The organism is Rhodobacter capsulatus SB 1003 (assembly GCF_000021865.1).
In the GTDB taxonomy this organism is placed as follows: domain Bacteria; phylum Pseudomonadota; class Alphaproteobacteria; order Rhodobacterales; family Rhodobacteraceae; genus Rhodobacter; species Rhodobacter capsulatus_B.
In genome coordinates, this window is sequence record NC_014034.1 from 3473476 (window position 1) to 3580000 (window position 106525).

The window sequence follows — 106525 nt, forward strand, 5'->3', positions numbered from 1 at the left end:
GCCGGGCCGAGCCGAAATGCGCGTCAAGATTTTCCAGATCGTTCGAGGCGATGGCGACGCGCAGCGGCTTTTCACCGGGGGCGGGGCCTGCCGGCTCAACAAGGCGCAGGGTGCGGGACATGGTCAAACTCCTGAGGGATGGGGGCTGCCCCGAAATCCTCGGGGCGGGGGCGGTGATGGATCGCCTGCATCGCATTGGCGATTTCGAAAAAGAACGCGCGGGTGCCGCGATAGCCGATGCGGCAGGTATCCTGCGCGCCGATGCGGTCGAAGATCGGGAAACCGGCGCGGACCAGCGGCAGATGCAGCGCCGCGGCGGCATGGCGGCCGTGGCTGTGGGTGATCAGGATCTGCGCCTCGGCCTGCCCTGCGCCGCGTTCGACATCGCCCAGATCGCCCAGAATGACCTCGGCGCAGGGCATTTTCTCGATCAGCGCGGAATTCTGCGTGGTGGTGACGGCGGTGACGATCTCCGCCCCCATCGACACAAGCGCGGTGGAGAGCGCGAACATCAGATCGGGATCGGCGCCGATGGCGACGCGCAAGCCCCCGGTGAAGAAATGCGCATCAAGCGCCGCATCCATCATCCGCGCCCGGTCGCGCTTGATCGAGGGGGGCGGGTCCTGCATCCCCGAAAGCTCCATCAGCACCCGGACAAAGGCATCGACGGCCTTCAGCCCGGTCAGGCTTTGAAAGACGCGATAGGGCACCAGCGCGCGGTCCTCGATCATCTGCGCGGCGGCGCGCATCTGCTCGCCGATCGCCAGCGTCACGGCCGAACGGGGAATGCGGGCGATGTCGTCCAGACGGGTGCCGCCGAGCGAATGGCCCGACCAGTCATCCGACAGATGCCCGTCGAGCGAAGTGGAGAGATCGGGCAGCACGATGGGCGACAGACCAAAGGCGCGGATCATCCGCACCGCCTCGTCAATCTCGGCGGTGGTGAAGTAGCTCGGCACCAGCAGCGTCACCTGCCGCAGATCGGGGTCGCGTTCGGCCGTCACCGGGACCAGCGCGGCGACGATCGCCTCGACAGCCTTCGCCCAGCCGTCCTGCTGACCGCCCTCGAAATCCGGGGTGGCGGCATGGACGACCGCGGTCCCGGCCCAATCCTTGCGCCGGGCCTGCATCGCGCGCAATTCGCCCGCGATATCCTCGCCCCGGGTTTCGGTCAGCGCGGTGGAGGCGATGCCGATGAATTTCGGGTTCGCCCGCTTGCGGATGTTGTCGATGGCTTCCTCGATCTGCTCGCCCCCGCCAAGGATCGTCGAGACCTCGTTCATCGCGGTGGTCTGCAGCGGCACGGCTTCCTTGAAATGGCGGACAAGGTGAACCACGCCGAAGGCGGTGCAGCCCTGCGCACCGTGAAACAGCGGCACCGCGCCCTCGATGCCCAGATAGGCCATGGCCGCGCCAAGGGGGGCCGAGGTCTTCAGCGGATTGGTCGAAAGGGCGCGGCGGGGATGGGTCAGCACGGCCATGTCAGCAATCCTCGAAATCGGTGGCGGAATTGGTCATCGCGGCCAGACCGGGCGCGGCGGCCGGGGCCAGCGGCGCCGCGGCGGCCTGTTGCGGCACCAGCACCGGGGCCCGCCCCATCGGCGCGGAAATCCCGGTCACCGGGCAGGCGCCCGAGGGGGCGGGCACGACCGATCCGGTCAAGGGCGCATCCCAGGGCGCCGGGGCGCGCAGATCGGCCCACATCGGGTTGTTCACCGACCGGTCGATGGCGCGGACCAGATCGACCATGCCCATATACCCGGCATAGGGTTCGTGCTTTTCCTGATTGACATCGACCCAGGGCACCAGCGCCTTCAGGGCGACGAATTGCGACCGCCCGCCCGACAAAAGCACATCCGCCCCGGCGTCGCGCAGCATCTGATACATCTCGCGCGGGGCCATGTTTTCATACATGTGCTTGTCGTCGCCCATGATCTCGATCACCCGGTCGCGGTCATTCGCCGTCGCCTTGCGCATCGAGGTGCCGACGACCTCCATCCCCAGTTCCTGCAGCGCCGAGACGACGGACCAGGATTTGTGCCCGCCGGTGTAAAGCAGCACCCTGCGCCCCGCGACGCGCGGGCGAAATGGTTTCAGCGCCGCCCAGGCCTTTGCCTCTTCCCTGGCGATCAGCACCTCGCAGCGGTTCAGAAGGTCCTTCGGCGCGCCCTGATCCACCAGCAATTCGCACATCCTGCGCAGCGATTGCGAAGTGTCGGAAATGCCGTAGAAAGACCCCTCGAAATAGGGGATGCCGTAGCGCTCCTGCATCTTGCGCGCGACATTGATCAGCGCCTGCGAACAGACCAGCATCGTCACCTTGGCCCGATGCGCCATCGCCACCTGCTTGTAGCGCGCATCCCCGGCGATCGAGCCCAGAATGCGGATGCCGAGCTTGTCGAGCAGCGGCTTCACCTGCCACAGCTCGCCCGACAGGTTGTAATCGCCGATGATGTTGACGTCATAGGGCGTCACCGTCTCGGGTTCCAGCGTGCCGATGACGTGATCCAGAAGCGCCTCTCCGCCCAGCTTGTTGCCCAGGTTCTTCGACCCCGCGAACCCCGGCACATTGACCGGAATGCAGGGCGTGCCCCATTTCGCCGTCGCCGCCTTGCAGACCGCATCCAGATCGTCGCCGATCAGCGCCGTCACGCAGGTCGCATAGACGAAGACGGCGGCGGGGCTTTCCGCCTCGATCACCTCGCGGAGCGCGCGGTAAAGTTTCTTCTCGCCGTGGCCCATGACGATGTCGAGTTCCGACAGATCGGTGGTGAAGCCCTTGCGGTAAAGCTCCGAGCCCGACGAGGCCGAAGAGCGGTTGTCCCAGCCGTTCGACCAGCAGGCGGCGGGGGCATGGACCAGATGGGCGACATCCACGATCGGCTGCAGCGCGATCATCGCGCCGTCAAAGGCGCAGCCACCGGCCGCGGCCCCCGGGGTCAGCTGCTTGGTGCAGCCCTTCTTGCGCAAAACATCGGTCTTGGTCGAGTTGGTGGCACAGCCCGGCTCGTTCAGGACATCGGCGATTTTCGACTTCAAGGCTTCGGACATGATGCATCCCCCTGTCAGGAGGGATGAAGCAAGCAACGTGCCAGGTGAAACGGCCCGGTTTTTGCAGCCACGGCGCCGGGTTTGGAGCATATCCGACAAATTGTCGGACGGCCTGCAACAGAAAAGCCCCGCCGGACGGGCGGGGCTTTCGGAACCTCTGTCGGATCGCTCAGGCGGCTTTCGCGGTTTTCAGCCAGGCCAGAACGTTTTCCGGGCTGGAGACGCCATAGGGATCCTCGGGGCAGTTGTCCATCAGGCCGGGCTCTTCGAACCAGGCCTCGATCACGCCATTCGTCACGATGGCGGCATAGCGCCAGGACCGCAGGCCGAAGCCCAGGTTGTCCTTGCGCACCAGCATCCCCATGCGGCGGGTGAATTCGCCCGAACCGTCCGGGATCACCTGGACGTTTTCCAGACCCTGCGCCTTGGCCCATTGGTTCATCACGAAGCTGTCGTTGACCGAGAGGCAATAGATCTCGTCGATGCCCTGCGCGGCAAATTCCGGGAAGCCCTTTTCGAAGCCCGGCAGCTGATAGGTCGAGCAGGTCGGCGTGAAAGCGCCCGGCAGCGAGAACAGGATCACCCGCTTGCCCGCGAAGTAATCGGCGGTGGTCATGTCCTGCCAGCGGTAGGGGTTCGGGCCGCCGACGCTTTCGTCGCGCACGCGGGTGTGAAAGGTCACGTCGGGCAATTTGCTGTTGGTTTTCATCTTTGGCTCCAGCTGCGGTCAGGCGGGGGTCGGTCCCCGCGGAAATCCCGGTCCGAGGGGGTAGCGTGATCGTCGCCGCGCTGCAACATGGAATCGTTCCAAATCCAGAATGTGACAGAAGCGGCCGGGCAAAGCCCGTGCCAAAGCGCGTTCAGCCCTCGGGACAAAGGGGGATTGCCACATCCTTGGGCAGATCGACGACGGTGATCGGCGCGGGGAAGCCGCCCTCGACCGCTTCGAGTCGCGCCCTCATCTCGGGGGTGGCGAAGATCGATCCGTCATCGGTGATCCTGAGCACGGCGCGGACCCCCATCTGCGCGGCGATCCGCGGCCAGTCCTCTTCGCCCGCGACGCAAAGCGCGGTGGCGGCGGCATCCGAGAGCGCGCCATTGTCGGACAGGACCGAGACCGAGACCACCCCCCGCATCGGCCTTGCGGTGCGGGGATCGATGATATGGGAAAAGCGGATGCCGCCCCTGTCGAAGTAGCGTTCGTAATTGCCCGAAGTGTGCAAAGCCTCGCCCGGGCGCAGCGACACCGCGCCGACGACGCCCCATTCGAACGGATCGCGGATCGCCACCCGCCAGGGCCGCGACCCGTGATCGCCCAGAACCTGCACGCCGCCGCCCGCGTTCAGCACCGCATCACGGATGCCCGCGGCGGTCAGGTCCGCCTCGGCCAAGTCCAGCGCCGCGCCCTTGGCATAGGCGCCCAGATCCAGCTGCACCGCGGGGTTCGACGAGCGGACCGTCGTTCCGGTGATCGTCAGATCGGTCATTTTCGGAGCGCCCGCCAGAAGCTTCGCCACCACCGCGTCAGAGGGCGGATCGCCCTCGGGCGGGGTGTCGGCGTGAAAGCCCCAGGCCTCGACCATGCCGCCCACGGCGGGATCAAACAGCCCCTCCGAGCGGCAGGCAAGGTCCCTGCCCTGCTGCAAGAGTTTTGCCAGCCCCGGATCGACCTCGAAGCTTTGCCCGGCGGCCATCGCGGCATTCAGGCTTTCGAGTTCACCGGGGGCCCAGGCGTGCCAATCGCGGTGCATCTGCCGGAAATGCGCGCCAAGCACCGCCATCGCGTCGCGGGCCTGCGCCTCGGGGACACCATGGGTTTCGACCTCGAGCAGCGTGCCGAAGACGTAAAAGGTCTCGGATACATCGGGGGCCGGTGCGGTCAGCACCCGCACGCCCCCCGCAAGGACAAGCCCGGCCGCAAGCGCCAGACCGGTGCGAAACGCGGCCCTGCGGCCGATCATCGGCCGTGCCCCGGATGCACGTCGAGCACCTGCAACGCCCGCGACAGCCGCGCGCGGCGTTCCAGCAGCACCAGCGGCAGGAAGGAAAACATCAGCACGACGCCCCCAACAAGGGCCGCGCCCCCGTCCGACAGGCCCGCCCCGGAGGCCAGCGCCAAAGCGACGACAAAGGCCAGCGCCGGAAGCAGATAGGCAAGCCCCGCCCCGGCCAGAAGATTGTTGCCCGACATCGCCACCTCGACCTCGTCCCCCGGCGCGACGATCAGCCCGGCCGGACGCGCGATCGTCATCAGATCGGTGCGGTGCATCGACATCAGCGCCCTGGTGCCGCAGCCCTTCGCCTCGGCGCAGGCGGCACAGGCCGAGGCGCGGTCTGCCGCGACGACAAGGCTTTCGCCCCTGACCGCGACCACGCGCAGTCTTTCGCGCAGATCGCGCGGTCCGGTCGCCGGACCGTCGTCGCAGCAGCCGGTCATCTTACGCCGCCGGGTTGATGCAGTTGTCGGTCATGCAGGCGTTGACGCATTGCGGCAGGTCATGCTCGCCTTCGCATTCGGTGCAGGTGTCGGCGTTGATCACATAAACGCCTTTCTTCGGCGCGATCGCATTGGTCGGGCAGACCGGTTCGCAGTCGCCGCAAGAGGTGCAGAGTTCGGGATCGATCTTCATGGCCATGGCTGGTTTCCTTTCCTGGCAAATGGCTTGGCTTCGTTTCGTTTCAGGCGGGGCGAACCTTGACGGCGCCGCCCAGCACCCGGCACTGGCAGGCCAGACGGTCATCCTTGCCGCCCAGGTTTTCCTCCAGCACCCGCATTTCCAGCGCGGTCGGTTCCGACAGGTTTTCCGACCCTTCGAGGATATGGGTCATGCAGGTGCCGCATTCGCCCTCGCGGCAGCCGTAGGTGATGCCCGAGCCGACCTTTTCCGACATCTCGATGATGCGGGTTCCGGTGGGCACGTTGACCGTGATCGAGACATCGGTGAACGTCAGTGTGGCCTTGTCCATGGTCCGTCCTTTGTTTCAGCGCGCCGCGATTTCGGCGAAGTCGACCTCGCGGGGCGCGGCCCGGCCGGTCAGGTGATCGGCAAGGCGGCGCCCGAAGGCCCGCCCCTCTTCCAGTTCCGCCGCGGAGGGGTGCAGCTTCACCCGCAACCCCGGTTCCGGCAGACGCATCTTCAGCCCCTGCAGCCGGGTTTCGACCAGCCGCACCGCCTCGCCCGACCAGCCATAGGAGCCGAAAGCCGCCCCCAGCTTGCCGCGGGTTTCGATATCGACCAGCGCCGCCAGCATTTCCCAGATCGTGCGCACCGCATCGCCGTTGATCGTCGGCGTGCCCAGCGCAATGCCGTCGGCCTCCTCGATCAGATCCAGGAAGGGGGTGATCTCGCCGCCCTCCAGATCAAAGAGCGACACCCGCACATCGGGGCTTTCGGCGGCACCGTCATGGATCGCCTGCGCCAGCTGCGCGGTGGCGCCATAGGCCGAGACGTAAAAGATCAGCAGCGTCTTTTCGCTGCCGGTTTCGGCGGCGAGCCGCGAGGAAATCAGCCGCCGCGTATGGGTCAGATAATCGCGCGGATGGCTGCGCAGGATCGGCCCATGCGCGGGGGCGATGATGCCGAAATCGAGCGGCTCGATCAGGTCGAGCGCCTGCGCCACGAAACTGCGGAAGGGGCGCATGATCCGGTCGAAGTAATACTCAAAAGAAAACCGGAAATCGCCGACAAGGTCATTGAACAGCCGCCCGTCGCAATAATGGCTGCCGAACAGGTCACAGGTGAACAGCACCCGTTCCGCCGCCAGCCAGGTGCATTGCGTGTCGGGCCAATGCACGAAAGGCGTGGTGAAGAACTGCAGATCGCGGTCGCCCAGGCTGACCGATTGCCCGGTGGTGACGCCCTTGATGTCGTAACGCTCGAAGTCGTCCTTCAAAAGCGCGCGCAGCATCGGCAGGCCGCGGGGCGACAGCCGGACCTGCGCCTGCGGTGCGCGGCGCAAGAGTTCGGGCACGGCGCCGGTGTGATCGGGCTCCAGATGGTTCAGCACGATCAGGCGGATTTCGTCATAGCGGGCAACGGCTTCCAGCCGGGCAAAGAAGTCGCCCGCGAATTCGGCCTTGACCGTGTCGATCACCGCGACCCCCTCTGACCCGCGCACGGCATAGGCATTGTAGGTGGTGCCATTCGCGGTTTTCAGGATCACGTCGAAATTGCGCAGCCCCGGATCGAGCGCCCCCACCCAATGCACGCCGGGCGCCACCGCGACAGGGCCGGTGGGGCCGTCAAGGCGGGGCGCGGCCGGGCGGATGGTGAAAGGCGGAACGGACAAGGGAACACTCCTGTGGTTGCGGGCAGGCCGCATCAGATGTGCAGCAAGAACCGTGCCAAGCGCGGAAGCCCAAGGAAACAGGGGTGCGGGGCCGCAAGACGACAGAAGCCGCGGCGCGGCCCCGACAAATTGTCGGAAACCCGACAATGCGGCGAAAGCGCCGAAAACACGCGGAAAACCGGCTCCCGAAGCCGTGATCGGGGCGATTTCCCCCCGAAACCGACGGGCTTTGCCGCTGCGGCGGGAGCGCTCACATCTTTATCGCGGGCGCGGGGGCGGATGCGCGCGCGGACACGCGTGCGGGCGGGCACGCGGGGGCGCGACAGGCCGCGATCCGCCCGCTTGGCACAGCCCTTGCTTGATCCCCGATGAAGCCCTTCGCCACGCCTTGGCGCGACGGCACAGCCAACCGGGGAGACCGATGCAAGACTTCCTTCTCGTCCTCTTGAGCACCGCGCTCGTGAACAACGTCGTGCTGGTGAAATTCCTCGGGCTCTGCCCGTTCATGGGCGTCTCGCGCAAGACCGATGCCGCGATCGGCATGGGGCTGGCCACGACCTTCGTGATCACCGTCGCCTCGGCCGCCTGCTGGCTGGTCGAGGCGCTGATCCTGGAACCGCTCGACCTGAAATTCCTGCGCATCCTGAGCATGATCCTGGTCATCGCCGCGATCGTGCAGTTCATCGAGACGGTGATGCGCAAGGTCACCCCCGACCTGCACAAGGCGCTCGGCATCTATCTGCCGCTGATCACCACGAACTGCGCCGTCCTCGGCCTGCCGCTGATGTACATTCAGGGCCATCTGAGCCTTGCGATGAGCACGCTGAGCGGCTTTGGCGCCTCGGTCGGTTTCACGCTCGTTCTGGTGATCTTTGCGGGCATGCGCGAACGGCTGGCGCAGCTTTCGGTGCCCGCGGCCTTTGCCGGAACCCCCATCGCCTTCGTGTCCGCAGGGCTTCTGGGCCTCGCCTTCATGGGCTTTGCCGGGCTCGTGCACGTCTGATCGTCGAAAGGAGACCTGCCATGATCGCAGCCGCCGCTTCCATGTCGGCCCTCGGGCTCGGGCTGGGCTACCTGCTCGGCGCCGCCGCCCGCAAGTTCCACGTCGAGACCCCGCCGATCGTCGAGGAAATCGCCAAGATCCTGCCCGGCACCAATTGCGGCGCCTGCGGCTTTCCCGGCTGCAACGGTCTGGCCGAGGCGATGGCCGAGGGCAACGCGCCGGTGACCGCCTGCACCCCGGGCGGGCGCGATGTGGCGCTGGCCCTGGCCGAGATCGTCACCGTCGAGGCGGGCGCCGACGCAGGCCCGATCGCCGAGATCGAGCCGATGGTCGCCTTTGTTTTCGAGGATCACTGCACCGGCTGCCAGAAATGTTTCAAGCGCTGCCCGACCGATGCGATCGTCGGCGGCGCCAAGCAGATCCATACCGTGGTGATGGACGCCTGCATCGGCTGCGACGCCTGCATCGAGGTCTGCCCGACCGAGGCGATCGTCAGCCGCGTCAAGCCGAAGACCCTCAAGACCTGGTATTGGGACAAGCCGCAACCGGGTCTGGTCGCGGCAAGCGCGGAGACCGCAGCATGAGACTTCCCTCGATCGCCACCCTGTTTCATCCGCTGCAATCCTTTTCGATCCGCGGCGGGATCCACCCGGAAACCCACAAGCATCTGACCTCGGAATGCGAGATCGAGACGATGCCGATGCCCGCGCTGATCCGCCTGCCCTTGCAGCAGCATATCGGCGCCGAGGCGGAGCCGATCGTGAAACGCGACGATCTGGTGCTGAAGGGCCAGCTGATCGCCAAGGCCCGGGGGCCGCTGTCGGCCAACATCCATGCGCCGACCTCGGGGCGGGTGATCGCGGTGGGGCATTTCGTGGCCCCGCATGCCTCGGGCCTGCCGGTGCCGACGATCACCATCCGCCCCGACGGCGAGGACAAATGGGGCCCGCACCTGCCGCGCCTCCGCCCCGAGAACGCCGCGCCCGAAGAGATCGCGGCGCAGGTGGCGGCGGCGGGGATCGTCGGCATGGGGGGCGCCACCTTCCCTTCGGCGGTGAAGCTGAACCTGCGGGCGAAATACGATCTGACGACGCTGATCATCAACGGCGCCGAATGCGAACCCTATCTGACCTGCGATGACCGGCTGATGCGCGAACGCGCCGAGGAAATCGCCGACGGCATCGGCATCATGGCCCGGGCGCTGGGCGTGAAACAGGTCTTCGTGGCGATCGAATCGAACAAGCCGCAGGCGATCGAGGCGATGACGCGTTACAACCGCGCGCTTGGCTACACGTTCAAGATCCATGTGGTGCCGACGCAATATCCGATGGGCTCGGAAAAGCATCTGGTGAAGATGATCACCGGACAGGAAACCCCGGCCCGGGCGCTGACCGCCGATCTGGGCGTCGTCGTGCACAACATCGCCACCGCCCATGCCGTCCACCTGGCCGTGCGCTATGGCGAGCCGCTGATCGCGCGGACGGTGACGGTTTCGGGACACGGCATCCGCCGCCCCGCCAACCTGCGGGTGCTGATCGGCACGCCGGTGTCGGAGATCATCGCCCATTGCGGCGGCTTCACCGAGGAACCGGACCGGCTGCTTCTGGGCGGGCCGATGATGGGGATGCCGATCCAGAACCCGCGGGTGCCGGTGGTCAAGGGCACGAACGGCATTCTGGCGCTGACCGCGGCGGAAACGCCCGAGGCGAAGACCATGCCCTGCATCCGCTGCGGCCGCTGCGTGCAGGGCTGCCCGGTGGGGCTGACGCCCTTCGAGCTGAACGCCCGCATCCACGCGGGCGATCTGGAGGGCGCGGCCAAGGTCGGGCTGATGGACTGCCTTGCCTGCGGCTGCTGTTCCTACAACTGCCCCGCCAACCTGCCGCTGGTGCAGTCGTTCCAGTTCGCCAAGGGCAAGCTCTCGGAACGGCAAAGCCGCAAGCACCAGCAGGAGGAAACCAAGCGTCTCGCCGCCGCCCGCAAGGCCCGCGAAGAGGCGATCGCCGAGGCGAAGAAACAGATGATGCTGAAGCGCAAGGCCGAGATGGCCGCGAAGAAGAAAGCCGAAGAAGCGGCCGCTGCGGCAGCGATGCCCCCGCCCGCGACCGCAACCGCCATCCAGGGGGAGGCCACGCCGTGACCATGCACATGCCCGTTGCGGGCCCGCACACCCACACGCTGTTCACCGTTTCCCGCACGATGCTGACGGTGGTGGCGGCGCTGACGCCCGCCACCCTGTTCGGGCTGTGGGAATTCGGCTGGCCCGCGATTTTCCTGTTCCTGACCACGGTCGTCTCGGCCTGGGTCTTCGAGGTCGCCTGCCTGAAGATCGCGGACAAGCCGATCCGGCCCTTTGCCACCGACGGCTCGGCGATCCTGTCGGGCTGGCTTGTCGCGATGACGCTGCCGCCCTATGCGCCCTGGTGGGTCGGCGTGATCGGGTCCTTCATCGCCATCGTCATCGCGAAACACCTGTTCGGCGGGCTGGGGCAGAACCTGTTCAACCCGGCGATGGTCGCCCGCGCCATGCTCGTCGTCGCGCTGCCGGTGCAGATGACCACCTGGATCGCGCCGGTCGGCCTGCTGGAGGGCCCCTCCTTCCTGCACGGGCTGTCGATCACTTTCCTTGGTTCGCAGGAGTTCGACGCCGTCTCCTCCGCCTCGACGCTGAGCCACATCAAGAGCCAGATCAGCGCGGGCGCGACGATGGGCGAGATCCTCCCGACGCTGGCGGATCTGGAAAGCCGTCTTCTGGGCTTCGTGCCCGGCAGCCTGGGCGAGACCTCGACCGTGCTTCTGGCACTGGGCGGGCTTTTGCTGCTGGTCACAAGGATCATCACACCGACGATCCCGCTGGCCGTGCTGGGCACGCTGGTCACGCTGTCGGCGATCTGCTCCTTCCTTGCGCCGGACCGCTTCGCCCCGCCGATCCTGCATCTGACCTCGGGCTCGACGATGCTCTGCGCCTTCTTCATCGCCACCGATTACGTCACCTCGCCGGTCACCACCGCAGGCAAATGGGTCTATGGCATCGGCATCGGCACGCTGGTCTTCGTGATCCGCACCTTCGGCGCCTTCCCCGAGGGCGTGGCCTTTGCGGTGCTCTTGATGAACTCGGTCACGCCCCTGATCGAAACCTACATCCGGCCGCGGATCTTCGGACGGTCCCGCACCGGCAAGCCGCTTGGCGCCGCCAAACCCGCGAAGGGAGCGCAGAAATGACCGACACGCCCCCCCCCGAAAAACCGAAACTGCCCTGGTTCAAGGCCTCGCCTCTGGCGCACGGGATCATGCTGGCGATGTTTGCGCTGGTCACCGCGGTGCTGCTGGCCGTGGCGAACGACAGCACCTCGGCGCCGATCGCCGCCCGCGGCGCCGAAGATCTGGCCGCCTCGCTGGAACAGGTGATCCCGCACGACCTGCACGACAATGATCTGGCGGCCGCGATGCGCCCGGTCAGCGACGCCGAGGAAGGCACGATCAAGGTCTATGTCGCCACCAAAGCGGGCGCGGTGACGGGCCTCGCCTATGAACTTTCCGGCCCCGGCTACAGCGGTCAGATCCGGGTGCTGCTGGGCATCGCCCCCGATGGCACGCTTTTGGGCGTGCGGGTGCTGTCGCATACCGAAACCCCGGGTCTGGGCGACAAGATCGAAGTGGCGAAGGATGACTGGATCCTGGGCTTCGCCGGCAAGTCGCTGGCCGATCCCGAGCCCGGCCACTGGAAGGTGAAACGCGACGGCGGCGTGTTCGACCAGTTCTCGGGGGCCACGATCACCCCCCGCGCGGTGGTCAAGACGATCTATCGCGGGCTGATGTTCTTTGACCGCAACAAGGCGGCGCTGACCGCCCCCCTGCCCCCGAAATCCTGAGGAGCGCGCCCATGTCGGAGAGTTACGCCAAGATCGCCCGCGACGGCTTGTGGGACAAGAACATCGTGACGGGCCAGATGCTGGCGCTGTGCCCGACGCTGGCCATCACCGGCACCGCCACGAACGGGCTGGGCATGGGGCTGGCGACGACGGTGGTGCTGATCCTGTCGAACGTGGTGATTTCCGCGCTGCGCAAGACCATCGCCCCGGAGATCCGCATTCCGGCCTTCATCCTGATCATCGCCGCCATCGTGACCGTGGTCGATCTGGCGCTGAACGCCTGGCTGCACGATCTGCACAAGGTGCTGGGCCTCTTCATCGCGCTGATCGTGACCAACTGCGCCATCCTGGGCCGGGCCGAGGCCTTTGCCTCGCGCTTTGGCGTGCTCGCCTCGGCGCTTGACGGGCTGATGATGGGGATCGGCTTCACGCTTGCGCTGGTGGTGGTGGGGGCGATCCGGGAAATCCTGGGTTCGGGGACGCTTTTCGCCCAGGCCTCGCTGCTTCTGGGGCCGCATTTCGCCTTCATGGAGCTGCAGATCTTTCCCGACTACCCCGGCTTTCTGATCATGATCCTGCCGCCGGGCGGCTTTCTGGTGGTGGGGGGGCTTTTCGCGCTCAAGCGCATCATCGATGCCCGCAAGCCGACGATCGAACAGGAAATCAAGCAGATGCGCACCGAACGCGTGTTCACCGCGGCGGGCGTGCTGAAACCGAAACTGGAAACCGGAGAAGAGGCATGATCGTGGGTGTCGCCTATGCCAAGCCGACCGTGCAGGTCTGGAAACATGTCGATGTGCCGGACACCGCCACGGCGCGCGACGCGATCGAGAAATCCGGTCTGCTCGACCAGTTCCCCGAGATCGATCTGAGCACGCAGAAGATCGGCATTTTCGGCCAGATCTGCCCGCTGGAAAAGCCGCTGAAGGAAGGCGACCGGGTGGAGATCTATCGCCCGATCCATCCCGAAGCCGAATTGCTGGAAAAGAGAAGCTGACCCCTCCGCCCCCCCCTTTCGTCAGGAGACTTCCGATGACCCGTCTGACCCGTCGCCACCTCGCCCTCGGTCTTTTCGCCACCTCTGCCGTTGCCGCGGCGGGCGGGATCGGCCTTGCCCTTGCGCCTTCGGACCGCGCCGTGATCGTCGGCGCCGGTCCCGCCGGGGCACAGGCGGCGCTGGCGCTGCGTGCCGCCCATCCCGCGCTGCGTGTAACGCTGCTGGAACGCGATCCGACCCGTCTGGCCCGGGAAACCGGCGACGCGGCCGCCGCCGCCTTTGTCCCGCCGCGCACCGAGGCGACGCTTTCCCGGCTGAAGGCGCAGGGCATCGAGGTGATGCTCGACGATGTCACCGATGTCGACTGGACGGCGGGGCGGCTTTCGCTCTTTTCCGGCCGCGATGCCGCCTTTGACCGGCTCTATCTGGCCCCGGGCACGACGGCCAAGGCCGAAGCGATCGAGGGGCTCGATGCCGAGGCGCGCTTTGCGATGCCCGCCGCCTGGGGCAATGCGCGCGAGGCGCGGCGGCTGGCGGCGCAGCTGGCCGCCCTGCCCGAGGCCGGTCATGTCGTGCTGCGCCTGCCCGCGGAGCTGAGCCATCCGCAGGTGGCGCTGCACCGTGCGCTGGTGTTGGCACGCCGGATCGCCGCCACCCGCCCCGCGGCGCGGCTGACGGTGCTCGATGCGACGCCGACGCCCGCGCTGGCGCAATCCTTCGCGATGGCGAAGCGGCTGCAGGGGATCGATGCGCAGGTGGCCTGGATCACCGCGGCGGAGGGCGCCGGGGTGACGGCCGTCGACGCGCGGGCGGGCCGGATCGAGACCGGGGCCGGGTCTCTGAGGGCCGATGTGATCAACTTCGTGCCGCCGCATGTGGCCGGGGCGATTGCCCGCACCGCGGGGCTTGTCGATGCCTCGGGCTGGTGCCCCTGCGACGCGCGGGGCCGCTCGATGCTGCGCAGCGACGCCGTCGTGCTGGGCGATGCGCGCAAGGGCACGGCCCGCACGCTGGATGGCGCCCGGCTCTCGGTCGCGGCAACGGTTGCGCAAGCCTGACCCGGGAAAATTCTTGGCGAAAGGGGCGGCGGCGCCTAATGTCGCGCAGTCAGGCTCAGAGGGAGGAGAGCATTGGGACTTGTCGACATTTTCATCACCCAGATCGGGGATCCGCTGCGCGTCATCCTGCTGGCCGGGGTGATTGCGCTGCAACCGCGGCTTGAAGACCGGCTGGGCAGGATCCCGACCCTTGCGGCGGGGCTTGTGCTGGTCGCGCTCGTGATCCCGCTGCTGTTTCCGAACGGCAACGTCTGGTTCCTGGTCGCCGCCGCCATCGGGCTGGTGACGAATGCGATCCAGATGGGGGTTCTGCTCGGCATCTGGACGCTGGTACGCCGATTCAAACATTGAAGGGCTGCCCTTCGCGGGCAGCCCCCCATTTCACTCGCCGCGCGGATAGCGCTGGTTTTCCTCCAGCACGTTCAGGTCCATGTGGTTGCGCATGTAGCGTTCCGACGCCTTTTGCAGCGGCTGGTAATCCCAAGGGAAATAGGCGCCGTTGCGCAGCGCGTCATAAACCGCCCAGCGCCGCGCCTGGCTTTCGCGCACCGCCGCATCGAAGGCGCCCAGATCCCAACGCGTCAGCGCCTGATCGGTCAGCCGCTTCAGTGTATCCGCATGTTCGGGCGCGGTGGCCAGATTGACCAGTTCTTGCGGATCGGCTTCGAGGTCGTAAAGCATCGGCGGATCGACGGCACAGAGCATCAGCTTGTAACGCCCCTCGCGCAGGCAGACCATCGGCGCGATCGTCGATTCCGCGGCATATTCCATCGGCACCGCGGCGCGGGCCCCGCCTTGCGCCACCGGGTCCAGATCGACCCCGTCGGTCCAGCGCGCCAACGTGGAAATGTCGATCCCCGCCAAGGCCGCCAGCGTCGGCGTGATGTCAAGCGTCGAGACCGGCGTGTCGATCCGCCCGGGTTTCCAGCCGGGCGCGGCAATCATCATCGGCACCCGCGCCGAGCCCTCGAAGAAGTTCATCTTGAACCACAAGCCGCGCTCGCCCAGCATGTCGCCATGATCCGAGACGAAGACGATGATCGTGTTGTCCGCCATCCGCCCGCGTTCCAGAACGTCAAGGATTTCCCCTATCTTTTCATCGATGTAGCTGATCGAGGCAAAATACCCCTGGCGGGCACGGCGGATCATTTCGGGGGTTATTTCGAAATTTCTGAAATCACAGGATTCCAGAATACGCCGCGACTGCGGGTCCTGATCCTCGAAAGGCAGCGCAGGCACGGTGGGGTCCAGCGCCGGACTTTCCTCGTAAAGATCCCAGAACCGCTTGCGCGCCACATAGGGGTCGTGTGGATGGGTGAAGGACACCGTCAGACACCAGGGCCGGTCGTCCTGCCGCCGCGACAGGTCGTAAAGCTTGCGCGTGGCGTGATAGGCGACCTCGTCGTCATATTCCATCTGGTTGGTGATCTCGGCCACGCCCGCGCCGGTGACCGAGCCGAGGTTGTGATACCACCAGTCGATCCGCTCGCCCGGCTTGGTGTAATCGGGCGTCCAGCCGAAATCGGCCGGGTAAATGTCGGTCGTCAGCCGTTCCTCGAAGCCATGCAGCTGATCGGGGCCGACGAAATGCATCTTGCCCGAAAGCGTCGTGGCATAGCCCGCCCGGCGCAGGTGATGCGCGAAGGTCGGAATGTCCGAGGCGAATTCGGCCGCATTGTCGTAAACCCGCGTGCGGGACGGCAACTGCCCCGACATGAAGGACGCCCGCGCGGGGGCACACAAGGGGCTGGCCGTGTAGGTATTGGCAAAGCGGGTGGACCGCTTCGCCAGACGCTTCAGATGCGGCGTGTGCAGGAACGGGGCCGGACCGTCGGGAAACAGCGTCCCGTTGGCCTGATCCACCATGATGACAAGAATATTCGGGCGGGGGTCCATGGTCCGGCTTCGTCCTTACAGTCCCAACGCGGCCTTGACCGCCGCCTCGCCCGGTTGGCCGTCGAGCGTCGTCACCCCGTCCAGCCAGGGGCCCAGAACCTCGGGATGCGCCTTGATCCAGTCGCTGGCCGCCACCCTGGCATCGGTGCCGCCAAGGATCGATCCCATCAGCGCGTTCTCCATCCCCAGCTCGAACACGAGGTTCGAAAACAGCTTGCCCGCATTCGGGCAGGCCCCGGCCCAGCCCTTGCGGGCGAGCGTATGCACCGTGGCCCCGCCGAAATCGGGGCCGAAATAGGCATCCCCGCCCGACAGATAGGTCAGGTCGAAATTGGCATTCATCGGATGCGGCGCCCAGGCGAGGAAGACGATCCCCTTGCCCTCCTTCACCGCGCGATCGACCTGCGCCAGCATCGCCTGTTCGCCCGATTCGACCAGTTCCCAGTCCCGCAGCCCGAAATCATTGCCGTCGATCATCTTCTGGATATTGGCATTGGCGGGCGCCCCCGGCTCGATGCCATAGATCTTGTGATCGAAATCATCCCCATGCGCGGCCAGATCGGCGAAATCCGTCACGCCCTTGGCCGCCGCGGCCGTCGGCACGGCCAGCGTGAACTTCGCCCCGGTCAGGTTCTGCGCCAGATGATCGACCGCATCGGCGGCGGTCAGATCGTCGATGAATTTCTGCTGCGCCGGCATCCAGTTGCCCAGAAACACGTCGATCTCGCCATTCTTCATCGATTCATAGCCGATCGGCACCGACAGCGTCTTGACCTCGGGCGCATAGCCAAGGCCCGTCAGCACCACCGAGGCGACCGCATTCGTCGCGGTGATGTCGGTCCACCCCGGGTCCGACATCCGGATCGTCGCGCAGGAGCCGTCATCGGCCAGCGCCATCGCGGCGCCGGACAGAAGGAATGCCACGGAAAGCCCCGTGCGGCAGGCGATGGAGAAGGTCATTCTGGCTCCCTGTCAGCTATTTCATTCGCTTATGAAAGGTGAGACAGTTTGTCCTGTACAGAGGCAATTTCTGAATGCTTGCGATAAGGAGGGTTTATACCTGATGCGACGGGTCGATCTGGGCTGGATGCGGGTCTTCGTCGAGGTCGGGCGGGCGGGCAGCCTGTCCGAGGCGGCCCATCGCCTGAACATCACCCAGCCCGCGGTCAGCTATCAGATCCGCCGCGCCGAGGGGGAATTCGGGGTCGCCCTGCTGCTGCGCAAGGCCCGCGGGGTGGAGCTGACGCCCGAGGGGCGGGCGCTGCACGACATCCTGACCCGCGCCGTCACCCAGGTCGATGCGCTGGCCGAGGCGCTGCGCCCGCAGCCCCGGCGCAAGACGCTGCGGCTTTGCACCGATTACGCCTTTTCCAGCCTTTGGCTGATGCCGCGGCTGCATCTGTTCCGCGCCGCCCATCCCGAACTGGAACTGCAGATCGTCGCGCTGCAACATGCCGGAACACGGGCCGAGGGCGAGATGGCGGTGGTTTTCGCCTCCCGCGCCGAGCTGGGTCCCGAGGCGGTGCAGATCATGCCCGAAGCGGTGGTGCCGGTCTGCGCCCCCGCGCTGCGCGCCGGTCTGCCCGACGGCGTGCTGCCCGATGCGCCGCTGATCCATCTGGATGCCGAACCGGGGGCGATCTGGTTCGACTGGACCTCTTACCAGCGTACCCTGCCCCGGGCCCGCGATCCGCGCCGCGCGCGCGGGGATCTGCGCTGCAACACCTATGCGCTGGTGATCGAGGCGGCGCTGGCCGGGCAAGGCGTGGCTCTGGGCTGGCGCGGTCTGGTGGATCGGCTGCTTGCCCGCGATCAACTGGTCGAGGCCGGGCCGGAACTGACCAACCCGGACCGGGGCTATTTTCTGGTCGCAAACGCCCCGCACGACGCCGGGGCAGAGGCGCTCTGCTCCTGGCTGCGGGCCGAAGCGGGTCTGCCCTCAGGTTGAGGTGGCGGTGACGCTTGCGGTGGAATAGGGGAGCGGCGCAATGCCCTGCGCCTTGCGGCTGGCCGCCCAGGCGCTGGCGGCGGCCTGCGATCCCGGCGCAGCCTCGGGAACCTCGACCCGGTTCGCCAGCAATTGCTTGATCCGGTCGAAGCTTTCCTCGATCTCCTTCGCCGCCTTGCGCGCGGCTTTCTTGCGTTCGGCGTCGCTCATTTCCTGCTTCTCCGAGGCGGCATCGCCCGCGGAGCCCGATCCTGCCGGGGCAATGTGCTCGGACCCGGTCCTTGCGGCCTCCGCAGGCGCCGCCTCGGCACCGGCCTCGGACGCGGCCGCCCCTTCCTCGGCGGCGGGGGCCGGCGCTTCGGTCTGGTTCGCCTCGGCGGCGCGCGCCTGCACAAGGGCTTCCTGCATCCGGCTCGCCTGGCTTGAACCGGCCCAATCCCGAGACGGTTCCGGCGCGGTCGCCTCCTCCGCAAGGGTGAAGGCCGGGCCGCTGGCCGTGGTGGCCCGGGCGGCTTGCACCGGCGTGACGGGGGAGGCGTTGGAAACGGCAGTAATCATCACAAGCGTCCTTCTGGATCTGTCCCCGGCAGGATGGCAAACGGGGATGAAGAAAATCCTGACGCCGCCGCGGAAAATCCGCAGCATTCGAACGGTTCAGACCTCGGCCATGATCGCGGCGGCCGGGCGGCCCGCGGCGATCAGAGCGCCGATCCGGCGCAGCCGCGGCGCGGCATGGTCCAGAAACATCCGGTAGCCGTCGCAGAAATGGTTGATCCGGCCCGGCCCGCCCGGCTCGGGCGCGGTGCGGTGCTTCGGGCAGCCGCCATGGCAGGCAAGGCGCCAAGCACAGGCGCGGCAGGTGGCGCAAAGCCCGGCCTGCTTGTCCCGGCCGAAAGCCCGCGCCTTTGGCAGCGCCGCCAGTTCCCCCACCGGACGGGCCTTGATATTGCCCAGCCGGAACGCCGGATAGACGTAGTGATCGCAGGGGAACAGCCCGCCGTCCTGTTCCAAAGCCAGCGCCGTGCCGCAGGTTTCGGCAAAGACGCACAGCCCCGCCGGTTCGCCCAGCAGCAGGCCCAGCATCTCGTCGAAATGCTGCACGAAGATGCGGCCGACATCGCGGGCGATCCAGTCGTCGAAGATCGCGCAGAGAAACCGGCCATACTCCGCCCCGGTGATGCAGAACGGCGCCAGCACCGCCCCCCTGTCGTCCCGCCCGGGCGGCCCTGCGCGGCGGCCATCGGGCAAAAGCCGCTCATGCGCCGGGATGAACTGCAGGAACTCCGGCCCGAGCCCCGCCAGATAGCGATAGACCGCAACCGGATCGGCGACATTCGCCCGGGAGACCACGGTCAGCAGATTGACCCGCGCCCCGGCCCGCTGCAACCGCTCGAGCCCGCGCAGCACCGCCGCGGAGGAGGGCCGCCCGCGCCGATCCGGCCGCGCCGCATCATGCCTCTCGGGCGGGCCGTCAAGGCTGAGGCCGACCAGAAAATCCTGTTCGGCGAAGAACCCGGCCCAGGCCTCGGTGATCAGCGTGCCATTCGTCTGGATCAGGTTCGAGATCCGGTGCCCGGGCGGGCAAAGCCGGGCCTGCAGCGCGACGAGGCGGCGAAACCAGTCGAGCCCCATCAGCATCGGCTCGCCGCCCTGCCAGGCAAAGGCAATCTCGCGCAGACCGGCGGCGGACTGGCTGGCGATGTAATCGGCAAGGAACCGGGTCAACACCGCATCGTCGATGCGAAAGCGATGGCCGGGCGGAAACAGCGCTTCCTTTTCAAGGTAATAGCAATAGTCGCAGGCCAGATTGCAGCGCGGCCCGATGGGCTTTGCCATGACATGGAACGGATGGGCGGACGGGGGGCGGCGCAGACCTCGCATCGCCCGACTATGCGGCCCCGGCGCGGGCGCGGCAAGCCCCTCAGGCGCGGCGCACCACCTCCTGCGTGCAGATCCGCATGAAATCCTCGGCCGATTGCGGCATCGAGAACAGATAGCCCTGCAGCACGTCGCAGCCAAGATCGCGCAGGATTTCGGCCTGCGCCCAGGTCTCGACCCCTTCGGCGACGGTGGCGATGCCCAGGGTTTCGGCGATCTCGACGATGGCGCGCACCAGATTTTTCGACCGCGGATCCCGCGCCACCGGGGCCACGATGCGCTGGTCGATCTTCAGCGCCGAGGGGGCAATCTGCATCAGCCCGATGATCGAGGCATGACCGGAACCGAAATCGTCGATCTCGATCTCGATCCCGGCGTCGCGCAGCGCATCGAGATGGAAGCGGAACACCTCGCTCTCCTCCTCGACGAGGATCGATTCCAGCAGCTCGAAGGTCACCTTGGTCTCGCCCTCGGCGATGGCCCGGGCCGCCCGCACCACATCGGGATCATGCATCCGCCCCGAAGAGACGTTGAAGCTGATCTTCGGCACGATCAGCCCCCGCGCCCGCCAGGAGGTCAGGGCCGCGGCCGATTTCTCCATCATCACCCGGTCGATTTCCGACACCAGCCGCAATTGCACCGCCACATGCATGAAGGCATCGGGGACCAGCAGGCCGCGTTCGGGGTGGCGCCAGCGCAGCAGCGTTTCGACCCCGGTCAGCCGTCCGGTCCGGGCGCAGATCTGCGACTGGAAGAACGGCACGAATTCGCCACGGTCGAGCCCCTCCTGAATCTCGCCCGCCAGCTTGCGGTCGAAAAGGATGTTCTGATGCAGTTCCGGGGTAAAGAACTCCATCCGGTTCCGTCCGCCCTCCTTCGCGCGATAAAGGGCGGCATCGGCGAAAAGCTGGATCTCGGTGCCCATGGCCGCGATATCCTCGGTCTCGGCGATGCCGAAGGAGGCGCCGAACCGGCATTGCCGCCCGTCGAACCACAGGGGTTCCGCCAGCCGCGCCTGCATCCGTTCGACCACCTCGCGGGCATGGCCGCCCGACTGACCGGGCGCAAGGATGATCGAAAATTCGTCGCCGCCGATCCGCGCCGCGAAATCGCCGCCGCGCAATTCGGCGCGCAGCACATCGGCGACGCGCTGCAGCACCATGTCCCCGGCCTCGTGGCCCAGCGTGTCGTTGACATGCTTGAAATGATCCAGATCGACCCGGATCAGCAGGCAATCGCGCGGACCGGCCGCCGCCGCATCGGCAATGCGGCGGGCCAGCACATTGTCATAGCTGCGCCGGTTCGGCAGCCCGGTCAGCCCGTCATGCAGCGCCTGACGTTCGTTCTCGGCGCGCATTTCCTCGGCCAGCCGATGCGCCCGGCGCAATTCCGCTTCGCGCGCGACATCGGCGGTGACATCATGCAGCGCCCCGGTCCAGACCACCGACCCGTCGGGCTGCGGCTTGGACGTGGCCGAATTGGCCAGCCAGATATCGCCGCGCCGCGGATGCCGGACCCGGAACCGCTGGTTCCAGAGGTCGAGCATGCCCGGCCCCGCCCCCTGCCCGGTCAGGAAATCCGGCAACTCGTCGAACTGCACATTGGCAAACAGATCCTCGACCGCGATCGCCTGCGAGAACAGGCCGAATTCGATGCCCAGAAGATCCTCGAGATAGGGGCTCGCATAGGGGAAGGAGGCGCTGCCATCGGGGAAACGGCGGAATTCGTAAAGCCCGACCGGCGCGATCGAGGCGATCGAGGCCAGGCGTTCATGCGCCTGATGCATCTCCCGGGCCGCCTGTTCCTCGCGGCGCTTGGCCTCGATCTGCTCGGTCACGTCCATCGCATTGCCATACCAGACGATGGTGCCGTTATCCTGCAGGAACGGGCTGGCCGAGACATGCAGCCAGCGCAGGCCGCGTTGCGGATGCCCGATCCGGTGCAGGATCTCGAACCGGGTCAGGGTCTCGACCGAGTGCGTCACCGCCGCCTGCACCGAGGGAATGTCCTCGGGCAGGATCCGGGTGAAGACCGCCGCCCCGTCGGCCTTGAGCGCCTCGCCGCTCAGCCCCAGCAGCTCGGGCAGGGCGGCGCTGAAAAAGGCGAAGCTGAAATGGCCGCTGCTGTCGCGCTGCCATTCGAAAATCGCCCCGGGCGCGTTTTCCGCCATGGTGACCATGCGGTCATGGGCGCGCCGGACCGCCTCGGCCGAGCGTTCGGCCTCGCGCGTCATGCGCATCTGTTCGGTGATGTCGAAGACGTTGCCGAACCAGAGCGTCGCCCCGTCCGGCTGGTTGCAGGGCAGCGCCGAAACGGTCAGCCAGATCCGGCCGCGATCGGGGTGATCGACCGGCAGCCGATGTTCGAACGGGGTGCCCTGTGCGCGCGACTCCTCGATCCAGCCGAAGATCCCCGGCATCATGTCCTGCGGCATGTGGGTGAAGACATTCACGCCATCGGCCACGATCGCCTCGGGGGCGACACCGACCATCATCGGCAGCTTGGCGCTGAAATAGGGCATGTCGATCGAGCCGTCGGCATTGCGGCGATATTCGAACAGCGCCCCCGGCGCATTGTCGGCCAGCGTGTCCAGCCGGTCCCGGGCCTGTTGCGCCCGGTCCGCCGCCTCGGCCAGACGGCGTTCGTTTTCCCGGCTCTGATCGATGCAGATGATCACCCCGGCCAGCAGATAGGGCAAGCCCTTGTCCGAACGGTCGACGCGGCGGGCGATGGCGCGATACCAGTGATAGCTGCCATCGGCATGACGGCAGCGGTGTTCGTGGACGTAGAGATCGCTGGCCCCGGATTTCAGCTTTTCCATCTCGGTCACCGCCGAGGCCAGATCCTCGGGGTGGATCTGGCTGCGCCAGCCCGCATCGGTCGAGGCGAAGGCCCCCGGGGCATGGCCGAACAGGCGATAGGTCTCGTCGGGGGTCCAGCCCTGCCCCAGATCGGGGCAGACGCTGAACGAGCCGATCCCGGCGCAAAGCGCCGAGGTGCGCAAAAGCTCGCCGCGCTCCTCGGCCTTGGCGCGGCTTTTCTGCGCATCGGCGAGCGCCTCGGACAGGCGGCGTTCGATCGCCTTCGCCTCGTCGATGCGGGTGAAGCCGCCGCTGACGATGAAGGGCAGGCCCCGGTCCGACCGGTCGATCTTGCGCGCGACAGTGCGATACCAGTGATGGCTGCCGTCCTTGTGGCGCAGCCGGTGATCGGCGGTGAAAACCGTGGTCCGGTCGCAGATCAGATCCTGCATCCGGGCCATCGCCGCCTCCAGATCGTCGGGATGGAACAGGCTGCGCCAGCCGATCTCGTCGGGGATGAAATCGCCGGGCGCATAGCCCAGCTGGCGATAGCATTCGTCGGGCATCCAGGCCTCGCCCAGCTCGGCGCAGATCGACCAGACCCCGGTTTCGCCGCAGATCAGCGCCGTCGTCAGCGCATCGGTGGTGGCCTGCGCGGCGATGCGGGCGGCCTGGGCCTCGGCCAGGGCTTCGGCAAGCCGCGTTTCCTGGGCCGTCTCCTGCATCTGGCACTCGCCGCCCCCGGGCAGGGCCACCGGCGCCGCGATCTGCACCAGCCAGACGCGGGCGGCATCGCCCGGATCCAGCGGCCAGATCGTCACCTCGGCCTGCCGCGCCGCCGCCGCGTCCGGATCGATCACGAAGCGCTGCGAGAGCCCCGCCCCGTCACCGTCTGAAGCGGTGACGATCCGGGCGATGCGGTGTCCCAGCTCCCCGGGCAGCACCCTGTCCACCGCGGCCCCGACAGCCTGCGCGGTGCCAAGGCTGCGATCCGCCGCGGCATTGGCCCAAAGCAGCCGGGCCGTGCCGGACACGGCCAGCGCCGCGCCGGGAAACCCTTCGAGCACGCGGCGCAACTGCGCCAGATCACCAGACATGGAAGCCTCGTCGAAACCGGACCAGACCCCAGTTTTGCGGGCAAATCCTTAAAGATACACTTCAAAGACATCGAAAACGGGCAGATTGCCCGCTTTTGCGCCAAAATCCCGGATCAGGGCGCCAGCGCGCGGGCCATCCATCGATGCGGGATGCCCGCATCGTCATAGACCGGACCGAAAGCGGCAAAGCCGAGCCCCGCGTAAAAGGGCATCGCCTGCAGCTGCGCGCCCAGCTCGACCCGGGTGCAGCCCAGCGCCTGCAGCCGGTCGCAACCCGCCGCGATCAGCGCCTTGCCCAGCCCGGTGCCCCGCGCGCTCCGCACCACGCAGACCCGGCCGATCTTGCCGGTCTCGCCCGCCACGAAGAGCCGCGCCGTGCCCAGCGCGGCCGCGCCCTCCAGCGCCAGCAGATGCACCGCCTGCCCGTCCAGATCGTCCCATTCCTCGGCCTCGGGCACGCCCTGTTCCTCGATGAAGACGGCGCGGCGCAGCGCATGCACCGCAGTCAGATCGGTGGTCTCGACGATCCTCATGCGAAGAAATCGCGCAGGCAGCGGGCATAGATCGCCTTCAGCCGGGTGATCTGCGCCACTTCGATGCGTTCATCGACCTGATGCATGGTCTTGCCGACCAGACCGAATTCCAGCACCGGGCAGTGATCCTTGACGAAACGCGCATCCGAGGTGCCGCCCGAGGTGGAGAGCACCGGCACCACCCCGGTTTCCGACACGACAGCCCGGCTGACCAGTTCGACGAAATCGCCGGGGGGGGTCAGGAAGCTTTCGCCCGAAACCTCGGTGCACAGGCTGACGCGGGTGCCGGTCTCCGCCTCGATTTCCGCAATCAGCCCGCGGGCCCAGTCTTCGATCTTTGCCGAGGAATGGGCGTCGTTGAAGCGGATGTTCACCGTCGCCCGCGCCTTCGCCGGGATCACGTTGTTGGCCGGGTTGCCGCAATCGATCGTGGTGATCTGCAGCGTCGAGGGTTCGAAATGCTCGGTGCCGCGATCAAGCGGTTCCGCCGTCATCCGGCCCAGCAGTTCGACCAACGCATGCAGCGGGTTTTTCGCCCGGTGCGGATAGGCGGAATGGCCCTGCACCCCCTCGACCTCGAGGTAAAAGGTCATCGAGCCGCGGCGGCCGATCTTCATCATGTCTCCCAAGGTCTCGGGACAGGTCGGTTCGCCCACCAGACAGACCGACATCGCCTCGCCCTCGGCCTTCATCCAGTCGAGCAGCGCCAGGGCGCCATCCTTGCCCGGGCCTTCCTCGTCGCCGGTGATCGTCAGGATGATCGCGCCCTCGGGCGGGGTGGTGGTGACGAAATCGACGGCGGCGGCGACAAAGGCCGCCACGCCCGATTTCATGTCGGTGGCGCCGCGGCCCCACAGCACGCCCTCGATCACCGCGCCGGAAAACGGCTCCTGCGTCCAGGCGGCCGCATCGCCCACCGGCACGACATCGGTGTGACCGTTGAAACCGAAGGTCTTCGCCCCCTTCGCCCCCCAGCGCGCGAAAAGATTGGGCGTGCCGTTGCGGTCGACCCGGGTGCAGGCGAAACCGGCCGCCGAGAGCACCCGTTCCAAAAGCACCAGCGCGCCGCCTTCGACGGGCGTGACCGAGGGGCAGCGGATCAGATCGGCAGTCAGTTGAACGGGGTCGAGGGTCATCGGTTGCTCCTGTGCGATGCCTTGGCTTAGCCCCGCTTTCCCCCCCGCGCAACAACCGCTGTTGCCCCCGGGTCACCCCGGCGCCGATCCCCCGGCATCACGGAAATTTTCGTTTCCAAGGGGGCTAAAGCTGACTTACGGTTGAACAAAATCAAGACGACCCGAGGCAGGGCATACGAGCAGGGCAGAATCGCCCACCCCCACTGCGGCCGGATGGCCGGAACGGACGGGATTTCCCGGCTCGGTGATGTTTTGCCCGCAGGCAAGTGGGGCAAGAGATGGCATTTGGCAGAGTTCTGGGACTGGATCCCTCGGCAGCGGCGGCGCAGATCGCGAAATCGATCTTTGGCGCGCGGGAAGTGGCGGTCGCGGCCCCGAACCTGCTGGAAGGCTTCGCCGCCGGAACCCGGGTCCGAACCCCGGCCGGGCTGCGCCGGATCGAGACGCTGAAACCCGGGGATCTGGTCGAGACGCAGGAGGCCGGGCCGCAACCCGTGGTCGCCGTCGAACGGACCCGCCTGCCCGCGCTGCGGTTGCAGGCGCCGATACGCTTTGCCGCGGGCGCGCATGGCGCCGAGCGTCCGGTGCTGGTGGCGCCGCAACAGCGCGTGCTGGTGCGCGATCCGGTGCTGGAGCTGCTTTTCGGCGAGGCCGAGGTTCTGGTCGCCGCTCGCACGCTGGTCGATGGCGAGATGGTCTCGCGCCATCCCGGCGGGATGGTCGATTATGTCCGGCTCGTCTTCGATTGCGCCCACATGGTCTTTGCCGAGGGTCTGGCGGTGGAATGTTTCCGCCCCGGTCCGCGCCCGATCCCGGGCGAGGCCGCGCCCGAAGCCGGGGCCCCGCGGATGCTGCGGCTGCAGGAATCGCAGATGATGCGCAAGCTGGTGATCTGAGGGGGCGATGATGCTGGAACATGGCTGGTTTGCGGCGCATCTGACCGGGCATGGCCCGGTGCGGCTGTCGGATCGCGCCCTGCCCGCGGTGCTGGGCCGGGGCAGTCTGATGCTGGATTTCGCGCTGATGCCGGGCGAGACCGGGCCCCTGCCGCTTTTGCATCTGGGCGATCAGAGCGGCTGGACCTGGTTCCTGTCGATCTCGCTTGACGCACAGGGCGTGCTGACGCTGGTGCAGCGGCAGGGCGCGGCGGTGCAGGCGCTGACGCTGGACATCGCGCAGGATTGCGCCGCGGGCGGGCGGATGCGGCTGACCTTCAGCTGGGATTGCAGGACTGACGAGACCCGGCTGACGCTGGAGACGATCGACGGCGGGCAGATCCGCCAGCGCGTCGGCACCGGGGCGATGCCACTCTCGCGCGCCGAACTGGCCGCGCTGGCCAAGGGCCGCAGCCCGGCACAGATCGGCCCGCGCGTCGAATGGCTGGCCTTCGGCAGCCAGATGCAGCCGGTCGGCCCGGGCGCCTGTTTCGCGCCCTCGACGCCCATCGCCACGCCCGGGGGGGACTGCCCCGCCGCCAGTCTGAAGGCGGGCGATCTGGTGCTGACCGCCGATGCCGGGCCGCAGCCGATCTTGTGGTCGGGGCGGATCGCCCTGCCTGCGCTTGGCAGCCTGCGGCCGGTGCGGCTTTGCGCCCCCGCCTTTGGCGCCACCCGCGATCTGTGGGTCCTGCCGCAGCACCGCGTGGCGCTGCGCGGCGCCGCCGTCACGGATCTGTTCGCCGAGGAAGAGGTTCTGGTTCCCGCGCATCATCTGGTGGACGGGATCAGCGCACAGCAACCCGACCGGCCCTGCGTGCTGAGCTGGCACGGGCTGCTGTTGCAGGGGCACCATCTGCTGATCGCCGACGGCTGCCGTGTGGAAAGCCTGAACATCGGCCGTCTGGCCCGCACCCCCGCGCTGGCGAAGACCACCGCGCTTTCGGGGCTGGTGGCGCGGATGGATCTGCCGGTGCATGGCGTTCCGGCCCGTCGCGGGCTGACGCCCGAGGAGGCGCTGGCGCTGGCGGCCGAGCGGCGGCGGCGGCGCGGCCCGGTGGCAGCCTGACTGGGGCAGCCTGATCGGGGCGGCCGAAGGAGAAATTTTCCGTCACGACACATTCGGTCTTGTCGCGCATCAATCGCGAATTATTATTGCGCTGCGGTTGCGAAATGCCTAAGCAGGCTGCAACTGCAGAAAACCGCCGAATCCCGGCGTCGATGGGGCTGACATGACCGATACGATCCTCCTTGCCGACCTGCTTGCGCTGACCGAAGCCACCCTTCCCGAGATTGCGCAACTGACCGCCGATGCGACCGCGGCGCTGAAAACCAAGGTCAGCCGCGGTGGCAAGGTGTCGAATGCCGCGCTGGAGGAAGACCAGTTCACCGCCCATGCGCTTGCCTGGCTGGCGACTTACAACCAGTCGCTGATCCAGCTGCGCGGCTGGGCCGGGCGGGTGGCCGAGGCGGGGGCGTTCGGGCAAATGGAAAGCCTGATCCTGCAGATCGGCTTTGGCGAATATCTGAACCAGATCGCCGGCGGCATTCCGATGAGCCAGATCGAAGTGGCGCGTCTGTCCGATCTGGGAGTCTGCTGGACGCCGTCCGAGGCCGCCCGCAAACTGATGGCGCGGGGCAACACCGATGCGGCGCGGATGGCGCTGGTGGCGCTGATGCAGGACAATCAGGGCCGGGCGCTGTTCGGCGCCTCGGGGCTGGATGACGAGCTGGAGATGATCCGCGACCAGTTCCACCGCTATGCCGAGGAACGGGTGATCCCGAACGCCCATGACTGGCACCTGAAAGACGAGTTGATCCCGATGGAGATCATCGAGGAACTGGCAGAACTGGGCGTCTTCGGCCTGACCATCCCCGAGGAATACGGCGGGCTCGGCCTGTCCAAGGCCTCGATGGTCGTTGTGACCGAGGAACTCTCGCGCGGTTATATCGGCGTCGGCAGCCTTGGCACGCGCTCGGAAATCGCCGCGGAACTGATCCTCTGCGGCGGCACCGAAGAACAGAAACAGAAGTGGCTGCCGGGCCTTGCCTCGGGGGAAATCCTGTCCACCGCGGTCTTCACCGAACCGAACACCGGCTCGGACCTGGGCAGCCTGCGCACCCGCGCGGTCAAGGATGGCGATGATTGGGTGATCACCGGCAACAAGACCTGGATCACCCATGCGCAGCGCACCCATGTGATGACGCTTCTGGCCCGGACCGAGCCCGACACCACCGACTGGCGCGGGCTTTCCATGTTCCTTGCCGAAAAGACCCCGGGCACCGACGAAAACCCCTTCCCCACCCCCGGCATGACCGGCGGCGAGATCGAGGTTCTGGGCTATCGCGGCATGAAGGAATACGAGCTGGGCTTTGACGGCTTCCGGGTCAAGGGCGAGAACCTTCTGGGCGGCGAGACCGGCCGGGGCTTCAAGCAGCTGATGGAAACCTTTGAATCGGCGCGGATTCAGACCGCGGCGCGGGCCGTCGGCGTGGCGCAGGCCGCCTGCGAGATCGGCATGCGCTATGCGATCGACCGCAAGCAATTCGGCAAGTCGCTGATCGAATTCCCCCGCGTCGGCGGCAAGCTTGCGATGATGGCGGTCGAAATCATGATCGCGCGGCAGCTGACCTATTTCTCGGCCTGGGAAAAGGATCACGGCCACCGCTGCGACGTCGAAGCCGGGATGGCGAAGCTGCTGGGCGCCCGTGTCGCCTGGGCGGCGGCGGACAATGCGCTGCAGATCCACGGCGGCAACGGCTTTGCGCTCGAATATGCGATCTCGCGCATTCTGTGTGACGCCCGGATCCTCAACATCTTCGAGGGCGCGGCGGAAATTCAGGCGCAGGTGATTGCCCGGCGTCTGCTGGGTTGACCTGAACCGGGGCCTTCGGGCCCCGTTTTCTGACGGAGGGTCCGATGATCCGCGATGCCACCCCCGAGGATGCCCAGGCGATCGCCACGATCTACAACGACGCCGTGCGCACGACGACGGCGATCTGGAACGAGGTCGAGGTGACGGCGCTGAACCGTGTCGACTGGATCGCGGCGCGGCAGCAGGCGGGCTTTCCGGTGCTGGTGCTGGAGGAAGGGGCGAAGGTCGTCGGCTATGCCAGCTACGGGCCCTTTCGCGCCTTTGACGGCTATCGCGGCACGGTCGAGCATTCGGTCTATGTCCGCACAGATCTGCGCGGCGGCGGGCGCGGCCGGGCGCTGCTTTCGGCGCTGATCTTGCGCGCCCGCGCGCAGGGGCTGCATGTGATGGTGGCGGCGATCGAGGCGGAAAACAACGCCTCGATCATCCTGCACCAGCGGCTCGGCTTTGCGGCGGTGGGGCTGATGCCGCAGGTGGGGCAGAAATTCGGCCGCTGGCTGGATCTGCTGTTGATGCAATTGCGGCTGGACGACCGGCCTCAGCCCTGACGGGCGATGGCCGCAATCAGCCGGTTGCGCGCCTCGGGCAGGGCCTTGCGGCTGTGCTCACTGGCAAAACGGGTGAGGAAATGGCCGGTCAGGGTCAGCCCCTGTCCGATTTCTGTCCAGGTCGCGGGCCCCTGCCCCAAAAGGCAAAGCGGCAAGGGAAGCAGTTTCGGCGCCCAGTCGCCCGCCCCCGCCCGGCTGACGGCGCGGCCCGTGCGCGGCGAGACGAAGGCCAGATCGTCGCGCGTGCCGGTGACGGCGCAGCGGCTCAGATCCAGCCCGAAGCCAAGGTCCTCCAGCAGCGCCATTTCCCAGATCAGATAATCGACCACCCAGCCCTCGGCCGCCTGTCCGATCACGGTGAAAAGCGGCTCGGTGGCGGCGTAAAGGCGCGGATGCGGCGCGCGTTCGGCCAGCACGAAGGACAAAAGCGCGCAGACGGCATTCAGCCCCATCAGCGCCAGCCGGTCGGAAAGCGCCCCCGCGCGCGAGGCCAGCGGTTCGACGGTGAAGCTGCCCAGCTGATCTTCCAGCCGGGCCCGCCAGGCCACAGCCACATGCGAGCCGGGCATCAGCACCGCCGCCATCTTGCGCGAGGCGCCACCGCGGACGACGCCCAGATGCCGCCCATGCGTGGCCGTGAACACCTCGACAATCGCCGAGCTTTCGCCGTGCAGGCGGGTCGAAAGGATGGTGCCGCTGTCTTGCCAGTCCATGGTGCCCGTGACGAAGGCCGGGGGTTTTGCACCCCCGGGCCCCCGCAGGATATTTGAGGCAAGATAAAAGCGAAAGCCGGGGTCAGTCTTTCAGTCCGTCTTCATCCAGAAGCGTGCGGCCGTGCCGGGCTTCGAGTTCGACGACCCAGAGATCGGGATCGAAGCTGCGCTGCTTGCGGATGCTTTGATCCACCTCGGCCTCGGGGCCTTCGGTGAGCACGGTCCAGATGTCGCAATCGGCCTCGTAATCAAAGGTGCGGGTGTAAAGCTTCGCCAGCCCGTCGAGCGTCGCGCATTTGACCATCACGGCGCCCGAGTCAGGCTGACCCCGCGCCGCGATGAAGGCCGGAATGTTGTTCAATTCCAGACGCTTGAGATAGGCACGCACCCAAAGTTCGGCACGCAGGCGCGGTTGCATCCTCAGTCGCCGTCCTTGAAGTCGAGACCCATTTCCGTGTAGCGCTCGGCCTCTTCCTGCCAGTTCTCGCGCAGTTTGACCTGCAGGAAAAGGTGGATCGGACGGCCCATGAACTCGGCCATTTCGGCGCGCGCGGCGGTGGAGATCGCCTTGATCGTCTCGCCGCCCTTGCCCAGCACGATGCCCTTGTGACCGTCGCGGCTGACGTAGATGATCTGGTCGATCCGGGCCGAGCCGTCGGGCTTTTCCTCCCAGCGCTCGGTTTCCACCGTCAGCTGATAGGGCAGTTCCTCGTGCAGGCGCAGGGTCAGTTTTTCGCGGGTGATTTCCGCCGCGATCATCCGCATCGGCAGATCGGCAATCTGATCTTCGGGATAGAACCAGGGACCCGCGGGCACCTGCGACGCGAGCCAGTCGCGCAGGTCATCGACGCCATAGCCCTTTTCGGCCGAGATCATGAAGGTCTTGGCAAAGGGGAAGGCGGCGTTCATTTCCTCGGCCAGGGCCAGCAGGCGTTCGGCCTTGACCCGGTCGATCTTGTTGATGGCCAGCGCGACGGGCTGCGTGCCCTCGCGCGCTTTCAGCGCCTCGATGATCGCCTTTGCGCCCTCGGTCAGGCCACGATGCGCCTCGATCAGCAGAACGACGATATCGGCATCCGCCGCGCCCCCCCAGGCGGCCGAGACCATGGCGCGGTCGAGCCGGCGCCGCGGCCGGAAGATGCCGGGGGTATCGACAAAGACCAGCTGCGCCGTGCCCGCCATGCAGACGCCGCGGATGCGGGCGCGGGTGGTCTGCACCTTGTGGGTGACGATCGAGACCTTGGCCCCCACCATGCGGTTGAGCAGCGTCGATTTCCCGGCATTCGGTTCGCCGATCAGGGCGACGAATCCGGCTTGCGTTTCTTCGGTCATGCGCCTCTCTCCAACCGTTCCAGAAGGGCCTTTGCGGCGGCCTGTTCCGCATTGCGTTTCGATCCGGCCTGCGCCTCTTCGGTCTCGCCCGAGGCCAGCACCACCGCGATGCGGAATTGCGGCGCGTGATCGGGGCCCTCGCGGCCCAATGTTTCATAGCGCGGCGGCGGCAGGCCGCGGGCCTGGGCCCATTCCTGAAGCGCCGTCTTCGGATCGCGGGCGTCGTTGTCGACGGACTGGATCCGCCCGGCCCAGAGCCGCAGCACCAGCGCGCGGGCGACCTCGAAGCCCGCATCCAGATAGACGGCGGCAATCACCGCCTCCATCGCGTCGCCCAAAAGCGCATCCTTGCGCCGCCCGCCCGACATCATCTCGGACCGGCCCAGTTTCAGCACCGCGCCAAGATCGATGTCGCGCGCGACGGCGGCACAGGTTTCCTTGCGCACCAGGGCGTTGAACCGGGGCGCCAGCTGCCCCTCGGAGGCCCGGCCATCGGCGTGAAACAGCGCCTCGGCCATCGAGAGGCCCAGCACCCGGTCGCCCAGAAACTCCAGCCGCTGGTTGTCGGGCCGCGTGGCCGAGCCCAGCGAGGAATGCGTCAACGCCCGAACAAGATGCTCGGGCGTCGTGAAACGATGCCCGAGCCGGTCCATGAAGGCAGAGAGGTCTGCCGCAATTTTCATTCGATCGCCTTGAAGAAGCGGTCCGCCCGCCAGGTCCAGAAGAAGAAGAGCGATTTCCCCGCCGAGGAGAACATCACCCGGTCGGCGCGGCCGACCAGATTTTCCGCCGGCACGAAGCCGACGCCGCCGATGCTTTGCGCAAAGCGGCTGTCCTCGGAATTGTCGCGGTTGTCGCCCATGAAGAAATACTGCCCCTCGGGCACGACAAAGACCGGGGTGTTGTCGGCGCGGGTGCCGTCGAAGGTGTTCAGGATCGAGTGGCTGACGCCGTTCGGCAGCGTTTCGAGGAAGCGCTGCGACTGGCAATCACCGCCCTCGCCCACGGGTTCGTTGCGGCACAGCGGATAGCGCTTTTCTGGGCCCTGCGGTTCGAACACTTCCGAGAAGGTGCCGCCGTCTTCCAGCTTCACCGGGGCGCCGTTGATCTGCAGCACGCCGTTGACCATCTGGATGCGGTCGCCCGGCAGGCCGATCAGCCGCTTGATGAAATCGACATTGCGGATCGGATGGCGGAACACCACCACATCGCCGCGTTCGGGTTCACCGCCCAGAATGCGGCCCTCGATCGGGCAGGGCGAGAAATCGGCGCTGGAGAAGGGGCAGGAATAGCGCGAATAGCCATAGGCCATCTTGTTGACGAACAGGAAGTCGCCGATCAGGAGCGTGTCCTTCATCGAGCCCGAGGGGATCCAGAACGGCTGAAAGAACAACGTGCGGAAGACGCCCGCGATGATGAGCGCCCAGAACAGCGTCCGCGCCATTTCGCCGATGCCGCCTTCGGATTTGCTGGCCATGCTCTGCCTCTTGTTGAAACCTTGTCTTCCTTGGCCCGATGCGGGGGGCAAGTCAAGCAAGCGGACGCGCTTCGATGACGACGAAGGCCTGCGCCCAGGGGTGATCGTCGGTCAGCGTCACATGCACGACGGCCTGATGACCGGGCGGTGTCATCGCCGCCAGCCGCTCCGCGGCCCAGCCGGTCAGATGCATCACCGGCTGGCCGGTGGGCAGGTTGGTGACCGACATGTCCTTCCAGGAAATCCCCATCGCAAGGCCGGTGCCCAAGGCTTTCGAACAGGCCTCCTTCGCGGCCCAGCGTTTCGCATAGGTGCCCGCGACATCGGCGCGCTGCTCGGCCTTGGCGATCTCGGTCTCGGTGAAGACGCGGGTGCGGAAACGGTCGCCAAAGCGGGCCAGCGTGGCCGCGATGCGCTCGATATTGGCCAGATCCGAGCCGATGCCGAGGATCATTTCGCCCCCCGGCCCCGGGCCTTTTGCCGGTCCGCCGCGCGCAGCTGGCTGCGGGCGCCCTGACCATAAAACAGATACGAAGCCGGAAAGGTGATGACGACGACAAGGCCGAGGATCACCGACCACAGCACCGCATCAAAGCCGCGCAACATGGTGAGCAAGGCAGGATCGCCGAGCGACATCAGCACCAGAGCCGGGCCGAGCAGCATCAGGGTGAGCGCCGTCGCCATCGCGGCAAAGCGCAGCGCCTCGGCCCGCGCGGGCAGGCGGCCGCTGCGCCTGGCAAAGACCTGCCCCTCGATCATCGCGGTCATGAAGACCGGCACGGCGGCGATGCCGACCGAGGCCAGATCGATCCCGGCAAGGCGCTCGAACACCAGCACGAGCCCCGAGACGACCAGCCCCGTCAGGATCAGAATCAGCCCATAGCGCAGAATCGGCATTCTTGCCCCTTTCGGTCAGCGGCGCGCTTCATCCATCAGACGGCGCATTTCCGCGATCGAGGCCTCAAGCCCGATGAACAGCGCCTCGGCCATCAGGAAGTGACCGATGTTCAGCTCTTTCACCTCGGGGATGGCGGCGACGGGGGCGACGGTCTCATAGGTAAGCCCGTGCCCGGCATGGACCTCAAGGCCCAGACTGGCGGCCAGCGCCGCGGCCTTTTCCAGCGCCTTCAGTTCGGCATCGCGTTCGGCGAAACGGCCCTCGTAATGCAGGTCGCAGTAATGGCCGGTGTGCAGTTCGACGACAGCCGCGCCGATCGCCGCCGAGGCCTCGATCTGCCGCGGATCGGGGCCGACGAACATCGACACCCGGGCCCCCGCCTGCCGCAAGGGCGCGATATAGGCGGTCAGCCGCGCCTGATCGCCCGCGACATCCAGCCCGCCTTCGGTGGTGCGTTCCTGCCGCTTTTCCGGCACAAGGCAGACCGCATGCGGCCGGGTGGCCAGCGCGATGCGCTGCATCTCCATCGTCGTCGCCATTTCGAAATTCAGCGGGATCTTCAGGTTCGCCTTGAGCTCGGCCATGTCGCTGTCGCGGATGTGGCGGCGGTCTTCGCGCAGATGCGCGGTGATGCCGTCGGCCCCCGCGGCCTCGGCCATCAGGGCCGCCCGCAGCGGGCTTGGATAGGCCGATCCGCGGGCATTGCGGACGGTGGCGACGTGGTCGATGTTGACGCCCAGGCGCAGGGAACGGGTCATGGGAACCTCCGGTCAGATGCGGCCACTATGACGAAGCGCGGCGGCCGAGGGAAGATGCCGCTCAGCCCTTGTCGTCCTCGTGATCGGAGACGCCGACGGCGGGCGCATGCGGCAGCTTCACGGCGAGTTTCGCCAGCCGCTCCTTGAGCCGCAGGCGGCGACGGTTCTGATAGGCGGTGACCAGCGGCAGGGCGATGAAATAGCCCGCAAGCCCCCCCAGAACCCCGGGCACCATCCCGCCCAGCGTATAGGGCAGGAAGACGCCATAAAAGAAATCCGCCATGCCGACCCAATGCGTGTCTTCGGCGGTGAAGATCGCCAGCAGATTGTGGCGCAGATCGGCGAAAGCATCGGCAAAGACATCCAGCAGCCCGGCGGCATGGGCGGGATCGTAGCTTTGCCCCAGCATCGCATGGCCAAGCTTGATCGAGACCAGCGCGATCAGCGGAAAGGTCAGCGGATTGCCGACCAGCGTCGCGAAAAGCGAGGCCAGCACATTGCCGCGCATCAGTTTCGCCAACAGCGCGGCCGCCAGAAGATGCACGCCGAACAAGGGCGTGAAAGACACGAAAATGCCCGCGAAAACGCCCCGGGCGATGCGATGCGGCTTGTCGGGCAGACGGGTCAGACGGTGGCGGATGTAGCTGAGCGCCCGCAGCCAGCCGGTGCGCGGCCAGACCATATCACGCGTCGACTGCCCCCAGCTCCGCTTCTCCCGCCGCTTGAAAACCACGTTCTGCCTTCCGTTCCCTCAGGGTTTGCGCGACAGGTCGCGCCAGCGCTGCACCTGCGCCACATCGGTCTCGGCTTCCAGCGCCGTCAGCAGCCGGTGCAGATGTTCGGCATCGCGCAGATCGACCTCTACCAGAAGCGAATAAAAGTCCGGTTTCTTGTCAAGGAAATGAAGGTCGGAGATATTGGCTTTCTGCGCCCCGATCAGCGTGCAGATATGCCCCAGCACCCCGGCGTCATTCGAGATGGTGATCTTCAGCGCCACCGAATAGACCGGCGGGTGGCTGCCCTCGTGCCAGTGCAGATCGACCCAGCGGCCCGGCTGTTCCTCGAATTCCTCAAGCGCGGGGCAGTCGATGGCATGAATGACCACGCCCTGCCCGCGATAGGTGATGCCGACGATGCGTTCCCCCGGCAGCGGCTGGCAGCATTTCGCCCGGTGGAAGGTCTGATCCGCGGCAAGCCCGATCACCGCGCGGCCGGGATCGACGGTTTCCGGGCCGCGGGCGGCCAGTTCGGGATAAAGCGCCTCGACCACCTCGCGCGCGGTCAGTTCGGCCGAGCCGAGCCGGGCCAGAACCTCGGTCTCGTCGGGCAGGCCCAGCGTCTTCGCCGCCGTCCGCAAAGCCTTGTCCGAGACCTTGCGGCCGACATGTTCAAAGGCCACCCGGGCCAGTTCCGAGCCCAGCTTGACGAAGCGGGTCCGGTCTTCCTCGCGCAGAGATTTGCGGATCGAGGCCTTGGCGCGGCCGGTGGCGACGATGTCCAGCCAGGTCGCCTGCGGCCGCTGCCCGGCCGCCGTGATCACCTCGACCGACTGGCCGTTCTTCAGCCGCGTCCAGAGCGGCACGCGGATGCCGTCGACCTTGGCACCGACGCAGGAATTGCCGATCCGCGTGTGGATCGCATAGGCGAAATCGATCGGCGTAGCGCCTTTCGGCAGCTTGATCACATCGCCCTTGGGCGAGAAGCAGAACACCTGATCGGAATACATCTCGAGCTTGACGTTCTCGAGGAATTCGTCGTGATCGCCCTCGGCAAAGCGTTCGGTGAGCGACGCAAGCCATTTCGCCGGATCGACGGCAAAGGGGTTCAGCGCCCGTTCGCCATCGCGGTAAGACCAATGCGCGGCCACGCCCGCTTCGGCCACTTCGTGCATCTGCCGCGTGCGGATCTGCACCTCGACCCGCTTGCCGTCGCGGCCGGACACCGTGGTGTGGATCGAGCGGTAGCCGTTCGATTTCGGCTGGCTGATGTAATCCTTGAACCGCCCCGGCACCGAGCGCCAGCGCTGGTGAATGAGCCCCAGAACGGCGTAGCAATCGGGCACGGACCGGGTGATGACGCGAAAGCCATAGATGTCGGAAAGCCTTGAAAAGGTAAGGCTTTTTTCCTCCATCTTGCGCCAGATCGAATAGGGGCGCTTGGCGCGGCCAAAGACATCGGCCTCGATCCCGGCCTTTTCGAGTTCATTGCGGATATCGGCGGTGATCTGCGAGATCACGTCGCCCGATTCCTTTTGCAAGGACACGAAGCGGCGGATGATCGAGGTCCGCGCCTCGGGGTTGAGCACCTTGAAGGCGAGGTCTTCCAGCTCCTCGCGCATCCACTGCATGCCCATCCGGCCCGCCAGCGGCGCAAAGATCTCCATCGTCTCGCGGGCCTTCTGCGCCTGCTTTTCCGGCCGCATGCTCTTAATCGTGCGCATGTTGTGCAGCCGGTCGGCAAGCTTGACCAGGATCACCCGCAGATCCTTGGACATCGCCATGAAGAGCTTGCGGAAATTCTCGGCCTGCTTGCTGGCCGAAGAGCCCAGTTGCAGATTGGTCAGCTTGGTGACGCCATCGACCAGTTCCGCCACCTCGGTGCCGAACAGCCCCTCGACCTCGGTGAAGGTCGAGCGGGTATCCTCGATCGTGTCATGCAACAGCGCGGTGACGATGGTGGCATCATCGAGCCGCTGTTCGGTCAGGATCGCGGCAACGGCAACGGGATGGGTGAAATAGGGCTCGCCCGAATGCCGGAACTGCCCGTCGTGCATCTTCAGCCCATAGGCATAGGCGCGACGGATCAGATCGGCGTTGCAGCGGGGATTGTAGTTGCGAACGAGCGCGATCAGGTCTTCGACATCGATCATCCGCGCTCGTTACCCTCGTTCAGTCGCGGCCTTGCGCGTCCATCAATGCGCGCAGCATGCGCTCTTCGTCCATGTCATCGACGCGCGGCCGGTCGATCTCGCCCGACATCAGAAGCGCCATTGCGTCTTCCTCGGGCTCGTCGACCTCGATCTGGGTCTGGTTGCTTTCGATCAGACGCTCGCGCAGATCATCGGCCAGCTGGGTTTCATCGGCGATCTCGCGCAGCGCGACCACCGGGTTCTTGTCATTGTCACGCTCGACGGTGATCGGCGCCCCGGCCGCAACCTCACGGGCGCGGTGGGCGGCAAGCATCACCAGCTCGAAGCGGTTCGGAACCTTGTCAACGCAATCTTCAACCGTCACGCGGGCCATCGGCAACTCCAGACCAAAGGGGGAGGTGTGAACCTCTCCCTTAGCCCCTTCCCGGGGCCTTTACAAGCGGCCCTACCCGTCGAAAGGGGCAGAAAACGGCACCATTGCCGCTTTTTCGGTCGCGTCCAGCGCCGCCAGCATCGCACCGACCGTCTTGCCGGTGACCGGATGACGCCACAGGGGCGCGATCTCGGCAAGGGGAATCAGCACGAAGGCCCGGTCGGCCAGACGCGGATGCGGCAGGATCAGCGTCTCGGGCGCAAGCTGCATCTGTGCGTCCAGCGGCAGGCCGCGCCAATGCGCCTCGGTCGCCGCATCGGGCCGGATCGCGGCACCGCAGGCCAGAAGATCAAGGTCGATGCCGCGCGATTCCCAGCGCGCATTGCGACGGCGCCCCAGCCGCGCCTCGATTCGATGCAGCGCCGAAAGCACCGCTTCGGGCGTCATCGCCGCGGAAACCACGGCACAGGCATTGACATAATCCGGCCCCGCCCCGGCCGGAAAAGCCGGAGATCGCCAGAATCGGCTGAGCGCCCGCAGCCGAATCCCCTCCTCGGGCAGCATTTTCAGCGCAGCAACCAGAGATTGAGGCGGATTACCCGCCTCAGTTGCAAGATTCGCCCCTAGCGCAACAAAAAATGTGCTATTATCTTTAAAGACAGATATCTCGACCTCCCGACGCTTGGTAGAAAGCACTGCTGAACTGGTTCTCGCGGCGTATTGGGTAGAACAATTTTTCCCCGTCAACCACTCCGGACGCCACACCGCGGGGCCACGACGAAAGGACTTATAATGTTTTACAAGGACGAAAGGCTGGCCCTTTTCATCGACGGGTCCAACCTCTATGCGGCCGCAAAGGCGCTCGGCTTCGACATCGACTACAAACTGCTCCGTCAGGAATTCGAACGTCGCGGCAAGCTGGTGCGGGCCTTCTACTATACCGCGCTGCTGGAGAACGAGGAATACTCGCCGATCCGGCCGCTGGTCGACTGGCTGCACTACAACGGTTACGCGATGGTGACGAAGCCCGCCAAGGAATACACCGACTCGATGGGGCGGCGTAAGGTCAAGGGCAACATGGACATTGAACTGGCGGTGAATGCGATGGAACTCGCGCCGCGGCTCGACCATGCGGTGCTGTTCTCGGGCGACGGCGATTTCCGCCCGCTGGTCGAGGCGCTGCAGCGGATGGGCGTGCGGGTGTCGGTCGTCTCGACGATCCGCAGCCAGCCGCCGATGATCGCCGACGAGCTGCGCCGTCAGGCCGACAATTTCATCGAACTCGACGCGCTGCGCGAAGTGATCGGCCGCCCGCCGCGCGAACCGCGCGAGATCGCGCCGCCCGCCCCCGCGGCGGACAGCCCGGACACCTGACCGCTCACGGCAGGAACGGAGAAGACGGCGGTCCACTCCCGCCGTCTTTTTCGTTTCGGCGGGCGGAGCGGGGCTCTGCCCCGCACCCCGGGATATTTGCGCCAAGGTGAAAGCAGGGCCGGGGTCCATGTCATCTTGCCATGAAGACCTCGCGGGGGTCCGGGGGCGCGAAGCCCCCGGCCTGCCCGGTTCAGAACGGACAAGGTTCAGAACGGGCAGGGCGCGGTGAAGGTCATGTACTGCCCGCCGTCGGGATGGCGCAGGCGCAGGCTTTCGGCATGCAGCATCAGCCGCGGAAAATCGCGCGCCGGGCCCTCGGCATAGAACGGATCGCCAAGGATCGGATGCCCCAGTTCCAGCATGTGCACCCGCAGCTGATGGCTGCGCCCGGTCAGCGGCGTGAGCCGCACCCGGGTCGTGCCGTCGGGATCGTGGCGCAGCACCTTCCAGTCGGTCTGCGCGGGCTTGCCGTTTTCAGGGTCCACATGCTGCTTCGGCCGGTTCGGCCAATCGACGCAAAGCGGCAGATCGACCCGGCCCGCCTTCGGTTCCAGATGCCCCCAGAGCCGGGCCAGATAGTGCTTTTTCGTCTGCCGGGTCTCGAATTGCAGCCCGAGATGGCGCTGCGCATGCGCCGTCAGCGCAAACACCATCACCCCCGAGGTGTCGCCGTCGAGCCGGTGCACCAGAAGCACCTGCGGAAAGGCGCCCTTGAGCCGCTCGATCAGGCAATCGGCCTTGTGATCGCCCTTGCCCGGCACCGAGAGCAGCCCCGATTGCTTGTCGACCACGAGGATCTCGTGATCGGCATGCAGGATGCGCGGCGGCTCGGACGGGGGCGTGTAGACATGCTCGGTCATCGGCCCGGCATGGCGCGGGCCGCGCGCGGCGTCAAGCCTCAGAGGGCGCCGAAGACATCGGCCAGGATCGCTTCCAGCGCCCTTGCGTCGGCCTCGGTGAAGGCGTCGGGCTGATCGCTGTCGATATCGAGCACGCCGATGAGCCGCCCGCCCGCGCCGAAAACCGGGATCACCAGTTCCGAGCGGGTCGAGGAGGAGCAGGCGATATGGCCCGGAAAGGCCTCGACATCGGGGACAAGCTGGGTCCGGCCCTCGCGTGCCGCCGCGCCGCAGACGCCGCGCGTGAACGGAATCACAAGACATCCGTGTCCCCCCTGATAGGGGCCGATCTTCAGCACGCCGGGTTCGGTGACGCGGTAAAAGCCGGTCCAGTCGAAGCGGTCGTCGGCATGGTGGATCTCGCAGGCGAGCGTGGCCATCAGCGCCACCTCGTCGGTTTCGCCCTCGGTCAGGGCGGCGAGGGTGCGGGCCAGCACCGCGGGGTCAAAGCGCATCGGTCTTCCTTCATCATTCTTTCCGTCGGATACGGATTGGTAAGTTTTCGGCCTTAGTCTGAACCAAATCTTTCGGGGCCGGAGAGGCAAGATGAATCTTTATGCGGAATCACGCGGGGGCGCGCTGGTCGTTTCAGTGAACGAGGAACGTCTCGATGCCGCCATCGCGATCCGGTTCAAGGAGCGGATGCGCGAAGTGACCAGCCAACCCGGCGGCCGGGTGGTGCTGGACATGTCGCAGGTGGAATTTCTGGACAGTTCCGGCTTGGGCGCGGTGGTGGCGGTGATGAAATCGCTGACCCCGGACCGGCGGCTGGAGCTGGCGGGGCTGACGGCGAATGTCGAACGGGTGTTCCGGCTGACGCGGATGGATTCCGTTTTCGTCATGCACGAGAATGTCGAGGCGGCACTGCGGGCGGGGCTGCGCCATGTTGGCTGATCGTCCGCAACCGGGCCGCAGCCCGAGCGACTCTCCAAGGCCGGAGCCGAAGATCTTTCACCATTCCTTTGCGGCCGATCCGCTTTCGGTCCGCTTCGCGCTGCGCACCGCGCTGGCCCGGTTCCTGCGGCAATTGTCGCAAGACGAGGCGGGCACGCTGGAGCTGGTTCTGGCCGAAGTGCTGAACAACATCGTCGAACATGGCTATGGCGACACCGGGCATGGCACGATCACGCTGTCGCTGGTGCGCGATCACCGCGGGCTGAGCTGTTCGATCAGCGATGACGGGGTGGAGCTGCCGCGTTCCTGCCTCGACCTCGGCATCGACGATTCGCAGCGGCCCGCGCCCGATACCCTGCCCGAGGGCGGCTTCGGCTGGTTCCTGATCCGCGATCTGGTCGAGGACCTGGGCTATCACCGCGAAAACGGCCGCAACCTGCTGGCGTTCCGGCTGCCGCTGAAACCCGGCGCCGTCAGTTGAGCTGGAACTGCAACGGGTAACGCCCGTCTTCGAAATCGCCGAACAGATCGCTCAGATCCGGGTGGTCGATCGGCTCGCCGGAATTGTCGGGCAGAAGGTTCTGCTCCGACACATAGGCGACGTAATAGGTCTGATCGTTTTCGGCGAGCAGGTGATAGAAGGGCTGATCCTTGGCGGGGCGGCTCTCTTCCGGGATCGCCTCGTACCAGGCGTCGGTGTTGGAAAACATCGCATCCACGTCGAAGACAACCCCGCGGAACGGGTGCTTGCGGTGTCGGACGATCTGACCGATGTGATATTTGGCAAGCGTCGTCTGCATGGTAACCCCCGGTCATCATTTTTAAACCTTCCGGCGTTTCCTGTCCATCACCCCCCCGCCCGGGGGCCGGAAACAATCTGTGGACTCGGGCCCAACAGTGCTCACGTCTTCGCGACACGGTTTCGCTTTCGTTGCGGGGCGAAATTCCTTAAACTGTCGCAAAACAAGCCGAGCGGGCAGAGCAGACATGAAAAAATTCCTGATGTTGGCCGTTCTCGTGGCCGTCGCCTCTTGTGGCGGCGGTGGAAAAGCGCCGCGCAATCTTGACAACGCCTGCCTGCTGGCGCGCGAAAAGCCCGCTTATTTCAAGGCGATGCGTCGTGCCGAAAAGCGCTGGGGCGTGCCGGTGCATGTGCAGATGGCGACGATCCATCAGGAATCCAAGTTCATCCCCAATGCCAGGACCCCGCATCGCTACGCGCTGGGGGTGATCCCGATCGGGCGGCAAAGCTCGGCCTATGGCTTCAGCCAGGCGCTTGATTCGACCTGGGAAGACTACAAGCGCGACACCAATTCCTGGGGCGCGAAACGGACGCGGATCACCGATGCGACCGATTTCATGGGCTGGTACATGGACGGATCCGCCGACCGGCTCGGGATTTCGAAATGGAACGCCCGCGAACAATATCTCGCCTATCACGAGGGCCGCAGCGGCTATGCCAAGGGCAGCTACAATGACAAGGGCTGGCTTCTGGCCGTCGCCGACAAGGTGGCCGCCCGCGCCGAGATGTATCGCAGCCAGCTGAATTCCTGCGGCGGCTGAGCCCGGATCAGTTCTTGCGCGCTTCGGTCTCGGCGACGATCGAGAACATCAGCGGGCCCGGATCGACCCCGGGCTTCAGCTGATCCAGGATCACCACCGTCTTCGCCCCGGTATCATCGGTGATCACCCAGCGCCGCAGCGTGACCGGATTGGCCGAAAACACCAGCCGGATCGTGCCGTAGTCCGGGTTTTGCGGGTCCTGCGCCACCACCGCGGTATTCGCCCCCTCCGCCTCGTGGCCGACCACCATCCGCGCCTGGGCCAGATCGATCCTGTCCGCCAGGATCAGGTTCAGCGGCGTGCGCTTGAGCGGATATTGCTCGGCGATCTGGTTCGATTTCGGATCGAAGATCGCCACCTGCCCGCCCGACGCCAGCACCAGCGTGTCGTCATCGCTATATTCGAACCGCATCCGCCCGGGCCGCTTGAGGTAAAGCTTGCCCGTCGATTTCGAGCCGTCGGCATTCACCTGGGTGAAGGCCGCCTCGGCCGTCGTCAGCCCGTTCAGATAGGCCGAAAGCTGGGCCAAAGGGATTTTCTCGGCCCAGGCCGGGGCGGCAAGGGCCAGCATCAGGACGGGCAGAAGGGCGGCAACGGGGGCAAAGCGCATCTGGATCATGGGACAAACTTACCGCAGATCGGACAAAGAAAAAGCCCCGCGCGGGTCACATCGCGCGGGGCTGCCATCACTTTCCTGCGCCCTTACTGTTCGGGCACCAGGATTTCGCGCTTGCCCACATGGTTGGCGGGCGTCACCACGCCCTGCTCTTCCATCTGTTCCACCAGCCGCGCCGCCTTGTTGTAGCCGATGCCCAGCTTGCGCTGGATATAGGAGGTGGAGCATTTGCGATCCTTGATCACGATCGCCACCGCGGTATCGTAAAGCGCATCTTCCGCATCGTTGCCGCTGCTGCCCAGACCCAGAACCGCATCGATATCCGAGGCCGCTTCCTCGTCCGGCCCCTCGACCACGCCCGACATGTATTCGGGCGGCCCGAAGCTCTTCAGATGGCTGACGATTTCCTCGACTTCCTCGTCGGAGACAAAGGGCCCGTGGATCCGGGTGATGCGCGCACCATTGCCCATGTAAAGCATGTCGCCCATGCCCAGAAGCTGCTCGGCCCCCTGCTCGCCCAGAATCGTGCGGCTGTCGATCTTGGACGTGACCTGGAAGGAAATCCGGGTCGGGAAGTTCGCCTTGATCGTGCCGGTGATGACATCGACCGAGGGCCGCTGCGTCGCCATGATCAGGTGAATGCCCGAGGCCCGCGCCATCTGCGCAAGCCGTTGAATGCAGGCCTCGATCTCCTTGCCCGCCACCATCATCAGGTCGGCCATCTCGTCGACGATGACGACGATATAGGGGAAGGGCCGGGGCTGGAATTCCTCGGTTTCAAAGACGGGCTCGCCGGTGTCCTCGTCAAAGCCGGTCTGCACGGTGCGCTTGAACATCTCGCCGCGCTCCATCGCCTCGCGGACGCGGCCGTTGTAGCCCTCGATGTTGCGCACGCCCATCTTCGACATGCGGCGATAGCGCTCCTCCATCTCGCCGACGACCCATTTCAGCGCCACGACGGCCTTTTTCGGATCGGTGACGACCGGGGAAAGCAGATGCGGAATGCCGTCATAGACCGAGAGTTCCAGCATCTTCGGATCGATCATGATCAACCGGCATTCCTCGGGCGAAAGCTTGTAAAGCAGCGACAGGATCATCGTGTTGATCGCCACCGATTTCCCCGAACCCGTCGTCCCCGCGATCAGCAGGTGGGGCATCTTCGCCAGGTTCGCCACCACGGCCTCACCGGCGATGTCCTTGCCCAAGGCCAGCGGCAGCCGCATGTTGCTGTCGCCGAAATCGCGCGCCGACAGGATTTCCCGCAGCACCACCTTTTCGCGATGCGCATTGGGCAGTTCGATCCCGATCACCGAACGCCCGGGCACGGTCGAAACCCGCGCCGACAGCGCCGACATCGACCGCGCGATGTCATCGGCCAGACCGATCACCCGGCTGGCTTTCAGCCCTGGCGCCGGTTCCAGCTCATACATGGTGACGACCGGACCGGGCCGGACCGAGACGATCTCGCCCTTCACGCCGTAATCGTCGAGCACGCTTTCCAGCATGCGGGCGTTTTCTTCCAGCGCCTCGTCGGACAGCTGGTGCCGCTTGATCGTGCCCGGATTGGTCAAAAGGCTGAGCGGCGGCACTTCATAGGCGGGCTTTTCGGCCGCATCAAAGCGCAGCGTCGGCTGTTCCTCGGCGATCGCCTGTTTCGAGGGCGCCACCGGCTTGCGCACCGGCGCCATCACGCGGCGCTCGGGCGCGGGCGGGGCCACGGTCGCGCGCAGCGCCGAGATCTTCGGCATCGGCGCGGGCTGCGGCAGATCCTCGCCCAGATCGGAAAAGACGTTGCGCTCAAAGGCTTCCTCTTCCCAGCCGTCCCCGGCCGGGACATCCTCGATCTGACGCGCAGAGGCGATCGGCTGCGACCAGTCCTGTTCCTGCGGCTCGGGCATCGGCGCGGCAGTCATGGCGGGCATCACGGCGGGCGCCGCCATCATCGGCGCCGCAACAGGCGTCACGGCGGGGGCGGCGGGGGCGGTGCCGGGCATGTAGCGCGGGCGGGCCTGCAGCGGCGGCTCGACGCGCTTGATCGGCGCGGGCGGGGTCTTCGGGCCGCGGGCCAGCCGGGCCGAGACCGCCGCCAGAACCGAGGCCGGGGCCTCGGGCTGCGGCGCGGGTTGGGCGGGCAGACGCGGGGCATAAAGCTCGGGTTCGGCACGCATTTGCGGCGCGGCCATGGGCGCAGCGACCGGAACCGGCGCCGCCACGGGCGCGGGCATCGGCGCGGGGGCCCGGGTCTTCACCGCATGCTGAATGCGCGCCTTGATCCGGTCTTCCGAGGGGGCGTCGGCCTCGGGCATCGCCCAGGCCTGCACCGGCTCGACCAATTCGGCCTCGGGCGCGTCATAGATGTCATAGGGGGCATAGGCCGGTTCCGGCTCCACCGGGCGGCGCACCCGCGAGGCGACGGCCGCCCGCACGATATCGGCCCGCTGCGGCTGCTGACCGGCCTGCCAGTCCTGCTGCACCTGCCAGGCGGCCTGCTGCTGCGCCAGCGCCGCGGCCTGGGCCCGACGTTCGCGCGCCAGCTCGGCCGCCTCGCGCGCCATCCGCACCGAGGCAGAGGCGCCCTTGCCCAGCGCGGTCATCGCCGCGGCATAGCTTGCCACCGTGCCCAGCATCAGAAACCGGGTCAGCGCGCCCAGTTCCAGACGGTCGAAGCCGGTGACGAACAGCGTGATCAGCAGCGTCAGCACCGCCATCACCACGGTCATCAGTTTCAGCCCGATCGAGCCCTCGACCGGCGACAGCCCCAAAAGCGATCCGGCGATCATGTCGCCGAAATTCCCGCCCAGACCATAGGCGCGGCCCCATTCGGCCCCGGGCACCAGAAGCGCGGCATAGACCGCCGCCACCGCAATGGCGATCGGCAGAAAGACCATCCGGCCGGTCACCCGCTCTTCGCCGCGGTGCAGGATGTGCCGCCCGCCCCAGATCGCCAGCGACACCGGCAAAAGCCAGGCGCCGCGGCCGACGATCACGATCAAGGGCGAGGCGATGCCCGCGCCGATCCGGCCCAGCCAGTTCTGCACCGGCGCATCCGAAACCGCCATCCAGCTCGGATCTTCCGGCGAATAGGAGGCCAGCATCAGCGTCGCCATCACCGCAAGCGCAAGGAAGACCACGCCCAGCAATTCCCGCCCGCGGCGTTCCAGAACGGCCTGCGTGTCCTGATCGAGCAGCGGTTCGCGTTGCCGCGCCTGAAAGGATGCCATGCTGAACCCTCCTTACGTGAACAAGCAGTCGCGCAGCCTGATCAGCCCGCGCCGCGTTTCGTCTTTTGGGGCGACCAAGGCCACCCGGATATAGCCCTTGCCGGGGTTTTCGCCGTTCACGTCGCGGGCCAGATAGGCCCCCGGCAGGACACGGACCCCGGTTTCGGTCCACAGCTTCACCGCCGCTTCCTCGCCGTTCTCGACCGGCAGCCACAGGAAGAAGCCGCCCTCAGGCAGACGGAAGCTGTTGACACCGCTGAAGATTTCCGCGGCATCGGCATATTTCTCCGCATAAAGCGCGCGGTTTTGGATCACATGCGCCTCATCCGCCCAGGCACGTTCCGAAACGCGCTGAATCGGCTGCGGCAGGGGCGCGCCCGCATAGGCGCGCAGCTGCCTTATGCGCTGCATCGCCTGCGGACCGGCGGCACAAAAGCCCGACCGCAGCCCCGGCAGGTTCGAGCGTTTCGAGAGCGAATGAAAGATCACCACCCGCTCGGGATCGGTGCCGGTCTCGGCCGCCACTTCGATTGCCCCGGGCGGCGGGGCATTGCGCCAAAGCTCGGAATAGCATTCGTCGGAAAACAGCCGGAAATCATGCTTTTCCGCCAAGGCGAGCAGCCGGGCCAGATAGTCGCGACCGGCCACCGAGCCCTGCGGATTGGCGGGCGAGCAGAGATAAGCGATCGTGGTGCGGTCGAGGATCTCGGCGGGCAGGCTTTCGTAATCGGGCAGGAAGCCGGTCTCCTCGCTCGCCGGAACGAAGACCACCTCGGCGCCCACGGTCGCGGCGGCGACGGCATAGACCTGATAGAACGGGTTCGGCACCAGAACGACCGGGCGCTTGCCGCGCTTGGTTTCCGGGCAAAGCGCAATCGCGGCGTTGAACAGCCCCTCGCGCGTGCCGTTCAGCACCATCAGCCGGTTTTGCGCCACATCGACGCCGTAACGCCGCCCCAGCCAGCCGGAAATCGCCGCCAAAAGCGCAGGCGTGCCGTCATTGGCGGGATACTGGCCGAATTCCGACAGGCTGGCCGCCAGCACCGGCCCGACGAAATCGGGCATCGGGTGGCGCGGCTCGCCGATCGTCATGGCAACAGGCTCGCCCCCCGGTTTCAGGTGGTCGAGCAGCGTCCGCAGCCGCGGAAACGCATATTCGGGCAGGTTCGCAAACCGCTCGGGAAACTCCATCTATGCCTCATCTCCGGGGTCGTTTCGCCCCGTTTGCGGCAAAACTACCCAAGCTTGTGGGTCACGTCCAGAAAAAGCGCATCTGCTGCGCCAATGGGCGAGCGGGATTGTGACTTTTCAGCCAAGCGCCGCCTCGGCCGCAAGGGCCAGACGGCACAGGGCGGCTTCCTGCATCGGCTTGCCCATCAGGGAAATCCCGCACATCGGCTCGCCCGTGGGCAGTGTCAGGGCGCACAGGCCGAAGATGTTGGCAATGCGGGTGTTGCGCAGGGCCAGCAGGTTTTCGGCGGCGAAATAGGCCGGATCGGTCAGCAGACGCGCCGCATCGGGCGGCAGGATCGGCGCGGTGGGGACAAGCACGGCATCATAGCCCGCCACCGCCGCCTGCCAATCGCCGCGCAGCCGCGCCAGCAGATCCCAGGCCTTGACGTAATCCGCCGCATTGATCGCCGCCCCGCCGCGAAAGCGCTGCAAGATCACCGGATACATCTTTTCGGGCGCGGCCTCGATCACCTCGGCCCAAAGCCCGTAAGCCTCGGGGGCGAAAAGAATGCCGGAAAGATCCATCGCCGGTTCCAGCATCGGCAGCACGCGGCGTTCGATCCTTGCACCGGCCTTTTCCAGCCGGGTCACGGCGGCTTCGAACCCGCGCACCGGGGCTTCGCGCGCCGAGGCAAAGGGCAGCCCGTCCAGCACCAGAAGCCGCGTGCCCGACAGCGTCGACCCGCGCAGATCGGGGGCGGTACGGCCTTCCAGCGCCGCCAGAACCAGCGCGCAATCCTCGACCGTGCGGGCAAGCGGCCCGACCGTGTCAAAGCGCTTGCACAGGGGCACGACGCCCGCGGTCGAAACGCGCCCCTGCGTCGTCTTCAGCCCCACCAGATCATTCCAGGCCGCCGGGATCCGCACCGAGCCGCCGGTGTCCGAGCCCACCGCCGCCGCCGCCAGACCCAGCTTGACCGAGACCGCCGCGCCGGAACTCGATCCCCCCGGCGCCAGACCGGCGGTCACCGCATTCGGCGGCGTCGCGGTCATCGGATTGATCCCAAGCCCGGAAAAGGCCAGTTCCGTCATGTGGGTCTTGCCCAGACAGACGCTGCCCATCAGCGTTGCCGCCTGCAGCACTTCGGCATCGGTGTCGGGCACCCGGCCCGCCAGCAGCTGCGATCCCGCCTCGGTCGCAATCCCCGCCGTGTCGAACAGATCCTTCCAACTCAGCGCGACGCCCTCCAAGGGCCCGCGCGCCAGACCGCCCCGCAGCCGGGTCCGCGCCGCCATCGCCTCGGACCGGGCGCGTTCGGGGGTCAGCCGGGCATAGACGTCGCCGCGCCCCGCCGCCGCGTCCAGATAGGCCTCGACCATCTCGACAGGATCAAGCCTGCCTTCCGCCATCGCCTGCCCCTGCGTGGCGGCCGACCAGAACCGTTCCAGCATCGCAACCCCCTTCGTTTTGCACAGGCTAACGGGCGCACAGGCAATGGACAATCCCGCCGCCCGCGCCATATTGGGCGCATGACACAGGTTCACGACGTTCTCATCGCCGGCGGTGGTCTGAATGGCCCCGCGCTTGCCCTTGCCCTTGCGGGCGCGGGCCTTTCCGTCACCGTGATCGACGCCGCCCCCGCGCAGCGCCGGGCGGACGATGCCTTTGACGGCCGCGCCTATGCGCTGGCGCTGGCGTCGCAGAAATTGCTGGCCGCGCTCGGGCTCTGGCCCGCGGTGGCGGCGCAGGCGCAGCCGATCAACGACGTCAAGGCCTTCGACGGCCGCCCGGGCGAAGGCGCGGCGCCGTTCTTTCTGCATTTCGACAGCCGCGAGCTGGATCAGAAGCCGGTCGGCTACATGCTGGAGGACCGTTTCCTCTATCGCGCCTTTCTGGCGGCGATGCAGGCGAACCCCTTGATCACGCTGATTTCCGAAACCTCGGTCGTGGCGCAGGAGGTCCTGCCCGGATCGATCCGGGTGACGCTTTCAAACGGCGAGAGCCTGTCGGGCCGGGTGCTGATCGGCGCGGACGGGCGCCGCTCGGGCGTGGCCGAACGCGCCGGGATCGGGCGCGAGGGCTGGGGCTACGGTCAAACCGCCCTTGTCGCCGCGCTGGCGCATGAAAAACCGCATGAGGGCATCGCCTATCAGCTGTTCATGCCGAACGGGCCGCTCGCCATCCTGCCCTTGACCGGCAACCGCTCCTCGATCGTCTGGAGCGAGACGGACGCCAATGCCGCCGTGATCGCGACCCTGTCGGACGATGATTTCATGGAACTGGTGCGGCCGCGCTTTGGCGATTTTCTGGGCAGGATCAGCCTGGTCGGGCCGCGCTTCAGCTATCCGCTGAACCTGACGCTGGCCAGGGCCTATGCGGCGGACCGGGTGGCGCTGGTGGGCGATGCGGCGCATGGCGTGCATCCGATTGCCGGTCAGGGGCTGAACCTGGGCCTGCGCGATGTGGCGGCCCTGGCCGAGGTGCTGATCGGCGCGATGCGGCGCGGCGAGGATATCGGCTCGATCCACACGCTGGAACGCTATCAGCTGTGGCGCCGCTTCGATGCGACCACGCTCGCGCTGGGCATGGACACGGTCAACAAGCTCTTTTCCAACGACAATCCGATCCTGCGGGCGGGGCGCGATCTGGGCATGGGCCTCGTTCAGGCGATCGGCCCGCTGCGCCGCGGCTTCATGCGGCAGGCGGCGGGGCTTGCCGGGCCGCAGCCGAAATTGCTGCAGGGGCGGCAGATCTAATCGAGCGGCCGGGCCTCGTCGACCAGCATGATCGGAATGCCGCGGCGGATCGGAAAGGCCAGCGCCGCGGCCTTTGACACCAGCTCCTGCCGCTCGGCATCATAATGCAGCGGCGCCTGCGTCAGCGGACAGACAAGGGCCTCGAGCATGCGGCGGTCGAACCCGCCGCGCTCGGCCTCGGGGACCAGTTGCGGCAGGCCCTCGGTCATTGCGGACGTTCCTCGATGCCGCCGTGCAGCACGAATTCCATCAGCGTCACCAGGGTTTCGCGCCGGGTCGGCAGGCTGGGCGCCTCCAGCAGCGCCTGCTTGTCCTCGGGCTCGAAGGGCAGAAGCATCGAGAGCGCGTTGATCAGGAATTCGTCCTCGGCGTCTTTCAGTGCCTCCCAATCGGTATCCAGCCCCTGCGTGTGCAGATAGCGGCCCAGCAGGTCCAGAAGCCCGTCGCGGTCGAAGCCGGGGTCATGTTCGGGGGCGCCGATGTCGCGGGGAAAATCGGTCCAGCCGATCTCGGCGCGGATATAGGGGCAGCTGCCCGCAATCTCGCGCTGCAGCCGGAACCGGGACACGCCCGACAGCGTGATCATGTAACGGCCGTCCTCGGTTTCGGAAAAGCCGGTCAGCCGCCCGGCACAGCCGATGGCCGAGAGCTTTTGCGCACCGTCGCGGCCCTTGCAGGGCTGGATCATGCCGATCAGCCGGTGCGGGGTGGCCATGCAATCTTCGATCATCTGCAGATAGCGCGGTTCGAAGATATGCAGCGGCAGCCGCCCCCGGGGCAGCAAAAGCGCCCCCGGAAGCGGGAAGAGCGGGATCTGGGCAGGCAGGTCACTGGGTTTGATCATCCGCATCAGATAGCCCGCCCCCGCCGTCAGGCAAATATCATCGACGACAAACGCCGCCGCCCTTTGACCACGATCGGATCGGCGGGCTTGAGGCTGTCGAAGATGGTGAAAAGCTGGGTCTTCGCCGCGCCCTCGTTCCACTCGCGGTCGCGGCGGAAAAGCTCCAGCAGCTCTTCGACCGCCTCTTCGACCTGCCCCGCCGCATGCAGCGCGGTGGCGTGATCGAAGCGGGCCTGATGGTCGTTCGGATCGGCGGCAAGCTTCGCCTTGAGTTCATCGAGCGGCCCGGCCTTTGCCGCCTGCTTCGCCAAGGCCAGCTGCGCGCGGGCGGCTTCGACCGGGGCCGCCGTCGCGATCTTGGCCGGCGCCCCCGCCAGGATCAGTTCCGCCTGATCGAGATTGCCCGCCGCCAGATGCGACCGCACGAGGCCGCCATAGGCTTCGGCATTCTCGGGCTCTTCGCCCAGGATCGCGGCGAAGGTCTCGGCGGCATCAACCGCCGCGCCTTCGGCGAGCATTTCTTCCGCCGCGGCCAGGGCCTCGCCCAGACCGCCATCGCCCGCAAGCCCCGCCAGCTTCTCGACAAAGGCCTTGACCTGCGAGGCGGGAACGGCGCCCTGGAACATGTCGACCGGGCGGCCCTGATAAAAGGCGACGACGGTCGGGATCGATTGCAGGGGCAGGCCCTGCTGCGCCAGCACCTGCGCCAGACGCTGGTTTTCATCGACGTTGATCTTGGCCATCACCACGCGCCCCTTGAGCGCGTTGACGGCGGCTTCCAGCTGCGGGCCGAGGGTCTTGCAGGGGCCGCACCAGGGCGCCCAGAAATCGACGATGACCGGCACGGCCATCGAGGCATCGACCACCTCGGCCATGAAGGTGGTTTCGGTGACATCCTTGACGAACGTTTGCGCGGGTTTCGTGTCGGTTCCGAACATGGAGGTCCTCATTCTAGTTCTTTGCCCCTATATGCGCCGCCGCCCGGGCCGCGCCAAGGGGCGCCGTTCAAAGATCGAATGTCGCAAAGACCGGGGCATGGTCCGAGGGCTGCTCCCATCCCCGCGCGGCGCGCAGGATGCGGCTGCCATGCGCCGCGCCTGCAATGTCGGGCGTCGCCCAGATGTGATCCAGCCTGCGGCCCTTGTCGGCGCCGTCCCAATCGGGCGAGCGATAGGACCACCAGGAATAAAGCTGCCCCTCGGGGATATCGGCACGGGTGACATCGACCCAGCCGCCCGCATCTTGGGCGGCGGCGAGATGCTCGACCTCGATCGGCGTATGCGAGACGATCTTGAGCAGCGCCTTGTGGTTCCAGACGTCGTCCTCGCGCGGCGCAATGTTCAGATCGCCGACCAGAATCGCCCGGTCCGGCCGCTGGGCGTGGAAATCGTCACGCATATGGCTGAGGAAATCGAGCTTCTGGCCGAATTTCTCGTTTTCCGCCCGGTCCGGGATGTCACCGCCTGCGGGCACGTAGAAATTGTGGATGGTGACGCCGTTTTCCAGCCGCCCGGCGATGTGGCGGGCATGGCCAAGATTGGCGTAATCGCCCGCCCCCGCCTCGACCATCGGCAGTTTCGACAGGATCGCGACACCGTTGTAGCCCTTTTGCCCGCGCGCGACGTGATAGCGGTAGCCCAGCTCGGCAAAGGCGGCGAAGGGGATCTTGTCGACCGGGCTCTTGCATTCCTGCAGGCACAGGACATCGGGCGCCTCCTCGGTCATCAGCTTGCACACCAGCGCTTCGCGCAGGCGGACCGAGTTGATGTTCCAGGTGGCAAGGGTGAAACTCATGGGCAGGCTCCTTTGGGCTGCGCGAGCATCGCCCGGCGCCGCAAAAAGGGCAAGCCTTCGGGCGGGCCGGTTCCTGCGGACCCCGCCTCAGCCCGCCTCGAAGCGAAACAGCGCCAGGGACCGTTCGCGTTCGTTCACCTGCAAGGGCCGGTTCACCGGGGCATGGGCGCGGGCGGTGCAATCGGCGCGTTCGCACAGATAGCAGTTCAGCCCGATCTCCACCGGCCGGGTGCGGGACAGGTCGATCCCCTCGGCATAGATCAGCCGCGGCGCATAGGCGACATCGCAGCCCAGCCCGATCGCCAACCGCTGCGCCGGGGCGCCCTGCGTGCCGCCCGCCCGCGTCACCGTGCGCGCCACCGAAAAATAACTTGCGCCTTCGGGCATGCGGATGACCTGCGTGCGCACTTCCTCCGGGGTCTCGAAAGCGGCATGGATGTTCCAAAGCGGACAGGTGCCGCCAAAGCGCGAGAACGGAAACCGCCCGGCGCTGAAGCGCTTCGAGAGATTCCCCGCCCGGTCCACCCGCACGAAAAAGAACGGAATCCCGCGCGCGCCGTCGCGTTGCAGCGTCGACATCCGATGCGCGGTCTGCTCGAAACTGGTGCCGAAGCGATGCGACAGAAGCTCGACATCGTAGCGGTGCGACTCGCAGCTGGCCAGAAACCGGCCGTAGGGCATCATCAGCGCGGCGGCGAAGTAATTCGCCAGGCTCACCCGCATCAGCGCCGCCGCCGCCGGATCCTCCAGCCCCGCCGCAGCGATCAGCCGCGTCAGGATCGGCTCCTGCTCCAGACTGGCCAGCAGCACCCCGATCTGAAAGCGGCGGCTGGCCTGGCCCAGAAGTTCCGAAAGCAGCAATTCCCGCCGCTCGGGATCATAGCGGCGCAGCTGGCCGCGCATCGCCTCGGCCTGCCCGATCCGCACCGTCACCCCATGCGCCGCCAGCCGCCCGGTCAGCGCCAGATGCGGCTCGTGCCGGTGCAGGGCCAATTCGTCCGCCAGATCCTCGGCGGCGCGGTCGAGCGCATCGACATGGTTGCGCCGGGCGTAAAACCAGGCCCGCACCGCCTCGACCGGGCGCGAGGTTTCCCCCAGGGCTTCGACCTTGTCGCGGTCGGTCAGCGGGTTCTCCTCGGCCATCGGCGCCAGTACGGCGGCCCGATGCGCCGCCTGCAGCCGCACGAAAGCCGCCGCGATCCGGGGCGAGGCCTGCAACACCGCCTCGATCTCGGCGCGGGGCACGGCATCGGCCCCGGCGGCGGGCGTCTTCAGCGCGGCGGCGAAATCGGAGGCCAGCTGCGCATCCGCGGCGGGCGACAGCTCCGAGATGTTCAGATCATAGACCTCGGCCAGCCGCATCAGCAGCTTGACCGAGGCGGGGCGCTGATCGGCCTCGATCAGGGTGATGTAACTGGCCGAGACCCCCAGTTCCGCCGCCATCTGCGCCTGCGTCAGCCCCAAAGACTGCCGCAGCACCTTCAGCCTTTGCCCGATGACCAGCTTTTCCGCCCGTGGCGCCATGTGACAATCCTTACAGATTTCCCGCCTGTCACATGACGAAAGTGACAGAACAACCCAATGCTTTCAAACACATAATGCACATGCAGCGTAACATTACTAGCTTGACTTCACCCGAGTCACCCGGCGGCCCGAAGCCCCGCCCCGAAAGGAACCCCATGTCGCTGGATTGCCCATCCCCCACCGCCCCGCCGCTGGTCCTGCGCCGCCTTCCCGGTCAGGATCTTGTGCTGACCCCCGAGGCACTGGCCTTTCTGGCCGAGCTGCAGACCCGTTTCGGCACCCGGATTCACGCGCTGATGCTGGCGCGCGCGCGCCGTCAGGCGCGGATCGACGCGGGCGCCCTGCCCGATTACCTGCCCGAGACGAAAGAGATCCGGCAGGGCATCTGGGAGGCCGCGCCGGTGCCCGAGGCCCTGCGCGATCGTCGGGTGGAAATCACCGGCCCGGTCGAGCGCAAGATGATGATCAACGCGCTGAACTCGGGCGCGCGGGTGTTCATGGCCGATTTCGAGGATGCGACGGCGCCAAGCTTCGCCAATATCCTTGCCGGCCATCGCAACATGCTCGATTACCGCGACGGCACGCTGGAATTCGACGATCCGAAAACCGGCAAAAGCTATCGCGTCGGCGCCGATCCGGCGGTGCTGATCGTGCGGCCGCGCGGGCTGCACATGGCCGAGGCGAATGTGCTGCTGGCCGGGCAGCCGATCTCGGCGGCGCTTTTCGATTTCGGCCTGACGCTGTGGCATTGCGGCCGGGCGCTGGCGGCCAGCGGCCGCGGCCCGTTCTATTACCTGCCGAAGCTTGAAAGCCACCACGAGGCGCGGCTGTGGAACGAGGTCTTCGTCTTTGCCCAGGACCGCGTCGGGCTGGCGCGGGGCACGATCAAGGCGACGGTGCTGATCGAAACCCTGCCCGCCGCCTTCGAGATGGACGAGATCATCTGGGAGCTGCGCGACCATATCGCCGGGCTGAACTGCGGGCGTTGGGATTATATTTTCAGCTACATCAAGACCTTGCGCAACCACAAGGCGTTCACCCTGCCCGACCGCGCCGAGGTGACGATGGACCGCGCCTTTCTGGCCAGCTATGCGGCACGGCTGGTCAAGGTCTGCCACCGGCGCGGCATCCACGCCATGGGGGGCATGGCGGCGGCGATCCCGGTGCGCGACGACGCCGTGGCGAACGAACGCGCCTTCGCCCAGATCCGCGCCGACAAGCTGCGCGAGGTGGGGATGGGCCATGACGGCACCTGGGTCGCCCATCCCGATCTGGTGCCGGTGGCGATGGCGGTCTTTGACGCCGAGATGCCGGGGCCGAACCAGATCCGCATTCCGCGGCAGGCCTGGCGGATCGAACCGGCGATGCTGTTGCGCCCGCATGAGGGCCGGGTGACCGAGGCGGGTCTGCGCACCAATATCTCGGTGGCGCTCGACTATCTGGCGGCCTGGCTCTCGGGGCGCGGCGCGGTGCCGATCCGCAACCTGATGGAGGATGCGGCGACGGCCGAGATCTGCCGCGCGCAGCTGTGGCAATGGCGCCATCACGGCGTGTCGGTGGCGCTTGCGGCGGGCGGCAGCCGGGGGGTGAGTTCCGACTGGCTGGGCGAGCTGATGCAGCAGGAAATCGCCACGGTGCTGGACCGGATCGGGGCGAACGCCTTTCACCGCGGCCATTACGCCACCGCCGCACGGCTGCTGCTGGAAGCCGTGACCGCCGAAACCCTGCCCGATTTCCTTACCACCGCCGCCTATGCGGTTTTGAACGCGCTCGACTGATGGACCCGATCCCGCTGTTTTCGCCCTTTGGCGGCCCGATCCCCGAAGCTTGCCTGAGACCCTCGGCGCAACCTTTTCCCGCTTCCCCCAAACCCCGGGCAGAGCCCGTCGAAAGGAAACACCATGACGAAAAGACAGACTTTTTCGGAAATCCGCTCCGCTATCCTGTCCCGCTACCCCTGCGGGGTCACGCCGGGTGGCGTGGCGGTCGATGACATCGTGCAGCTGCGGCTGCAAAACACCTGGGACACGCATCTTGATATCGCGCGGGCGATGGCCGGGGTGATGCGCGCCGACATGGCGGCCTATGACGCCGATCCGACGAAATTCACGCAAAGTCTTGGCTGCTGGTCGGGCTTTCACGCGCAGCAGATGATCAAGGCGGTCAAGCGGATGCGGGGCACAGCGCGCGGCACCTATGTCTATCTGTCGGGCTGGATGGTCGCCGGTCTGCGCAACCGCTGGGGCCATCTGCCCGATCAGTCGATGCATGAAAAGACCGCCGTCGCCGATCTGATCGCCGAGATCTACACCTCCTTGCGGCAGGCAGATGAGGTCGCGATGAACGATCTCTTCAAGGCGCTGAAAGCCGCGCAGACCGAGACCGAGCGGCAGGCAGCGATTGCGGCGATCGACGGGTTCGAAACCCATGTCGTGCCGATCATCGCCGATATCGACGCAGGCTTTGGCAACGAACATGCGACCTATCTTCTGGCGAAAGAGCTGATCAAAGCCGGGGCCTGCTGTTTGCAGATCGAAAATCAGGTCTCGGATGCCAAGCAATGCGGCCATCAGGACGGCAAGGTGACGGTCCCGCGCGAGGATTTCATCGAAAAGCTGCGCGCCTGTCGGCTGGCCTTCGAGGAGCTGGGGGTGGAAGACGGGGTGATCGTCGCCCGCACCGACAGTCTGGGCGCCGGTCTGACGCAGAAGGTGCCGGTGTCGCAACGCCCGGGCGATCTGGCCTCGGACTACATCAAATGGCTGGCGACCGCGCCGATCAGCGCCGAAAACCCGATCCGCGAGGGCGAACTGGCGCTTTATCAGAACGGCGCCTTCGTCAAGCCGCAGCGGCTGGCGAACGGGCTTTTCCCGTTCCGCCCCGGCACCGGCCGCGCCCGGGTGGTGGAAGATTGCATCGCCTCGCTGACGCTGGGGGGCGCCGATCTTTTGTGGATCGAGACCGACACGCCGAATGTCGATGAAATCGCCGGGATGGTGGCCGAGATCCGCAAGGTCGTGCCCGATGCGAAGCTGACCTACAACAACTCGCCCAGCTTCAACTGGACGCTGAACCTGCGCAAGCAGGTGCGCGCGCAGTGGCTGGCCGAGGGCACGATCACCGAAGACGCTTATCCGAACGGGCCCGAGCTGATGAAGCCCGACTATGACGACACGCCCTTCGGCCGCGAAGCCGATGCGTGGCTCAAGGCCTTCCAGACCGAGATCGCGACGCGGGCGGGGGTGTTCCACAACCTGATCACCCTGCCCACCTTCCATCTGACCGCGAAATCGATGGATGAACTCTCGCGCGGCTATTTCGGCGAAGACAAGATGCTGGCCTATGTCGCCACGGTGCAGCGCGCGGAAATCCGCGGCGGCGTCTCGGCGGTGAAGCACCAGCACGAGGTCGGCTCGGATCTGGGCGACACGTTCAAGGAGATGGTCGCGGGCGAACGCGCGCTGAAGGCGGGCGGGCATGCCAATACGATGAACCAGTTCGCGGCAGAGTGAAGCAAGGGAGGGCCGAAAGCGCCGTGCCGCCCCACGACCCCGGGGCGGCACGGTTCTTGCGCGCGGGGCCCGGCGCTCAGGCGAAGACGCCGGGCATGACCCCCTGCGGCCCGGCGCCGATCAGCGTGGCAAGGCTGCCCATCGCCGCCCAGTCGATCCCTTGCACCGGCGCCAGCCCGGCGCGATGGCGCAGCAGCGCAAGCCGTTCCGCACAATCCGCAAGCGGCCCCGAGCCCAGACCGCCCTGCAGGATCAGCCGGTCCGGCAGGGCCTGACGCAGGTCTTCCAGCAGCCGCGCCGACCGCCCGCCGGGGGCTTCGGCGCGCATCCTCGAGCCGGTCACGATCACCACCGCCCCGGCTTCGCCGCGCAGGCTGTCCAGGATGTCGCCAAGCTCAAGCTCGAGGATCACCCGCACGACAGCCCCGCAAGGCGCAACAGATCCGCCTTCAGGATCGTGCCGATCATCTCGGTTTCCCCCGGCGGCATCACGATGCAGACCCGCCCGCGCGGCGGCAGCGGCTGCGACGGCCGCCCCGCTCGCTGCAGCAGGCTGTTCAGACGGGTCTGCGCCAGAGCCACCTCGGCAAAGCCGATCGCCGCGGCCTCCTGCATCTGGCCAAGCCGCTGCAGGCTTTCCGCGACGAACCCGGCCCGCGCCTGCAGATCGTCGCGCGCCAGCACCGGCAGGGCTGGCTCCGCCGCGCTGTCCAGCAGCCTTTCGACGAAATCGGGCACCCGCCGCAACAGGTCGGATTGCGCGAAAGAGCCCAACGCATGATCTTGCGCCAGATCGTCGAAGACGCGCTGCGCCAGCGCCAGCAGATCCTCCTCCGGCCGCCACGCCGTCCCGTCGCGCAGGCGGGCGGGGTGCTGATGCAGGACCGCCTGCCGCAAAGGCCAGCGGGGAAAGCGGCGCCTGTCGGTCCAGCCGACCGAAAGCAGCCGCGCCTCGGCCAGCCGGGGGTCGGGGCGATCTGCGCCATCGCGGCGCAAAGCTGCGGCCCGCCCTTCGATCCAGTGCAGCCAACCGTCCTCGACCGCAACCGTCGCCCCGCACAGATCTGCGCGCCCGGCAGGGCCGCCAGATCGTGCCGGATCGGGGCGCCGGTCTGCGGCGGGTCCGCCGCGCGGGCCGCGCCGATCAGAACCAGGCGCAACAGCCGTTGCCTGCCGGGCAAAGAAGTTTCCATCGCGTCCATTTTCACCGCCATGCGCGCCTCCCTGAACAGGGGCGGGGAAACGGCGACACGAACCAAGGCGCGGGCCTCAGGCTTCACGTCCCCCCGGTTCACCCCGCCCGAAACGTCTGCGATGGCAGGTCTCCTGGCTTGCGGGTCATCGCGCCCCCGGACCTTCCCGGGCGCGGGCCCAGTGGCATTTCCGGCGTTGCTCGTCGCTCACAGTTGCGGGGGCAGCCGCGGCCTTGCCCGGACGGGCGCACCGCATTCCCTTTTCAGGCGCAGCCCCGAAGACCGCGCCACCATCGCCACAAGGATGAAAGCAACCGGCGGCGCTGTAAAGCGGGTTTGCGCCCCCAAAGGGCCGCTGCGCGGCACTCGGTCGCAGGCGGCACCGGCCTGGCGCCTGTTTGCACGGGCTGCGGCGGGCCTTGGGCGGCGGGCGGCGGCAGGCGCAGCGGCAGCAAAGGGAAAACTACATGTTGACACCAAGCGCCGGTTGATTGCTATATCGTGACGCTCTGGGTCTTGCGGTTCCCCGCAAGCCAAGAGGGAAGCCGGTGCGATTCCGGCGCTGCCCCCGCAACTGTAAGCGGCGAGCGCGGCTGATCACGCCACTGGGCCCCGGCCCGGGAAGGCCAGCCAAGCTGTGACCCGCAAAGCAGGAGACCTGCCCGAGCCTTGATGACCACCGCTGGCGGAGGGCCGTGCGGGGCGCTGTCGGACCCGTTGCCGGGGCCGTACGGCGTTCCCGTCCCTGCAAAGGCCCAAGGACGAGGACCGCGATGCCGATCGCCGATGCTGCTTTGACTGCCCCCGCGGGTTTTTCCACCCTGCGCACCCGCGATGGCGCGCTTGTGCCCTTTGACGCCCGCCGCATCGTGGCGGCGCTGGCGCGGGCGGGCGATGCCAGCGGCGAATTCGGCGCGGCCGAGGCCCGGGACCTGACGCAAGCGGTGCTTGACCGGCTGGCGCTTCTGGCCCCGGCCAGCCCCCCCGATGTCGAGACGATCCAGAACATGGTCGAGGCGGTCCTGGCCGATACCGCCCATGTTGCCACCGCCCGCGCCTATGCGGTCTACCGCGACCAGCACGCCCGCCTGCGCGCGGACAACCGGGTGCTGATCGACGTTGAACGCTCGGTCAGCGAATATCTGGAACGCTCCGACTGGCGGGTGAATGCCAATGCCAATCAGGGCTATTCGCTGGGCGGGATGATCCTGAACATCTCGGGCAAGGTGACGGCGAATTACTGGCTGAGCCATGTCTATCCGCCCGAGGTCGGCGAAGCGCATCGCGAGGGCGACATCCATATCCACGATCTGGACATGTTCGCGGGCTATTGCGCGGGCTGGTCGCTGCGCACGCTGCTGCACGAGGGGCTGAACGGCGTGCCCGGCGCGATCGAATCCGCCCCGCCCGCGCATCTGTCAAGCGCGCTGGGGCAGATCGTCAACTTTCTGGGCACGTTGCAGAACGAATGGGCGGGGGCGCAGGCGTTTTCCTCCTTTGACACCTATCTGGCGCCCTATGTGCGGCTGGACGGGCTGAGCTATGCGCAGGTCCGTCAGGCGATGCAGGAATTCATCTACAACCTGAATGTCCCCTCACGCTGGGGCACGCAGACGCCCTTTACCAACCTGACCTTTGACTGGACCTGCCCCGAGGATCTGCGCGATCAGGTGCCCATGGTGCAGGGCCGCGAGGTGGGCTTCACCTATGGCGATCTGCAGGCCGAGATGGACCTGATCAACCGCGCCTATATCGAGGTGATGACGGCGGGCGATGCCAAGGGGCGGGTTTTCACCTTTCCGATCCCCACCTACAACATCACCCCGGATTTTCCGTGGGAGAGCGACAACGCCGATGCGCTGTTCGAGATGACGGCGAAGTACGGGCTTCCGTATTTCCAGAATTTCGTGAATTCGGAATTGCAGCCGCATATGGTGCGCTCGATGTGCTGCCGGTTGCAGCTGGACCTGACCGAGCTGCTCAAGCGCGGCAACGGGCTGTTCGGCTCGGCGGAACAGACCGGATCGCTGGGCGTCGTCACGCTCAATTGCGCGCGGCTCGGTCATCTGCACCGCGGCGACGAGGGCGAGCTGATGGTGGCGCTGGATCATCTGGCGCGGCTCGCGCGCACCAGCCTTGAGATCAAGCGCAAGGTGATCCAGCGCCATATCGATGCCGGGCTTTTCCCCTATACCAAGCGCTACCTTGGCACGCTGCGCAACCACTTCTCGACGCTCGGCGTGAACGGGCTGAACGAGATGGTGCGGAATTTCACCGCCGATGCCGAGGATATCACCACCGAGGCGGGCAAGGCGCTGGCGCTGCGGGTGCTTGATCGGCTGCGGGCGCAGATGGTGGCCTTTCAGGAAGAGACCGGCCATCTTTACAACCTTGAAGCCACCCCGGCCGAGGGCACGACCTATCGCTTTGCCCGCGAAGACCGCAAGCGCTTCCCCGGCATCCTGCAGGCGGGCACGGCCGATCAGCCCTATTACACCAATTCCTCGCAGCTGCCGGTGGGCTTCACCGATGACCCGTTCGAAGCCCTGGCGCATCAGGAAGCGCTGCAGGCGAAATACACCGGCGGCACCGTGCTGCATCTTTACATGGGCAGCCGGGTCTCCTCGGCCGAGGCCTGCCGCAAACTGGTGCGCCGGGCGCTGACGAACTTCCGCCTGCCCTATATCACCGTCACCCCCACCTTCTCGATCTGCCCGAAACACGGCTACATCGCGGGCGAACACGAATTCTGCCCGAAATGCGATGCCGAACTGATCGCGAAGAAACGCGCCTGCGCCTGCTGACCCCAAAGGAGAACCCGATGAACAAGCCGCTGACCCAGACCGACCTTGAAAGCGCGATGACCCTTGACGATGCCGAACGCACCCGCTGCGAGATCTGGACGCGGGTGATGGGCTATCACCGGCCGATGGCCTCCTTCAACACCGGCAAGAAGGGCGAGGCGGCCGAGCGGGTCTATTTCTCCGAAGCGCGGGCGCATCTTGGCTGAGCTGGCGCTCTCGGGCCTCGTGCGGCACTCGGCCTGCGACTGGCCGGGGGAGCTGGTGGCGGTGCTTTTCACCCAGGGCTGCCCCTGGTCCTGCCGCTATTGCCACAACCCCGACCTGATCCCGGCCCGGGCGGGAACCCTGCCCTGGGCCGAGGTGCGGGACTTTTTGCAAAGCCGCCGCGGGCTTCTGGACGGGGTGGTGATCTCGGGCGGCGAGCCGACCCTGCAGGCCGCCCTGCCCGCCGCGCTGGCCGAGATCCGTTCGATGGGCTTTCGCACCGGGCTGCACAGCGCCGGGCCTTACCCCGAGCGGCTGGCCCGTGTGCTGCCGCTTCTGGATTGGGTGGGCTTTGACGTGAAGGCGCCCTTTGCCGATTATCCGCGCATCACCGGCGTGCCCGGATCGGGGCTGCGGGCGCAGGAAAGCCTGCGGCTTCTGCAGGAAAGCGGCGTCGCCCATGCGCTGCGCACGACGGTGCATCCGCGCCTGCTGGGCGCCGCGGATCTGGACCGGATCGGCGCCGATCTGGCCGAGCTGGGCCTGCCGATGGCAGAGCTGCAACCCTTCCGCGCCGCGGGCTGCATCGACACCGAGCTTTGCGCGACCTGACCGCTTCGCCCCTCACTCCGAGCCGGAATAGGGGGCGAAGCGGGTTTCCTCGGGGCGCAGCCGCAAGGGCTTTCCCAGCGTCGGAAAGGCGCGCTGCGGGCAATCGGCGCGCTCGCAGAGCTTGCAGCCCGGGCCGATCTTCGTTGCCAGATCGGGCGCGCGCAGGTTCAGCCCGCGCGCATAGACCAGCCGGTCGGCATGGGCCAGATCGCAGCCCAGCGCGACGGCGAAGCGCTTTTCCGCCGCGCCGAAGCCGCCGCCGCCCTGCCGCAGCTGTCGGGCGATCCACAGATAGCTGCGGCCATCGGGCATCTGCGCCACCTGCCGCAAGATCTCGTCCGGGCGGGAAAACGCCTCGTAGATGTTCCACAAGGGACACGACCCGCCGATGCGGGAAAAGTGGAAATCGGTGGCCGATTGCCGCTTCGAGATATTGCCCGCCCGGTCCACCCGGATGAAAAAGAACGGCACGCCGCGCGCCTCGGGCCGTTGCAGGGTCGACAGCCGGTGGCAGACGGTCTCGAAACCGACGCCGAAGCGGTGCGCCAGCAGCTCGATGTCGTAAGACAGCGCCTCGGCCGCGGCCAGAAAGGCGCGGTAAGGCATGATCAGCGCACCGGCATAATAATTCGCCAGCCCCACCCGCAACAGCGCCTGCGCCTCGGGGTCCAGCTGCGTCGCCGCGCACAGCCGCGCCATCAGCCCGCCCTGTTCCAGAAGCGCCAGCTGCGTCGCGATCTGAAAGGCCTGCTGGCCGGGCGTCAGATGCGCGCCCAGATGCAAGAGCCCCGCCCCCGGCTCGAACCGGCGCAGGATACCGCCCTCGGCATGCAGAATGCGGATGCCGTGCCGCGTGGCCAGACGCTCGGCCAGGGGCTGCGCCATCCGCCCGGCGGGCAGATCCGCCCCCACCGCCTCGGCCGCGGTGTCAAGATCGGGGACATGGTTGCGGCGTTCGTAAAACCAGTCCCGCACCGCCTCGAAGGCGGCGGGGCTGGAGCTTGCGGGCGTGCTGATCTGCCCCGCCAAGGCATCGGCGCGGTCGGACAGATCGCGCAGCCGCGCCTGCATCGCCACGATCGCCCGCGCGACGGCGGGCATGTTCGCCGCGATCTCCCGCACTTCGGCCAGACTTGCCCCCGCCCCCTGATCGGCCAGCGCCCCGCGCAATTCGGCAATCAGCCGCGCCTCGTCGGCATCCGAAAACAGCTGCACATCCAGCCCGAAGGCGGCGTTGAGCTTGAGCAGCACCGGCACCGTCAAGGGCCGCTGGTTGTTCTCGATCTGGTTCAGATAGCTTGGCGAAATTTCCAGCGCGCGGGCAAGGCTTGCCTGCGTGATGCCGCGATCCTCGCGCAGCCGTTTCAGCCGCACCCCCATGAATGCCTTTGCCATCTTCGCAACCTTCGCAATTCGCCGCGTCAAGCTTCACAATATAACGCTATATCAATACTTTAACGGGAATGCCGAAAGCAAGGAAAGCTGCCTTTGCCAATCTTGCAAAGGTTTCCCATGCCCCTCCCCCCTGCCCCGCCGACCGTTCTGGTCGAGATGATCTTTCCCGATCAAGCGAACCATTACGGCACGCTGTTTGGCGGCCATGCGCTGGCGCTGATGGCGCGGGCGGCCTTTGTCGCCGCCTGCCGCCGCGCCGCGGGGCCGGTGGTGATGGCACGATCCGAGCGGGTGGATTTCGCCACCCCGATCCGGGTCGGCGAGATGCTGGAACTGCGCGCCGAAATCCTGCGCGAGGGGCGCAGCTCGCTGACCGTGGCGGTGCGGGGCATCGCCCAGCCGATCGGCCCCGGCGCCCCCCGCCCGGCGCTGGACGGACAATTCGTGATGGTCGCCGTCGATGCCGACGGCCGTCCCCGCCCGCTTTCTTCCGCAATCTGACGACAAGCAAGGAAAGACCCGATGAAGACCCATGACCTGCGCAGCTACCGCTCGGCCGAGATCCTGCCGCGTTCCGAACAGCTGGCCTGGAAGATCGCCGAAGTGGCCGCCGACCCGGTGCCGGTGCTGCCCGAAGTGACCGAGATGATCATCAACCGCGTCATCGACAATGCCGCCGTCGCCGCCGCCTCGGTCGGGCGCCGCCCCGTCGCCTCGGCCCGGGCGCAGGCGCTTTGCCACCCGATGCGGCGCGGCGCCACCGTCTTCGGGATGCCGCATGGCACCCGGGTCTCGCCGGAATGGGCGGCCTGGGCGAATGGCACGGCGGTGCGGGAACTCGACTTCCACGACACCTTTCTGGCCGCCGATTACAGCCATCCGGGCGACAACATCCCGCCGATCCTGGCGGTGGCGCAGCACACCGGGCGGTCGGGCGCCGAGCTGATCCGGGGGATCGCCACCGGCTATGAAATTCAGGTCGAACTGGTGCGCGGGATCTGTCTGCATGAACACAAGATCGACCATATCGCCCATCTCGGGCCCTCGGCGGCGGCGGGGATTGGCACGCTGCTGAACCTGCCTGCCGAGGTGATCTATCAGGCGGTGCAGCAGGCGCTGCATGTGACGACCACGACACGGCAAAGCCGCAAGGGCGAGATTTCCAGCTGGAAGGCCTTTGCCCCGGCCTTTGCGGGCAAGATGGCGATCGAGGCGGTGGACCGCGCCCTGCGCGGCGAAGGCGCCCCCAGCCCCGCCTGGGAGGGGGAAGACGGTTTCATCGCCTGGATGCTCTCGGGCCCAGATGCGCGTTACACCGTCCGCCTGCCCGGCCATGGCGAGCCGAAACGCGCCATCCTTGACACCTATACCAAGGAATATTCGGCGGAATATCAAAGCCAGGCGCTGATCGACCTGGCCCGCCGCCTTGGGCCGCAGATCGGCGATCTGGTGCAGGTCGACAGCATCGTGATCCACACCTCGCATCACACCCATCACGTCATCGGCACCGGCGCCAATGATCCGCAAAAGATGGACCCCGACGCCAGCCGCGAGACGCTGGACCATTCGATCATGTATATCTTTGCCGTCGCGCTGGAGGATGGCGGCTGGCACCATGTCCGCAGCTATGCCCCCGAACGCGCGCATCGGCCCGAAACGGTCGCGCTCTGGCACAAGATCTCGACCGTCGAGGACCCGGACTGGACGCGCCGCTATCATGCCCGCGATCCGAAGCAAAAGGCCTTTGGCGGCCGCGTGGTGGTGACGCTGAAGGACGGGCGGCAGATCGTCGATGAACTGGCGCTGGCCGATGCCCACCCCGACGGCGCCCGACCGTTCCGGCGCGAGAATTACGTGCGCAAGTTCCTGACCCTGTCCGACGGCATCCTGAGCGGCGCGGAACAGACCCGCTTTCTGGATGCGGCGGAAAACCTGGCCGATCTGCCCGCCGACGGGCTCGGTCTTCTGAATTTCACCGTGGCGGCCGATGCCCTGGGCGCGCCGCGTCCGCGCGGCATCTTCGATTGGGAATGAGGGGGAAATCATGTCCGGTTCGATCGTGAAACCGAAGAAATCCGTGGCCCTGTCCGGGGTGGTGGCGGGCAATACTGCGCTGTGCAGCGTCGGCCAGACCGGCAACGACCTGCATTACCGTGGTTTTGACATTCTTGAAATTGCCGAATCTTGCGAATTCGAGGAAGTGGCACATCTGCTGATCCATGGCACCCTGCCGACGCTGGCGGAGCTGGCCAGCTATCGCACCAAGCTGCGGGCGCTGCGCGGGCTGCCCTTGGCCGTGCGCCAGACGCTCGAGGCGATCCCGGCCGCCGCGCATCCGATGGATGTGCTGCGCTCGGGCGTCTCGGCCTTGGGCTGCGTGCTGCCCGAGGCCGCCGATCACAACACGCCCGGCGCGCGCGACATTGCCGACCGGCTGATCGCGGTGCAGGGCTCGATGCTGCTTTACTGGTATCACTTCGCGCAGAACGGCCGCCGCATCGAGGTCGAAACCGAAGACGACAGCATCGCCGGGCATTTCCTGCATCTGCTGCATGGCCGCCCCGCGGGCGAGGAAGCCGTGCGGGCGCTGCACACCACGCTCAACCTTTATGCCGAACACGAGTTCAACGCCTCGACCTTCACCGCGCGCACCATCGCGGGGACCGGATCGGATCTTTATTCCTGCGTCGCGGGCGCCATCGGCGCGTTGCGCGGGCCGAAACACGGCGGCGCGAATGAACAGGCCTTCGAAATCCAGAAGCGCTACGCCACCCCCGACGCGGCCGAGGCCGATATCCGCGCCCGGGTGGCCGCGAAAGAGGTGATCATCGGCTTTGGTCATCCCGTCTACACGATCGCCGATCCGCGCAATGTGGTGATCAAGCAGGTGGCGCGGCGGCTGGCGCTGCATCACGGCGCGCTGCGGATGTTCGACATCGCCGAGCGGATCGAACAGGTGATGGCCGAGACGAAGGCGATGTTTCCGAACCTCGACTGGTATTCGGCGGTCTCCTATCATCAGCTGGGCGTGCCGACGATGCTGTTCACGCCGATCTTCGTCATCGCCCGCAGCGCGGGCTGGGGGGCGCATGTGATCGAGCAACGGCTGGACGGCAAGATCATCCGCCCTTCGGCGAATTACACCGGCCCCGAAACCCGGGCCTTCCTGCCCCTTGAAGCCCGCGGCGGCCTTTTGACCGCGCCCAACCGGACGGAGTGAGACATGCCCTATCTGATCGGTTCCGATCATCCCGAGGCCCCGGCGGGGGCGCGGTTTCGCGCCGCCCTGGCCCGGCCCGGCATCCTGCGCCTGCCGGGCGCGCATAACGGCATGGCCGCGCTGCAGGCGAAAGCCGCGGGGTTTCAGGCGCTTTATCTGTCGGGCGCGGCGATGTCGGCCTCGATGGGCCTGCCGGACCTCGGCATCCTGACGGTGGACGAGGTCGCCTTTTTCATCCGCCAGATCACGCGGGCCTCGGGGCTGCCGCTTCTGGTCGATGGTGACACCGGCTATGGCGAGGCGCTGAACGTCATGCACATGGTCCGGGTGTTCGAAGAGGCCGGGGCGGCGGCGGTGCATCTGGAAGACCAGCTTCTGCCGAAGAAATGCGGCCATCTGAACGACAAGAAACTAGCAAGCCCGGCCGAGATGGCGGCCAAGGTCGCGGCGGCGGTGCGGGCACGGCGGCATCTGGTGGTGATCGCGCGGACCGATGCGGCGGCCGCCGAGGGGATCGAGGGGGCGGTGGCGCGGGCGCAGCTTTATGTCGAGGCGGGCGCCGATGCGATCTTCCCCGAGGCGCTGACTTCGGTCGAGATGTTCCGCGCCTTCCGCGCCCGGCTGCCCGGGGTCAAGCTTCTGGCGAACATGACCGAATTCGGCCGCACCCCGGCCCTGACCGCGGCCGAGTTCGAGGAGCTGGGCTATCAGATGGTGATCTGGCCGGTGTCCTCCCTGCGGGTGGCGAACCGCGCGCAGGAACGGCTTTACGCCGCGCTTGCCCGCGACGGCGCCACCACCGCGCTTCTGCCCGAGATGCAGACCCGGGCAGAGCTTTACGCGACGCTGGGCCTTGCGGCTTTCGAGGCGCTCGATGCCTCGATCGCGCAAAGCGTGCTGCCCACGACGGGTTGAAGGGGGGCGGTCAGATCTCGACCGCCACCTTGCCCGAAGGCCGCGAGCAGCAGGCGAGGATATAGCCCGCGGCGATATCGTCCTCGGAAATCCCGCCATTGTGCAGCATCTGCACCTCGCCCGCGGTTTTCTTCACCTTGCAGGTGCCGCAAAGGCCGAAGTTGCAGCCCGAGGGGATGTTCAGCCCCGCCCGTTTCGCCGCCGCCAGAACGGTTTCGCCCGGCGCGCAGGCGGTGCTGACCCCCGAGGCGGTGAAACGGATCTCGGCGGCCTCCGATGCCTCGGGCAGCGCTTCGGGCGCGGTCTCGGGCGGGCCGAAGCTTTCCTGATGATAGCGATTCATGTCGAAGCCCAGCGCCGCAAGGCTGTCCTTGACCCCGCGCATGAAGGGCTCGGGACCGCAGCAGAACACCTCGCGCTCCAGATAATCGGGCGCCATCAGCCCCAGCATGATCTGGTTCAGACGGCCGCGAAAGCCGTGCCAGACGCTGAAGGGCTCGACCTCCTCGACCGTGAAGCGCAGCTGCAAGCCGGGCACCCGCGCCGCGAATTGCTCGAGCCGCGGCCGGAAGATGATGTCCGAGGGCCGCCGCGCCGCATGGACAAAGACGATATCGGGCATCTCGCCGCTGTCCCAGGCCCAGGTCGTCATCGACATCATCGGCGTGATCCCCGAGCCCGCCGAGATCAACAGATATTTCCGCGCCGGATGGCGGCGCAGGCTGAACTCGCCCGCGGGGCCGTGTGCCCGCAGCCGCATCCCCGGTTTCAGCTGCTCGATCAGCCAGCGCGAGCCCACCGACCCGGGCTGCGCCTTCACCGTCACCGAGAGCGACAAGGGCCGCGAGGGCGAGGAGGAGATCGTATAGGTCCGGCTGACCGGCTGACCCGGCACCGGCAGATCCAGCGTCAGGAACTGCCCGGGCAGGTAGTCGAACCACGCGCCCGAAGGCGCGCGGAAGGTGATCGTGGCGGTATCGGCGGTTTCGGGCACCACCATCGCGCATTCCAGCGGCTCGGCATCGCTCCATGGCGCGCTGGCCCAGTTGATCCGGTCCATCGCTCACTCCGCCGCCAGCGGCGGGGCCAGCCGCGCATCCAATGTGCCGCAATACCAGTCGACGAACTGGATCACGCCCTCTTCCTGCAGCGTCGAATAGGGGCCGGGCTCATAGGCGGGGGACAGAATCCCGGCCTGATTTTCCTCGACCACCTGCCGGTCCTCGTCATTCGTCGCCATCCAGACCTCGGTCAACTCGGTCAGGTCGTAATCCACCCCCTCGACCGCATCGCCGGGGACAAGCCAGGTCGTCGTCACCTCGGTCTCGGTGGCCGAGATCGGCAGCACCCGGAAGACGATCGCATGATCGGCCAGGAAATGGTTCCAGGTGTTCGGATAATGGAAGAAAAGCAGGCTTCCGGCATCGTTGAAGGGCATCTCGCCCAGCCGTTTGCCCCGCACCGCGGCCTTGGTGCTCATGGTGTAGCTTTCAGCGCCGTTCAGCAGCGGAATGCGGGCCAGCCGCCATTGCATCTGCGGATGATGCACGAAGCGCGAGGGCAGACCCGCCGCCTCGCAGCGCGTCCAATGCGCCAGAATATCGGGGCTCGCCGCCTCGGGGCCCTCCATCGCGGTCATGCGCGGATTGTCGGAATAGGTCCGGCAGAGCGAGGGATGCGAGCCGCCGCAGTGATAGCATTCGCGGTTGTTCTCGATCACCAGCTTCCAGTTGCCCTTCTCGACGATGGTCGAGACATGGGCAACGCGCGCCTGTTTCAGCCCGGCAGGCGCCAGATAGCGGCCCAGCGTGCCCGCCAGATCGGCGATCGCGGGCGGCACCTCGGCCAGACAGATGAAGACCATGCCGCCGATATCGACGCAATGGACCTTTTTCAGCCCATGCGCGGCGGGGTTGAAATCTTCCTGCATGTCCTTGGCCCAGAGCAGTTTTCCGTCCAGGTCATAGGTCCATTGGTGATAGGGGCAGACAAGCTTCGGGCTGTTGCCCGTGGTCTTGGCGCAAAGCCGCTGGCCGCGATGGCGGCAGACGTTGTGAAAGGCGCGGATCATCCCGTCGGCGCCGCGCACCAGGATCACCGGATAGGCGCCCACCTGCAACGTCGCGTAATCGCCGGGCTTGACGAGCTGGCAGGCGGGAATGGCAAACAGCCATTCGCGGTAAAAGACCTGCGTCAGATCGGTCTGAAAGATCCCCGGATCGCAATAAAAGGGTTGCGGCAGGGAATGGTCATTGCGCCGTGCGGCAAGCTGCGCACGGATGTCGGATGCGTCTGGCATCGGCACCTCACTTGCCCCTGCCTCCCCGCAAGGGCTGGTTGGATGGATGGGCCCGGGGGCCCGGCGGTCACAGGGCTGGTTTCCGGGCTTGCAATGCGTGCTTTCGCACCCGGGCGCAGCGCCTTCCCGAACCCCGGGGTCCAGTGGCCTTGCCGTCCCTCATTGCTGACCGTTGCGGGGGCAGCGCCGGTCTTGCACCGGCTTCCCAATTCTCCCGGCCTTGCGGACGGGCACCCTGAGGCCTTCAGACTGACAGATTGTCGCAGAGGGCGCGTGCCAAAAACGACGCGCCGTCTGCGCTTTCAGACAGGATCACGCGGCCACCGCAGCGGCGGCGGGCGCGGCCGACCCCAGCACCGGGGCCAGCCAGCGCTGCACCTCGGCCAAGGCCATGCCCTTGCGGGCGGCGTAATCGGCGGCCTGATCCTGCTCGATCCGGGCCAGACCGAAATAATAGGCCTCCGGATGGCCGATATAGAGCCCCGAGACCGAAGAGCCGGGCCACATCGCCATGCTGTCGGTCAGATGCACGCCGGTCGCGGCCTCGGCCCCAAGCAGCCGGAACAGCGTCAGCTTTTCCGTGTGGTCGGGCTGGGCCGGATAGCCGGGCGCCGGGCGGATGCCGCGATAGGGCTCGCCCACCAGCTGATCGGGGGCGAAGCTTTCTTCGGGCGCATAGCCCCAATAGTCGCGCCGCACCCGCTGATGCAGGGCCTCGGCCAGGGCTTCGGCAAAGCGGTCGGCCAGCGCCTTGACCAGGATCGCGGAATAATGGTCATTGGCAGCTTCGAACCGCGCGGCGATCTCGGCTTCCTCGGGGCCCGCGGTGACCACGAAGCCGCCCAGATAATCGGGCACCGTGCCCGCAGGCGCGACGAAATCGGCCAAAGCCACATTCGGGCGGCCTTCGCGCTTGCCGGTCTGCTGGCGCAGGGTGAAGAAAGTGGCGAGGTCTTCGGTCCGGCTCTCGTCGGTGTAAAGCCGGATATCGTCGCCCACCGCCTGCGCGGGCCAGAACCCCACCACGGCGCGCGGGGTGAACCAGCGTTCGGCAATGATCTGCGCCAGCATCGCCTGGGCATCGGCGAAAAGTGCCCGCGCCGCTTCGCCCTTTTCGGCGTCATCGAGAATCCGCGGATAGACCCCCTTCAATTCCCAGGCATGGAAGAAGGGCGTCCAGTCGATATACCGCGCCACTTCGGCCAGATCCCAGTCGTCGATCACGCGCGGGCCAAGGAATTGCGGCGCGGGCACGGCATAGCCCGACCAGTCGAGCCGCAGCGCATTGGCCCGGGCCGCGGCCAAAGGCAGCCGCACCTTGGCGGCCTCGTCGCGGGCATGACGGGCGGCGATCTGCGCATAGTCCGCGCGGATCTGCGCCGCGTAATCGACCTTCTGGTTCGGGCTCAAAAGCGCCCCCACCACCCCCACGGCCCGGCTGGCATCGAGCACATAAACCGCCTGCCCGCGGCTGTAGGCGGGGGCGATCTTCACCGCCGTATGCACTTTCGACGTGGTCGCCCCGCCGATCAGCAGCGGAATGTCAAAGCCCTCGCGCTCCATTTCCGCGGCCAGATGCACCATCTCGTCCAGGCTTGGCGTGATCAGCCCGGAAAGCCCGATCGCATCGACCTTTTCGGCCCGCGCCACTTCCAGGATCTTTTGCGGCGGCACCATCACGCCCAGGTCGACGATGTCGTAATTGTTGCAGGCCAGCACGACGCCGACGATGTTCTTGCCGATGTCATGCACATCGCCCTTGACCGTGGCCATCAGGATCTTGCCCGCGGTTTCGCGCCCCTCGCCGCCGCGCGCGGCCTTTTCGGCATCCATGTAGGGCAGCAGAACGGCGACGGCCTGTTTCATCACGCGCGCCGATTTCACCACCTGTGGCAGGAACATCTTGCCCGCGCCGAACAGATCACCGACGACATTCATCCCCGCCATCAGCGGCCCTTCGATCACATGCAGCGGGCGTTCGGCCAGAAGCCTTGCGGCTTCGGTATCGGCCTCGATGAATTCGGTGATGCCATTGACCAGCGCATGTTCGAGCCGCTTTTCCACCGGCCAGTCGCGCCAGGCCAGATCGCGGGTCTTTTCCTCGCGCGCGCCGCCGCGGAAGCGCTCGGCCACCTCCAGCATCCGCTCGGTCGCGGTGCCGCCCGATTTGGGCTGGCGGTTGAGCACCACATCCTCGCAGGCCTGGCGCAGCTCGGGGTCGATCTGGTCATAGACCACCAGCTGCCCGGCATTGACGATCCCCATATCCATCCCGGCGCGGATGGCGTGGTAAAGAAACACCGCATGCATCGCCGCGCGCACGGGTTCGTTGCCGCGAAAGCTGAAGGACAGGTTCGACACCCCGCCCGAGACATGGGCATGCGGCAGGTTGGCCCGGATCCAGCGAGCGGCCTCGATGAAATCAACGCCGTAATTGTCGTGTTCTTCGATGCCCGTGGCGACGGCAAAGACGTTCGGGTCAAAGATGATGTCTTCGGGCGGAAAGCCGATCTCCTCGACCAGAATGCGATAGGCGCGGGCGCAGATGCTGGTCTTTCGGGCGAAACTGTCGGCCTGCCCCTCTTCGTCAAAGGCCATCACGACGACCGCCGCGCCATAGGCCAGACACAGCGCCGCGTGATGGCGGAAGATCTCCTCGCCCTCCTTCAGGCTGATCGAATTGACGACGGGCTTGCCCTGCACGCATTTCAGCCCGGCCTCGATCACCTCCCATTTCGAGCTGTCGATCATCACCGGCACCCGGGCAATGTCGGGCTCGGCGGCCAAGAGGTTGAGGAAGGCGACCATCGCCGCCTGACTGTCGATCAGCCCCTCGTCCATGTTGATGTCAAGGATCTGCGCGCCGTTTTCCACCTGATCGCGGGCGACATCCAGCGCGGCGGCATAGTCGCGGGCGACGATCATCTTGCGGAACCGGGCCGAGCCGGTGACATTCGTGCGCTCGCCGATGTTCACGAAGGGAATGTCGGGCGTCAGGGTAAAGGGCTCAAGCCCCGAAAGGCGCAGATAACGGCTCATGGCAGGGCCCTCGGCGGGAAAGGTTTCACGGCTTCCGCGATGGCGCGGATGTGATCGGGGGTGGTGCCGCAGCAACCGCCCACGACATTGACCAGCCCTTCGCGGGCAAATTCGGCCACCTGCGCGGCGGTCCGGTCGGGGGTTTCGTCATATTGGCCAAAGGCATTGGGCAGCCCGGCATTGGGATAGGCGCAGATCGCGCAGGGGGCGACGCCCGCCAGTTCCGCCAGATGCGGACGCATCGCACTGGCGCCCAGCGCGCAGTTCAGCCCCACGGTAAAGGGCCGGGCATGAGCCACCGAATGCCAGAACGCGGTCGGCGTCTGCCCCGACAATGTGCGCCCCGAGGCATCGGTGATCGTGCCGGAAATCATCACCGGCAGCCGCTCGCCCCGTTCGGCAAAGGCTTCGAAACAGGCGAAAATCGCCGCCTTGGCGTTCAGCGTGTCAAAGATCGTCTCGATCAGCAGGATATCGGCGCCCCCCGCGATCAGACCGCGCACCTGCTGGCCATAGGCCGTGCGCAGATCGTCGAAGGTGACGGCGCGAAAGCCCGGGTCGTTCACATCGGGCGAGAGCGAGGCGGTGCGGTTCGTCGGCCCCACCGCCCCCGCAACGAAGCGGCGCCGTCCGTCGGTGGCCTCGGCGCGGTCCATCGCCGCCCGCGCCACCCGCGCCCCCGCGGCGTTCAGGTCGAACACCGCGCTTTCCAGCCCGTAATCGGCCTGCGCGATGGTGGTGGCCGAAAAGGTGTTCGTCTCGACGATATCCGCCCCCGCCATCGCATAGCGGAAATGGATCTCCTCGATCGCTTGCGGCTGGGTCAGCACCAGCAGGTCGTTGTTGCCCTTTTGCGGATGATCGGTGGCATGGCGGCAGGCGCAGCCCGAGCCGTGGCCCAGAAAATCGTCCTCGCTCAGGCCAAGCTGCTGGATCTGCGTGCCCATCGCCCCGTCAAGGATCAAGATCCGCTGGCGCGAAAGCGCCTCAATTGCGGCAAAGGCCGCAGATCGGGGCAGGGTCTGGGTCAGCATGGCAATCTCCCTCGGGTGGAAGGCAGATAGGCCACAAGTCACCTTTCAGCAAATTCATAATCATCAGGATAATTATGAGTTCGCTCATGTCCCCATCGGACTGCGGCCGCTACCGCGCCAGATCCAGAAGCGCATCAAGGTCCAGATCGGCTTCGATTTCCGCAGCAAAAGCATCAAGGGCGGCCCCGATCCGGGCATCATGGTCCTGCACGGCGGCGGTGACGCCCAGCTGCGCCAGCCAATGGCCGCGAAAGCCCGCGGCGCCGAAAATCCCGTGCAGATAGCTGCCCATCACCTTGCCATCGGCAGAGATCGCCCCCTCGGGCCGCCCGTCAAGGGTCAGCCACGGCCGCGCCAGATCGGGGCCGAAGCTCTCGCCCATATGCATCTCGTAGCCCTGCACGCGGGCACCGCTGAGGCTGTCCCGCGCGTCGATCCTGGCCAGCCGTTTCCTTGGCCCGATCATCGTTTCCAGATCGAGAAGCCCCAGCCCCGGGGTTTCGCCGGGCGGGCCCTCGATCCCCTCCGGGTCGCGCACGACGCGGCCAAGCATCTGAAACCCCGCGCAAATACCCACGACGCGCCCGCCCCGGCGCAGATGCGCGCGGATATCGATGTCCCAGCCCTCGGCGCGCAGCGCGATGAGCGCGGCCCGGGTGGCCTTGGAGCCGGGCAGGATCACCACCGCCGCCTCGGCCGGGATCGGCTGACCGGGGCGGACCCAGCGCAGATCGACGCCCGGCTCGGCCGCCAGCGGGTCGAGATCGTCGAAATTCGCCACCCGCGGCAGGTCGGGCACCGCCACGACAAGCGCCCCCGCCGTGCCGCGCTTGCGCGCGACCCCGAGCGAGTCTTCCTCGGGCAGGCGCCTTGCCGCCTCGGACCAGCGCATCAGCCCCAGCACCGGCCAGCCGGTCTCGGCGCGGATATCGGCGGCGGCGGGGGCAAAGATCGCCGGATCGCCGCGGAATTTCGTCACGATCACGCCGCCCACCCGGGCGCGTTCGGAAGCGGTCCAAAGGTGATGATGCCCGATCACCGCCGCCGTCACCCCGCCGCGCGATTCGTCGCCCAGAAGCAGCACCGGCAGATCCGCGGCCTCGGCCAGACCCATGTTCGAAATGTCCTGCGGGCGCAGGTAGCGTTCGGCGCCGCTGCCCGCCCCCTCGATCAGCACCAGATCATGGCTGGCCGAGAGGTGATCCAGGCTCTCGATCACCTGCCCCCGCAGGCCGGGTTTCAGCGCCTGATAGTCGGCGGCGGAAAAGCGGCCCAAAACCTGCCCCTGCACCACCACCTGCGCATCGACATCGCTGTCGGGCTTGAGCAGAACCGGGTTCATGTGGACGGACAGGGGAACCCCCGCCGCCCGCGCCTGCAACGCCTGCGCCCGGCCGATCTCGCCGCCATCCGCCGTCACCGCCGCGTTGTTCGACATGTTCTGCGCCTTGAAGGGCGCCACCTTCAGGCCGCGCCGGGTGAAGGCCCGCGCCAGCCCCGCGACGAACAGGCTTTTCCCCACATCCGAGCCGGTGCCCAGCACCATCAGCCGCCGCGCCGTCATTTCGCCAGCGCCAGCAGCGCGTCCAGATCGAGGTCCTGCTCCAGCTGATCGGCCAGAGCGTCAAGCGTCGTCTCGATCTGCGCGGCGTGATCGAGGCCCGAGGCCCGCCCGCCCATCGCGGTGATCCAATGGCCGCGAAAGCCGTCGGCGCCAAAAAGCCCGTGCAGATAGGTCCCCATCACCCGGCCATCATGCGACACCGCCCCCTCGGGGCGGCCGTCAAGCCGGAACCACGGCTGCGCAAGCCCCGGCCCGGTGGTGCGGCCCATATGCATCTCGTAGCCCGTCAGACCGTGACCGCTGACCGCATCGGTCGCCTGCACCTCGGTCAGCATCTTGTCGCGCGTCATCACGGTTTCCAGATCGAGCAGCCCCAGCCCCTCGGTCTCGCCCGCCGGGCCCTCGATCCCTTCGGGATCGCGCACGACATGGCCAAGCATCTGAAACCCCGCGCAAATCCCGACAACGCGGCCGCCGCGGCGCAGATGCGCGCGGATGTCCACATCCCAGCCCTGCGCGCGCAGCGTGGCCAGCGCGGCGCGGGTGGTTTTTGATCCCGGCAACAGCACCACATCGGCCTCGGGCGGGATCGGCTGGCCATGGCGGACCCAGCGCAGATCGACGCCCGGCTCGGCGCCCAGGGGATCAAGGTCGTCGAAATTCGCCACGCCATCGAGATGCGGCACGGCGACGATCAGCCCCGCGCCGTTGCCCGTCGCGGGACGCTCCAGCGCCAGCGCATCCTCGGCCGGCAGCTGCCCCGCCGCCTCGAACCAGCGCGCGACGCCCAGGAAGGGCCAGCCGGTGATCTCGGTCATGGTCCGGCAGGCCGGTTCGTAAAGCGAGAAATAGCCGCGGAACTTGTTGACCAGAATACCTTTCACCCGCGCCCGCTCGGCGTCGTCATGCAGCATCCAGCTGCCGACGACAGCGGCCAGCGCCCCGCCGCGGTCGTTGTCGGTCAGCAGAACCACCGGCAGATCGGCCTCTTCGGCCAGACGCATGTTGGTGATGTCGCAATGCTTGATCCAGGTCTCGGTCGCCGCCCCCGCGCCTTCGACCAGCACCAGATCGGCCTCGGCGGCGACGCGGCGGTAGCTGTCCATCACCGCGGGCAGCAGGAAGGGTTTCAGATGGTGGTAATGCCGCGCGGGCCAGTTGCCCAGCGCCCGGCCGCGCAGCACCACCTGCGAGCCGACCAGCGCCTGCGGCTTGAGCAGAACCGGGTTCATGTGGATCGAGGGCGCCACCCCGGCGGCGCGGGCCTGCAGCGCCTGTGCCCGGCCGATCTCGCCGCGCCGGGGCTGGCCGTCGGGGCCGGGGGGCAGGTCGCTGTCCACGGTGACGGCGGCATTGTTCGACATGTTCTGCGCCTTGAACGGCGCCACCTTCAGCCCGCGCCTTGCATAGGCGCGGGCCAGCCCGGCAACGAGCAGGCTTTTGCCGACATCGGAACTGGTGCCCTGGATCATCAGCGCCCGGCCGCGCCGCGGCGGCGGCGGGGTCAGCAACGGCAGGTCAAGATCGGGCAGCGGCGGCACCGGATCGTGGTCGGGAAGCGAGAGGGTCATGGCAGCATCCGTTCGGTCGGCAGGCAAGGACGGCGCCGGGGCAGCCCCGGCACCGGAAGGTTCGGCGGGATCAGTGCAGCAGGCCCGGCCCGGCGGTGATCTCGGCGGCGGCGCGCAAGGGGGCGGCCGGGTCCGGGTCAAGCAGCGCCGCCACCGGCACCTCGGGGGCGACATCGCCCCAAAGCCGGGCGCCCGCGGGCGTGGCCCACCAGACCACCGGGCAAAGCCTTGTGCCGCAACACAGGCTGGCGGAGCCGCTGATGTCGAAATCCGCCCCCACCGGCGCCAGCGCAAGCGCCTGGCACAGCCGGTTCAGAAAGACGAGGCCGGGGCGGCAGGGCGCATCGGCATGGCGGCAGGTGCTGCAGCCCAGCACCCGATAGGGGGACAGGCCGGGCGGGGATCCTCCGTCAGCCATGGCGAAGCCCCCCGGGCAACGGACGGCGCCGATGCGCCGGAAAAGGGCCGCGCCGGGCCCCGGGGAAGGTCTTGTCTTTCGGCACCATACCGTTCCTTTGGCAGTGGGCCGGAAAGCGGTAAGGGGACAGGCCCCGGACAGACCGGGGCACCCTGCCTCCGGGCCCGCCGCCCGGGATGGTTTCGGCCTGGCAGGTCTCCTGGCTTGCGGCTCGAACGCCCCTTGCGCCTTCCCGATCCTGCGATCAGTGGCCGTGCTCGGGGCTTGCCGCTTACAGTTGCGGGGGCAGCGCCGGACTTGCACCGGCTTCCCTCTTCGTCCGCGGGATCAGCCGCGGAACCAAGGCCCGGGCAAGATGACCCCACGCCGCGCCACTGTCAACGGTCCGCGACGAAAGCCGCCTGCGGCGAAAACCGCGGACGACGGAAGCCGATTGACGCGGGCGGCGGCGGCTGGCACAACCAAGGCGGGATTGGTTCCCCGTTCATGCGGGGATGAAAAGGGAATGCGGTGCGCCGAACGGCAAACCCGCAGCTGCCCCCGCAACTGTAAGCGGCGAGCGACGGTCGAAGATGCCACTGGGGATGCCCCGGGAAGGCCGACCCGAGCCCGGACCCGCAAGCCAGGAGACCTGCCACCCCCCGGGCCAAGGCCCGGTTTCACCGGACGCCGGGGTGCGCGTCTGGCCCCCGGGGCCCGGCTTTCTGCCCGGCCCTCCGGGGCCACATCCCTTCGTCCTTTCGCGTCTTGCGGCCGGTTGCCCCGGACCGCGCCCCGGAAGGAAACGACCATGTTCTTGCACGGAAACCTGATGGCCGCCGCCCGCGCGCTGCTGTCGATCCCCCGCCCCGCCACGCCGGGGCTGATGGCGCATCTGCCCGAGACGGGCGGCGTCCTGACCCTTGCCCTCGGCGATCCTTTGGGCGGCGGCGCGGTGCTTGACCTTGCCGCGCCGCTTGCGGTGTTTCACCAGCACGGCGCCCGCCGCACCGATCTGACCTCCGGGCTGACGGCGGATCTGCTGCAGGGCGCGGGCAATGCCGCGCGCGCCTGGCGGACCCGGGTCGATCTGTCGGCGCCGGGGCTGCACCGGATCCACGCCGAGGCCCCGGTCGGGCGCGATCCCGAGGGCCGCGGGCTGGTGCAGCATGCGGCCGCCTGTTTCGTCCTGCGCGGCGCCGCGACCGCCACCCCCGAGCCGCTTGGCCTCGCCGTCGAGATCCTGCCCGACCTGCTCTCGCCCGGGTTCCTGCCCGGGATGCGGTTTTCGGCGCGGGTGCTGGCGCAGGGGCATCCGCTGACGGCGACGACGGTGCATCTGGAACGGGTCGGGGCGGAACCCGTCGGCACGCAGGTGCAAGCCCTGCCCGACCACGGGGCGCCGCTCTGGATCGTCGCCGAAACCGACCGCGAGGGCCGGTTCCGGGTCTCGCTGCCCGCGCCCGGGCTTTGGGCGATCACCGCGACGGGGCCGATCGGCTGGTCCGGGCTGCGGCCGGTGCGACATGTCACCACGCTTTGGCAGCGCTTCGGCAGCCCGGGCCAGGGCACGGGAAAGGAGAGCGAAGCCCTTGCAATGGCTTGGGAAACCGCCGCCGTCCGGCCCCCTCACCGCGAAGCCGCCGTGCCGGGGGAGGTCGCCCCGGTGCCGGCGCCCGAACCGCGGCCGCGGGAAAGCACCGCTTGACCTGCGGGGGGATTTCGTCTTGGTTGTGTCCCGTCCAAGTTCCGGCCTGCGGGTCGGATTGAAAGGGAACACGGAACGGCCCCCGGGCCCAGACCGTGGCTGCCCCCGCAACTGTGAGCGGCGAGCGACGTCGACATGCCACTGGGATTTCCCGGGAAGGCCGACGAAGCGAAGACCCGTGAGCCAGGAGACCTGCTTGGACGATCACCCACCCGGGCGCGAGGGGCGCCACGGGAGCGGTCTGTCCGCAGAGGTGAGCTGTCGCCGTCTGCGGAAAGCCCAGCTTTTCCGTGACATCTCTCATGCCGGGCCGTCTTGCCCGAACCGAAGGTCTGTCCGATGCCGCCTCTGTCGCGTCTTGCCCTGCTCTCTGCCGCTTTCGCCTCTGCCGCCGCCCCCGCGCTGGCGCAGGAGGAGATCACCGATCTGGACACGATTTCCGTCACCGCCTCCTCCGAGCCGGTCAAGCTCAGCCGCACCGGCGCGACCGTCACCGTCGTCACCGCCGAAGAGATCGAAAAGGCGCCGCTCGGCTTTGCCGATTACCTCTCCACCCTGCCCGGCATCACGCTGAGCGCGAACGGCGGGCTGGGCACCCAGACCTCGCTGCGGGTGCGCGGCCTGCCCGCCTATTACCTGGGCACCCGGATCGACGGCATCAACGTCACCGATGCCGCGAACCCGCAGGTGTCCTATTCCTTCGGCGGGCTGACCACCGCGGGCCTGTCGCGCATCGAGGTGCTGCGCGGCGCGCAATCGGCGCTTTACGGCTCAGAGGCGGTGGCGGGGGTGATCGACATCACCAGCTGGCGCCCCGAGACCGAGGGCAGCTCGGGCCAGGTCGCGCTTGAGGCGGGGTCGCGGGACACCCGCAGCGGCAGCGCCTCGGTCGGGCTGAAGACGGACCGGACCGAACTGGCGCTGACCGCCAGCCGCACCGTGACCGATGGCATCTCGGCCTATGCGCTGGGCACCGAGAAAGACGGGTTCAACGGCACGCAGATCAACGCCTCTGCCCGCCATGCGCTGACCGAAAGCCTGACGATCGGGGCGGCGGCGCTCGTGCAGGATACCTCTGTCGCCTTTGACAACACCGGCGCCGATGCCGACAACCGGTCCGACAGCCGCCTGCGCGGCGGGCGGGTCTTTGCGCAATTCGACACCGGCGCGGTCTGGCACGAGCTGTCGCTGGCCCGCGCCCGCACCGAACGCGATGTCCACGAATACGGCAGCGACACCCATTTCCTTTCCGACCGCGACACCCTTGCCTATGCCGGTCGCTGGTCGGCGCGGGACACGCTGTCGCTGAACTGGGGCCTTGAACACGGAAAGGACGATTTCTCCGTCGCCTCGTCCTGGTCCACCACGGCGAACGGCATCCGCACCACCGCCGCCTTTGCCGAGGCGCTCTGGTCGCCGCGCGCCGATCTGGACCTGTCGTTTGCGCTGCGCCACGACGATCACAATCTTTTTGGCGGCCATGACAGCGGCCGTCTGGCGCTGGCCTGGCGCCCGGATGCCGACTGGGTCCTGCGCGCCGTCGCCGCCACCGGCTTCCGCGCCCCCTCGCCCTATGAACTCTGGAGCAGCTACGGCAAGCCGACCTTCCAGCCCGAAACCAGCCGCAGCTTCGAAATCGGCGCCGAGCGGATGCTGGCGGGCGGCTCGATCTCGGCGACGCTGTTTGACACCCGGGTCGAGGATCAGATCACCTTCGACAGCAACACCTTTACCTATGTGCAGCAGGCCGGGACCACGAAAAGCAAGGGGATCGAGCTGGCGGGCAAGGCCGCGATCGGGGCGAACTGGTCGCTGTTCGGCGCCTATGCCTATACCGACGTGACGGTGCGGGAGGGCACGGCCGAACGGCGCGGGGCCCGGTCGCCGCGGCACAATCTGACGCTCGGTGTCGATGGCCGGATCGGCGCGCGGCTCGACGCCCGGTTCAGCGTCACCCATGTGGCCGGTCTGTGGGATGAATACGTGGATTATTCCAGCTTCCCCTATGCGACGATGCAGCAGAAGATGTCGGATTACACGGTGGCGACGCTGTCGATGTCCTATGCGCTGACCGAGACCGCCGAGGCCACCCTGCGGGTCGAGAACCTGTTCGACGAAAGCTATCAGACCGCGCGGAACTTCGGTCAGCCGGGACGGTCGCTTTACCTCGGGGTCCGCACCAAATTCTGACGGTGCCGCGCCGGAGGCGGGCCCTCCGGCGCGTTTTGGAATGGAATGAGATGACGGCGCAGCCAGCCCCCTTGCCGATCCGCCCGCCCGCCCGGCGGCGCCAGCGCCTTTGGGCCGCGGGGTTGGCGCTGCTCTCGGCGCTGGCGCTGCCCGCTGCGGCGGCGCCCGCCCGTGTCGTCTCGATCAACCTGTGCACCGATCAGCTGGCGATGATGCTGGCCGCGCCGGGGCAGCTTGTGTCGGTCACCCGTCTGGCCCGCGATCCCGCCGCCTCGGTGATGGCCGAAGCCGCAAGGGCTTATCCCGCGAACCGCGGTCAGGCCGAAGAGGTCTATCTGCTGCATCCCGATCTGGTGCTGGCCGGGCGTTATACCGCGCAGCCGACGGTGGCGATGCTGCGCCGCCTTGGCATTCCGGTGGCGGTCTTCGAGCCCGCCGACAGCTTTGCCGACATGCAGGCCGATATCGCCCGGATGGGTGCCTTGCTGGGCCGCGAGCCCGAGGCCGCCGCGATGGCCGGCGCTTTCGCCGCAAGGCTGGCGCGGATCCGCGCGGCAAGCCTGCCCGGGCCGCGGCCGCTCGCCGCCACCTGGTCGGCGCAGGGCTACATGTCGGGCCATCAAAGCCTGGCGGGCGAAATCCTGACCACCGCCGGCTTTGACAGTTTGGCCGCGCGGATGGGGCGGGCGCAGGGCAGCACCCTGCCGCTCGAGGCGCTGGTTCTGGCCGATCCCGATCTGGTGGTGACCGGGCGGATCGGCCCCGGGTCGTCGCGCGCCGAGGCACCGCTGACCCATCCGGCCCTGCGCGCGCTGACCGGCCGCCGCGCCGCCGTGGAAGACCGCGACTGGATCTGCGGCCTGCCTTCGGTTCTCGATGCCACCGAACGGCTTGGGGGAATGAAATGACCGAAAGACCGCTGCACATCGGGCTTGGGATGGCGCTGGTCGCGCTGTTTGTCGCCTCGCTGCTGACCGGCGTGGCCGAGGTGGCGCCGCTGACCGCGCTCAGGGCGCTTCTCACCGGGGGCGAGGGGCCTTTGGGCCTTGTGATGCGGGAAATCCGGCTGCCGCGGGCGATCCTGGCCGCGATGGTGGGGGCAAGCCTTGGGCTTTCGGGCGCGGCGATGCAGGGGCTGTTGCGCAACCCGATGGCGGAACCCGGGGTGATCGGCATTTCCGCCGCGGCGGCGCTGGGGGCGGTGATCGCGCTGCAGACCGGGCTTGCCGCCAGCTTCGCGCTGGCGCTGCCGCTGGCGGCGCTGCTGGGCGCGCTGATCGGCGTCGGTGCGATCCTGTTTCTGGCCGGGCGCGGCGGCACGCTGGCGCTGATCCTGGCGGGGATCGCGCTTTCGGCGCTGGCCTCGGCGCTGACCTCGCTGGTGCTCAACCTCTCGCCCAATCCCTTTGCCGCGCAGGATATCGTGTTCTGGATGATGGGGTCGCTGGCCGATTGTTCCTTTACCCATGTCGCGATCGCCGCGCCCTTCATGGCGGCGGGCGGCCTGCTTCTGGCCCGCACCGGCCGCGGCCTTGACGCGCTGACGCTCGGCGAGGAGGCCGCCGCCTCGATGGGCATCGACCTGACCCGGCTGCGGCTGGCGGTGATCCTGGGCACGGCGGCTTCGGTGGGGGCGGCGACGGCGGTGGCGGGGACGGTCGGTTTCGTCGGCCTTGTCGTGCCGCATCTGCTGCGCCCCCTTGTCGGCGCCAGCCCGGCGCGGCTTTTGCCCGCGGCGGCCTTGGGCGGCGCGGTGCTGGTGCTGATCGCCGATATCGCGGTGCGCAAGGTGCTGCCGGGGCAGGATCTGAAGCTGGGCGTTCTGATGGCGCTGGTCGGCGCGCCGGTGTTCCTGAACCTGATCTGGCGGATGCGAGGCCAGCCATGAGCCTGATGCGACTGGACAATCTGACGGTGCAGCGGGGCGGGCGGGTCAGCCTGCATCCGGCCAGCCTGCAGGCGGCCCCGGGCGAGTTCATCGGCCTGATCGGTCCGAACGGCGCGGGGAAATCGACGCTTCTGCGCGCGGCACTGGGGCTGATCGCGGCGCGGGGCCAATCCTCGCTGGCGCAGCTGTCGCCGCGCGCCCGCGCCCGCGCCGCCGCCTGGCTGCCGCAGCAGCGCGAGATCGCCTGGGGGCTGCGCGTCGCGGCGCTGGTGGCGCTGGCGCAAAACGGGCGCGAGGATGCGCCGCAGGTCGCCGCCGCCCTGGCGCGGATGGATGTGACGGCGCTGGCGCAGCGCCCGGCCACGGCGCTTTCGGGCGGCGAACAGGCGCGGGTGCTGATCGCCCGGGCGCTGGCGCAGGACACTCCACTTCTCTTGGCCGACGAGCCGATCGCGGGCCTTGACCCGGCGCATCAGATCGCCTGCATGGCGCTTTTCGCCAGCCTTGCCGCCGAGGGCCGCACGGTGATCGCCTCGGCGCATGATCTGGGGCTGGCGGCGCGGCATTGCACCCGGCTTTGGGTGCTGCATCAGGGCCGGATCGTTGCCGACGGCCCGCCGCGCGCCGTGCTGACCCCCGCGCTTTTGCGCGAGGTCTTCGCCATCCGCTGCCATCTGGCCGAGGCCGAGGGCGGGCTGATCGTGCAACCTCTGGCCGGGCTTGCGCCATGACGCCGCTGCAGGTCCGGCTGCAGCCGCCCTGGCTGGTCGTCGATCTGGGGGCGCCGCTGCAGGTCCTGTCCTTTGCGCCGCACCGGCCCGGTCTGGTCACCGCGCGCCAGATCGTCTGGCGCGAAGTGCGCAACGCCGATCTGCCGCCGGGGCTGGATGTCGGGCCGTGGTTTGCCGCCGTGCTGGCCGAGCGCGGGCTGCAGGATGCGGTGGCGATGCTGACCTCGCGCGATATCCGTCGCGTCACCCGCGCCAGCTGCACCGTGGCGGACTGGACGGTGGAGGTGCTGGCAACGGTGGGGCTGGGCAATGCGGAAGCGGTCGGGCACCGCCTGCCGCCGCGCGACCCTGAGGCCGCGGGCTATGGCACGATCAACCTGGCGCTGCGGATCGCCTCCACCCTGCCCGGCCACGGCCTGACGGTAGCCGCGCAGATCGAGGCGCTGAGCCTTGTGGCGCAGGCGCGCACGGCGGCGGTGATGGCGGTGGGGCTTGATCTGCCCACCGGCCGCGCCACCGGCACCGGCACCGACTGCATCGCCATCGCCGCAAGCCCGGGCCGTGAAGCCCATGCCGGGCTGCACACCGCGCTTGGCGAGGCGATCGGCCACGCCGTCCTGCAGGCCGTTGGCTGCGGCGCCCGCGACTGGATGGAAGAAAACCGGCGGCCCTGCGCCGGATAGAAAGCCGCGCCCGCCCGGCCGGGTCCGGTCCGCGGATCATATATTATAGTCCGGCGGGCGCGGAACTTTCGCCGGAGTTTCCGGCCCAAAAACGTCCAAGCCCCTGAAAACAGGGCAAAGACAGTCGCGGCCCCGCGACCGGATCATAGATAGCTTTCAAAATTGAGGCCGCGGCGGATTTGCGATCCCCTGACCGCGACAGCCAAGAGGATCGCCATGCACAGCACAGCCCAAGACCTTTATACCCTGCCGCTGATGGATCTTCTGTTCCGGGCGCAAAGCGTGCACCGGCAGAATTTCGACCCCAACCGCATCCAATGCGCCAAGCTTCTGTCGATCAAGACCGGCGGCTGCGGCGAGGATTGCGCCTATTGCGCGCAATCGCGGCGCAACGGCGCGACGCTGCCCGCCGCGAAGCTGCTGGAGGTGCAGAAGGTTCTGGCCGAGGCGCAAAAGGCCAAGGAGGCGGGGGCCACCCGCTATTGCATGGGCGCGGCCTGGCGCTCGCCCAAGGACCGCGACATGCCCGCGGTGCTGGCGATGGTCGAGGGGGTGAAGGCGCTCGGTCTGGAAACCTGCATGACGCTGGGCATGCTGGATGACAGGCAGGTGCGGCAGCTGAAGGCCGCGGGGCTGGATTACTACAACCACAATATCGATACGTCGGAGCGGTTCTACCCTTCGGTGATCTCCACCCACAGCTTTGCCGACCGGCTGGAGACGCTCGACCGCGTCCGCGCGGCGGGGATCAATGTCTGTTCGGGCGGGATCGTCGGCATGGGCGAGACGGCCGATGACCGCATCAGCATGATCCAGACACTGGCCGATCTGCCCGAGCCGCCGCAATCGGTCCCGATCAACATGCTGATGCCGATGGCCGACACGCCCCTGGCCGATGCCGCGCCGCTCGACCCGATCGAGATGGTCCGCACCATCGCCACCGCCCGCATCCTGATGCCGAAATCCTACGTGCGGCTTTCCGCCGGGCGCAGCGCGATGTCGGATGAATTGCAGGCGATGTGCTTCTTTGCCGGGGCGAATTCGATCTTTGTCGGCGACACGCTGCTGACCGCCGAAAACCCCGATGACAGCGCCGATGCCCGGCTTTTCGCCAAGCTCGGCCTGCGCCCCGAGGCGCCGCGGCCCTGCGGGGATGCGGCATGAGCCGGTATCCCCGTCATGCCGCGCGTCTGGCCCGGCTGGCCGAACGCGGGCGGGCGCGGGCGCTGACCCCGGCACGGGGGCTTGATTTCGCCTCGAACGATTACCTTGGCCTGCGGGCCTCGGCGGATCTGGCGCAGGCGGTGGCCGAGGCGCTGGCGCGCGGGGTTGCGGTGGGGGCGGGCGGATCGCGGCTTCTGCGCGGCAATGACCCGGAATTTGGCGCGCTGGAGCAAGAGGCCGCCGGTTTTTTCGGTGCCGAGGCCTGTCTTTTCATGGGCGGCGGGTTTCAGGCCAATCAGGCGGTCTCTTGCGACGCTGCCGATGGCGGGGATCTGGTGCTGCATGACGTGCTGATCCATGCCAGCGCGCATGAGGGGCTGCGGCTGGGCTCGGCCGAGGCACGCAGCTTTCGCCACAATGACGCGCAGGATGCCGCCGATCAGATCCGGCTCTGGCGGGCGGCGGGCGAGCGCGGCCGGGTCTGGATCGCGCTTGAGACGCTGTATTCGATGGAGGGCGATTTCGCCCCCGTGGACGATTTCGTCGCCCTTGCGCGGCGCGAAGATGCGGTGCTGATTTTGGACGAGGCGCATGCGACCGGGCTTTACGGCCGCGACGGGCGCGGTCTGGCCCCCGAGGCGGGCGATCTGGCGCTGATCGTCGTGCATACCTGCGGCAAGGCCCTGGGCGCGGGCGGGGCGCTGATCTGTGCCGATCGGGCGGTGATCGAGACGCTGGTGAACCGCGCCCGGCCCTTCCTCTATGCCACCGCGCCCTCGCCCCTGCTGGCGGCGGCGGTGCGGGCGGCCTTGCGGCTTTTGCCCGCGCGACCCGGGCTGCGCGCCCATGCGGCGGCGCTGCGGGCACGGGCGCGGCACCGTGCGGCGCAGATCGGCTGGGAGGCCGGGCAAAGCCAGATCCTGCCGCTGATCCTGGGCACGGATGCCGCCGCGTTGCAGGCCGCGCAGGCGCTGCACCAAGCGGGGTTCGATCTGCGCGCCATCCGTCCGCCGACCGTGCCCAAGGGCACGGCGCGGCTGCGGCTTTCGCTGACCGGCGGGCTGCAGGTGCCGGATATCGACGCGCTCTTCGACGCGCTGGCCAGCCTGCGGATCGGGGGGCTGCGATGACCTCTGCCTTGGTGATCACCGGCACCGATACCGGCGTCGGCAAGACCGTCTTCAGCGCCGGGCTGACGCTGGCCCTGCAGGCGACCTATTGGAAACCGGTTCAGGCCGGGCTGGAGGAAGAGACCGACCGCGAGACGGTGGCGCGGCTGACCGGCTGCCCGACCCTGCCCGAGGCCTATCGGCTGCGCAGCCCGGCCTCGCCGCATCTTGCCGCGGCGCGGGACGGGGTCGAGATCGCGCCGATGCCCCTGCCCGATCTGCCCGGCCCGCTGGTGATCGAGGCGGCGGGCGGCGCGCTGGTGCCGCTGGAAGGGCGCAGGCTTTACGCCGATCAGATGGCGGACTGGCAGGCGCCGGTGATCGTGGTGGCGCGCACGGCGCTTGGCACGATCAACCACAGCCTTTTGACGATCGAGGCGCTGCGCGCCCGCCGCGTGCCGGTGCTGGGCCTGGCTTTCATCGGTGCGGAGGTCCGCGACAGTCAGGACACGATCTGCCGTCTGGCCGGTCTGCCCTCGCTTGGCCGTCTGCCGCAGCTGCCCGATCTGAGCCGCGCGACGCTGGCCGCGGCCTTTCGCGGCATCGACCTGACGACGATCCGGGGGGCGCTGTGACCGACGATCTGGCCTTTGATGCCGCCCATGTCTGGCATCCCTACACGGCGCGGTTCACCGCCGCACCGCAGCACAAGATCGTCGCCGCCAAGGGGATCTGGCTGACGCTGGAAGACGGGCGGCAGATGATCGACGCGATGTCTTCCTGGTGGTGCGCGGCCTTCGGCCATGCGCCCGAACCGCTGGTGCGGGCGCTGCAGGCGCAGGCCGCGACCCTGCCGCATGTGATGTTCGGCGGGCTGACGCATCGCCCCGCCATCGAACTGACCCGCCGTCTGGTCAGGGCCCTGCCCGAGGGGCTGGATCAGGTTTTCTATTCCGACAGCGGCTCGGTCGCGGTCGAGGTGGCGGTGAAGATGGCGGTTCAGGCGCAGCTGGCGCAGGGGCGGCGCGGGCGCACCCGGCTGGCCACGGCGCGCGGCGGCTATCACGGCGACACCTGGACGGCGATGAGCCTCTGCGACCCGGAGGCCGGGATGCATGCCCATTTCGGAAGCGCCATCGCGCCGCAGCATTTCGTTGCCCGCCCGCCGGTGGCCTATGGCGCCGACTGGCCCGAGGACGACCGGCGGAACGGGCTGGCCGAGGTCGAAGCGCTGTTCGAGCGGCACGGCGCGCAGATCGCCGCCTTCATCCTCGAGCCCATCGTGCAGGGCGCCAGCGGCATGCATTTCCATCACCCCGCCTATCTACGCGGCCTGCGGGCGCTTTGCGACCGCCATGACATCGCGCTGATCTTCGACGAGATCGCCACCGGCTTCAGCCGCACCGGCAGCGATTTCGCGCTGCACAGGGCCGGGGTGGTGCCCGACATCCTCTGTCTGGGCAAGGCGCTGACCGGCGGCATGATGAGCCTTGCCGCGACGGTCGCAACCCGCGATCTGGCCGGGCGGGTGGGCGCCTTGATGCACGGGCCGACCTTCATGGCCAATCCGCTCGCCTGCGCGGTGGCAGCGGCGGCGATGGATCTGTGGCAAGGCCACGACTGGTCGGCCGAGGCCCGCCGGATCGAGGCGCAGCTGACGCAGGAGCTGGCGCCTGCACGCGGGTTTGCGGGCGTGGCCGATGTGCGCTGCCTCGGCGGCATCGGCGTGATCGAGATGAAAGCCCCCCTGCCGCTGGCGCCGATCCACCGCTTTTGCGCGCAAACCGGCGTCTGGCTGCGCCCCTTCGGCCGGGTTCTTTACGCGATGCCGCCGCTGACGATCGGGCCGGACGATCTGAGCCGCGTGACGGCCGCCATGCGCACCATCGCCGGGGGGCTGTGATGCGGGCAGACTGGTTGCAGCGGCGGGGCAGCGCGGATCTGATCCTGGTCTTTGCGGGCTGGGCGGTGGGGCTTGATCCGTTTCGGCATCTGAGCGGCGCGGCGGATGTTCTGGTGCTCTCGGATTATCGCGACGAGACCCTGCCCGAGGCGCTTTGGGCGCCCGGCAAGCGCCTGAGTGTCGTCGCCTATTCGATGGGCGTCGCCGTCGCCGCCCGGCATCTGCCGCGGCTGCGGCCCAAGCGGGCCGTAGCGATCTGCGGCGCCCCCGATCCGCGCGCGGTGATCGGCCCGGCGATCTATGACGCCACCCTTGCCGGGCTGAGCCCGCAAAGCCTTGGGCAATTTTCCCGCCGCGCCGGGGCCGCCGTCCCGCCCGGGGCCGAGATCCCCGCGCTGGCCGCCGAACTTCGCGCGCTGGCCGGCCGCCCGGCCGCCCCCGCCCCGGCCTTTGACCGCATCCTTGCCGCGACCGGAGACCGCATCTTTCCCCGGGCCGCGATGGCCGCTGCCTGGCCAGGCGCCGAGATCGACTGGATCGCGGGCGGCCACAGCCCCTTTGCGCGCTGGCGCGACTGGCAGGAGATCACCGGATGATCCCGCGCATCGCCGCGGGATTTGCCCGCCATCTGACAAGTTACGACACCGCCGCCACGGCGCAGGCGCAGATCGCCGACCGGCTGGCGGCCCGGATCGCGCCGCGGATCGCCCCCGCGGCGCGGATCCTGGAACTGGGCCATGGCACCGGGTTTCTGACACGCCAGCTTGCGCGGCTTGCCCCCGATGAGATCTGGCTCAACGATCTTGTCGCGCCGCTGCCCGAGATGTCCTGGCCCGCCGCGACGAAAGTGCAGGCGCTGCCCGGAGATGCCGCGGCCCTGCGCTTTCCCGCCGGGCTTGACCTGATCGCCTCGGCCTCGATGCTGCAATGGCTTGCCGATCCGGCGGCGCTTTTGCACCGGGCCGCGCAGGCGCTGCGCCCGGGGGGCATTCTGGCGGTCAGCAGTTTCGGGCCGGGGAATTTCCCCGAACTGGCCGGGCTGGGCCTGCCGCCCGGGGCGCCCGCCTATCGCGATGCGGCGGGGCTTTGCGCCGATCTGCCCGCGGGCATGCAGGTTCTTGATGCCTGGGACGAGAGCCTGCCGCGCGCCTTTCCCGATGCCCGGGCGCTGATGGCGCATCTGCGGGCGACGGGGGTGAACGGGCTGCGGGCGGGGCATCTGACGGTGCCGCGCCTGCGCGCGCTGATGCGGCAGATGAATCGGGCCGGGCCGACAACTTTGACCTATCGCCCGTCTTACTGTATTGCGCGCAGGTGCTGATCGGCCTTCGTGCCGCGAAAATCCCTTCGGTTCCCGCCTTTCATGCCCGTCTCGCCCACCCCGCAGCTGATCGCCGACGAAATCGCCCGCCGCATCATCCGCGGCGAGCTGAGCGCGGGCGAGCGTCTGCGACAGGATTATGTGGCGGCGGAATTCGGCGTCAGTCACGTTCCGGTGCGCGAGGCGCTGCTGAAGCTTGCGGCGCGCGGGCTGGTGGTGTCGCAGCACAACAAGGGCGTGCAGGTCGCGCCGCTTGACCCGCTGGCGCAGCGCGAGCTGAAGCTGATGCGTCTGGCGCTGGAGCCGCTGACGCTGCTGCATTCGGTCCCGCACCTGACCCCGGCGCAGGTGCGCGAGGCCGACCGGCTGCGCGAGGCCTGCGATCAGGCGCCGGACATCTACACCTGGGAAGAGATGAACCGCGCCTTCCACATGCAGATCTACGAGGCCTGCGAGATGCCACGTCTGCTGGAAACGGTCGAGAACATGCAAAATCTTGCGGCCCGTTACATCCTTGTCCACTATCGGTCGCGGTGGCGGCCGCGGATCGACACCGATCACCACGGCATCATCGCCGCGATCCGTCGCCGCGACGCCAAGGGCGCGGCCGCGATCCTCGAGCGCCACCTGCAACGGCTGAGCCAGGTGTTTGATCCCAGGGCCTGATCGGCTGGCGGATGTTGCCGCCACCGGCATCTCCGGCGCGACGGCGATCACCTGATCGGCCTTGTCCTCGCCCCCCTCGCGCGCGCGCCATGTCGCAAGGTCAAGCGGCACGAGCCTCGGCACCGGCAGCCGCCCCTCACCGCCCTGCGCGCCTTCGAGGCCGCGATCCGTCACGGCCGCATGACCCGCGCCGCCGAGGAGCTGGGCGTGACCCATGGCGCGATCAGCCGACAGGTGCGGCTGTTGGAGGACACGTTCGGCACGCCACTGATGATGCGCAGCCAAAGCGGCCTTGTGCCGACGGAGGCGGGCGCCGCCCTGGCCCGGCGCCTCTCCCGCGGCTTTCGCGAGATCGAGGCGGGCGTGGACCTGCTGCGGGCGGATGCGGGGGGCGTGCTCGATGTCTCCTGCCTTGGCACCTTCACCCTGCGCTGGCTGATCCCGCGGCTTGGCCGCTTTGCCACCGCCCATCCCGGCATCGAGGTGCGGCTCACGCAATCCGATGCGCCCTGCGATTTCAGCCGGGGCCGTTACGATGTGGCGATCCGGGTGACCGACCACGACTTGCCCGAGGGCGCCCATGTCACCCCGCTTTTTGCCGAGCGGTTCGGCCCGGTCCTCTCGCCCGCGCTGGCCGAGAGGCTGGCGCTGCGCGGCCCTGCCGATCTCTCCCGCGCGCCGCGCCTTTGGGCCCGCACCCGGCCCGGCGCCTGGGCCGATTGGGGCGCCCGCAGCGGCGTCGCGGTGCCCGAGGGCGGCACCGCTTATGAACATTTCTACTTCCTGCTCGAGGCCGCCGCCGCGGGGCTTGGCATAGCGATCGCCCCCGAGCCGCATGTGGCCGACGACCTTGCCGCGGGGCGGTTGGTGGCGCCCTTCGGCTTCCTGCCCTCGGGGCTTTCCTATGTGGCGGTCCGGCGGTCCGATGCCCCCCGAAAGGCCCGCGTCTTTTGCGACTGGATCGGCCGCGAAGCGGCGGGCTGAAGCCACCACCCCCGAAATTGCCGCACCGCAGATTCTTTTCTGTCACCGCCACGATATTTTCCCGTCACGACCCGGGCGCAGCGTGATAATGACCTCTGAACGGAAAGGTTCGCCGATGTTTTCTTTGGAAGGGCAAAAGGCGCTCGTCGTCGGAATTGCGAACGAACAGTCGATCGCCTTCGGCATTGCCCGGGCCTTGCGGGCACAGGGCGCCGATCTGGCCGTCACCTGGCTCAATGACAGGGCCGAGCCGCATGTGCGCCCGCTGGCGGAAGACCTTGAGGCCGAAATCATGATGCCGCTCGATGTCGCCGAGCCCGATCAGCTTGCGGCGGTGTTCGAGGCGATCGCGGACCGCTGGGGGCGGCTGGACACGCTGGTCCATTCCATCGCCTTCGCGCCGCGGGCCGATCTGCACGGGCGGGTCGTCGATTGCTCCTCCGAGGGTTTCGCGCTGGCCATGGACACCTCGGTGCATTCCTTCCTGCGGATGATCCATCTGGCCGAACCGCTGATGACGGCGGGGGGCACCTGTCTTTCGGTGTCCTTCTTCGGCTCGACCCGGGTGGTGCGGCATTACAACCTGATGGGGCCGGTGAAAGCCGCGCTGGAAAGCGCCGTGCGCTATGCCGCAGCCGAATTGGGCGAAAAGGGCATCCGGGTGCATGCGCTCTCGCCCGGGCCGCTGGCCACCCGCGCCGCAAGCGGCATCGATCATTTCGACGAGATGATGGCCGAGGCGGCCGAGCGCGCGCCCACCCATCAGCTTGCAACGATAGAGGATATCGGCGCGATGGCCGCCTTTCTGGCCGCGCCCGAAGCGAAGAACCTGACCGGCGGGATCCACGAGATCGACGGCGGCTATTCCATCACCGCCTGAGGAGGCCATCATGGTCAGCGTTTTCGATTATACCGATCCGGCCCGCGCCGATGCCCTGCCCGGCCCCGCCGACGACCTTCTGGGGCTGGCCCGGCACCAGATCGCCACGGCGGCGGCGGAGCTGGAGGGCACGGCCGAGACCGGCGAGATTCTGGCGACCGCGCTGCAGCGGCACGGCGGCCGGATCGTCCACAGCCATGCGGCCCGGCTGGGAGAGGCGATGCAACAGGCCGAAGCGATCATCGACGCCTTTCGTCAGAACGGCGAGAGCCGCTCGGTCTTCGAAGCCTGGGTCGAATATCAGCGCGACGCGGCCGAGCGGCTGGTGCTGAGCCTTGACGCGTTGCGCCGGCGCGGCGACATCTTTCTGGAGCACGAGGCCGAGGGCTGCCCGCCGGTTCTGGTCTATGAGACCGAAAAGGTGATGGATGGGCGCGACCTGCCCCTGCCCTCGAACTACGTGCTGTTGCGGATCCTGCCGCCCGAGGGCGTGCAGATCGACCCGCGCCGTCGCCCCTATGTGATCATCGACCCGCGCGCCGGGCATGGCCCCGGCATCGGCGGCTTCAAGACCGACAGTCAGGTGGGCGTGGCCCTGCGCGCGGGCCATCCGGTCTATTTCGTGGCCTTCCGCCGTGCCCCCGAACCGGGGCAATTCCTGTCCTATGTCACCCGCGCCGAGGCCGCCTTCGTGCGCGAAGTGATGCGCCTGCATCCGGAAAGCGCCCGTCCGGTGGTGATCGGCAATTGCCAGGGCGGCTGGGCGAGCCTGTTGCTTGCCGCGATGAACCCCGATCTGACCGGGCCGGTCGTCATCAACGGCGCCCCGGTCGCCCCCTGGTCGGGCCGCGTCGGCGAAAATCCGATGCGTTACAATGCCGGGCTGGCGGGCGGCACCTGGATTCCGATGATGCTCTCGGATCTGGGCGGCGGGGTGTTTGACGGCGCGCATCTGGTGGCGAATTTCGAGCTGCTCAACCCGTCGCGCACGCTTTTCCGCAAATACACCGATCTTTACCGCGACATCGACACGGCCGAGGCGGCATTCCTTGATTTCGAACGCTGGTGGGGGGGCTTCTTCCTGCTGGCCGAGCCCGAAATCCGCTGGATCGTCGAGCAGCTTTTCGTCGGCAACCGGCTGGTGAAGAACGAGGCCCGGATCGAGCCCGGCCGCCCGGTCGATCTCAAGGCGATCCGGGCGCCGATCATCGTCTTTGCCAGCCACGGCGACAGCATCACGCCGCCGCAACAGGCGCTGAACTGGATCGTCGCGACCTATGCCGATGTCGCCGAAATCCGCATCCGCGGCCAGCGCATCGTCTACATGGTGCATGAGGAAGTCGGCCATCTGGGCATCTTCGTCTCATCGAAGATCGCCAATCGCGAACATTCCGAGGTTGCCTCGACGCTGAAGACGATCGAGGCCTTGGCCCCCGGGCTTTACGAAATGACGATCGAGGATGTGACCGAAACCGACGGGCGCAAGCATTTCACCGTGGGCTTTTGCGAACGCACGCTTGATGACATCCGCGCGCTTGACGACGGGCAGGCGGACGAACGGCCCTTTGCCGCCGTCGCCCGGGTCTCCGAGGTGCAGGCGCAGCTTTACGAAACCCTGCTGCGCCCGGTGCTGCGCAGCCTTGTCACCGAAACCTCGGCGGAACTGAGCCGGGCTTTGCATCCCGAACGGCTGTCGCGGGCGCTGATCTCCTCGCGCAATCCGGCCACGGCGCCGCTGCAAAAGGCGGCCGAGCAGGTCCGCAAGGTCCGCACCAAGGCGCATCCCGCCAATCCGTTTCTGGCCGCCGAGGCGCTTTGGGTGCAGGGCACCGAGCAGATGATCGACTTCTGGCGCGACAGCCGCGACATGGCGGCGGAACTGGCCTTTCACAGCCTTTGGGGCAACCCCTGGGCACGGGCCTTCGGCGCCAAGCACGAATCCCGCCGCACCCTGAAAAGTCAGGAAGAATTGCGGGCCCTGCCCGAGGTCGTCGCGGCGCTGCATGCAATCGAGCAGGGCGGCTTCGTCGAGGCGGTGATCCGGATGCTGGTGCTTTTGGCCGACACCCGCGGTCAGGTGCGGCGCGACCGGCTGGAACGCTCGGCCCGGGTGCTGACGCGCGACGCGCCCTTCCGCGGCCTTGGGGCCGAGCAGCGCGCGCTGATCATCCATCAGCAGACCCTGATCGCCACTTTCGAGCCCGACCGCGCGGTCGAGACCCTGCCGAAGCTTCTGCCCGGGGCGCAGGACCGGGCCTTGGCGCTGCGGGTGGTGCGCTACATCCCCGGCGCGGTGGCGGAAATGTCGCCCGAAACCCAAGCGATGCTGGCGCGGTTCGAGGCCGTGCTGGGGCTGGAGCCGCTGAGCGGCGACGTGACCGAGGACCCGCTTTCGCTGCCGCCCCCCGTTCCCCTGCCCGCCGCGTCGTCTCCGCAGATGTCGGATGCGCTGCCCGTGGCCCTTGCGCCCCTTGCCCCCCGGCCCGAGCTTGGCGCAGCCCCTTCCGAACCCGATGCCACCCCCCGCCCGGCCCGTCGCGGCAGCCATGGCGCGGCCCCGCAGGAGCGCAAACCATGACGCAGGCGATCCTCACGCTGAATGCCGGCTCCTCCTCGCTCAAGCTCGCGCTTTATCCGCTGACCGGCGACCGGCCGATGGCCACGGGTCTGGTCGATGCGATCGGCCCCGCGGCGGTCTTTCGCCTCAAGGGGCCGTTCGGGCAGGAGATCCCCACCGTCGCGGGCGATCTTTCGACGCATGCAGCCGCGCTGCAAACCGTCGTCGCCAGCCTGCGCGGCACGCATCCCGATCTGACGCTGCTGTGCATCGGCCACCGCGTCCTGCATGGCGGCGATCATTTCAGCGCCCCGGTCACGGTGACGGAAGACATCCTGGCGCTGCTCGACCCCCTTGCCGCTTTCGCGCCGCTGCACCAGCCGCACAATCTGGCGGGCATCCGCGCCGCGATGGCGGCCTTTCCGGGGGTGCCGCAGGTCGCCTGTTTCGACACCGCCTTTCACCGCCATCACCCCTGGGTCAACGATGCCTTTGCCCTGCCGCGCGCCTTCTATGATCAGGGCGTGCGGCGCTACGGCTTTCACGGGCTGAGCTACGATCATGTCGCCACGCGCCTGCGCGAGATCGCGCCGCAGCTGGCCGAAGGCCGGGTGGTGGTGGCGCATCTGGGCAATGGCGCCTCGATGTGCGCGCTGCAAGACGGCCGGTCGATCGCTTCGACGATGGGGTTCACGGCGCTCGACGGGCTGCCGATGGGCACGCGCTCGGGCCAGATCGATCCGGGGGTTCTGCTTTACCTGATGCAGCACCGCGGCATGAGCGGCGACGAGATTTCCGACCTGCTCTATCGCCGCTCGGGGCTTTTGGGGATTTCCGGCCTTTCAAGCGACATGCGGGCGCTCGAGGCCGCGAACACGCCCGAAGCGCGGCAGGCGATCGACTATTTCGTCTTCAGCGCCCAGCGCGAGCTGGGGGCGATGGCGGCAGCGCTGGGCGGGATCGACGCGCTCGTCTTTTGCGGCGGCATCGGCGAAAACTCGCGGCTGATCCGCGAGCGGATCTGCGAAAGGCTGGGCTGGATGGGGATCGAGATCGACCACCTCCGCAACAGCGCAAACGCGACGGTGATTTCCTCGGATTTCGCCCGCACCAGCGTGATGATCATTCCGACGAACGAAGAGCTGGTGATCGCCCGCGCCGCCCGCGCAGCGCTGGGCATCGGCGAAAGGAGCGTGGCATGAAGGGCGCGCTGACACCCGAGACGGTGGCAGAGCGCCCCCCAGCTTCTGCCGCGTTTCCTCGACCGCCACGACGACGCGGCTCATCCTCTCGGGATCGATCCGGGTGATGCAACCGATGCGGAAACTCTCGATCATCGCCAGCTTGCGCGGATAGATCAGGACGCCGCGCGCCGTCATCGCCGCATAAAAGCGTGCGACATCAAAGGCCGTATCGGCGGGCGACGGGAAGGTGACGATGATCGGCGGCATCCGGGCCTCGGGCAGAAGCGTCTCGACGGGGGATGTCCTTCATGCGCTCTCTCGGGTTTCGAAAGTCTGGATCAGCGAGGGCAGATCGGCCACGGTATCAATGACATGCATGGCACCCGCGGATTTCAGCGCCGCCCTTGCGCGGCGGCGGATCTCGTTGCGCCGCGCCTCGGGCAGGGCCGCCATCTCCTGCGCCGTCAGCCCGGCATAGTTGCCCGACAGCGTCACCGCCACGGTGATGCAGCCCGCGGCCACCCCTTCGGCGATGCCGGGTTCGGTGTCGTCCACTTTGATCACCGCACGCGGCGGATGCACCGCCAGATCGGTGAAGCACTTGTACATCATCAGCGGCCCCGGCCGCCCCTCGGGCAGGTCATCGGCGCTGACCAGCGTGTCGGGCACATAGCCCTGCGCCGCGGCCACCGGGCTGACCTCGGCCATGATCGCGCGGGTATAGCCGGTGGTGGAGCCGATCCTGATGCCGCGGCCGCGCAGCCACGCCACCGTCTCCAGCGCCCCGGGCACCAGCGTCGCATGCCCGGCCGCCGCTGCGGCAGTCATCGGCACGAAGACATCATGCAGCCGTTGCACAGCCGCCGCATCGGGGGCCGCCCCCTGCGCCGCCTGCCAGCGCGCGGCGATCTGCGGCTCGGCCAGCATCGCCGCGATATGATCCCATTTGCGCAGCCCCATCGGCTTTCTGGCATCGGCGGCGCTGACGGTGACGCCGAATTCGGCGAAGGCCCGCACAAAGGCCCCCACCGGCGCCAAAGAGCCGAAATCGACCATCGTTCCGGCCCAGTCAAAGACGACCGCCTTGATCCTGCCCATCCTGCCCCCGCTCAGCCCATGGCGTTCCGGACAAGGGGGACATCGTTTCATGGCAGTCAGATGACGCGACGCCGCGGCGCAACCGCGCATGCCGGGGCGACGCCGTCATCTTGGCGACATGAAATTGTTACATTAATCCCGTTGCGGCGGCGGATCCTGTTGTTGCATTGTCGTTGCATTTGCAGGAGGCCGCGATGGGCAAGACCAAGGAAAAGAAGAAGGAAAGCCAATTGGTGATCCGGGTCGAGAAGGCGGAAAAGACCGCGTTCCTCACCCTGTGCGAGGCGCTCGACACCAGCGCCGGGCGCGAGCTGCGCCGGTTCATGCGCGCCTTCGTCGCGGCAAAATCCGCGCAGATCGAGGAGGACGCGACCGCGAAAATTGCGGCCGACGCGCCGAAGAAGGCGAAAAAGGCGCGGACCGCCGAACCGGCCGAGGCCCCGATGGAAACCGGAGCCGCGGAGACCGGCGCCGGGAAACCGGCTCCTGACGGAAGCGATGCCGCGGCGCAGGACCCGGCTGCCGCAGATTCGGCCCCCGCCGCGGCAAAGCCCCGCAAGCGCGCCGCGAAGGCCCCCGCAGGCAGCCTCTGAGCCGCCGCAAAAGCGTGCCGATTTTGCAAGCGGGGGGTTTCCCCGCACATAAGATCGGCACGCTTGCAAGCGAAGACCTGTCTTTTGGACGGCCGGACCATTTGTCGCGGATGGTCTAAAAGTCTCTTTCTGGACAGATGCTTGAACCTGGCCCTAGAGTTTGCGAAGGGGTGGCGAAACGGTTCAGTTCAGTTGGTGGGGTCAGATGAGAAAGCCGCGGCCTTCGGTTGCCGACCTTGTGGCGCGGTTTGCGCGCCTCACGAAACTCGACATGGAAAAGGCGATCGGCGCGGACGCCGTGGGGATGCTCGTGCGGCTGAAGGAGGAGACCTCCGCGCTGGATGAAACCGAATGCGTGATCGTCGAGCTCAAGCGCGATGGCCGGATTTCGGCGCGCAGGATGGCCGAGCTTTTGCGCCGTCACCAGAAGGAATGCCTGCGCCGCCGCTAGCGCCGATCCTTTGAACAAGACCGTCATGTCGCCGCGCTATGCCGTGCTGAGCTCTTCCCCGACTCTTGGACAGGTTTCCGGGCAATGTAATCTACTGCCTGCACTGCTGATCGGTTTGGGTTGCGGTGAAGTAGACCACGGCGGGCGGTTGACCGCCATGGGCGGCTCTCGCTGATCGTTCCGGGGCGCCACAACCTGCGCAATGCGCTGGCCGCCCTCGGAATGGCGCTGACCCTTGGCATCGGGTTTGCGACCGCGGCCGGGGCGCTGGCAGACTTCCCGGGACTCGCGCGGCGGCTGCAACCTGTGGCCCCGGGAAACCGGCTGCGCCTCTTTGACGATTTCGCCCATCACCCGGCCGAGATCGAGGCCGCGCTGGCCGTCCTGCGCGAGACGACGGAGGGGCGGCTGATCGCGATCTTCGAGCCGCAGCTGCACAGCCGGATCACGCTCATGGCCGCGCGCTTCGCGCAGGCCCTTGGGGCGGCGGATCACAGCTATCTGCTGCCGGTGGTCGCGCTGGGCGAAACCGCCCAAGCCGGGAACGGCGATGCCGCGCTGGCCGAAGCCTGCCGCGCCGGGGGGCTTTCCTGCGACCATGTTTCGGACATGTCAGAGCTGCTGGCGCGGTTGCAGGCAGACCTGCAAGGCGACGAGACGCTTGTCGTGATGGCGGGCGGCAGCGGCGCGGCGATCGCCCCGCGGATCGCGCAGGCGCTGTCGCATCCGCCCGGGCCCCGTGCCGCGGCCGCGCCGAACATCCTGATCGGCGAAAGACGGCCCCCGCCGCCGGATCTGCTGACCCTTGTCGCGGCGCAGGCGCGGCGGCGGCCCCGGGCGCCCGCCGTCGAAATGGGGCACCGCCGTCTGAGCTACGCCGATCTTGTGCAGCGCAGCGACGACCTTGCCGCAAGCCTTGCCGCGGCGGGCGTCGGGGCAGGCGACAGCGTCGGCGTCTGTCTTGGCCGGACGGTGGACCGGGTGACCGCCTTTCTGGCCACGCTGCAGCTTGGCGGCGTCTTCGTGCCGCTCGACCCGGCCCTGCCGGAGGAGCGGCTGCGCCAGATGCTGGACACCGCGGCGGTGCGGACGGTCGTGGTGAATGCCGCAAGCCCGGCCCTGCCGGACATCGGCCTGCGCATCGTCCCTTGCGGTCCGCTGCCGGAACGGGGCGAAGCCGCCGCGCCGCAGTGGCAACCGCAGCCCCCGGCGGCCGGGGCGCCCGCCTACATGATCTTCACCTCCGGCACGACCGGGGAACCGAAGGCGGTCGAGATTTCACGCGGCGGGCTGGCCAATTACGCGGCCGCGGCGGTCCGGCATTTCGAGATCACCGCCGAGGCGCGGGTGTCGCAGCTCAGCGGCTTCGGCTTCGATGTCTCGGTGGGGGACATGGCGATGGCGCTGGCCGCCGGGGCCTGTCTCGTCTGCCCCTCGGATCTGCAGGCGATCCCCGGCCCGCCGGTCGGCCGCTTCATCGCCGAGGCCCGGCTGACGCATCTGTCGCTGACGCCCTCGGCGCTGGCGATCATCCCGCCCGCAGAGCATCCGCAGCTGACCCATGTGATCGTCGCCGGAGAGGCCTGCCCGCCCGCGCTGGTGGAGCGCTGGGGCAAGGGGCGGGTCTTCCTCAACGCCTACGGGCCGACGGAAGCCACGGTCGAGGCCCTGTTCGCCCGCTGCACGCCCGGCCAGCCCGTCCGCATCGGCCGGCCCATCGACAACATGGGCGCCTGCCTGATGACCAGGTCCCTAACGCTTGCCGCACCGGGAGAGGAGGGCGAGCTGTGCCTGTTCGGGCCCGGCCTTGCCTCCGGATACCGGCACCAGCCCGGGCTGAGCGCACAACACTTCCCGGTGGTCGATCTTCCCGGTCTTGGTCCGACCCGGATCTATCGCACCGGGGACCGGGCACGGCTGGGGGCCGATGGCGGCTTCGTCTATCTCGGTCGGCTGGACAGCCAGCTGAAGGTCAACGGCCATCGCCTCGAGCCCGGCGAGGTCGAGGCGGCGCTTTGCAGCCTGCCCGGCGTGATCGATGCGGCCGTCTCGCGCCTTGCCACGCCTCAGGGCGCCGACCGTCTGATCGCCCATCTGGTGATGGCCCCCGGCGCCCCCGCGCCCGATCCGGTCGCGCTGCGCATGCGGCTGGCGCAACAGCTGCCGTCCTGGATGGTGCCCTCGGTCTTCCTGCCCGTGCCCGAGATTCCGCGCAATTCCAACGGCAAGCGCGACCGCAGCGCCCTGCCGGTGCCGCCGCAGCTGACCCGGCCCGCAACGGCCCGCAGCACCGGCACCGCGACCGAGGCGCAGCTGATGGCGCTGATCGACCGGGAATTCGGGACCGGCATCGTCACCGGCACGCGGGACAGCCTGCACGCGGCCGGGCTCGATTCCCTGTCGATGGCGAACCTGCTGTTCGCGATCGAGGCGGCTTTCGGCATCACGCTGGATGCCGGGTTCGAGGCCGGTCTTGATACGGTCGAAGTCCTGGGGCTGATGGTGGATGCACGGCGCAAGGCACCGCCTGCCGCCGCCGCCCCCGGGATCGAGAACGCGCTGGCCGCCAGGATCCTGCCCTATCTGGCGACCTGGCCCGGTCGGCGGCTTGGCCGCGCCGGGCTGGTGCGCAGCCTGTGCGACGCCGGGCCGCTTCCGCAGCTGTTCTGGTGCTTCCAGACCGGCAAGGAACTGTCGCGGCTGACCGAATGCCTGAACGGGGCGGTGTCGCTTTACGGGCTGCGCTCGGGGCATCTTGCCGTCGACTACAGTGCCGAGACGCTGGCGGCCTTCGGTCGGCTCTATGCGGACGAGATCGCGGCGATCGCGCCGACCGGTCCGCTGTATCTGGGCGGGAATTGTCAGGGCGGCCTCGTGATCCGCGAGGCCGGGCAGGAACTGATGCGTCGGGGTCGGGACGTCGCCCTGACCATCCTGATGGAGCAGGGCCGCTTCCTGCATTACCCGGGCGTCACCTTGCTGCTGTTCGGCGCGGGCAGCTATCTCAATCCCTATGGCCAGATGGCGGCACCGGAGCAGGTATTCCGCGAGGCCTATCCCGCGGGCCATCACGTCGAGATCCTCCCCGGGGCGCATGGGCAGTATTTCACGCCCGGCAATGCCGAGGTCCTGGCGGCGACGATCCTGCGTCATCTCGACCGCCACCGATCGGCCCCGGCTCTGCCCCCCACCTGCCACGAAGCCCGGTTTGCGCGGCGCGACGCCGGATGAGCAATCACCCGCCGTGACCCTTTATCGCCCGCCGCACGGCGTCACGATCCCCTCCTCGTCAATGAAACGGCAAAGCTCCGATCGTCTGCTCCTTCAGGTTGGGCAGACTCTCCATCACAGCGAGAGAACTTCCGCGGGGCAGGTCAGACGCAAAAGCAAAAGGCCCGCGGTTTTAGCGCGGGCTGTCGGCAATTGACTTTGGTTGCGGGGGCAGGATTTGAACCTGCGGCCTTCAGGTTATGAGCCTGACGAGCTACCGGGCTGCTCCACCCCGCGTTTGTCCCGAGGGCTGATTTGCGATCGGGGTATTGGTATCGTTATGAGAGAACGTTGGTTTCTTTCTAGGTTTGGCGGTGACCTACTCTCCCACGTCTTGAGACGCAGTACCATCGGCGTGTTGGCCCTTAACGGCCGAGTTCGGGATGGGATCGGGTGTTTAGCCAACGCTATGACCACCAAACCGAGGAAGAAGCCATGTCCAAGTCTGAGTACATTGAGAAGCGCTGCTGCCGCGGATGCGGCCACCGGCATTGCGCCGGCGCGGAGCGTTCTGTTTCTAACCAATGTGTATACTTGCTTTTGGTCCTGAGCCTTGCTGCTACTGGATCAAATCAAGCCAATCGGGCAATTAGTACCGGTCAACTGAATGCATTGCTGCACTTACATCTCCGGCCTATCGACGTGGTGGTCTTCCACGGCCCTCAAGGGATACCTTGTTTTGAGGGGGGCTTCACGCTTAGATGCCTTCAGCGTTTATCCTGTCCGTTCATAGCTACCCAGCACTACCGTTGGCACGATAACTGGTCCACCAGTGGAACGTTCACCCCGGTCCTCTCGTACTAGGGGCAACTCCTCTCAAGTATCCTACACCCACGGCAGATAGGGACCGAACTGTCTCACGACGTTCTAAACCCAGCTCACGTACCTCTTTAAATGGCGAACAGCCATACCCTTGGGACCTGCTCCAGCCCCAGGATGAGATGAGCCGACATCGAGGTGCCAAACGATGCCGTCGATATGGACTCTTGGGCATCATCAGCCTGTTATCCCCAGAGTACCTTTTATCCGTTGAGCGATGGCCCTCCCACTTGGGACCACCGGATCACTATGACCGACTTTCGTCTCTGCTCGACTTGTCAGTCTTGCAGTCAGGCAGGCTTTTGCCATTGCACTCAACGACCGATTTCCGACCGGTCTGAGCCTACCTTCGCGCGCCTCCGTTACGATTTGGGAGGCGACCGCCCCAGTCAAACTCCCCACCATGCAGGGTCCCGGATCCGGATGACGGACCGCGGTTAGACATCAAGAGTGCGAAGGGTGGTATCTCAAGGGAGCCTCCACCGCGACTGGCGTCACGGCTTCAAAGGCTACCACCTATCCTGCACATCACAATCCTGATGCCAGTGCAAAGCTGGAGTAAAGGTTCATGGGGTCTTTCCGTCTAACCGCGGGTAGTGTGCATCTTGACACACAGTTCAATTTCGCTGAGTCCACGTTTGAGACAGCGGGGAGATCGTTACGCCATTCGTGCAGGTCGGAACTTACCCGACAAGGAATTTCGCTACCTTAGGACCGTTATAGTTACGGCCGCCGTTTACTGGGGCTTCAATTCGGAGCTTGCACCCCTCCTTTTAACCTTCCAGCACCGGGCAGGCGTCAGACCCTATACGTCGCCTTACGGCTTCGCAGAGCCCTGTGTTTTAAGTAAACAGTCGCCACCCCCTAGTTTGTGCCCCCCACCGATAGTTGCCTATCAATGGGGCCTCCTTCTCGCGAACTTACGGAGGCATTTTGCCGAGTTCCTTAAACGTGGTTCTCTCAAGCGCCTTGGTATACTCTACCTGTCCACCTGTGTCGGTTTAGGGTACGGTCATATGGAGGGCTATTTCCAGGGACACCGCAGCTGCCAGACCAATCCGATAAGGTCTGACAACAGTAAGCATCCGTCACATCCTCCTGGCCCAGGAATATTAACCTGGTTCCCATCGACTACGCCTTTCGGCCTCGCCTTAGGGGCCGGCTTACCCTGCTCAGATTAGCTTTAAGCAGGAACCCTTGGACTTTCGGCGAGAGGGTCTCTCACCCTCTTTGTCGCTACTCATGTCAACATTCTCGCTTCTGATCACTCCACCGGATCCCTCACAGGCCGGCTTCACAGTCAGCACCTGTCCGACCAAGGCTTTCCCGAAGGAGAGCTAAAGTCGGGCGGTGCTATATCACAGAACGCTCCGCTACCACGTGCATTGCTGCACATCCAAAGCTTCGGCTCGTGGCTTGAGCCCCGTTACATCTTCGCCGCAGGATCTCTTAACTAGACCAGTGAGCTGTTACGCTATCTTTAAAGGATGGCTGCTTCTAAGCCAACCTCCTGGTTGTTTTGGAAATCCCACATGCTTTCCCACTTAGCCACGAATTGGGGGCCTTAGCTGTTGGTCAGGGTTGTTTCCCTCTTCACGACGGACGTTAGCACCCGCCGTGTGTCTCCCGGATAGTACTCTGCGGTATTCGGAGTTTACTTAGACTCAGTAAGGCTGTGGGCCCCCATCATCCATGTAGTGCTCTACCCCCGCAGGTATTCGTCCGAGGCGCTACCTAAATAGCTTTCGCGGAGAACCAGCTATCTCCAGATTTGATTGGCCTTTCACCCCTAGCCACACCTCATCCGGACCCTTTTCAACGGGTGTCGGTTCGGACCTCCAGTTGGTGTTACCCAACCTTCATCCTGGACATGGCTAGATCATCTGGTTTCGGGTCTGATCCCACGAACTCGTCGCCCTTTTAAGACTCGCTTTCGCTGCGCCTACACCTATCGGCTTAAGCTTGCTCGTAAGACCAAGTCGTTGACCCATTATACAAAAGGTACGCCGTCACTTCTCAAGGAAGCTCCGACTGCTTGTAGGCGTCCGGTTTCAGAAACTGTTTCACTCCCCTCGTCGGGGTGCTTTTCACCTTTCCCTCACGGTACTGGTTCGCTATCGGTCAGCAAGGAGTACTTAGCCTTCGAGGGTGGTCCCCCGATCTTCAGACAGGATTACACGTGTCCCGCCCTACTTAATGCGTCCGATCAAACTTCGTGTACGGGGCTGTCACCCATATCGCTGGCCTTTCCAGACCATTCCACTCGTTCTCACGGCTCGGCTGGTCCGCGTTCGCTCGCCACTACTAACGGAGTATCGTTGATTTCCTTTCCTCCGGGTACTTAGATGTTTCAGTTCCCCGGGTTCGCTCTAAACCCCCTATGTATTCAGGAGTAAAGTACCTGGTTATGCCGATTAAGAAGTGCCATCAGGCAATCATAACCGACATTCAGGTGGGTTTCCCCATTCGGAGATTCATGGATCAAAGCTCATTCTCAGCTCCCCATGACTTATCGCAGAGTATCACGTCCTTCATCGCCTCTTGCTGCCAAGGCATCCACCAAACGCCC

The 106525-nt window shown here is 67.3% G+C and carries 99 protein-coding genes, 1 tRNA gene, 2 rRNA genes and 6 riboswitches (2 of these 108 running past the window's edge); of the genes, 48 read left to right on the forward strand and 54 right to left on the reverse strand.

The genetic code is table 11. The features are described from left to right. The 9 genes from nifX to RCAP_RS16230 form a co-directional block, all read right to left on the reverse strand. On the reverse strand, positions 1–121 hold the start of the coding sequence (gene nifX, locus RCAP_RS16190) for a nitrogen fixation protein NifX (RefSeq protein ID WP_013068974.1). 359 nt of this gene lie to the left of the window's left edge; only the first 121 of its 480 coding nucleotides appear in the window; its start codon is at positions 119–121; its stop codon lies off the left edge, out of view. Next, complete coding sequence (gene nifN, locus RCAP_RS16195; RefSeq protein WP_013068975.1) at positions 96–1481, reverse strand: nitrogenase iron-molybdenum cofactor biosynthesis protein NifN; 1386 nt, start codon at positions 1479–1481, stop codon at positions 96–98. The genes nifX and nifN overlap by 26 nt, the downstream gene beginning before the upstream one ends. Before the next feature lies 1 nt (position 1482). After that, positions 1483–3051 (reverse strand): nitrogenase iron-molybdenum cofactor biosynthesis protein NifE, encoded by a 1569-nt coding sequence (gene nifE / locus RCAP_RS16200; protein ID WP_013068976.1) that lies wholly within the window; start codon positions 3049–3051, stop codon positions 1483–1485. A 169-nt stretch (positions 3052–3220) separates the two neighbouring features. Next, positions 3221–3760: a peroxiredoxin gene (locus RCAP_RS16205; RefSeq protein WP_013068977.1), complete on the reverse strand. Its 540-nt coding sequence runs from the start codon at positions 3758–3760 to the stop codon at positions 3221–3223. A 151-nt stretch (positions 3761–3911) separates the two neighbouring features. Next, on the reverse strand, positions 3912–5012 hold the full coding sequence (locus RCAP_RS16210) for an FAD:protein FMN transferase (RefSeq protein WP_013068978.1): 1101 nt from the start codon (positions 5010–5012) through the stop codon (positions 3912–3914). After that, on the reverse strand, positions 5009–5488 hold the full coding sequence (locus RCAP_RS16215) for a SoxR reducing system RseC family protein (protein WP_013068979.1): 480 nt from the start codon (positions 5486–5488) through the stop codon (positions 5009–5011). The genes RCAP_RS16210 and RCAP_RS16215 overlap by 4 nt, the downstream gene beginning before the upstream one ends. A gap of 1 nt (position 5489) precedes the next feature. After that, positions 5490–5687 carry a ferredoxin FdxN gene (gene fdxN, locus RCAP_RS16220; protein WP_013068980.1) on the reverse strand — a complete coding sequence of 66 codons (198 nt, stop codon included), beginning with the start codon at positions 5685–5687 and terminating at the stop codon, positions 5490–5492. Between the two features lie 43 nt (positions 5688–5730). Next, a complete protein-coding gene (fdxC, locus tag RCAP_RS16225) occupies positions 5731–6018 on the reverse strand; it encodes a ferredoxin FdxC (protein WP_013068981.1) in 288 nt (95 codons plus the stop codon). Positions 6019–6033: 15 nt separating this feature from the next. Continuing rightward, positions 6034–7341 (reverse strand): FprA family A-type flavoprotein, encoded by a 1308-nt coding sequence (locus RCAP_RS16230; RefSeq protein ID WP_013068982.1) that lies wholly within the window; start codon positions 7339–7341, stop codon positions 6034–6036. A 421-nt stretch (positions 7342–7762) separates the two neighbouring features. On the opposite strand from RCAP_RS16230, the gene rsxA reads away from it, so the two are divergent. From rsxA to RCAP_RS16280, 9 genes are all read left to right on the forward strand, one after another. After that, complete coding sequence (gene rsxA, locus RCAP_RS16240) at positions 7763–8344, forward strand: electron transport complex subunit RsxA (protein WP_013068983.1); 582 nt, start codon at positions 7763–7765, stop codon at positions 8342–8344. Between the two features lie 20 nt (positions 8345–8364). Continuing rightward, the gene (locus RCAP_RS16245; protein ID WP_013068984.1) at positions 8365–8928 is read left to right on the forward strand and encodes an RnfABCDGE type electron transport complex subunit B; all 564 of its coding nucleotides are present in this window, start codon (positions 8365–8367) and stop codon (positions 8926–8928) included. After that, positions 8925–10484 carry an electron transport complex subunit RsxC gene (gene rsxC, locus RCAP_RS16250; RefSeq protein WP_013068985.1) on the forward strand — a complete coding sequence of 520 codons (1560 nt, stop codon included), beginning with the start codon at positions 8925–8927 and terminating at the stop codon, positions 10482–10484. Before RCAP_RS16245 ends, rsxC begins: the two co-directional genes overlap by 4 nt. Before the next feature lie 2 nt (positions 10485–10486). Beyond that, positions 10487–11566, forward strand: a complete 1080-nt coding sequence (locus RCAP_RS16255) for an RnfABCDGE type electron transport complex subunit D (protein ID WP_013068986.1) — start codon at positions 10487–10489, stop codon at positions 11564–11566. Continuing rightward, complete coding sequence (gene rsxG / locus RCAP_RS16260) at positions 11563–12216, forward strand: electron transport complex subunit RsxG (protein ID WP_013068987.1); 654 nt, start codon at positions 11563–11565, stop codon at positions 12214–12216. Before RCAP_RS16255 ends, rsxG begins: the two co-directional genes overlap by 4 nt. Positions 12217–12227: 11 nt before the next feature. Then, a complete protein-coding gene (locus RCAP_RS16265; RefSeq protein ID WP_013068988.1) occupies positions 12228–12959 on the forward strand; it encodes an electron transport complex subunit E in 732 nt (243 codons plus the stop codon). Further along, on the forward strand, positions 12956–13213 hold the full coding sequence (locus RCAP_RS16270; RefSeq protein WP_013068989.1) for an RnfH family protein: 258 nt from the start codon (positions 12956–12958) through the stop codon (positions 13211–13213). The genes RCAP_RS16265 and RCAP_RS16270 overlap by 4 nt, the downstream gene beginning before the upstream one ends. Before the next feature lie 35 nt (positions 13214–13248). Beyond that, positions 13249–14271, forward strand: a complete 1023-nt coding sequence (locus RCAP_RS16275; protein WP_013068990.1) for an FAD-dependent oxidoreductase — start codon at positions 13249–13251, stop codon at positions 14269–14271. Between the two features lie 72 nt (positions 14272–14343). Further along, positions 14344–14622, forward strand: a complete 279-nt coding sequence (locus RCAP_RS16280; RefSeq protein ID WP_013068991.1) for a hypothetical protein — start codon at positions 14344–14346, stop codon at positions 14620–14622. A gap of 30 nt (positions 14623–14652) precedes the next feature. On the opposite strand, the gene betC is transcribed toward RCAP_RS16280, so the two are convergent. Then, positions 14653–16167, reverse strand: a complete 1515-nt coding sequence (gene betC, locus RCAP_RS16285) for a choline-sulfatase (protein ID WP_013068992.1) — start codon at positions 16165–16167, stop codon at positions 14653–14655. 15 nt (positions 16168–16182) lie between these two features. Further along, positions 16183–17127 (reverse strand): choline ABC transporter substrate-binding protein, encoded by a 945-nt coding sequence (locus RCAP_RS16290; protein ID WP_013068993.1) that lies wholly within the window; start codon positions 17125–17127, stop codon positions 16183–16185. A 103-nt stretch (positions 17128–17230) separates the two neighbouring features. Here RCAP_RS16290 and RCAP_RS16295 point away from each other — a divergent pair, with 103 nt between their 5' ends. Next, positions 17231–18115 carry a choline sulfate utilization transcriptional regulator gene (locus RCAP_RS16295; protein ID WP_013068994.1) on the forward strand — a complete coding sequence of 295 codons (885 nt, stop codon included), beginning with the start codon at positions 17231–17233 and terminating at the stop codon, positions 18113–18115. On the opposite strand, the gene RCAP_RS16300 is transcribed toward RCAP_RS16295, so the two are convergent. The 5 genes from RCAP_RS16300 to dapE all read right to left on the reverse strand — a co-directional run bounded on the left by RCAP_RS16300 (position 18107) and on the right by dapE (position 25560). Next, complete coding sequence (locus RCAP_RS16300) at positions 18107–18673, reverse strand: hypothetical protein (protein ID WP_013068995.1); 567 nt, start codon at positions 18671–18673, stop codon at positions 18107–18109. The genes RCAP_RS16295 and RCAP_RS16300 overlap by 9 nt on opposite strands. A 96-nt stretch (positions 18674–18769) precedes the next feature. Continuing rightward, the gene (locus RCAP_RS16305) at positions 18770–19951 is read right to left on the reverse strand and encodes an anaerobic sulfatase maturase (protein WP_238530209.1); all 1182 of its coding nucleotides are present in this window, start codon (positions 19949–19951) and stop codon (positions 18770–18772) included. An 85-nt stretch (positions 19952–20036) separates the two neighbouring features. Further along, entirely contained in the window at positions 20037–23891 is a 3855-nt protein-coding gene (locus RCAP_RS18710) for an EAL domain-containing protein (RefSeq protein WP_013068997.1), read from the reverse strand. Between the two features lie 113 nt (positions 23892–24004). Further along, on the reverse strand, positions 24005–24424 hold the full coding sequence (locus RCAP_RS16315; RefSeq protein WP_013068998.1) for a GNAT family N-acetyltransferase: 420 nt from the start codon (positions 24422–24424) through the stop codon (positions 24005–24007). Further along, positions 24421–25560, reverse strand: coding sequence for a succinyl-diaminopimelate desuccinylase (gene dapE, locus RCAP_RS16320; RefSeq protein WP_013068999.1), 1140 nt, complete (start codon positions 25558–25560; stop codon positions 24421–24423). The genes RCAP_RS16315 and dapE overlap by 4 nt, the downstream gene beginning before the upstream one ends. A gap of 278 nt (positions 25561–25838) precedes the next feature. Here dapE and RCAP_RS16325 point away from each other — a divergent pair, with 278 nt between their 5' ends. The 4 genes from RCAP_RS16325 to RCAP_RS16340 all read left to right on the forward strand — a co-directional run bounded on the left by RCAP_RS16325 (position 25839) and on the right by RCAP_RS16340 (position 29919). Further along, entirely contained in the window at positions 25839–26456 is a 618-nt protein-coding gene (locus RCAP_RS16325) for a Hint domain-containing protein (protein ID WP_013069000.1), read from the forward strand. 7 nt (positions 26457–26463) lie between these two features. Continuing rightward, entirely contained in the window at positions 26464–27564 is a 1101-nt protein-coding gene (locus RCAP_RS16330; RefSeq protein ID WP_023911964.1) for a Hint domain-containing protein, read from the forward strand. A gap of 163 nt (positions 27565–27727) precedes the next feature. After that, positions 27728–29371, forward strand: a complete 1644-nt coding sequence (locus RCAP_RS16335; RefSeq protein WP_013069002.1) for an acyl-CoA dehydrogenase family protein — start codon at positions 27728–27730, stop codon at positions 29369–29371. Positions 29372–29415: 44 nt separating this feature from the next. Further along, positions 29416–29919, forward strand: coding sequence for a GNAT family N-acetyltransferase (locus tag RCAP_RS16340; RefSeq protein WP_013069003.1), 504 nt, complete (start codon positions 29416–29418; stop codon positions 29917–29919). Here RCAP_RS16340 and recO read toward each other — a convergent pair. From recO to folK, 12 genes are all read right to left on the reverse strand, one after another. Continuing rightward, positions 29910–30632: a DNA repair protein RecO gene (gene recO, locus RCAP_RS16345; protein WP_013069004.1), complete on the reverse strand. Its 723-nt coding sequence runs from the start codon at positions 30630–30632 to the stop codon at positions 29910–29912. The genes RCAP_RS16340 and recO overlap by 10 nt on opposite strands. 82 nt (positions 30633–30714) lie before the next feature. Next, positions 30715–31050 carry a DUF1491 family protein gene (locus RCAP_RS16350; protein WP_013069005.1) on the reverse strand — a complete coding sequence of 112 codons (336 nt, stop codon included), beginning with the start codon at positions 31048–31050 and terminating at the stop codon, positions 30715–30717. 2 nt (positions 31051–31052) lie between these two features. Continuing rightward, complete coding sequence (era, locus tag RCAP_RS16355; protein ID WP_013069006.1) at positions 31053–31964, reverse strand: GTPase Era; 912 nt, start codon at positions 31962–31964, stop codon at positions 31053–31055. Beyond that, positions 31961–32647, reverse strand: a complete 687-nt coding sequence (gene rnc / locus RCAP_RS16360; RefSeq protein ID WP_013069007.1) for a ribonuclease III — start codon at positions 32645–32647, stop codon at positions 31961–31963. The genes era and rnc overlap by 4 nt, the downstream gene beginning before the upstream one ends. Next, complete coding sequence (gene lepB / locus RCAP_RS16365; RefSeq protein WP_013069008.1) at positions 32644–33441, reverse strand: signal peptidase I; 798 nt, start codon at positions 33439–33441, stop codon at positions 32644–32646. The genes rnc and lepB overlap by 4 nt, the downstream gene beginning before the upstream one ends. A gap of 52 nt (positions 33442–33493) precedes the next feature. Continuing rightward, on the reverse strand, positions 33494–33895 hold the full coding sequence (gene acpS / locus RCAP_RS16370; protein ID WP_013069009.1) for a holo-ACP synthase: 402 nt from the start codon (positions 33893–33895) through the stop codon (positions 33494–33496). Next, on the reverse strand, positions 33892–34338 hold the full coding sequence (locus tag RCAP_RS16375) for an ABZJ_00895 family protein (protein ID WP_013069010.1): 447 nt from the start codon (positions 34336–34338) through the stop codon (positions 33892–33894). The genes acpS and RCAP_RS16375 overlap by 4 nt, the downstream gene beginning before the upstream one ends. 15 nt (positions 34339–34353) lie before the next feature. Next, the gene (locus tag RCAP_RS16380) at positions 34354–35097 is read right to left on the reverse strand and encodes a pyridoxine 5'-phosphate synthase (RefSeq protein WP_013069011.1); all 744 of its coding nucleotides are present in this window, start codon (positions 35095–35097) and stop codon (positions 34354–34356) included. A 61-nt stretch (positions 35098–35158) separates the two neighbouring features. After that, on the reverse strand, positions 35159–35779 hold the full coding sequence (locus tag RCAP_RS16385; protein ID WP_309473947.1) for a DUF2062 domain-containing protein: 621 nt from the start codon (positions 35777–35779) through the stop codon (positions 35159–35161). 69 nt (positions 35780–35848) lie between these two features. Then, positions 35849–37966, reverse strand: coding sequence for a RelA/SpoT family protein (locus RCAP_RS16390; protein ID WP_013069013.1), 2118 nt, complete (start codon positions 37964–37966; stop codon positions 35849–35851). A gap of 19 nt (positions 37967–37985) precedes the next feature. After that, positions 37986–38339, reverse strand: a complete 354-nt coding sequence (rpoZ, locus tag RCAP_RS16395) for a DNA-directed RNA polymerase subunit omega (protein WP_013069014.1) — start codon at positions 38337–38339, stop codon at positions 37986–37988. A 72-nt stretch (positions 38340–38411) separates the two neighbouring features. Further along, positions 38412–39035: a 2-amino-4-hydroxy-6-hydroxymethyldihydropteridine diphosphokinase gene (gene folK, locus RCAP_RS16400; protein ID WP_309473948.1), complete on the reverse strand. Its 624-nt coding sequence runs from the start codon at positions 39033–39035 to the stop codon at positions 38412–38414. A gap of 96 nt (positions 39036–39131) precedes the next feature. Between folK and RCAP_RS16405 the strand changes: the two genes are divergently transcribed. After that, positions 39132–39713, forward strand: a complete 582-nt coding sequence (locus tag RCAP_RS16405) for a LabA-like NYN domain-containing protein (protein WP_013069016.1) — start codon at positions 39132–39134, stop codon at positions 39711–39713. Between the two features lie 206 nt (positions 39714–39919). Here the strand turns inward: RCAP_RS16405 and RCAP_RS16410 are convergent, their stop codons facing one another. Then, on the reverse strand, positions 39920–40573 hold the full coding sequence (locus RCAP_RS16410; protein WP_013069017.1) for a pseudouridine synthase: 654 nt from the start codon (positions 40571–40573) through the stop codon (positions 39920–39922). A gap of 38 nt (positions 40574–40611) precedes the next feature. Next, a complete protein-coding gene (locus RCAP_RS16415; RefSeq protein WP_013069018.1) occupies positions 40612–41067 on the reverse strand; it encodes a GAF domain-containing protein in 456 nt (151 codons plus the stop codon). Between the two features lie 91 nt (positions 41068–41158). Between RCAP_RS16415 and RCAP_RS16420 the strand changes: the two genes are divergently transcribed. Both RCAP_RS16420 and RCAP_RS16425 read left to right on the forward strand, forming a co-directional pair. Then, positions 41159–41506 (forward strand): STAS domain-containing protein, encoded by a 348-nt coding sequence (locus tag RCAP_RS16420; RefSeq protein WP_013069019.1) that lies wholly within the window; start codon positions 41159–41161, stop codon positions 41504–41506. Further along, positions 41496–41987, forward strand: a complete 492-nt coding sequence (locus tag RCAP_RS16425) for an ATP-binding protein (protein ID WP_013069020.1) — start codon at positions 41496–41498, stop codon at positions 41985–41987. Before RCAP_RS16420 ends, RCAP_RS16425 begins: the two co-directional genes overlap by 11 nt. On the opposite strand, the gene hspQ is transcribed toward RCAP_RS16425, so the two are convergent. Continuing rightward, positions 41980–42306: a heat shock protein HspQ gene (hspQ, locus tag RCAP_RS16430; protein WP_013069021.1), complete on the reverse strand. Its 327-nt coding sequence runs from the start codon at positions 42304–42306 to the stop codon at positions 41980–41982. The two genes, RCAP_RS16425 and hspQ, sit on opposite strands and share 8 nt — an antisense overlap. A 187-nt stretch (positions 42307–42493) precedes the next feature. Here hspQ and RCAP_RS16435 point away from each other — a divergent pair, with 187 nt between their 5' ends. After that, complete coding sequence (locus RCAP_RS16435; protein ID WP_013069022.1) at positions 42494–43069, forward strand: transglycosylase SLT domain-containing protein; 576 nt, start codon at positions 42494–42496, stop codon at positions 43067–43069. A gap of 7 nt (positions 43070–43076) precedes the next feature. Here the strand turns inward: RCAP_RS16435 and RCAP_RS16440 are convergent, their stop codons facing one another. The 4 genes from RCAP_RS16440 to RCAP_RS16455 form a co-directional block, all read right to left on the reverse strand. After that, complete coding sequence (locus tag RCAP_RS16440; RefSeq protein WP_013069023.1) at positions 43077–43688, reverse strand: LolA family protein; 612 nt, start codon at positions 43686–43688, stop codon at positions 43077–43079. An 83-nt stretch (positions 43689–43771) separates the two neighbouring features. Next, positions 43772–46906, reverse strand: coding sequence for a DNA translocase FtsK 4TM domain-containing protein (locus RCAP_RS16445; protein ID WP_013069024.1), 3135 nt, complete (start codon positions 46904–46906; stop codon positions 43772–43774). 12 nt (positions 46907–46918) lie between these two features. Continuing rightward, the gene (locus RCAP_RS16450; protein WP_013069025.1) at positions 46919–48097 is read right to left on the reverse strand and encodes an aminotransferase class I/II-fold pyridoxal phosphate-dependent enzyme; all 1179 of its coding nucleotides are present in this window, start codon (positions 48095–48097) and stop codon (positions 46919–46921) included. 117 nt (positions 48098–48214) lie between these two features. Further along, on the reverse strand, positions 48215–49531 hold the full coding sequence (locus tag RCAP_RS16455; protein ID WP_013069026.1) for an amidase: 1317 nt from the start codon (positions 49529–49531) through the stop codon (positions 48215–48217). A gap of 78 nt (positions 49532–49609) precedes the next feature. Here RCAP_RS16455 and RCAP_RS16460 point away from each other — a divergent pair, with 78 nt between their 5' ends. After that, a complete protein-coding gene (locus RCAP_RS16460; RefSeq protein ID WP_013069027.1) occupies positions 49610–50836 on the forward strand; it encodes a UbiH/UbiF/VisC/COQ6 family ubiquinone biosynthesis hydroxylase in 1227 nt (408 codons plus the stop codon). Here the strand turns inward: RCAP_RS16460 and RCAP_RS16465 are convergent. The 5 genes from RCAP_RS16465 to RCAP_RS16485 form a co-directional block, all read right to left on the reverse strand. Further along, a complete protein-coding gene (locus RCAP_RS16465; RefSeq protein WP_013069028.1) occupies positions 50833–51045 on the reverse strand; it encodes a Trm112 family protein in 213 nt (70 codons plus the stop codon). The two genes, RCAP_RS16460 and RCAP_RS16465, sit on opposite strands and share 4 nt — an antisense overlap. After that, entirely contained in the window at positions 51042–51680 is a 639-nt protein-coding gene (locus RCAP_RS16470; protein WP_031321630.1) for an LON peptidase substrate-binding domain-containing protein, read from the reverse strand. The genes RCAP_RS16465 and RCAP_RS16470 overlap by 4 nt, the downstream gene beginning before the upstream one ends. A 26-nt stretch (positions 51681–51706) precedes the next feature. Next, positions 51707–52618, reverse strand: coding sequence for a tetratricopeptide repeat protein (locus RCAP_RS16475; RefSeq protein ID WP_013069030.1), 912 nt, complete (start codon positions 52616–52618; stop codon positions 51707–51709). A gap of 67 nt (positions 52619–52685) precedes the next feature. Continuing rightward, the gene (locus RCAP_RS16480; protein ID WP_013069031.1) at positions 52686–53474 is read right to left on the reverse strand and encodes an exodeoxyribonuclease III; all 789 of its coding nucleotides are present in this window, start codon (positions 53472–53474) and stop codon (positions 52686–52688) included. Positions 53475–53561: 87 nt separating this feature from the next. Then, positions 53562–54998 carry a helix-turn-helix transcriptional regulator gene (locus tag RCAP_RS16485; RefSeq protein ID WP_013069032.1) on the reverse strand — a complete coding sequence of 479 codons (1437 nt, stop codon included), beginning with the start codon at positions 54996–54998 and terminating at the stop codon, positions 53562–53564. A gap of 155 nt (positions 54999–55153) precedes the next feature. Here RCAP_RS16485 and aceB point away from each other — a divergent pair, with 155 nt between their 5' ends. After that, positions 55154–56776, forward strand: coding sequence for a malate synthase A (gene aceB, locus RCAP_RS16490; RefSeq protein ID WP_013069033.1), 1623 nt, complete (start codon positions 55154–55156; stop codon positions 56774–56776). 123 nt (positions 56777–56899) lie between these two features. Beyond that, positions 56900–58510, forward strand: coding sequence for an isocitrate lyase (locus RCAP_RS16495; protein WP_013069034.1), 1611 nt, complete (start codon positions 56900–56902; stop codon positions 58508–58510). A 76-nt stretch (positions 58511–58586) separates the two neighbouring features. Here RCAP_RS16495 and RCAP_RS16500 read toward each other — a convergent pair whose 3' ends face one another. Together RCAP_RS16500 and RCAP_RS16505 are read right to left on the reverse strand one after the other, a co-directional pair. Then, the gene (locus RCAP_RS16500) at positions 58587–58928 is read right to left on the reverse strand and encodes a hypothetical protein (RefSeq protein WP_013069035.1); all 342 of its coding nucleotides are present in this window, start codon (positions 58926–58928) and stop codon (positions 58587–58589) included. Further along, the gene (locus tag RCAP_RS16505; RefSeq protein ID WP_013069036.1) at positions 58919–59506 is read right to left on the reverse strand and encodes a hypothetical protein; all 588 of its coding nucleotides are present in this window, start codon (positions 59504–59506) and stop codon (positions 58919–58921) included. Before RCAP_RS16505 ends, RCAP_RS16500 begins: the two co-directional genes overlap by 10 nt. 303 nt (positions 59507–59809) lie before the next feature. Beyond that, positions 59810–60013, reverse strand: a riboswitch (cobalamin riboswitch). Between the two features lie 184 nt (positions 60014–60197). Next, positions 60198–60383: riboswitch (cobalamin riboswitch) on the forward strand. Positions 60384–60476: 93 nt separating this feature from the next. Here RCAP_RS16505 and RCAP_RS16510 point away from each other — a divergent pair. The 3 genes from RCAP_RS16510 to RCAP_RS16520 are packed head-to-tail and all read left to right on the forward strand — an operon-like array spanning position 60477 to position 63323. After that, complete coding sequence (locus RCAP_RS16510; RefSeq protein WP_013069038.1) at positions 60477–62507, forward strand: ribonucleoside triphosphate reductase; 2031 nt, start codon at positions 60477–60479, stop codon at positions 62505–62507. 17 nt (positions 62508–62524) lie between these two features. Further along, positions 62525–62713, forward strand: coding sequence for an anaerobic ribonucleoside-triphosphate reductase (gene nrdD, locus RCAP_RS20090; protein ID WP_013069039.1), 189 nt, complete (start codon positions 62525–62527; stop codon positions 62711–62713). Continuing rightward, positions 62706–63323, forward strand: coding sequence for an anaerobic ribonucleoside-triphosphate reductase activating protein (locus RCAP_RS16520; RefSeq protein WP_013069040.1), 618 nt, complete (start codon positions 62706–62708; stop codon positions 63321–63323). The genes nrdD and RCAP_RS16520 overlap by 8 nt, the downstream gene beginning before the upstream one ends. Positions 63324–63335: 12 nt before the next feature. Here RCAP_RS16520 and RCAP_RS16525 read toward each other — a convergent pair whose 3' ends face one another. Beyond that, positions 63336–64718: a short-chain fatty acyl-CoA regulator family protein gene (locus RCAP_RS16525; RefSeq protein WP_013069041.1), complete on the reverse strand. Its 1383-nt coding sequence runs from the start codon at positions 64716–64718 to the stop codon at positions 63336–63338. Between the two features lie 117 nt (positions 64719–64835). Between RCAP_RS16525 and RCAP_RS16530 the strand changes: the two genes are divergently transcribed. From RCAP_RS16530 to prpB, 4 genes are read left to right on the forward strand one after another with little or no spacing between them, the layout of a single operon-like run. Further along, entirely contained in the window at positions 64836–65219 is a 384-nt protein-coding gene (locus RCAP_RS16530) for an acyl-CoA thioesterase (protein WP_013069042.1), read from the forward strand. Between the two features lie 21 nt (positions 65220–65240). Beyond that, entirely contained in the window at positions 65241–66752 is a 1512-nt protein-coding gene (locus tag RCAP_RS16535) for an MmgE/PrpD family protein (protein WP_013069043.1), read from the forward strand. A gap of 10 nt (positions 66753–66762) precedes the next feature. Next, positions 66763–67938 (forward strand): bifunctional 2-methylcitrate synthase/citrate synthase, encoded by a 1176-nt coding sequence (gene prpC, locus RCAP_RS16540; RefSeq protein WP_013069044.1) that lies wholly within the window; start codon positions 66763–66765, stop codon positions 67936–67938. A gap of 3 nt (positions 67939–67941) precedes the next feature. Continuing rightward, on the forward strand, positions 67942–68853 hold the full coding sequence (gene prpB, locus RCAP_RS16545; RefSeq protein ID WP_013069045.1) for a methylisocitrate lyase: 912 nt from the start codon (positions 67942–67944) through the stop codon (positions 68851–68853). Between the two features lie 10 nt (positions 68854–68863). Here the strand turns inward: prpB and RCAP_RS16550 are convergent, their stop codons facing one another. The 7 genes from RCAP_RS16550 to RCAP_RS16580 form a co-directional block, all read right to left on the reverse strand. Beyond that, positions 68864–69913, reverse strand: coding sequence for a hybrid-cluster NAD(P)-dependent oxidoreductase (locus RCAP_RS16550; RefSeq protein ID WP_013069046.1), 1050 nt, complete (start codon positions 69911–69913; stop codon positions 68864–68866). A 3-nt stretch (positions 69914–69916) separates the two neighbouring features. Beyond that, positions 69917–71152: an aromatic ring-hydroxylating oxygenase subunit alpha gene (locus tag RCAP_RS16555; protein WP_013069047.1), complete on the reverse strand. Its 1236-nt coding sequence runs from the start codon at positions 71150–71152 to the stop codon at positions 69917–69919. 56 nt (positions 71153–71208) lie between these two features. Next, positions 71209–71405: riboswitch (cobalamin riboswitch) on the reverse strand. Positions 71406–71464: 59 nt separating this feature from the next. Beyond that, on the reverse strand, positions 71465–74191 hold the full coding sequence (metH, locus tag RCAP_RS16560; RefSeq protein ID WP_013069048.1) for a methionine synthase: 2727 nt from the start codon (positions 74189–74191) through the stop codon (positions 71465–71467). Then, complete coding sequence (locus RCAP_RS16565; RefSeq protein WP_013069049.1) at positions 74188–75225, reverse strand: homocysteine S-methyltransferase family protein; 1038 nt, start codon at positions 75223–75225, stop codon at positions 74188–74190. The genes metH and RCAP_RS16565 overlap by 4 nt, the downstream gene beginning before the upstream one ends. 109 nt (positions 75226–75334) lie before the next feature. Continuing rightward, positions 75335–76789 carry a cobyric acid synthase gene (locus RCAP_RS16570; protein WP_013069050.1) on the reverse strand — a complete coding sequence of 485 codons (1455 nt, stop codon included), beginning with the start codon at positions 76787–76789 and terminating at the stop codon, positions 75335–75337. Further along, positions 76786–78360, reverse strand: coding sequence for a cobyric acid synthase (locus RCAP_RS16575; RefSeq protein ID WP_013069051.1), 1575 nt, complete (start codon positions 78358–78360; stop codon positions 76786–76788). The genes RCAP_RS16570 and RCAP_RS16575 overlap by 4 nt, the downstream gene beginning before the upstream one ends. Positions 78361–78430: 70 nt before the next feature. After that, the gene (locus RCAP_RS16580) at positions 78431–78778 is read right to left on the reverse strand and encodes a hypothetical protein (protein ID WP_013069052.1); all 348 of its coding nucleotides are present in this window, start codon (positions 78776–78778) and stop codon (positions 78431–78433) included. Positions 78779–78950: 172 nt separating this feature from the next. Further along, positions 78951–79137, reverse strand: a riboswitch (cobalamin riboswitch). Between the two features lie 114 nt (positions 79138–79251). Continuing rightward, positions 79252–79415, forward strand: a riboswitch (cobalamin riboswitch). 153 nt (positions 79416–79568) lie between these two features. On the opposite strand from RCAP_RS16580, the gene RCAP_RS16585 reads away from it, so the two are divergent. The 17 genes from RCAP_RS16585 (at position 79569) to RCAP_RS16665 (ending at position 97743) form a co-directional block, all read left to right on the forward strand. Continuing rightward, positions 79569–80465 carry a DUF4198 domain-containing protein gene (locus RCAP_RS16585; protein WP_013069053.1) on the forward strand — a complete coding sequence of 299 codons (897 nt, stop codon included), beginning with the start codon at positions 79569–79571 and terminating at the stop codon, positions 80463–80465. Between the two features lie 19 nt (positions 80466–80484). Then, positions 80485–80679: riboswitch (cobalamin riboswitch) on the forward strand. Between the two features lie 125 nt (positions 80680–80804). Continuing rightward, complete coding sequence (locus RCAP_RS16590; protein WP_013069054.1) at positions 80805–82655, forward strand: TonB-dependent receptor plug domain-containing protein; 1851 nt, start codon at positions 80805–80807, stop codon at positions 82653–82655. A 50-nt stretch (positions 82656–82705) separates the two neighbouring features. Further along, complete coding sequence (locus RCAP_RS16595) at positions 82706–83563, forward strand: ABC transporter substrate-binding protein (protein ID WP_013069055.1); 858 nt, start codon at positions 82706–82708, stop codon at positions 83561–83563. Continuing rightward, positions 83560–84543 (forward strand): FecCD family ABC transporter permease, encoded by a 984-nt coding sequence (locus tag RCAP_RS16600; RefSeq protein WP_013069056.1) that lies wholly within the window; start codon positions 83560–83562, stop codon positions 84541–84543. The genes RCAP_RS16595 and RCAP_RS16600 overlap by 4 nt, the downstream gene beginning before the upstream one ends. Then, positions 84540–85274, forward strand: coding sequence for an ABC transporter ATP-binding protein (locus RCAP_RS16605; RefSeq protein WP_013069057.1), 735 nt, complete (start codon positions 84540–84542; stop codon positions 85272–85274). The genes RCAP_RS16600 and RCAP_RS16605 overlap by 4 nt, the downstream gene beginning before the upstream one ends. After that, positions 85271–85957 carry an adenosylcobinamide amidohydrolase gene (locus tag RCAP_RS16610; RefSeq protein WP_013069058.1) on the forward strand — a complete coding sequence of 229 codons (687 nt, stop codon included), beginning with the start codon at positions 85271–85273 and terminating at the stop codon, positions 85955–85957. Before RCAP_RS16605 ends, RCAP_RS16610 begins: the two co-directional genes overlap by 4 nt. A gap of 216 nt (positions 85958–86173) precedes the next feature. Continuing rightward, complete coding sequence (gene bioB / locus RCAP_RS16615) at positions 86174–87121, forward strand: biotin synthase BioB (protein WP_013069059.1); 948 nt, start codon at positions 86174–86176, stop codon at positions 87119–87121. Next, a complete protein-coding gene (locus RCAP_RS16620; protein WP_013069060.1) occupies positions 87118–88251 on the forward strand; it encodes an 8-amino-7-oxononanoate synthase in 1134 nt (377 codons plus the stop codon). Before bioB ends, RCAP_RS16620 begins: the two co-directional genes overlap by 4 nt. Continuing rightward, positions 88248–88865 (forward strand): dethiobiotin synthase, encoded by a 618-nt coding sequence (bioD, locus tag RCAP_RS16625; RefSeq protein ID WP_013069061.1) that lies wholly within the window; start codon positions 88248–88250, stop codon positions 88863–88865. The genes RCAP_RS16620 and bioD overlap by 4 nt, the downstream gene beginning before the upstream one ends. After that, positions 88862–90133, forward strand: a complete 1272-nt coding sequence (bioA, locus tag RCAP_RS16630; protein WP_013069062.1) for an adenosylmethionine--8-amino-7-oxononanoate transaminase — start codon at positions 88862–88864, stop codon at positions 90131–90133. The genes bioD and bioA overlap by 4 nt, the downstream gene beginning before the upstream one ends. After that, on the forward strand, positions 90133–90729 hold the full coding sequence (locus tag RCAP_RS16635) for a pimeloyl-ACP methyl esterase BioG family protein (RefSeq protein ID WP_013069063.1): 597 nt from the start codon (positions 90133–90135) through the stop codon (positions 90727–90729). Before bioA ends, RCAP_RS16635 begins: the two co-directional genes overlap by 1 nt. Further along, positions 90726–91454 carry a methyltransferase domain-containing protein gene (locus RCAP_RS16640; RefSeq protein WP_013069064.1) on the forward strand — a complete coding sequence of 243 codons (729 nt, stop codon included), beginning with the start codon at positions 90726–90728 and terminating at the stop codon, positions 91452–91454. Before RCAP_RS16635 ends, RCAP_RS16640 begins: the two co-directional genes overlap by 4 nt. Before the next feature lie 42 nt (positions 91455–91496). After that, complete coding sequence (locus RCAP_RS16645; RefSeq protein WP_013069065.1) at positions 91497–92120, forward strand: GntR family transcriptional regulator; 624 nt, start codon at positions 91497–91499, stop codon at positions 92118–92120. 144 nt (positions 92121–92264) lie between these two features. Beyond that, positions 92265–93104, forward strand: a complete 840-nt coding sequence (locus RCAP_RS16650; RefSeq protein ID WP_031321637.1) for a LysR substrate-binding domain-containing protein — start codon at positions 92265–92267, stop codon at positions 93102–93104. Positions 93105–93219: 115 nt separating this feature from the next. Then, on the forward strand, positions 93220–93984 hold the full coding sequence (gene fabI / locus RCAP_RS16655) for an enoyl-ACP reductase FabI (RefSeq protein WP_013069067.1): 765 nt from the start codon (positions 93220–93222) through the stop codon (positions 93982–93984). A gap of 10 nt (positions 93985–93994) precedes the next feature. Further along, positions 93995–96562: a DUF3141 domain-containing protein gene (locus RCAP_RS16660; RefSeq protein WP_013069068.1), complete on the forward strand. Its 2568-nt coding sequence runs from the start codon at positions 93995–93997 to the stop codon at positions 96560–96562. After that, positions 96559–97743, forward strand: coding sequence for an acetate/propionate family kinase (locus RCAP_RS16665; protein ID WP_013069069.1), 1185 nt, complete (start codon positions 96559–96561; stop codon positions 97741–97743). The genes RCAP_RS16660 and RCAP_RS16665 overlap by 4 nt, the downstream gene beginning before the upstream one ends. Before the next feature lie 288 nt (positions 97744–98031). Here RCAP_RS16665 and phnX read toward each other — a convergent pair whose 3' ends face one another. Beyond that, positions 98032–98823, reverse strand: a complete 792-nt coding sequence (phnX, locus tag RCAP_RS16670) for a phosphonoacetaldehyde hydrolase (protein WP_013069071.1) — start codon at positions 98821–98823, stop codon at positions 98032–98034. A 194-nt stretch (positions 98824–99017) separates the two neighbouring features. Between phnX and RCAP_RS16675 the strand changes: the two genes are divergently transcribed. The 3 genes from RCAP_RS16675 to RCAP_RS16685 all read left to right on the forward strand — a co-directional run bounded on the left by RCAP_RS16675 (position 99018) and on the right by RCAP_RS16685 (position 103098). Then, a complete protein-coding gene (locus RCAP_RS16675) occupies positions 99018–99416 on the forward strand; it encodes a hypothetical protein (RefSeq protein WP_013069072.1) in 399 nt (132 codons plus the stop codon). Positions 99417–99621: 205 nt separating this feature from the next. Beyond that, the gene (locus tag RCAP_RS16680) at positions 99622–99867 is read left to right on the forward strand and encodes a hypothetical protein (protein WP_013069073.1); all 246 of its coding nucleotides are present in this window, start codon (positions 99622–99624) and stop codon (positions 99865–99867) included. A 222-nt stretch (positions 99868–100089) separates the two neighbouring features. Then, entirely contained in the window at positions 100090–103098 is a 3009-nt protein-coding gene (locus tag RCAP_RS16685; protein WP_013069074.1) for an amino acid adenylation domain-containing protein, read from the forward strand. A 199-nt stretch (positions 103099–103297) separates the two neighbouring features. On the opposite strand, the gene RCAP_RS16690 is transcribed toward RCAP_RS16685, so the two are convergent. The 3 genes from RCAP_RS16690 to RCAP_RS16700 all read right to left on the reverse strand — a co-directional run. Then, a tRNA-Met gene (locus RCAP_RS16690) sits at positions 103298–103374 on the reverse strand. A gap of 69 nt (positions 103375–103443) precedes the next feature. Beyond that, positions 103444–103558, reverse strand: a 5S ribosomal RNA gene (rrf, locus tag RCAP_RS16695). A 147-nt stretch (positions 103559–103705) separates the two neighbouring features. Next, positions 103706–106525: ribosomal RNA gene (locus RCAP_RS16700) — 23S ribosomal RNA — on the reverse strand; it runs 15 nt beyond the window's last position.

Excerpts from the sequence above, each read along its gene's own strand:
- nifN (WP_013068975.1), bottom strand. The coding sequence starts at position 1,481 with ATGGCCGTGCTGACCCATCCCCGCCGCGCCCTTTCGACCAATCCGCTG.
- nifE (WP_013068976.1), bottom strand. The coding sequence starts at position 3,051 with ATGTCCGAAGCCTTGAAGTCGAAAATCGCCGATGTCCTGAACGAGCCG.
- RCAP_RS16205 (WP_013068977.1), bottom strand. The coding sequence starts at position 3,760 with ATGAAAACCAACAGCAAATTGCCCGACGTGACCTTTCACACCCGCGTG.
- RCAP_RS16210 (WP_013068978.1), bottom strand. The coding sequence starts at position 5,012 with ATGATCGGCCGCAGGGCCGCGTTTCGCACCGGTCTGGCGCTTGCGGCC.
- RCAP_RS16215 (WP_013068979.1), bottom strand. The coding sequence starts at position 5,488 with ATGACCGGCTGCTGCGACGACGGTCCGGCGACCGGACCGCGCGATCTG.
- fdxN (WP_013068980.1), bottom strand. The coding sequence starts at position 5,687 with ATGGCCATGAAGATCGATCCCGAACTCTGCACCTCTTGCGGCGACTGC.
- fdxC (WP_013068981.1), bottom strand. The coding sequence starts at position 6,018 with ATGGACAAGGCCACACTGACGTTCACCGATGTCTCGATCACGGTCAAC.
- rsxA (WP_013068983.1), top strand. The coding sequence starts at position 7,763 with ATGCAAGACTTCCTTCTCGTCCTCTTGAGCACCGCGCTCGTGAACAAC.
- RCAP_RS16245 (WP_013068984.1), top strand. The coding sequence starts at position 8,365 with ATGATCGCAGCCGCCGCTTCCATGTCGGCCCTCGGGCTCGGGCTGGGC.
- rsxC (WP_013068985.1), top strand. The coding sequence starts at position 8,925 with ATGAGACTTCCCTCGATCGCCACCCTGTTTCATCCGCTGCAATCCTTT.
- RCAP_RS16255 (WP_013068986.1), top strand. The coding sequence starts at position 10,487 with ATGCACATGCCCGTTGCGGGCCCGCACACCCACACGCTGTTCACCGTT.
- rsxG (WP_013068987.1), top strand. The coding sequence starts at position 11,563 with ATGACCGACACGCCCCCCCCCGAAAAACCGAAACTGCCCTGGTTCAAG.
- RCAP_RS16265 (WP_013068988.1), top strand. The coding sequence starts at position 12,228 with ATGTCGGAGAGTTACGCCAAGATCGCCCGCGACGGCTTGTGGGACAAG.
- RCAP_RS16270 (WP_013068989.1), top strand. The coding sequence starts at position 12,956 with ATGATCGTGGGTGTCGCCTATGCCAAGCCGACCGTGCAGGTCTGGAAA.
- RCAP_RS16275 (WP_013068990.1), top strand. The coding sequence starts at position 13,249 with ATGACCCGTCTGACCCGTCGCCACCTCGCCCTCGGTCTTTTCGCCACC.
- betC (WP_013068992.1), bottom strand. The coding sequence starts at position 16,167 with ATGGACCCCCGCCCGAATATTCTTGTCATCATGGTGGATCAGGCCAAC.
- RCAP_RS16290 (WP_013068993.1), bottom strand. The coding sequence starts at position 17,127 with ATGACCTTCTCCATCGCCTGCCGCACGGGGCTTTCCGTGGCATTCCTT.
- RCAP_RS16295 (WP_013068994.1), top strand. The coding sequence starts at position 17,231 with ATGCGACGGGTCGATCTGGGCTGGATGCGGGTCTTCGTCGAGGTCGGG.
- RCAP_RS16300 (WP_013068995.1), bottom strand. The coding sequence starts at position 18,673 with ATGATTACTGCCGTTTCCAACGCCTCCCCCGTCACGCCGGTGCAAGCC.
- RCAP_RS16305 (WP_238530209.1), bottom strand. The coding sequence starts at position 19,951 with ATGGCAAAGCCCATCGGGCCGCGCTGCAATCTGGCCTGCGACTATTGC.
- RCAP_RS18710 (WP_013068997.1), bottom strand. The coding sequence starts at position 23,891 with ATGTCTGGTGATCTGGCGCAGTTGCGCCGCGTGCTCGAAGGGTTTCCC.
- RCAP_RS16315 (WP_013068998.1), bottom strand. The coding sequence starts at position 24,424 with ATGAGGATCGTCGAGACCACCGATCTGACTGCGGTGCATGCGCTGCGC.
- dapE (WP_013068999.1), bottom strand. The coding sequence starts at position 25,560 with ATGACCCTCGACCCCGTTCAACTGACTGCCGATCTGATCCGCTGCCCC.
- RCAP_RS16325 (WP_013069000.1), top strand. The coding sequence starts at position 25,839 with ATGGCATTTGGCAGAGTTCTGGGACTGGATCCCTCGGCAGCGGCGGCG.
- RCAP_RS16330 (WP_023911964.1), top strand. The coding sequence starts at position 26,464 with ATGATGCTGGAACATGGCTGGTTTGCGGCGCATCTGACCGGGCATGGC.
- RCAP_RS16335 (WP_013069002.1), top strand. The coding sequence starts at position 27,728 with ATGACCGATACGATCCTCCTTGCCGACCTGCTTGCGCTGACCGAAGCC.
- RCAP_RS16340 (WP_013069003.1), top strand. The coding sequence starts at position 29,416 with ATGATCCGCGATGCCACCCCCGAGGATGCCCAGGCGATCGCCACGATC.
- recO (WP_013069004.1), bottom strand. The coding sequence starts at position 30,632 with ATGGACTGGCAAGACAGCGGCACCATCCTTTCGACCCGCCTGCACGGC.
- RCAP_RS16350 (WP_013069005.1), bottom strand. The coding sequence starts at position 31,050 with ATGCAACCGCGCCTGCGTGCCGAACTTTGGGTGCGTGCCTATCTCAAG.
- era (WP_013069006.1), bottom strand. The coding sequence starts at position 31,964 with ATGACCGAAGAAACGCAAGCCGGATTCGTCGCCCTGATCGGCGAACCG.
- rnc (WP_013069007.1), bottom strand. The coding sequence starts at position 32,647 with ATGAAAATTGCGGCAGACCTCTCTGCCTTCATGGACCGGCTCGGGCAT.
- lepB (WP_013069008.1), bottom strand. The coding sequence starts at position 33,441 with ATGGCCAGCAAATCCGAAGGCGGCATCGGCGAAATGGCGCGGACGCTG.
- acpS (WP_013069009.1), bottom strand. The coding sequence starts at position 33,895 with ATGATCCTCGGCATCGGCTCGGATCTGGCCAATATCGAGCGCATCGCG.
- RCAP_RS16375 (WP_013069010.1), bottom strand. The coding sequence starts at position 34,338 with ATGCCGATTCTGCGCTATGGGCTGATTCTGATCCTGACGGGGCTGGTC.
- RCAP_RS16380 (WP_013069011.1), bottom strand. The coding sequence starts at position 35,097 with ATGACCCGTTCCCTGCGCCTGGGCGTCAACATCGACCACGTCGCCACC.
- RCAP_RS16385 (WP_309473947.1), bottom strand. The coding sequence starts at position 35,779 with ATGGTCTGGCCGCGCACCGGCTGGCTGCGGGCGCTCAGCTACATCCGC.
- RCAP_RS16390 (WP_013069013.1), bottom strand. The coding sequence starts at position 37,966 with ATGATCGATGTCGAAGACCTGATCGCGCTCGTTCGCAACTACAATCCC.
- rpoZ (WP_013069014.1), bottom strand. The coding sequence starts at position 38,339 with ATGGCCCGCGTGACGGTTGAAGATTGCGTTGACAAGGTTCCGAACCGC.
- RCAP_RS16405 (WP_013069016.1), top strand. The coding sequence starts at position 39,132 with ATGTTTTACAAGGACGAAAGGCTGGCCCTTTTCATCGACGGGTCCAAC.
- RCAP_RS16410 (WP_013069017.1), bottom strand. The coding sequence starts at position 40,573 with ATGACCGAGCATGTCTACACGCCCCCGTCCGAGCCGCCGCGCATCCTG.
- RCAP_RS16415 (WP_013069018.1), bottom strand. The coding sequence starts at position 41,067 with ATGCGCTTTGACCCCGCGGTGCTGGCCCGCACCCTCGCCGCCCTGACC.
- RCAP_RS16420 (WP_013069019.1), top strand. The coding sequence starts at position 41,159 with ATGAATCTTTATGCGGAATCACGCGGGGGCGCGCTGGTCGTTTCAGTG.
- RCAP_RS16425 (WP_013069020.1), top strand. The coding sequence starts at position 41,496 with ATGTTGGCTGATCGTCCGCAACCGGGCCGCAGCCCGAGCGACTCTCCA.
- hspQ (WP_013069021.1), bottom strand. The coding sequence starts at position 42,306 with ATGCAGACGACGCTTGCCAAATATCACATCGGTCAGATCGTCCGACAC.
- RCAP_RS16435 (WP_013069022.1), top strand. The coding sequence starts at position 42,494 with ATGAAAAAATTCCTGATGTTGGCCGTTCTCGTGGCCGTCGCCTCTTGT.
- RCAP_RS16440 (WP_013069023.1), bottom strand. The coding sequence starts at position 43,688 with ATGATCCAGATGCGCTTTGCCCCCGTTGCCGCCCTTCTGCCCGTCCTG.
- RCAP_RS16445 (WP_013069024.1), bottom strand. The coding sequence starts at position 46,906 with ATGGCATCCTTTCAGGCGCGGCAACGCGAACCGCTGCTCGATCAGGAC.
- RCAP_RS16450 (WP_013069025.1), bottom strand. The coding sequence starts at position 48,097 with ATGGAGTTTCCCGAGCGGTTTGCGAACCTGCCCGAATATGCGTTTCCG.
- RCAP_RS16455 (WP_013069026.1), bottom strand. The coding sequence starts at position 49,531 with ATGCTGGAACGGTTCTGGTCGGCCGCCACGCAGGGGCAGGCGATGGCG.
- RCAP_RS16460 (WP_013069027.1), top strand. The coding sequence starts at position 49,610 with ATGACACAGGTTCACGACGTTCTCATCGCCGGCGGTGGTCTGAATGGC.
- RCAP_RS16465 (WP_013069028.1), bottom strand. The coding sequence starts at position 51,045 with ATGACCGAGGGCCTGCCGCAACTGGTCCCCGAGGCCGAGCGCGGCGGG.
- RCAP_RS16470 (WP_031321630.1), bottom strand. The coding sequence starts at position 51,680 with ATGATCAAACCCAGTGACCTGCCTGCCCAGATCCCGCTCTTCCCGCTT.
- RCAP_RS16475 (WP_013069030.1), bottom strand. The coding sequence starts at position 52,618 with ATGTTCGGAACCGACACGAAACCCGCGCAAACGTTCGTCAAGGATGTC.
- RCAP_RS16480 (WP_013069031.1), bottom strand. The coding sequence starts at position 53,474 with ATGAGTTTCACCCTTGCCACCTGGAACATCAACTCGGTCCGCCTGCGC.
- RCAP_RS16485 (WP_013069032.1), bottom strand. The coding sequence starts at position 54,998 with ATGGCGCCACGGGCGGAAAAGCTGGTCATCGGGCAAAGGCTGAAGGTG.
- aceB (WP_013069033.1), top strand. The coding sequence starts at position 55,154 with ATGTCGCTGGATTGCCCATCCCCCACCGCCCCGCCGCTGGTCCTGCGC.
- RCAP_RS16495 (WP_013069034.1), top strand. The coding sequence starts at position 56,900 with ATGACGAAAAGACAGACTTTTTCGGAAATCCGCTCCGCTATCCTGTCC.
- RCAP_RS16510 (WP_013069038.1), top strand. The coding sequence starts at position 60,477 with ATGCCGATCGCCGATGCTGCTTTGACTGCCCCCGCGGGTTTTTCCACC.
- nrdD (WP_013069039.1), top strand. The coding sequence starts at position 62,525 with ATGAACAAGCCGCTGACCCAGACCGACCTTGAAAGCGCGATGACCCTT.
- RCAP_RS16525 (WP_013069041.1), bottom strand. The coding sequence starts at position 64,718 with ATGGCAAAGGCATTCATGGGGGTGCGGCTGAAACGGCTGCGCGAGGAT.
- RCAP_RS16530 (WP_013069042.1), top strand. The coding sequence starts at position 64,836 with ATGCCCCTCCCCCCTGCCCCGCCGACCGTTCTGGTCGAGATGATCTTT.
- RCAP_RS16535 (WP_013069043.1), top strand. The coding sequence starts at position 65,241 with ATGAAGACCCATGACCTGCGCAGCTACCGCTCGGCCGAGATCCTGCCG.
- prpC (WP_013069044.1), top strand. The coding sequence starts at position 66,763 with ATGTCCGGTTCGATCGTGAAACCGAAGAAATCCGTGGCCCTGTCCGGG.
- prpB (WP_013069045.1), top strand. The coding sequence starts at position 67,942 with ATGCCCTATCTGATCGGTTCCGATCATCCCGAGGCCCCGGCGGGGGCG.
- RCAP_RS16550 (WP_013069046.1), bottom strand. The coding sequence starts at position 69,913 with ATGGACCGGATCAACTGGGCCAGCGCGCCATGGAGCGATGCCGAGCCG.
- RCAP_RS16555 (WP_013069047.1), bottom strand. The coding sequence starts at position 71,152 with ATGCCAGACGCATCCGACATCCGTGCGCAGCTTGCCGCACGGCGCAAT.
- metH (WP_013069048.1), bottom strand. The coding sequence starts at position 74,191 with ATGAGCCGTTATCTGCGCCTTTCGGGGCTTGAGCCCTTTACCCTGACG.
- RCAP_RS16565 (WP_013069049.1), bottom strand. The coding sequence starts at position 75,225 with ATGCTGACCCAGACCCTGCCCCGATCTGCGGCCTTTGCCGCAATTGAG.
- RCAP_RS16570 (WP_013069050.1), bottom strand. The coding sequence starts at position 76,789 with ATGACGGCGCGGCGGCTGATGGTGCTGGGCACCGGCTCGGATGTGGGG.
- RCAP_RS16575 (WP_013069051.1), bottom strand. The coding sequence starts at position 78,360 with ATGACCCTCTCGCTTCCCGACCACGATCCGGTGCCGCCGCTGCCCGAT.
- RCAP_RS16580 (WP_013069052.1), bottom strand. The coding sequence starts at position 78,778 with ATGGCTGACGGAGGATCCCCGCCCGGCCTGTCCCCCTATCGGGTGCTG.
- RCAP_RS16585 (WP_013069053.1), top strand. The coding sequence starts at position 79,569 with ATGTTCTTGCACGGAAACCTGATGGCCGCCGCCCGCGCGCTGCTGTCG.
- RCAP_RS16590 (WP_013069054.1), top strand. The coding sequence starts at position 80,805 with ATGCCGCCTCTGTCGCGTCTTGCCCTGCTCTCTGCCGCTTTCGCCTCT.
- RCAP_RS16595 (WP_013069055.1), top strand. The coding sequence starts at position 82,706 with ATGACGGCGCAGCCAGCCCCCTTGCCGATCCGCCCGCCCGCCCGGCGG.
- RCAP_RS16600 (WP_013069056.1), top strand. The coding sequence starts at position 83,560 with ATGACCGAAAGACCGCTGCACATCGGGCTTGGGATGGCGCTGGTCGCG.
- RCAP_RS16605 (WP_013069057.1), top strand. The coding sequence starts at position 84,540 with ATGAGCCTGATGCGACTGGACAATCTGACGGTGCAGCGGGGCGGGCGG.
- RCAP_RS16610 (WP_013069058.1), top strand. The coding sequence starts at position 85,271 with ATGACGCCGCTGCAGGTCCGGCTGCAGCCGCCCTGGCTGGTCGTCGAT.
- bioB (WP_013069059.1), top strand. The coding sequence starts at position 86,174 with ATGCACAGCACAGCCCAAGACCTTTATACCCTGCCGCTGATGGATCTT.
- RCAP_RS16620 (WP_013069060.1), top strand. The coding sequence starts at position 87,118 with ATGAGCCGGTATCCCCGTCATGCCGCGCGTCTGGCCCGGCTGGCCGAA.
- bioD (WP_013069061.1), top strand. The coding sequence starts at position 88,248 with ATGACCTCTGCCTTGGTGATCACCGGCACCGATACCGGCGTCGGCAAG.
- RCAP_RS16635 (WP_013069063.1), top strand. The coding sequence starts at position 90,133 with ATGCGGGCAGACTGGTTGCAGCGGCGGGGCAGCGCGGATCTGATCCTG.
- RCAP_RS16640 (WP_013069064.1), top strand. The coding sequence starts at position 90,726 with ATGATCCCGCGCATCGCCGCGGGATTTGCCCGCCATCTGACAAGTTAC.
- RCAP_RS16645 (WP_013069065.1), top strand. The coding sequence starts at position 91,497 with ATGCCCGTCTCGCCCACCCCGCAGCTGATCGCCGACGAAATCGCCCGC.
- fabI (WP_013069067.1), top strand. The coding sequence starts at position 93,220 with ATGTTTTCTTTGGAAGGGCAAAAGGCGCTCGTCGTCGGAATTGCGAAC.
- RCAP_RS16660 (WP_013069068.1), top strand. The coding sequence starts at position 93,995 with ATGGTCAGCGTTTTCGATTATACCGATCCGGCCCGCGCCGATGCCCTG.
- RCAP_RS16665 (WP_013069069.1), top strand. The coding sequence starts at position 96,559 with ATGACGCAGGCGATCCTCACGCTGAATGCCGGCTCCTCCTCGCTCAAG.
- phnX (WP_013069071.1), bottom strand. The coding sequence starts at position 98,823 with ATGGGCAGGATCAAGGCGGTCGTCTTTGACTGGGCCGGAACGATGGTC.
- RCAP_RS16675 (WP_013069072.1), top strand. The coding sequence starts at position 99,018 with ATGGGCAAGACCAAGGAAAAGAAGAAGGAAAGCCAATTGGTGATCCGG.
- RCAP_RS16680 (WP_013069073.1), top strand. The coding sequence starts at position 99,622 with ATGAGAAAGCCGCGGCCTTCGGTTGCCGACCTTGTGGCGCGGTTTGCG.
- RCAP_RS16685 (WP_013069074.1), top strand. The coding sequence starts at position 100,090 with ATGGCGCTGACCCTTGGCATCGGGTTTGCGACCGCGGCCGGGGCGCTG.